A 115343-nucleotide genomic window follows, 5' to 3' on the forward strand; every position below is an offset into this window, starting at 1 on the left:
GCGGCCGTCTCCTGCTGCGCTTCGCCGGCGTACGCGACCGGAACGCCGCCGAGGCGCTGCGCAACACCCTGCTGATCGCCGAGGTCGACCCGGACGAGACTCCGGAGGACCCGGAGGAGTACTACGACCACCAGCTGATGGACCTGGACGTGTTCACCACGGACGGCGCCGCGGTCGGCCGGATCACCGAGATCTCGCACCTGCCCTCGCAGGACCTGTTCGTGGTCGAGCGGGAGGACGGCACCGAGGTGCTGATCCCGTTCGTCGAGGAGATCGTCGTCGAGATCGACCTGGAGGAGCAGCGGGCCGTCATCGACCCGCCGCCCGGTCTGATCGACGACCGCGCGGAGATCGTCTCCTCCCGCGACGCGGAGGACGACGAGGGTGGGACCACCGGCGGCGAGGACTCCGCGGGGGCGGGCGCCTGATGCGGCTCGACGTCGTCACGATCTTCCCCGAGTACCTGGAGCCCCTGAACGTCTCCCTCGTCGGCAAGGCACGCGCGCGTGGCCAGTTGAACGTCCACGTGCACGACCTCCGGGACTGGACGTACGACCGCCACAACACGGTCGACGACACCCCGTACGGCGGCGGCCCCGGCATGGTCATGAAGACCGAGCCGTGGGGCGCCGCGCTGGACTCCGCACTCGCCGACGGCTACGAGACCGGCTCCCACGGACCCGTCCTCGTCGTCCCCACGCCCAGCGGGCGCCCCTTCACGCAGGAGCTCGCCGTCGAGCTCTCCGAGCGCCCCTGGCTGGTCTTCACGCCCGCGCGCTACGAGGGCATCGACCGCCGCGTCATCGACGAGTACGCGACCCGGATGCCCGTCTACGAGGTCTCCATCGGCGACTACGTGCTCGCCGGCGGCGAGGCGGCCGTGCTCGTCGTCACCGAGGCCGTGGCCCGGCTGCTGCCGGGTGTGCTCGGCAACGCCGAGTCGCACCGGGACGACTCCTTCGCCCCCGGCGCCATGGCCAACCTCCTGGAGGGCCCGGTGTACACCAAGCCCCCCGAGTGGCGCGGCCGCGAGATCCCCGACGTGCTGGTCAGCGGTCACCACGGGAAGATCGCCCGCTGGCGCCGCGACGAGGCCCTGCGCCGTACGACGGCGAACCGGCCCGACCTCATCGAGCGCTGCGACCCGTCCACCTTCGACAAGAAGGACCGCGAGATGCTCTCGATCCTGGGCTGGCGGCCGGGTCCCGACGGCCGATTTGGGCGCAGCCCGGAGGCCGTGGAAGAATAGGCCGCTGCTCTTTGTCGTCCGGCGTGCGCCCCTGCCACAGGGGGACACGACGCCCGTCCCGACGAGGCAGCATCATCTCGGAATCCTCTCCCGTCGATGACCTGTGGCATTGACGAAGAAAGCAGACACACATGACTCACCTGCTCGACAACGTCGACAGCGCGTCGCTGCGCACCGACATCCCGGCCTTCCGCCCGGGTGACACCGTCAACGTCCACGTCCGCGTCATCGAGGGCAACCGCTCCCGTGTGCAGCAGTTCAAGGGCGTAGTCATCCGCCGCCAGGGCGCCGGTGTCCGGGAGACCTTCTCGGTCCGCAAGGTCTCGTTCTCCGTCGGCGTCGAGCGCACCTTCCCGGTGCACACCCCGATCGTCGAGAAGATCGAGGTCGTCACCCGTGGTGACGTGCGTCGCGCCAAGCTGTACTACCTCCGTGACCTGCGCGGCAAGGCCGCGAAGATCAAGGAGAAGCGCGACCGCTGAGCCCGTGCCGCCGACGTGAGCCGTCGGCGACCGAGCCGGTAAGAAGGCGTCTCATGGAGGCCGGATAGCATCTGGCCCCGATGGACACCGAAGCACAGCACGTGGAGCGCGACCGCTCCTCCCGCCCTTCCGCCTCCGAGGAGATCTCGGACACGGAGCGGCCGGAGGGACGGTCGCGTTTCGCGTTGGCGGGCCGGGCCGCCGCGTGGCTCCCGGGCGGGTGGATCACCCTGACGGTGCTGGTCTGCCTCGTCTTCCTGCTCCTGCTCAGCCGCTTCGTGATGCAGCCGTTCCAGATTCCCAGCGGCTCGATGGAGTCCGGATTGAGGATCGGGGACCGCGTTCTCGTAAATAAGTTGGCGTACCGTTTCGGTTCCGAACCGCGGCGGGGCGACGTCGTCGTGTTCGACGGCACCGGTTATTTCGGGAGCGCAGACTACGTCAAGCGCGTTGTGGGGGTAGGGGGAGACCACGTGGTCTGCTGCGACAGGGAGGGGAGACTCGAGGTGAACGACCGGTCGGTCGACGAGTCGGCGTTTCTCCACCAGGGCGACAGCCCCTCGGACGTGCCCTTCGACGTCCGGGTGCCCGACGGCTCGCTCTTCGTCCTCGGTGACCACCGCAGCCGCTCCAGCGACTCCCGCGACCATCTGGGCTCGCCCGGCGGCGGCATGATCCCCGTCGGTGACGTGATCGGCCGCGCCGACGTCATCGCCTGGCCCGCGGGCCACTGGACCCGGCTGACCCGCCCCGACGCCTACGTGCGCGTGCCCGCCGCCGGCGGTGCCCATGGGTAACCGCGGACGGCCTCGCGGAGCCCCCACGAGCGCCATGGAGAACCTGCTGCCCACCGGCACCCGGCGGGCCTCCGGGGGAGCCGCCCGTCCCAGCAGGGTGGAGCGGCGCAAGCTCGCGCGGAAGATCAAGCGGCGCAGACGGCGCTCCGCGGCCAAGGAGATACCCCTCCTCGTCGGCGTAGCCGTCCTCATCGCCCTGGTCCTCAAGACCTTTCTCGTCCAGGCCTTCGTGATCCCGTCGGGTTCCATGGAGAACACGATCCAGATCGGCGACCGGGTCCTGGTCGACAAGTTCACCCCGTGGTTCGGCTCCGAGCCCTCGCGCGGTGACGTCGTCGTCTTCAAGGACCCCGGTGGGTGGCTCACCGCCGAGGAGACCAAGAAGAAGGACGACCCCGTGGTCGTCAAGCAGTTCAAGCAGGGGCTGACCTTCATCGGCCTGCTGCCGTCCGACAACGAGAAGGACCTCATCAAGCGGGTCGTCGGCGTCGGTGGCGACACCGTCAAGTGCTGTGACGCGCAGGGCCGGGTGACGGTCAACGGCACCCCGCTGACCGAGCCGTACATCTTCGCGGGCGACAAGCCGTCCGACTTCGCCTTCGAGGTCAAGGTGCCCGAGGGGCGCCTGTTCGTCCTCGGCGACCACCGGGGCAACTCCGCGGACTCCCGTTACCACCGGACCGACAAGTTCAGCGGTACCGTCTCCGAGAAGTCGATCGTGGGCCGGGCCATGATCATCGGATGGCCCATCGGCCACTGGACGCGACTGCGCGAGCCGAGCACGTTTTCGACCGTGGCCGACGCGCCTGGAGCGTCGACCGCCGCCTCGGCGCTGTCGCATAGGGTGGCCCCTGCGGATCCAGACGGATTGATCCCGCTCCCGAGCCCTGCGGAACTCCCGCTCGTTATGGGAGTGGTGGGCCTGCGCCGAATACGGCGCGGGCGGCGGCACGGAGTGAGGAGTGGATGTGGGGGATGTGGCGGTCGGCGCACGATCCGGACACGATGGTCCCGAAGGGCAGCCGGAGCGGCCCGACGATGCGGCTGCCCCCGGAGTGGAGGACGGATCGGGTTCGGGCAGTGGTTCCGAGGGCGGTGACGCCTCGACCGGGCGTTCCGAGCAGGACCCGAACGCCAGGAAGCAGCGCTCCTTCTGGAAGGAGCTGCCGATCCTGATCGGCATCGCCCTGGTGCTCGCGCTGCTCATCAAGACGTTCCTGGTGCAGGCGTTCTCGATCCCCTCGGACTCGATGCAGAACACCCTCCAGCAGGGTGACCGCGTCCTGGTCGACAAGCTGACTCCGTGGTTCGGTTCCGAGCCGGAGCGCGGCGAGGTCGTCGTCTTCCACGACCCCGACAACTGGCTGGCGGGCGAGCCCACCGCCGACCCGAACGCCCTGCAGACCTTCCTGAGCTGGATCGGCCTGATGCCGTCCGCCGAGGAGAAGGACCTGATCAAGCGCGTCATCGGCGTCGGCGGCGACACCGTCGAGTGCAAGGGCACCGGCCCCCTGAAGGTCAACGGCAAGGCACTGAACGACTCGTCGTTCGTCTACGCGGGGAACACTCCGTGCAGCCAGGACGACGAGGGCGGCCAGTTCAAGGTCAAGGTCCCCAAGGGCATGATCTGGGTGATGGGCGACCACCGCCAGAACTCGCGGGACTCCCGCTACAACCAGGCCGACAAGCACCACGGCATGGTCCCGGTGGACGACGTCGTCGGCCGCGCCATCGTCAAGGCCTGGCCGATCAACCGCTGGGGCACTCTTCCGGTCCCGGACACCTTCGACCAGTCCGGCCTGAACGCCAAGGCGGCCGCCGCGGTCACGGCGCCCGGAGCCGTCGCGCTCGTCGGCGCGGTGCCGCTCGTGCTGGTGCGCCGCAGGCGCAAGGCGTCCAAGGACGACTGACGACCTCGTCGTCCCCGGCCTCGGGGCCGGTCGCCCCGGAGTATCCGGAGCGACCGGCCCCCGCCCGTTCCGGCGGGATCGACGACCGGCACGCGTCCCGTGAACACCCCGCGCACCGGCGATCCGCACAGGTCTTCCACATGGCGCCCGGGCCCGTGATCGTTGTCCGAACCATGGGCTGACCGCGGACCGTACCCCCGGGTAGGGTGCGGTCCCATGGGTGGCGAGAGCGCAACACGTACGGCCCCGCGCAGCGGTGGCGTGGCCAGGGACCAGGCGGGCGGCAAGGTCGGACAGCGGTTGTCCGGGCTGGCCGTCGCGCTGGGCCTGGTGCTGTTCCTCGGTGGGTTCGCCTGGGGAGTGGTGGTCTACCTGCCGTACACGGTGCCCACCAGCTCGATGGCGCCGACGATCAACGTGGGCGACCGGGTCCTCGCGCAGCGCATCGACGGAAGCGACGTCCGCCGCGGTGACGTCGTCGTCTTCAAGGACAAGGCGTGGGTCACCAACGCGTCCGTGGTCAAGCGCGTGGTCGCCGTCGGCGGTGACACGGTCTCCTGCTGCACCAAGGGCAAGCTGACCGTCAACGGCAAGCAGATCGACGAGCCGTATCTGCCCGAGGGCAGCCTCGCCGAGATCACCAACTTCCCCACGGTGAAGGTCCCCAAGGGCCGCCTGTTCCTGCTCGGCGACGAGCGTCAGGGCTCCCTCGACTCCACCGCGCATCTGACGGACGCCGCCGGCGGCACCGTGGCGCGCGGCGCCGTGTCCGCGCGGGTCGACGCCGTCGCCTGGCCCATGAACGGCATGCTCGAACGCCCCAGCGGTTTCGAGCCCCTCGGTGCTCTGTCCCAGCCGGGCCCGCTCCGTACGATCGTCGCCGCGGTGATCGCCGGTGCCGTGCTCGTGCTGGGCGGCGCCGCCTACGGGCCCATCGCCAAGCGGGCGGGCCGCTCCCGCACGAAGACGGAGCCCGCCGGTGCCCGCTGAGCCGGCGGACGACCGCCAGGAGACGCCCGAGGGCGGTCTGCGCAGGGTCGCCCGGGTCGTCCTGCTCGATCCGCAGGACCGTGTCCTTCTCCTGCACGGGCACGAGCCGGACGATCCCTCGGACGACTGGTGGTTCACCCCGGGCGGCGGTCTGGAGGGGGACGAGACCCGGGAGCAGGCCGCGCTGCGGGAACTCCTGGAGGAGACCGGTATCACGGAGGTCGAGCTGGGGCCGGTGCTGTGGCAGCGGATCTGCGCCTTCTCGTTCGCCGGGCAGCGCTGGCACCAGGACGAGTGGTACTTCCTGGCCCGTACGACCCAGACGGCCACGGCGGCCACCGCGCTGACCGACCTGGAACGGCGCAGCGTCGCCGGAGCGCGCTGGTGGACGTGCCGGGAACTGACCGAGGCACATGAGACGGTGTATCCGACCAAGCTCGCCGGGCTGCTCCGCAGGGTGCTCGACGAGGGTCCCCCGGCCACACCCGAGATCCTCGACACGGAAATCGTCTAGGGGTTCCCGGGGCTGGCGCACAATAGGGGGACGCACGGCTGAAGGGGAACATGCCATGAGCGCCGAGGACCTCGAGAAGTACGAGACCGAGATGGAGCTGAAGCTCTATCGGGAGTACCGCGACGTCGTCGGTCTGTTCAAATATGTGATCGAGACCGAACGGCGCTTCTACCTCACCAACGACTACGAGATGCAGGTGCACTCGGTCCAGGGTGAGGTGTTTTTCGAGGTGTCCATGGCGGACGCCTGGGTGTGGGACATGTACCGGCCCGCTCGCTTCGTGAAGCAGGTGCGCGTTCTCACATTCAAGGACGTGAACATCGAGGAGCTGAACAAGAGCGACCTGGAGCTGCCGGGCGGCTGACGCGAAGGCGGCTGGGCGGCCGACTGAGGTCGGGCCGGACAGTGGGCCGGCGAGGCCGGGAACCGAGGGGTTCCCGGCCTTCGTGTTTCTCCGTCGTGACTCGTGCGGGTGATGGGTATGTCCACAGTCGCGCGGCTGTCCACCAAGATCCACAAGCCGCGCGGTGCGGCCTCAGTGTGGAGGCCGGAGGTGGTGCCGACATGAAGACGACCGAGGCACGGGACGACGCACACAGCGACGTACGCGACGGCGCACAGAACAACGCACACAGCGACGCAAGCAACGACGCACGCGACGGCGCACGGAACCACGCACGGAACGCACTGGGCAGGTACGGCGAGGATCTGGCCGCGCGACGGCTGACCGAGGCCGGAATGACGGTCCTGGCGCGGAACTGGCGGCCCGGCAGGACGGGCGAGATCGACATCGTGGCGCGGGACGGCGACGCGCTCGTCCTCTGCGAGGTCAAGACGCGCAGGGCCGGCACGTTCCAGCACCCGATGGCGGCCGTGACACCGGCCAAGGCCCGTCGGCTGCGGGGCCTCGCCGAGCGCTGGCTCCAGGAACACGGAGGAGCCCCACCGGGCGGAGTCCGCATCGACCTGATCGGCATCGTCCTCCCCGACCGCGGCGCGCCCGTGGTCGAGCACGCGCGGGGGGTGGCCTGAGATGGGCTTCGCGCGGACGTGTTCGGTGGCCCTGGTGGGCGTGGAGGGCGTGGTCGTCGAGGTCCAGGCGGACCTGGAGCCGGGTGTCGCGGCGTTCACCCTGGTGGGGCTTCCCGACAAGAGCCTGACGGAGAGCCGGGACCGGGTCAGGGCCGCGGTCGTGAACTCCGGCGCCGCCTGGCCGCAGAAGAAGCTGACGGTGGGGCTCAGCCCGGCCTCCGTGCCGAAGGGGGGTTCGGGATTCGACCTCGCCGTCGCGTGCGCGGTGCTGGGAGCCGCCGAGCGGATCGATCCCCGGGTGCTCGCCGACATCGTGATGATCGGGGAGCTCGGGCTCGACGGCAGGGTGCGGCCGGTCCGCGGGATCCTCCCGGCGGTGCTGGCGGCGGCGGACGCGGGCTACGAACAGGTGGTGGTCCCCGAGTGCGCCGCGGCCGAGGCGTCGCTGGTCCCCGGGGTCTCGGTGCTCGGCGTCCGCAGCCTGCGCCAGCTCATCGCGGTGCTCGCCGACGAACCGGTGCCCGAGGAGAACCCCGACGAGCAGGGCCGTCCCGATCCGCTGCTGGCCGGCCTGCGCGTCCCGGGGACCGGGGAGGCCACCGGCCTGTGCGGCATCGCCGTCCCGGAACACGACCAGGGGCACGATCTCGCCGACGTCGTCGGCCAGTTGTCGGCCCGCACGGCGATGGAGGTGGCGGCAGCCGGAGGGCACCACGTCTTCCTGCAGGGTCCACCCGGAGCGGGCAAGACCATGCTCGCCGAGCGGATGCCGTCCCTCATGCCGCCGCTGTCCCGGCAGGAATCCCTGGAGGTGACCGCGATCCACTCCGTGGCCGGCCTGCTCCCGCCCGGCAAACCGATGGTCGACATCGCCCCCTACTGCGCGCCGCACCACTCCGCGACCATGCAGTCCCTCGTCGGCGGCGGCAAGGGCCTCGCGCGACCCGGCGCGGTGTCCCTGGCCCATCGCGGAATCCTGTTCCTGGACGAGGCACCGGAATTCAGCGGCTTCGTCCTCGATGCCCTGCGCCAGCCGCTGGAAGCGGGACACGTGGTGATCGCGCGCAGCGCCGGCGTCGTGCGGTTCCCCGCGAAGTTCCTGATGGTGCTGGCCGCCAATCCCTGCCCCTGCGGCCGTTTCAGTGTGACGAACGACTTCTGCGAATGCCCGCCCTCGGCCATCCGCCGCTACCAGGCACGGCTGTCCGGCCCCCTGCTCGACCGGGTCGACCTGCGCGTCGAGGTGGAGCCCGTCACCCGTTCCGAACTCACCGCGCGGGGCGCCCGGGGCGAGTCCACCAGGATCGTCGCCGAGCGGGTGCGCGCCGCCCGCGAGCGGACCGCCGCCCGCCTCACCGGGACGCCCTGGCACACCAACAGCGAGGTCCCGGGGCGTGAGCTGCGCAGCCGCTGGCAGGCGGTGCCGGGCGCGATGGACGACGCCGAGCGGAGCCTGGAGCGCGGGCTGCTCACGGCCCGGGGCCTGGACCGGGTGCTCCGCGTCGCCTGGACGGTCGCGGACCTGTCGGGAAACGACCGCCCCGACGCCGGTGATGTGGCCCTCGCCCTCCAGCTGCGTACCGGGGTTCCGCGCGGGGTGCCGATGGCGATCGGCGCACCGGTATGACGGACGACGGCGAGCGCAGGGCCCGCGTCACGCTCTCCCGCGTCGTCGAACCCGGCGACGAGGTCTGTGGACGGTGGGTCCGGGAGGTCGGGGCGCGGGAAGCCGTGCGGTGGCTGTCCGGCGGCGAGGGTCAGCCGCGCGGGATGACCGACTCCCGCTGGGCGGGACTGCGGGCCAGGGCCGAGCGGGCCGACCCGGAGGGCGACCTCGGCCGGGCGCGGGATGCCGGAGTGCGGTTCGTCTGCCCGGGCGACCCCGAATGGCCGGCGCAACTGGACGACCTGGGGGACGGGCGGCCCCTCGGGCTGTGGGTCCGGGGACTGTCCAGCCTGCGGATATGGGCGCTGCGGTCGGTCGCCGTCGTCGGCGCCCGGGCCTGCACCGAGTACGGCGCGCACATGGCGGCCACCCTCGGCGCCGGCCTCGCCGAGCGGGGCTGGGTCGTGGTGTCCGGCGGCGCGTACGGGGTGGACGGCGCCGCGCACCGAGGCGCCCTCGGCGCGGGCGGCGCCACCGTCGCCGTGCTCGCCTGCGGGGTCGACCGGCCCTACCCGCGCGGCCACACCCAGTTGATCTCCAGGATCGCGGAACAGGGGCTCGTGATCGGGGAGTTGCCGCCCGGCGCCCATCCCACACCGAGCAGATTCATCCTCCGGAACCGCGTCATCGCGGCACTCACCCGGGGCACCGTGGTCGTCGAGGCGGCGTATCGCAGCGGCGCGCTCGTCACCGCCCGCGCGGCACAGCGGCTGGGGCGGTTCACCATGGGAGTGCCGGGCCCGGCCACCAGCTCGCTCTCCGCGGGGGTGCACGAACTGCTGCGCGGAGAAGCGGTCCTGGTCACGGACGCCGCGGAAGTCGCCGAACTGGTCGGTGACATGGGCGAGCTGGCCCCGGAGCGGCGCGGACCCGTGCTGCCGCGCGACCTCCTGCCCCCGGGCGCCCGGCGCGTCCTGGCCGCGCTGCCGGCGCGGCGACCGTCGGCCGTCGACGAGATCGCGCGCGGAGCGGCCACCACCACGGACGACGCGGTCGGGAGACTGTACGAACTCCGAGCACTTGGATTCGTCGAACGACACGGCGACGGCTGGAAGTTGACACGCCAGGCGTCGACCTCCGTGCGCGATGATCGGGAGGGTCGCTGACCGAGCGTGTTCGGCCGTCCGGGGGAACGCCGACGCCCCTGCGGATTACCGCAGTTGGCGGATCCTGACGGTCACGCAGCGCGACCGTCGGGATGCCGGGAGCCGCCTCCCGGACCCCCTCCGCGTCCGGGTGACAGCCTTCCCTTCGCACACTGCGACTGTCCAGTCACGCTACGCTCACGAGGATCCGACGCAGGCACACCATCTCGGTATGAAGCCGACAGACACCCAGGCACCCCCAGTTCACGGCAGAACGGCACAAGGCGACGAATGCCCCAGCACACCTCCGGGTCCGACCGGACGGCGATCCCGCGAGCCGCCCGCGACGGCGGCAGCGTGCGCCCGCCCGCTCCCTCGACACTCGACGAGCTGTGGCGGTCGTACAAGTCGACCGGTGACGAGCGGCTGCGCGAGCAGTTGATCCTGCACTACTCACCGCTGGTGAAGTACGTCGCGGGACGGGTCAGCGTGGGCCTGCCGGCCAATGTCGAGCAGGCCGACTTCGTGTCGTCCGGGGTGTTCGGGCTGATCGACGCGATCGAGAAGTTCGACATCGAGCGCGAGATCAAGTTCGAGACGTACGCGATCACCAGGATCCGCGGCGCCATGATCGACGAACTGCGCGCCCTCGACTGGATCCCGCGGTCGGTCCGGCAGAAGGCGCGCAACGTCGAACGCGCCTACGCCACGCTGGAGGCCCGGCTGAGACGGACCCCATCGGAGACCGAGGTGGCCTCCGAACTGGGCATCGCGGTGGAGGAACTGCACGCGGTGTTCAGCCAGTTGTCGCTGGCCAACGTGGTCGCCCTGGAGGAACTGCTGCACGCCGGCGGCGAGGGCGGTGACCGGCTGAGCCTGATGGACACCCTGGAGGACACCGCCGCCGACAACCCGGTCGAGGTCGCCGAGGACCGGGAACTGCGCAGGCTCCTGGCGCGGGCGATCAACACCCTGCCCGACCGGGAGAAGACCGTCGTCACGCTCTACTACTACGAGGGGCTGACACTCGCCGAGATCGGCAACGTACTCGGCGTGACGGAGAGCCGGGTCAGTCAGATCCACACCAAATCCGTACTCCAGCTGCGCGCCAAGCTGGCCAGTTTCGGGCGCTGACCAGCCCGTTCGTCCGGATCGCCGCAGCCTGTCTCCCGTGTCCCCGGGCCGCCTGGCACACGGCCGGGTGGGTGGAGTGGCTCCCGTACGCGGCGGAGCGTCCGTACAGTGGTTGACGTGCCAAGGATTCGAGCGGCCTCCGTGGCCGAGCACCGGTCGATGCAGCGAGCCGCCCTGCTGGACGCGGCGCGCTCCCTGTTGTCCGAGGGCGGGACGGAGGCGCTGACCTTCCCGGCTCTCGCCGAGCGCACGGGCCTCGCGCGGTCCTCGGTGTACGAGTACTTCCGCTCCCGGGCCGCCGTCGTGGAAGAACTCTGCGTGGTCGACTTCCCCGTCTGGGCCGCCGAGGTCTCCGACGCGATGGCCGCCGCCGAGGGACCCGAGGGCAAGGTCGAGGCGTATGTGCGCCGGCAGCTCGCCCTGGTCGGGGACCGGCGGCACCGCGCCGTGGTCGCCATCTCCGCCAGCGAACTCGACGCGGGCGCGAGGGAGAAGATCCGGGCCGCGCACGGCGGGCTGGTCACGATGATCGGCGAGGCGCTGGCCGCCATGGGCCACGCCGAGCCGCGGCTCGCCGCGATGCTGCTGCAGGGTGTGGTCGACGCCGCCGTGCGCCGTATCGAGCTCGGCGCCGCCGAGGACCCCACCGCGATCACCGAGGCGGCCGTCGCGATGGCCCTCCGGGGCGTTCGCGGCTGACCGTCGCCATGGCGCTGCCGGGCGTTCGTGGTTGCGGCCGACCCTTTCGGCAACCCTGCCGGTGTCTGAACCGACCCGCGCCAGGTGCCGTCGGCGCCCGGTGTCAGCGCTCCGGTGGCGGTCCGTCGAGCGGCAGCAGGCGGGACGGGCCGAGGCCCAGCAGCCAGGGCGGCATCAGGGACAGCGGGTTCAGGTAGACCTCGCCTCTGAGCAGGCCCCAGTGCAGACAGGACGCCGGCCCGCAGTGGGTGTCGCGCGTCCCCTCCACCGTCCCGAGCACCGTGCCCGCGAGGACCTCGTCGCCCTGGCGCACCGACGCCCGCACCGGGCCGTACGTCGTGCGCAGCGGAGGGGACCCGGTGCCCGACAGTTCCACCGAGACGACCCCTCTGCCCGCTACCCGGCCGGCGAAGGACACCCTGCCCGGGGCGACGGCGCGCACCTGGGCGCCGGGGAGGGCTTCGAGGTCGACGCCGCGATGGCCCCGGGAGTAGGCCGTCGCCGGCGGCTCCCAGCCACGAACGACCGGGGGACGAACCCCTACCGGCCAGGAACGGGCGATTGCCGGGACAGCAGGATCGGCCACGGGAGGCGTGGCGGATCCGTTGGGCGCCGGGGTGCCGGCGCCCCCGGTCGGGAGCCCGGCGTCGGCGTCGGACGGGTCCGCCGGTTCGGCCTCCGGCAGGCGGCCGGGATCGGCACGGGGCCCGTCGCCGGACCCGGCGGACCCATCGCCTCCGGGGGTGGGGGTGCCGACGGCGACCGGGCGAGTGGCCCGAAACGGTGGTGCGGGCCCGCCTCCGCGGGGCAGGTCGGAGGAAGTGAGGGCCACGGACAGGGGCCCGGTCGCGGGGGCGCGGACGGGCGTCGACGCCGGGGCGGCGGGGGTCAGGGCACCCAGGACGGTCAGCGTCACGCAGAGGAGAAGGCCCGCCCGGGTACGCACGCATCGGTTCGGTCGCATGCGGAAACCGTCCCGCATCGAGCGGATCATGGCCGGGATCTGTGGAGTACCGGCCGGTTGTGGACAGCGGCGTCACCCGGCCCCTCTCGGGTCCCGTACACTTCTGGTGGCGATTCGGGTCACCGAGTCGACTTCGCACGCCCCGACATCTGGTCTTCAGTACCGGTGTCAGCGCCTCTCGGTCCTTTGTGGCACGGCGCATCGCGGGCGTCAGGCGCGAGTGCCGTCCGGCACACGCGGTACAACCGAGAAAACCTAGGAGAACGGCCATGGCCGTCGTCACGATGCGGGAGCTGCTGGAAAGCGGCGTCCACTTCGGTCACCAGACCCGTCGTTGGAACCCGAAGATGAAGCGCTTCATCTTCACGGAGCGCAACGGCATCTACATCATCGACCTGCTCCAGTCGCTGTCGTACATCGACCGCGCCTACGAGTTCGTCAAGGAGACCGTCGCCCACGGCGGCACGGTCATGTTCGTCGGCACGAAGAAGCAGGCGCAGGAAGCCATCGCGGAGCAGGCCACCCGCGTCGGCATGCCCTACGTCAACCAGCGCTGGCTGGGCGGCATGCTCACCAACTTCTCGACCGTCTACAAGCGTCTGCAGCGCCTCAAGGAGCTCGAGCAGATCGACTTCGAGGACGTCGCCGCGTCGGGTCTCACCAAGAAGGAGCTTCTCGTGCTCTCGCGCGAGAAGGCCAAGCTGGAGAAGACCCTCGGTGGTATCCGCGAGATGCAGAAGGTGCCCAGCGCCGTCTGGATCGTGGACACCAAGAAGGAGCACATCGCGGTCGGCGAGGCCCGGAAGCTCAACATCCCGGTCGTCGCCATCCTCGACACCAACTGTGACCCCGACGAGGTCGACTACAAGATCCCGGGCAACGACGACGCGATCCGCTCCGTCACCCTGCTCACCCGCGTGATCGCCGACGCCGTCGCCGAGGGCCTCATCTCCCGTTCCGGCGCCGGCAAGGCCGCCGAGGGCGACAAGGCCGCCGGCGAGCCGCTGGCCGCGTGGGAGCGCGACCTGCTCGAGGGCGAGAAGAAGGCCGACGAGCCCGAGGTCCAGACCTCCGCCGAGACGGAGAAGGTCGCCGACGCCGAGCAGGCCGACGCCCCCGCCGCCGAGGCCGAGGCTGTCGAGGCCCCCGCTGCCGAGGCCGAGGCCCCTGCCGCCGAGGCCCCCGCCGCGGACGCCGAGCAGGCCTGACCCCTCAGCCCTTCGGGTGTGTGAACGGCGGGGGCCCACAAAGCCCCCGCCGTTCGTCCCGTAGATCTTCAGACTTCGAGAGAGATTCCAGGAATCATGGCGAACTACACCGCCGCCGACGTCAAGAAGCTCCGTGAGCTCACCGGCGCCGGCATGATGGACTGCAAGAAGGCGCTCGACGAGGCCGACGGCAGCGTCGACAAGGCCGTCGAGGCCCTGCGCATCAAGGGCCAGAAGGGCGTCGCCAAGCGCGAGGGCCGCTCCGCCGAGAACGGCGCCGTGGTCTCCATCATCGCTGACGACAACACCTCCGGTGTCCTGGTCGAGCTGAAGTGCGAGACGGACTTCGTCGCCAAGGGCGAGAAGTTCCAGGCCGTCGCCAACCAGATCGCCCAGCACGTCGCCGCCTCCTCCCCGGCGGACCTCCCCGCGCTCCTCGGCTCCGAGATCGAGCCGGGCAAGACGGTTCAGGCGTTCGTCGACGAGGCCAACGCCAACCTGGGCGAGAAGATCGTCCTGGACCGCTTCGCCCAGTTCTCCGGCGCGTACGTGGCCGCGTACATGCACCGCACCATGCCCGACCTGCCCCCGCAGATCGGTGTCCTGGTCGAGCTGGACAAGGCCGACGCCGACCTCGCCAAGGGCATCGCGCAGCACATCGCCGCCTTCGCGCCGAAGTACCTCTCCCGTGAGGACGTTCCGGCCGAGGTCGTCGAGACCGAGCGTCGCGTCGCCGAGGAGACCACCCGCGCCGAGGGCAAGCCCGAGGCCGCCCTCCCCAAGATCGTCGAGGGTCGGGTCAACGGCTTCTTCAAGGAGGCCACCCTCCTCGGTCAGCCGTACGCGCTCGACAACAAGAAGTCCGTCCAGAAGGTCCTGGACGAGGCCGGTGTCACCCTGAAGCGCTTCTCGCGCATCAAGGTCGGCATCTGAGTCCGTACCGCGATCGACGCGCGACCCCTATAGGGTCGACAGCAGTCGTCCGCGTACGCCGGCACCCACGCGCGTGTGCCGGACGACAGCAGATCTGACGAGGAGGCCATTGCCGAGCACGGGATGCGAACACACCCCACCGGCAATGGCCTTCTTCGTATGTGCACCATGAGGAGATCTCCATGACCACCACCCCGGCCGACAAGGGCGACAAGACCGACGACGGCAAAGGCACGGGACGCTTTCTGCTGAAGCTGTCCGGCGAGGCGTTCGCCGGAGGCGGCGGACTGGGCGTCGACCCCGACGTGGTGCACAAGATCGCCCGCGAGATCGCGGCCGTCGTGCGCGGCGGAGCCCAGATCGCCGTCGTCATCGGCGGCGGCAACTTCTTCCGCGGCGCGGAACTGCAGCAGCGCGGAATGGACCGGGCCCGTTCCGACTACATGGGCATGCTCGGCACCGTCATGAACTGCCTCGCCCTCCAGGACTTCCTGGAGAAGGAGGGCATCGACAGCCGCGTCCAGACCGCCATCACCATGGGTCAGGTCGCGGAGCCGTACATCCCGCTGCGCGGCGTACGGCACCTGGAGAAGGGGCGCGTGGTCATCTTCGGCGCCGGCATGGGCATGCCGTACTTCTCCACCGACACCACGGCCGCCCAGCGCGCCCTGGAGATCGACGCCGAGGCGCTCCTCATGGGCAAGAACGGCGTCGACGGTGTCTACGACTCCGACCCGAAGACCAACCCCGGGGCGGTCAAGTTCGACTCCCTCAGCTACAGCGAGGTCATCACCCGGGACCTCAAGGTCGCCGACATGACGGCCATCACGCTGTGCCGGGACAACAAGCTGCCGATCCTGGTCTTCGAGCTCCTGGCGGAGGGCAATATCGCGCGGGCCGTCAAGGGTGAGAAGATCGGCACACTCGTCGGCGACCAGAACGGCCGGGCCTGACGGGGAACGTTCCCGTCCGGGTACGAACCCCGGACGCGGACGGACCCTGACCGGGGGATGGACAATGTCCTGCCGGTCCGGAACCGTGCAGGAACAAGACGCGACGCAGCCGGCCGCCGACCCCGACGAGGAACAGCTGCCGGGCCTACTCAAGACACGCAGGAGCAAGTGGTGATCGAAGAGACCCTCCTCGAGGCCGAGGAGAAGATGGAGAAGGCCGTCGTGGTCGCCAAGGAGGACTTCGCCGCGATCCGCACCGGCCGTGCGCACCCGGCGATGTTCAACAAGATCGTGGCCGACTACTACGGCGCGCTGACGCCGATCAACCAGCTGGCCTCGTTCTCCGTGCCGGAGCCGCGCATGGCCATCGTGACCCCGTTCGACAAGAGCGCGCTGCGCAACATCGAACAGGCGATCCGCGACTCCGACCTGGGCGTCAACCCCAGCAACGACGGCAACATCATCCGTGTGACCTTCCCCGAGCTGACGGAAGAGCGTCGCAAGGACTACATCAAGGTCGCGCGGACCAAGGGCGAGGACGCCAAGGTCTCGATCCGTTCCGTGCGCCGCAAGGCGAAGGACGCCCTCGACAAGCTCGTCAAGGACAAGGAGTCCGGCGAGGACGAGGTCCGTCGTGCGGAGAAGGAGCTCGACGACACCACGGCGAAGTACGTCGCCCAGGTGGACGAGCTCCTGAAGCACAAGGAAGCGGAGCTGCTCGAGGTCTGATGAACGACTCTTCCTGGGGGGCGCCGCCACAAGCCGGGTACTGGGGGCCGTCCGAGCAGGGGCCTGTCCAGGGGGCAACCCCGGCGGGTCCCACGTACGATGCGCATGACGCGCAGCACACTCGGCCCATGCCCACCGTGCCCGACGTACCCGCACATGGCGGAGACCAGGATGACGACCCGGGGGCCGCTCGGCCGAGCGGCCCCTTGTTCCACGACGACGCACCGTCGACGGCGCCCTACGGCGATCCGTCGCACAACCCGCAGAGCCCGCAGGAGCCCATGCCCAGCGCCGCCCCCCAGCCCGCCCCCGCACCTCCGAAGAAGAGTGCGGGACGCGACCTGGGCGCGGCCATAGGAGTGGGCGTCGGGCTCGGCGCGGTGATCGTCGCGTCGTTGTTCGTCGTCAAGGCCGTCTTCGTCGGCGTGATAGCGGTCGCCGTGGTGGTGGGGCTCTGGGAGCTCACCTCACGGCTGGAGGAGCGCAAGGGCATCAAGGCGCCCCTCGTACCGCTCGCGGTCGGCGGGGCGGCCATGGTCGTCGCCGGATACGTGCGGGGCGCCGAGGGCGCGTGGGTCGCCATGGCCCTGACGGCGCTGGCCGTCCTGGTCTGGCGTATGACCGAACCGCCCGAGGGATACCTCAAGGACGTCACGGCGGGGGTCTTCGCGGCCTTCTACGTGCCGTTCCTGGCGACGTTCGTGGCCATGATGCTCACGGCCGACGACGGCCCGCGCCGCGTCCTGACCTTCCTGCTCCTGACGGTCGTCAGCGACACCGGCGCGTACGCGGTCGGCTGGCGTTTCGGCAAGCACAAGCTGGCGCCGCGCATCAGCCCCGGCAAGACCCGTGAGGGTCTGTTCGGAGCGGTCGGCTTCGCGATGGTCGCGGGTGCGCTGTGCATGCAGTTCCTGATCGACGACGGCACCTGGTGGCAGGGTCTGGTCATCGGCCTCGCGGTCGCTGCCAGCGCCACGCTCGGCGACCTCGGCGAGTCGATGATCAAGCGGGACCTCGGCATCAAGGACATGGGCACGCTCCTGCCGGGCCACGGCGGCATCATGGACCGGCTGGACTCGCTCCTGCCGACGGCTCCGGTGGTCTGGCTCCTGCTCGTCCTCTTCGTCGGCTCGGGCTGACCGGCTCTGCCCACCCCACGCGTTCGTTTCCGCGTACCTACGACACCGCCCCTCCCGGTCGGATGATCACCACACGGTGACTCATGTGACCAGGAGGGGCGGTGTCGTCAGTTCGGGCCGTAGGTGTGGGGCGGACCCTCCTGCCAGTGGACCCATGCCGGGTCGTCGAGGAGGTCCTCGGCGTCCGGGAGGCCCGCGCGGCGGAGGAACTCGACGAGGTCGGCGTCGCTGTGCGCGAGGCCGGCGCTCCGCGCGCGGATGGTGACGCGGCGGCCGCCGTTCCCTGCGGGGCGGCCCACGACGACGGGTGCGGTGGGGGTGTTCGTGGGGTCGGGGCCGTCAGCGCCGGCGACAGGGGTGGGGCCGGTGGAGCCAGTGGGGTCGGATGATGCGTGGTCGTTGTTCACAGGACACCGAGATTCCGGTTCGGCGATCGTGCCGCCGCCGCGGGGCGGCCGCCGGGCCGGCCGGACGAGGCCGGTGGGCGGGCGCTCCGGACGGGACACGTTATCGGACACGAGTTCGATTCTAGGTCCAAGCGGCGCGAGGCGAGAGCACTCTGCCGGAACGGGCCGGACGCGAGTGGTCCCGGCGGGCACTGTGCGCGGGGTGTCCTGGGTGACGCAAGGGCCCCGAAGGCCCGAATCGAGCGGGCGCGGCCCGGTTCCGTCGGTGCCGGGACACGGGGGCCCGGGTCATGCGATCCGATCTGCGACACTGGTACAGCCATGCCTAAGCCCGGAGAACTCACCTTTGTAGCGCCGCGCGGAGCCAAGAAGCCGCCGCGGCACCTCGCCGATCTCACGCCTGCCGAGCGCAAAGAGGCGGTTGCCGCGATCGGTGAGAAGCCGTTTCGTGCCAAGCAGCTCTCGCAGCACTACTTCGCCCGGTACGCGCACGACCCCGAGCAGTGGACGGACATCCCGGCCGCCTCGCGCGGCAAGCTCCAGGAAGCGCTGCTTCCCGAGCTGATGACGGTCGTCCGGCATCTGTCGACGGACCAGGAGACCACCCGCAAGACCCTGTGGCGGCTCTTCGACGGCACGCTCGTCGAGTCCGTGCTGATGCGCTACCCGGACCGGGTGACGATGTGCATCAGCTCGCAGGCCGGCTGCGGGATGAACTGCCCGTTCTGCGCCACCGGACAGGCCGGGCTCGACCGGAACCTGTCGACGGGCGAGATCGTGCACCAGATCGTCGACGGGATGCGGGCCCTGCGGGACGGCGAGATCCCCGGCGGCCCGGCGCGGCTGAGCAACATCGTCTTCATGGGGATGGGCGAGCCGCTCGCCAACTACAAGCGCGTCGTCGGGTCCATCCGGGCCCTCACCGACCCCGAGCCGGACGGCCTCGGCCTCTCGCAGCGCGGCATCACCGTGTCGACGGTCGGCCTCGTGCCCGCCATCAACCGGTTCGCCGACGAGGGCTTCAAGTGCCGTCTCGCGATCTCCCTGCACGCTCCGGACGACGAGCTGCGCGACACCCTCGTCCCCGTGAACACGCGGTGGAAGGTGCGCGAGGTGCTGGACGCCGGATGGGAGTACGCGGCGAAGTCCGGGCGGCGCCTGTCCATCGAGTACGCGCTCATCCGGGACATCAACGACCAGGCGTGGCGGGGTGACCGGCTCGGCCGGATGCTCAAGGGCAAGCCCGTGCACGTCAACCTCATCCCGCTGAACCCGACCCCGGGCTCGAAGTGGACCGCCTCGCGGCCCGAGGACGAGAAGGCGTTCGTCGAGGCGATCGCCGCGCACGGTGTGCCGGTGACCGTCCGGGACACCCGCGGCCAGGAGATCGACGGAGCGTGCGGTCAGCTCGCCGCGACCGAGCGGTAGTCTGAGGCGCGTCCGTACAACTTCATATCCCTTACATCTTCATATTCCGACAGGGGAGCGCCACAGCGCTGAGAGTGCGGGACAGACCGCAGACCCTCTGAACCTTGCCCAGGTCATTCTGGGTAGGAAGTTCGGTCATCACTCAAGCTGTTGCGCCCTGCCCGGGATCTGTCAGAGGTCCCGGGCAGGGCCGCGTCTCTTCCTGGTCAGCCAGGAGGAATCAGTGAGCACCACCACCAGCAAGCGGTTCGCGGCCACGGCCGTCGGGCTGAGCCTCGTCGCGCTGCCCGTCCTGTCGGCGTGCGGCTCGTCCGACGCCGGCGCCTCGGGGGATCCGAAGACCGTCACACTCGTCACCCACGACTCGTGGGTGGTCTCCAAGAGCGTGCTCAAGGACTTCGAGAAGCGGTCCGGGTACACGGTCCGCGTCCTGAAGGACGGCGACGCGGGGCAGGCCGTCAACAAGGCGATCCTGACCAAGGACAACCCGCAGGGCGACGTCTTCTTCGGCGTCGACAACACCCTGCTGAGCCGGGCTCTCGACAACGGGCTCTTCCAGTCCTACGAGGCCAAGGGCTCCGACGGGATCGACCGGCAGTACCGCGTCGACCAGGACAAACACCGGGTCACCCCCATCGACTCCGGCGACATCTGCGTCAACTACGACAAGGCGTACTTCAGCAAGCACAAGCTGGCGCCGCCGACGTCGTTCGACGACCTGGCCGATCCCGCGTACAAGAACCTCCTCGTCACCGAGAACGCGTCGACCTCCTCGCCCGGTCTCGGCTTCCTGCTCGGGACCGCGGCGAAGTACGGCGACGACCAGTGGCAGGACTACTGGAAGAAGCTCAAGGCCAACGGCGTGAAGGTCGTCGACGGCTGGGAGCAGGCCTACAACGACGAGTTCTCCGGGTCCGCCGGCGGCAAGAAGGCCAAGGGCGACCGCCCGCTCGTCGTCTCGTACGCCTCCTCGCCGCCCGCCGAGGTCGTCTACGCGGACCCGAAGCCCGGCACCGCCCCCACCGGGGTCGTCGACGGCACCTGCTTCCGCCAGGTCGAGTACGCGGGTCTGCTGAGCAACGCCTCGAACACCAAGGGCGGCAAGGCGCTCCTCGACTTCCTGCTCACCAGGGAGTTCCAGGAGGACATGCCGCTGAACATGTTCGTGTACCCCGTCACCGGCACCGCCAAGGTGCCCGAGGAGTTCACGAAGTTCGGCCCGCAGGCCAAGGACCCGGAGACCCTGGCGCCCTCGAAGATCGCCGCCGACCGCGACCAGTGGGTCAAGTCGTGGACCTCGCTCGTACTGAAGTAGCCGGACGGAACCCGCGCGCGGCCCGTCGGCAGGGCGCGACGCGGCTCGGTCTCATGGCCCTGCCCGTCGCGTTCTTCGCGGTGTTCTTCGCGTACCCCGTGGTCGCGATCGTCGCGCGCGGGCTCCATGTCGACGGCGGCTGGCGGTTCGGCCGGCTCTGGGACGTCCTCGCCCAGCCCGGCATCCGGCACGTGCTGTGGTTCACCACCTGGCAGGCGCTCGCCTCCACGGCGCTCACGCTGCTGGTCGCGCTCCCCGGCGCGTACGTGTTCGCGCGCTTCGAGTTCCGGGGCAAACAGCTCCTGCGGGCCGTGGTCACCGTGCCGTTCGTGCTGCCGACCGTCGTCGTCGGCACCGCGTTCCTCGCGCTCCTCGGCCGCGGCGGGCTGCTCGACGAGCTGTGGGGCATACGCCTGGACACCACCGTGTGGTCGATCCTGCTCGCGCACGTCTTCTTCAACTACGCCGTCGTCGTACGGACCGTCGGCGGGCTCTGGTCGCAGCTCGACCCCCGGCAGGAGGAGGCCGCGCGGATGCTCGGTGCCTCACGCCTCGCGGCCTGGCGCAGGGTGACGCTTCCCGCGCTCGCCCCCGCCGTGGCCGCCGCCGCCCTCATGGTCTTCCTCTTCACCTTCACCTCGTTCGGTGTGGTGCAGATCCTCGGCGGCCCCACCTTCTCGACCCTGGAGGTCGAGATCTACCGGCAGACGTCCGAGATCTTCGACCTCGGGACGGCGGCGGTGCTGACGATCGTCCAGTTCGTGGCGGTCGGGGCCATCCTCGCCGTGCACGCCGCGACCGTCCGCCGCCGTGAGACGGCGCTGCGGCTGGTGTCCGCGGAGACCACCGCGCGCAGGCCGCGCGGCGCCGGGCAGTGGGCGCTCCTCGCCGGGGTGCTGGCGAGCGTCGCCGTCCTCCTCGTGCTGCCCCTCGCCGTCCTCGTCCAGCGCTCCCTCGACGCCCCGGGGTTCCGCTACTACCGGTCGCTGGCCGACGCCGACGGGGGCACCTTCCTGGTCGCCCCGATCGCCGCCGTCGGCAACTCGCTGGAGTACGCGCTCGCCGCCACCGCGATCGCCCTGCTGATCGGCGGGCTGGCGGCCGCGGCCCTGACCCGCCGCGCGGGCCGTCTCGTACGGGGCTTCGACGCGCTGCTGATGCTGCCGCTCGGCGTCTCCGCGGTGACCGTCGGCTTCGGATTCCTGATCGCCCTGGACGAGCCGCCCCTGGACCTGCGGAGCAGCTGGATCCTCGTGCCGCTGGCCCAGGCGCTCGTCGGTGTCCCCTTCGTCGTCCGCACGATGCTGCCCGTCCTGCGGGCCGTGGACGGGCGGCTGCGGGAGGCCGCGGCCGTGCTCGGGGCGTCACCGTGGCGGGTGTGGCGCGAGGTCGATCTGCCGATGGTGCGGCGCGCCCTGCTGGTCGCCGCCGGGTTCGCGTTCGCCGTCTCCCTCGGGGAGTTCGGGGCGACGGTCTTCATCGCGCGGCCCGACAACCCGACGCTGCCGGTCGCCGTGGCCCGGCTGCTCGGGCGCGCCGGCGATCTCAACTACGGCCAGGCGATGGCCCTTTCGACCATCCTGATGGCGGTCTGCGCGGCCGCGCTACTGCTGCTGGAACGGGTACGCACCGACCGGACCGGGGAGTTCTAGATGCTGCTGAGCCTCAGGGGCGCGACCGTACGCTTCGGCGGACGGGCCGTGCTCGACGCGGTCGACCTCGATGTCACCGAGCACGAGATCGTGTGCGTCCTCGGCCCCAGCGGCAGCGGCAAGTCCACCCTTCTGCGCACGGTAGCCGGCCTCCAGCCGCTGGACGCGGGCAGCGTGACCCTGGACGGGCGCGACCAGGCGGCGGTGCCCGCGCACCGGCGGGGCGTCGGCCTGATGTTCCAGGACCACCAGCTCTTCCCGCAGCGGGACGTGGGCGGCAACGTCGCCTTCGGGCTGCGCATGCACGGCGCCCCGAAGGGCGAACAGGCCGCGCGGGTCGCGGAGTTGCTCGAACTCGTCGGCCTGCCCGGCGCGCGGAACCGGGCCGTCGCCTCCCTCTCCGGCGGCGAGCAGCAACGCGTCGCGCTGGCCCGCGCGCTCGCCCCGCGCCCCCGCCTGCTGATGCTCGACGAGCCCCTCGGCCAGCTGGACCGCTCGCTGCGCGAACGGCTCGTCGTCGAACTGCGCGGACTCTTCGGAGAATTGGGCACGACGGTGCTCGCCGTCACGCACGACCAGGGGGAGGCCTTCGCACTCGCCGACCGGGTCGTGGTGATGCGCGACGGACGGATCGCCCAGTCCGGCACGCCTCTTGAGGTCTGGCAGCGGCCGGCGGACGCCTTCGTCGCCCGGTTCCTCGGCTTCGACAACGTGGTGGACGCGACCGTGAGCGGCGAGGCCGCCGACACCCCCTGGGGGAAGGTCCCGGTGCCCGAGGGCGCCGCACAGGGGCCCGGCACGCTCCTCGTACGGCCCGCGGGCGTCCGGCTGGTGGCCCCGGCGGACGGGCTGCGCTGCACGGTCGCCGCACGCACCTTCCGGGGGACCCACGTGGCCGTACGGCTCCAGCCCCGGGACGCGCCGGAGCTGGAGGCGGCGTGCGCGTTGCGGGAGGCGCCGGAGCCAGGTGAGGCGGTCGGAGTGCAGTTCGACCCCGCCGAGATCGTGCTGCTCGGCGGATAGCCGTTCCCCGGGTCCGGGCCGTCCCTCCGGGTCCGGGGCGGAACAGGCGTGTGGCCCGCCTCCGGGGAGGAGACGGGCCACACGATCGTGCGGGGTGGGTCAGTTGGCCTTCGAGGCGCCGCGGCGACGCATGCCGAAGAAGACCGCTCCGCCACCGACGACGACGAGCGCACCGGCGATGCCGGCGATCATCGGAGTGCTGGAGCTGGCGCCGGTCTCGGCGAGGTTGGACTCACCGGCGGCAGCCGACGGCGAGTTGTCGCCCGCGGCCGCCGGAGCGGTGCTGCTGCTCTCCTCGGCCGAGGGGGTCGCCGAGTCCGAAGGCTTCTCGGACGGCTTCGGGGTGTCCGAGGGAGCCGGGGTCCCGGACGGCGACGGGGACTCCGAGGCACAGCCCTCGGCCGACGTGGTGAGAGTCGGCGAGACGTCCTCGTTGACGAGGCCCGGGACGTCGACGTGGATCCGGTACTGGGCCTTGGGGCCCCAGTTCTCCGAGAAGGTCACGGTGGCGCCGTCGCGGGTGCCCTTGACCTTCTGGCTGCCGATCTGCTTGGCGTCGGCGCCGTTCGACTCCAGGAAGACCGTGACGGTCGCCTCCTTGCCGGAGGCGTCCGTGTCGGTCACGGTGATGCTGCCCTTCCCGTTGTCGCAGGAGGCGACGGCCGAGAAGTCACGGATGTTGCAGGCGAGTGCGTTGCCCGCCACGCCGAGCGCGAGCGCGGCAGAGGCGGAGGCAACGCCGAGGATTCGCACGGTACGTGCGGTGCGTCGAGATATGGACACGATTGCCCTTCACAGGTTGCGCAACTGCGGGGGGTGTCGGGGGATTTGCTGCGCTTCGTTCATTGGCAACAGCACCCCCACGAGTTTCACAGGTTTATAAGCGTTGCCTAAGGGCTGTCAATGCGTAGACGCCGGAGGGCTGTTGGCTTTGCCGAGACATTAACCGGCGAGGTGTTTGAGTGCCTCCGGAGCGTCATCGATCCGGTCGACGAGGGCGATCCGCGACTCCATCGCCCGTTCCCGCGCCAGGGATTGGAGCAGGGGCCAGGCGGGGTGCCGCTCCGTCCAGTGGACGCGGTCCACGAGGACCATGGGAGTGGGCTCGCCCCGTGACGCGTAGTAGTTCGGCGTCGCGTTGTCGAAGATCTCCTGGACGGTCCCGGCGGCACCCGGCAGGAACACGACTCCGGCGTTCGAACGGGCCAACAGGCCGTCCTCGCGCGTTGCGTTGGCGAAGTACTTGGCTATGTGCACGGCGAACGCGTTCGGCGGCTCATGGCCGTAGAACCAGGTGGGGATGCCCACCGATGGCCCGCCGGACGGCCAGCGCTCGCGCACCGCGAAGGCCGCGCGGGCCCAGTCGGTGACCGACGGGGTGAACGACGGCGTGCCGGCCAGGACGGCGAGCGCCTCGTCGAGCATGTCGTCGTCGAAGGGGGCCGCGTACGCGCCGAGGTTGGCGGCCTCCATGGCGCCCGGGCCGCCGCCGGTCGCGACCACGAGGCCGGAGCGCGCCAGGTCGCGGCCGAGCCGTGCGGCGCCCGCGTACGCCTCCGTGCCGCGCGCCATCGCGTGACCGCCCATCACGCCGACGACCCGCGCTCCCGCGAGGAGTTCGTCGAGCGCGTCCGAGACCGAGTCGTCGTGGATGGCGCGGACCGTCGACGCGAAGATGTCGCCGTCCGCCCTGGTCTGCTGGAACCAGGCGTACGCGCGGGCGTCCGGCGTCGCCTCGTAGCCCGCGGCGAGCCCGTCGAAGAGCTCGGCGGGTGAGTAGAGGCGTCCCCGGTACGGGTCGAGGGGGAGGCCCGGGACGGGCGGGAAGACGAGGGCGCCCGACGCGCGGACCTTGGCCGCCGCCTCGGGGCCCATCGAGCAGCCGAGGAAGACGGTGTCGGTGGTGTCCGCGGCCAGCAGGGCCTGCGTACGGTCCGTCAGGTCTATGGCCTGGAGGCGGAACCGGGCGAGCGAGCCGCCCGACGAGACGACCTCGTCGAACTCGGCGAGGGACTCGATCTCACGGTCATGGGCTGCGTGGAGAGGTGTCGGCTGCACCGGGCCATGCTAGGGGCGGGGGCGCAGCGTCCGGGCGGGTACCCGGAAGGTCTCCGGGAACGGCGGCGGGGCCGGTGCGCGAACCCCTGTACCGCGCTCCGGCCCCGGGACTCGAACCGGGAGTGGGGGGCTGCTCAGCCCTGGACCGCCGCCGGGTCCATCCACACGACCTCCCAGGAGTGGCCGTCCGGGTCGTCGAAGGACCGGCCGTACATGAAGCCCTGGTCCTGGGTGTCGCCCGTCGACGAACCGCCGACGGCGATCGCGCGGTCGACCAGCTCGTCGACCTTCTCGCGGCTCTCGGCGCTCAGACAGAGCAGCACCTCGCTGCCCTTCGTCGCGTCCACGATCTGCTTCTTCGTGAAGTCCGCGTACCGCTGCTTGCTGAGCATCATCGCGATGATCGTGTCGCTGATGACCACGCAGGCGCAGTCGTCCGTGGAGAACTGCGGGTTGATCGTGTAGCCGAGCTCCGTGAAGAACTTCTTCGAGGTGTCCACGTCGGACACGGGCAGGTTCACGAAGATCATCTGCTGGTACATCTGAGGTCTCCCGTTTCGCGTTGTTCCGCCGGCGTTGTGTCGTTCGCAGGGTTAGACCGGCGGTCCGCGCGGAACTCATCGCACCGCGCGGAACATTCGTCCGGAGATTCGCGCGGCGTCCCGCGCGGGTCCGTCAGCTGATCAGCGGAAGCGCGGCCAGCTCGGCGACGGCCCAGGTCAGCGGGGCGAACGCGGCCAACAGCGTGCCGACCCGCAGGGCGGCGGCCGCGCGCAGCGTCGCGGCGGGCGCCCCCATCCGCAGCAGCGCCGCGGTGGTGTCCGCGCGCGCCTGCTTCGCCTCGACGGCGGCCGTGACCAGTGTCAGCAGCGTGCACCCGGCGACCAGCAGGGCCCCGAGCGTGGTCAGCGGACCGAACGCGGGCCGGGAGCCGGTGTACAGCGCCGTCGCGGCGAACGCGCCCGACGCCACCGCGCACACCACACCGAGCGGCTGCCCGATGCGCCGCGCCTCCGCCTGGAGCACCCGGCCGGCCAGCAGCCGCAGCGCGCCCGGCCGTACCGCCTGGAGCAGCCGCCCGCACAGATACGTGATCGCGGGCCCGGCGAGGGCGAGTCCGACCGCCGTCAGCACCCAGCCGGCCAGCATCCCGGCCGGACCGCCGACGAAACCGCCGGGCAGCGCCAGTGCGGGCGCCGGTCCGGAACGGCTCGCGTACGTCTCCACGGCCAGCCCCGCCGCGACGGCGGCCGCACCCCAGGGGAGACCGTTCGGCGCGGTCTCCGCGGCGGGCAGTCCCCGGGAGCCGGTCTCCACGACCGGGCGGGCCGCGGCGTCCGCGTCCGCACCCGAGGCCTGGGCGCCGACCCGCGCCGACACCTCGCCGGCGGAGGGTGCCGCGTTGGTCCAGTGGACGCCGGTGCCGTCCGTGTCCGCCGGTGCCCGCTCGGACACCTCGGGGGATTCGGCGGACGTCGCGGCGGGCGTGCCGCGGCCGTCCGGCTGTGCGCCGGCCAGGACCGCGCCCGCGTTCTGGCGGGACGACAGCCATGTCAGGCCGTAGGCGCGTGCGGCGCCCTTCGCGCGGCCGTCCCGCGGGCGCAGGGCCAGTGCGGCCGCGCCGGAGGCCGCGAGGGGCACCAGGGCGAGCAGGGTCAGGGCGGCCGGCAGGGGCAGCTCCTGGTCGACGGCGAGGAACTCGGCCGCCGACCCGTCGAACGGGATGCCCGTGAGGTCGCCGCGCAGCTGGAGGAACAGGAGCAGGGCGAGCGCCGAGCCGAGCAGGGTCGACAGGGCCGTGGTGAGGGCGGAGACGGCCATCAGCCGGCCCGGGCCGAGGCCGACGGCGGACAGGCCGGGCCGGGGGCGGGTGCCGGGGTCGGTGCGGGCCACCGCGACGGCGAAGTAGACCGTGGCGGCGAGGGGGACGACGCACCAGGCCAGGCGCAGTGCGCCGGCGGCCGAGGCGTCCGGGTGGCTCATCGCGTAGCCCAGCGTGCACAGCAGCAGGAACCCGGTGCCCGCGGAGGCGGCGGCGACCAGGAGCCTGCGGAGCTGGACGAGGGGGCGGCCCGCGCGGGCTAGACGGAGAGCGAGCACGCGGCCCGGCCTTCCGTCTCGGCGACCGGCGGGAGGTGGACGGTGTTCACGCGCCGTCCGTCGAGCAGCGACACGGTGCGGTCGGCGAGGGCCGCGGTGTCGGCGTCGTGGGTCGCGAGGACGACCGTGATGCCGTGCGAGCGGGCCGCCGTGGTGAGTGTGCGCAGCACATGGGCGCGGTCGGCGCGGTGCAGCGGCGCGGTCGGCTCGTCGGCGAACAGGATCGTGGGGGCGGGGGCCAGGGCGCGGGCGATGGCGACGCGCTGCCGCTCGGCCTGGAGCAGGGCGTGCGGGCGCTTGCGGGCGCAGCCGCCGATGTCGAGGCGCTCCAGCCACTCCAGGGCGGCGGTCTTGGCGGTCCTGCGGGCGCAGCCGCGCAGCATCAGCGGGAGGGCGGCGTTCTCCCAGGCGTTCAGCTCGGGGACGAGGACCGGCGCCGGGTCGATCCAGCCGAACCGGTCGCGGCGCAGCCGCTCGCGGGCGACGGGGCCCATGGTGTGCACGGGCGAGCTGTTGAACCAGACCTCGCCCTGCTGGGGCAGCAGCTGGCCGGACAGGCACTGCAGGAGGGTCGTCTTGCCGCTGCCGCGCGGGCCGCCGACGGCGAGGATCTCGCCCTCACGCACGCCGAGCGAGACACCGCTGAGCGCCGGGGATCCGTTGTGCTTGACGTGCAGGGCGCGTGCCCAGAGCACGTCGTTGTCAGGCGGGGCCACCATCGCGTACACCTCGTTCAGATCTGATGTGCCTTGCCCGGCGCCCTCTTCGAGGTCGCTCGGTCCCCCGGACGGGGGAACGAAGGCAGGGCCGATCGGTCACTGGGCACGCTAGGGAGTCCCGGTCGGGAGGCCGGACAGCACGCGGCCCCGGGCCGCCCTTTCTCACTCGAACGGGCGGTACCGGGGCCGGTGTTGATCAGCCGTACGGAAGCACCGACGGCCCCGCTCGCCCGTCGGCGTGGAGCCGGGGGAGCGGGGCCGTCGGCGGGTGGATCAGAGCTTGGTCCACGCCTCCGTCAGCACCTGACGGATGATCCCCTCGATCTCGTCGAAGGTCGACTGGTCGGAGATCAGCGGCGGCGACAGCTGGATGACCGGGTCACCGCGGTCGTCGGCGCGGCAGTAGAGGCCGTACTCGAAGAGCTTCTTGGAGACGAAGCCGTAGAGCACGCGCTCCGACTCCTCGTCCGTGAAGGTCTCCTTGGTGGCCTTGTCCTTCACGAGCTCGATGCCGTAGAAGAAGCCGTTGCCGCGGACGTCGCCGACGATCGGCAGGTCGTGCAGCTTCTGCAGGGTCTGCAGGAAGCTCGCCTCGTTGTCCAGGACGTGCTGGTTGAGGTTCTCGCGCTCGAAGATGTCGAGGTTGGTCAGCGCCACGGCCGCGGAGACCGGGTGGCCGCCGAAGGTGTAGCCGTGCAGGAAGGTGTTGTCACCCTTGTAGAACGGCTCGGCGATGCGGTCCGAGACGATGGTGGCGCCGATCGGGGAGTAGCCCGAGGTCATGCCCTTGGCGCAGGTGATGATGTCCGGGACGTAGCCGAACTTGTCACAGGCGAACATCGTGCCGAGGCGGCCGAAGGCGCAGATGACCTCGTCCGACACGAGCAGGACGCCGTACTGGTCGCAGATCTCGCGCACGCGCTGGAAGTAGCCGGGGGGCGGCGGGAAGCAGCCGCCCGCGTTCTGCACCGGCTCCAGGAAGACCGCGGCGACGGTCTCGGGGCCTTCGAAGAGGATCTCCTGCTCGATCTGGTCGGCGGCCCAGCGGCCGAAGGCCTCGGGGTCGTCGCCGTGGATCGGGGCGCGGTAGATGTTGGTGTTCGGCACCTTGTGCGCGCCCGGGACGAGCGGCTCGAAGGGGGCCTTCAGGGCCGGCAGGCCGGTGATCGACAGGGCGCCCTGCGGGGTGCCGTGGTAGGCGACCGCGCGCGAGATGACCTTGTACTTCGTGTGGTTGCCGGTGAGCTTGTGGTACTGCTTCGCCAGCTTCCACGCGGTCTCGACGGCCTCTCCGCCACCCGTGGAGAAGAACACCTTGTTCAGGTCGCCCGGCGCGTAGTGCGCGAGGCGCTCGGCCAGCTCGACGGCCTTCGGGTGGGCGTAGGACCAGATCGGGAAGAAGGCCAGTTCCTGCGCCTGCTTGAACGCCGTCTCCGCGAGTTCGACGCGGCCGTGGCCCGCCTGGACCACGAACAGGCCCGCGAGACCGTCGAGGTAGCGCTTGCCCTTGTCGTCGTAGATGTAGGTGCCCTCACCCTTGACGATGGTGGGAACGGGCGCGTTCTCGTACGAGGACATGCGGGTGAAGTGCATCCACAGGTGGTCGTACGCGGTCTTGCTGAGGTCCTTGGTGCTCACGGTTATCGGGTTCCCCACATGTAGGTCTGCTTCTTGAGCTTCAGGTAGACGAAGCTCTCGGTGGAGCGCACGCCGGGCAGGGCCCGGATGCGTTTGTTGATGACGTCCAGCAGGTGGTCGTCGTCCTCGCAGACGATCTCGGCGAGGATGTCGAACGAGCCCGCGGTCATCACCACGTACTCGACTTCCGACATGGCAGTCAGTGCTTCGGCCACCGGATCGAGGTCGCCCTCCACGTTGACGCCCACCATCGCCTGCCTGCGGAAGCCCACGGTGAGCGGGTCCGTGACGGCGACGATCTGCATCACGCCCTGGTCGAGCAGCTTCTGGACGCGCTGGCGCACGGCCGCCTCGGACAGGCCGACGGCCTTGCCGATCGCGGCGTACGGGCGTCGTCCGTCCTGCTGGAGCTGCTCGATGATGGCGAGGGAGACGGCATCCAGCTGAGGGCTGCCGTTCCTGGACTCGCGGGAGTCCCTGGGTTCCGCACTTCGACTGACCACGACCTCACTGTGCACGACGTCTCGATAGTTGCGCAAGGTTCGGGCGATGAAATTCGTTGTTTACGGGTACGTGACTTGCGGATTTCGCAGTTCTGGAGCGATCGGGGGTGTTGAAAACGTCGAGCCACGGATTAGGGTGGGGACTCAGGCATCTCAGGTACTGGACACCTGGGTCGTTGGACATCCGACAGGAGGGCCGGGCAGTGAGCACCGAGCTGCGTCGTCTGCGCAATTACATCGACGGAGAGTTCCGCGATGCCGCCGATGGAGGGACCACGGAGGTGGTCAACCCCGCGACCGGCGAGGCGTACGCGACCGCGCCGCTCTCCCGCGAGGCGGACGTCGACGCCGCGATGGCCGCCGCCGCCGCGGCCTTCCCGGCCTGGCGCGACCAGACCCCCGCCGAGCGCCAGAAGGCCCTCCTGAAGATCGCGGACGCGTTCGAGGAGCGGGCCGAGGAGCTCATCGCCGCCGAGGTGGAGAACACCGGCAAGCCGATCGGTCTGACCCGGTCCGAGGAAATCCCGCCGATGGTGGACCAGATCCGCTTCTTCGCGGGTGCCGCCCGCATGCTCGAGGGCCGCTCGGCCGGCGAGTACATGGAGGGCCTGACCTCGATCGTGCGCCGCGAGCCGATCGGCGTCTGCGCCCAGGTCGCGCCGTGGAACTACCCGATGATGATGGCCGTGTGGAAGTTCGCCCCGGCTCTCGCCGCGGGCAACACGGTCGTCCTGAAGCCCTCGGACACCACCCCCGCGTCCACCGTGCTGATCGCCGACATCATCGGCGGCATCGTGCCCAAGGGTGTCTTCAACGTCGTCTGCGGCGACCGCGACACCGGCCGCGCGATGGTCGAGCACCCCACCCCGGCGATGGCGTCCATCACCGGCTCGGTCCGGGCGGGCATGTCGGTCGCCGAGTCGGCGTCCAAGGACCTCAAGCGCGTCCACCTGGAGCTGGGCGGCAAGGCCCCGGTCGTCGTCTTCGAGGACACGGACATCGCCAAGGCCGTCGAGGACATCTCCGTGGCCGGCTTCTTCAACGCCGGCCAGGACTGCACCGCCGCCACCCGCGTGCTCGTCCAGGAGTCCATCCACGACGAGTTCGTCGCCGCCCTCGCCAAGGCCGCCGCCGACACGAAGACGGGCCAGCCGGACGACGAGGACGTGCTCTACGGCCCGCTGAACAACCCGAACCAGCTCAAGCAGGTCTCCGGGTTCATCGAGCGCCTGCCCGCGCACGCCAAGGTCGAGGCCGGCGGCAAGCAGGTCGGCGACAAGGGCTACTTCTACGCCCCGACGGTCGTCTCCGGCCTCAAGCAGGACGACGAGATCATCCAGAACGAGGTCTTCGGCCCCGTCATCACCGTCCAGTCCTTCACCGACGAGGCCCAGGCCGTCGAGTGGGCCAACGGCGTCGACTACGCCCTCGCCTCCTCGGTGTGGACCAAGGACCACGGCCGGGCGATGCGCATGTCCAAGGTGCTCGACTTCGGCTGTGTGTGGATCAACACGCACATCCCGCTGGTCGCCGAGATGCCGCACGGCGGCTTCAAGAAGTCCGGATACGGCAAGGACCTCTCCGGCTACGGCTTCGAGGACTACACGCGCATCAAGCACGTCATGACGTCGCTGGACGCGTAAGGCGCTCCGGCCGTCACGCGGCCCCGGAGGGAGCGATCCCTCCGGGGCCGCGCCGTGTCGTCGGCGAGGGCGCCCGCCGGCGGGCGCCCGACCCCGCCGCGAAAGTGATCGACAGGGTGTCGGGTCGGGGGACCGCCGCCCTGACGCAGCGTCCATTGTTCGCGCCGGACGCGGGCGGCATGCTGCGGGCGTGCCAGTGATTCGGAACACCTCGCCCCTGTCCCGCCGGTCCCTGCTGCGCGCCCTGGGCGGAGGAGCCGCACTCGGCGCCCTGGCCGGCTGCGGGGTGCCCGCCGCGTACGTGAGCCCCGGGGAGCGCGCCGGGACCGACACGTCCGCCGCGGACAAGCGGCTGACCTGGGCGAACTGGCCGCTGTACATCGACACCGATGACAAGAACCCCACGAAGCGCCCCACGCTGGAGGCGTTCGAGAAGCGCACCGGGATCTCCGTCGACTACATCGAGGAGATCAACGACAACGACGAGTTCTTCGGCAAGATCAGCCCGTCGCTCATGAACCACCAGCGGACCGGCCGCGACCTCATCGTCATCAGCGACTGGATGTGCGCGCGCTTCGTCCGGCTCGGCTGGGTGCAGGAGATGGACCGGGCCGACCAGCCCAACGTCGCCAAGTACCTCGACCCGCTGCTGCGTTCGCCCGCCTTCGACCCCGGCCGCAAGTCGTCCGTGCCGTGGCAGTCGGGCATCACCGGCATCGCGTACAACCACCGCAGGGTCGGCCGCGAGATCAAGCACGTCTCCGACCTGTGGGCCCCCGACCTCAAGGGTCGTGTCACGCTGCTCTCCGGTCTGGACGAGGCGTTCGCGCTGCTCATGCAGGGCGACGGCGTCGACATCACGCAGTGGAAGGCGGACGACTTCCACCGGATGTGCGACCAGGTGGAGAAGCGGGTGCGCAGTGGCCAGATCCGCCGCTTCACCGGCAACGACTACATCAAGGACCTCTCCAGCGGTGACGTCCTGGCGTGCCAGGCCTACTCGGGCGACGTGATCCAGCTCCAGGCGGACGACCCCGACATCCGCTTCGTCGTCCCCGAGGAGGGCGCCGAGCTGTGGGCCGAATCGCTGATGATCCCCAACCTGGCCCGCCACAAGGCCAACGCGGAGAAGCTCATCGACTTCTACTACCAGCCGGAGGTCGCCGCGGAGCTGGCCGCGTGGGTCAACTACGTCTGTCCCGTCCCGGCCGCGCAGGACGTCCTCGCCTCATCCAAGGACAAGGACACCGCCGCCCTCGCCGAGGACCCGCTGATCTTCCCCGACGCCACCATGCGCAAGCGACTCGCCATCGCCCGCGACATCACCTCCACGGAGCGCACCGAGTTCGCCAAGCGATGGAACGCGATCGCGGGGTTGTGACACGGGGGCCGGCCGGGGCCGGCCCACCTCCATGGCCCGAAGGGCGCCGGGACTCACGTCCGGCGCCCTTTTTGTATGCCTCGGACCGGGGCGCGGAGCGTTCACTGCCAATCGTTGCAACACGCTTCGCGCCAACCTGTTGCGTTATCCCTGAATCCATTGCAACAACTTCTCTATCCCTACCTGCGGCTATGCCATCGATGTGCAATGGAGGAGTTGTCGAATCCATGAAGGCAACGTAGCGTTTCTCTCATCGGAAAGCGCGAGCGCCGTAGGGGCGCGCGGTGCAGGAGAAGGAGAGCACGATGCAGAAGTTCGACACGCCCGCCCCCATCTCGGCCGTCATCGACATTCCTGCGGGCCGGATCCAGGTCATCGCCGCCGACCGGGGGGACGCCACGGTGGAGGTCCTGCCGGCGAACGCGGCCAAGAGCCGGGACGTGAAGGCGGCGGAGCAGGTCACGGTCGTCCACGCCGACGGCGTCCTGCGCATCGAGGCCGCACCGGCCAAGAACCGCATCCTCGGCACCGGTTCCGGGTCCGTCGAGATCACGATCCAGCTCCCTGTCGGCTCCCGCGTCGAGGCGAAGGCCGCCGCGGCGGAGTTCCGGGGAGTGGGCCGCCTCGGCGACGTCACCTTCGAGGGCGGCTACCGCTCGGTCAAGATCGACGAGGCCGCGAGCGCCCACCTCGCCGGCCACGACGCGAACATCACCGTCGGGCGCCTGAACGGCCCCGCGGAGATCAGCACCCAGCGCGGCGACGTGAACATCACCGAGGCCGTCCGGGGCGCCGTCACGCTCAGCACGCAGCAGGGCGACATCACCGTCGGCGCGTCCCGCGGCGTCTCCGCCTCCCTGGACGCCGGCACCAGCTACGGCCGGATCAGCAACGCGCTCCAGAACAGCGGCGGCACCCCGGGCCTCACCATCCGGGCCACCACCGCCCAGGGCGACATCACCGCCCGCAGCATCTGACCTCACGACAGCACGGCCGAAGGAGCAGCTCCATGACCAACCTGGCCATCGCGGCGCACGGGTTGCGCAAGTCCTACGGTGACAAGGTCGTACTCGACGGTGTCGACCTGACCGTTCCGGAAGGCACCGTCTTCTCCCTGCTGGGCCCGAACGGTGCCGGCAAGACGACGGCGGTGAAGATCCTCTCGACGCTCATCAGCCCCGACGCGGGTTCCGGGCAGATCCGGGTGGGCGGCCACGACCTGGCATCCGACGCGCAGGCCGCGCGTGCCGTCATCGGGGTGACGGGGCAGTTCTCGGCGGTGGACGGGCTGATCACGGGCGAGGAGAACATGCTCCTCATGGCCGACCTGCACCACCTGCCGAAGGCGCAGGGCCGGCGGGTCGCGGCCGAACTCCTGGAGCGCTTCGACCTGGTGGAGGCGGCGAGGAAGCCGGCGTCGACCTACTCGGGCGGTATGAAGCGCCGTCTGGACATCGCGATGACGCTGGTCGGCGCGCCGCGGATCATCTTCCTCGACGAGCCGACCACCGGTCTGGACCCTCGCTCGCGGCACAACATGTGGCAGATCATCCGGGAGCTCGTCACCGGCGGGACCACGGTCTTCCTCACCACGCAGTACCTGGAGGAGGCCGACGAACTCGCCGACCGCATCGCCGTCCTGAACGACGGGAAGATCGCCGCCGAGGGCACGGCCGAGGAACTCAAGCGCCTCATCCCCGGCGGACACATCCGCCTGCGCTTCACCGACCCCACCGCCTACCAGAGAGCCGCCGACGCACTCGGCGAGTCCACCCGCGACGACGAAGCGCTGTCCCTGCAGTTCCCCAGCGACGGCAGCCAGCGCGAACTGCGTTCCGTCCTCGACTGGCTCGACGCGGCCGGTGTCGAGGCGGACGAACTCACCGTCCACACACCCGACCTGGACGACGTCTTCTTCGCCCTCACCGGCGACGCCGCCGCACCGCACCGGCAAGCTCCGCCCACCCAGTCCGCCCCGTCCAAGGAGACCGTCCGATGAGCTCCCTCTCCCTCGCCGTGCGCGACTCCTCCACGATGCTGCGCCGGAACCTGCTGCACGCCCGCCGCTACCCGTCGATGACCCTGAACCTGCTGCTCACCCCCGTGATGCTGCTTCTGCTGTTCGTCTACGTCTTCGGCGACACCATGAGCGGAGGGGCGGGCCGCTCCGCCTACATCGCCTACATCGTGCCGGGCATCCTGCTCATGACGATCGGCTCCACCGTCGTCGGCACCGCCGTCTCGGTCTCCATGGACATGAACGAGGGCATCATCGCCCGCTTCCGCACCATGGCCATCCACCGCGGCTCGGTCCTGTTCGGGCACGTCGTCGGAAGCGTGCTGCAGGCGGTCATCAGCGTGGTGATCGTCGGAGCGGTGGGCGTGGCGATGGGCTTCCGCTCCACGGACGCCACGGTCCTGGAGTGGCTCGCGGCCTTCGGCCTGCTCGCCTTCTTCGCCCTGGCGTTCACCTGGATCGCGGTCGGCATGGGCATGGGCGCCCCCAACGCCGAGGCGGCCAGCAACAACGCGACGCCGCTGATCCTGCTGCCGCTGATCTCCAGCGCGTTCGTCCCGCTGCACTCGATGCCCGGCTGGTTCCAGCCGATCGCCGAGTACCAGCCCTTCACCCCGGCGATCGAGACCCTGCGCGGCCTCCTGCTGGGCACGGAGATCGGCAACAACTGGTGGATCGCCCTCGCCTGGTGCGCCGCCCTCAGCGTCCTCGGATACCGCTGGTCCCGGGCGCAGTTCGACCGCGACCCCAAGTAGGCGGCCGGATGCGTCGAGCGGACCGAGCACCGCACGACCCGTACGACCCGCACGACAGAACCCCCGGCCGATGTCCGGGGGTTCTGTCGTGCGCGGGGTGTGGACCGGGGCCGCCGGCCGTCGGGAGGGTCAGGACAGCTTGAACGTGACGACCTGGTGGAGGGCGTTGTCCTGGGTCAGGAACCGGCCGCCGATGCTCTCGGCCATCCGGTCCGACGTCGTCTCGTCCGTGTTGAGCGACAGGACCTCGGTGACACCGTCGCCGTCGAGGTCGGCCGCCAGCATCTCGCCGCCGCCCGCGACCATGCCGCTGCCGAGGGCCGGCGCGTAGGTGCCCTCGGCCGTGTCGAAGACGCTCGGGTCGAAGGCGTAGACGCCGCCCTCGACCGCGCCGATCAGGAGCCGGCGGCCGCCGGGGCCGGTCGCGAGACCGCCGCCGAGGGCTGTCGGGATGGTGAAGACCATGGAGTCGGTCGTGCCCTCGCCGCTGTACCGGCGGTACGACGCCGTGCCGGCCTCGTACAGGCTTCCGTTGCCCGTGAAGAACCCGTGGTGCGTCCACAGACCGCCGGCGGTGGCGCCGTGCAGCACCTCACCGGTGCGGCCGTCGCGGATCTCCACGTAGTTGAACAGGCCGTCGCCGTCGGTGGCGTCCGCCCCGGCGTGCGCCATGATCTCCCACACGTAGGCGACCGCGTGGCCGCCCGCGTACGGGATCTCCTTCGAGGCGAAGACACCGTCGTTCGGGACGGCGGCGTGGACGACGCCGTCGGTCGAGTCCGACGGGGCCGTCGGCACGACGTCCCACTTGGCCTTGCCGGTCGCGGCGTTCAGCGCGACCGCGGCCACCGCCGGCTTGTCCAGGTTGATCGCGTCGACGCTGGTGTACGAGGCGTAGACCCGCCCGTCGCCGGACGACGGGTCGGTGAAGACGACGTCGCCCGCGCTCTTGGGCGCCGTGTACGACCACAGCTTGTGGCCGTCGCCGTAGTAGGCGTCGAGGCTGTTCGTCGGGACGAGGATGTCCAGCTCGCCGTCGCCGTCGAGGTCGGCCAGCCTGACGGAGCGGACGAACCGGCCGCCGCCGTCGATGGTGGCCAGCGTCTTGCCGGTCCTGCCGTTGAGGACGACGACCGCGGTGTCGGCGGCGACGACGACCTCGGGCCGGCCGTCGCCGTTGACGTCACCGGTCTCGATGCCGGTGACGGCGCCGGGCACCGTGGCCTGCCACAGCTTCTCCGGCTTGCCGGTGACCAGCGACGGACCGGAGTAGGCCCACACGCCGTCCGACGAACCGCCCATGACGACGTCGGACGTGCCGTCCTTGTCCAGGTCGACGGCCTTCGCGTGGGAGATGTCGGCCTGAAGCGGCGTCAGGCTCTCCTGCTTGCCGTTGCCGAGCCGGTAGGTGCGGATGTTCTGCGTCTGGTCGACCACCCGCACATGGGTGCCCTGGTCGTCGGCGAAGACGTCCTGGTACATCGGCGAGGCGCCGAGGCCCTTCTCCTGCCAGCCGATCTCGCCCTTGGCGGTGAACACGGTGAGCGTCGCGAGGCGGGCGCCGCCGGGGTTCTCCGCCGCATCGAGCTTCTCGTCGTCCTGCGCGGCGGTGACGAGCCTGCCGTCCACCATCTGCAGGCGCCAGATGCTCGCCCCGTCCTTGAAGTTGTCGGCGGCACGCTTGACCGTGTTCGACCACAGGACCTTGCTCGGGTCGGTGCCGTTCAGCACCCGGACCGTGCTGGCGTTCACCCAGAGGTCGTTGTCCAGGGAGGACTCGGCGACCGCGTACTCGTCGCCCGCCTTGGCGGTGAGGTCACCGATCGTGAGCGCGGTGGGCAGCACGTTGGTACGGCTGTCCAGCGTCGCGCGCCGCCCGGTCCGCGTGTCGTACGCGGCGACCTCGTAGCCCACACCGTCGGTGGATTCGGCCTGTTCGACGGCGACGATCCGCTTGCGGGCGGTGTCCACCCGCAACTGGCGGCTGTACAGCATGCTGTCGGTCTGCCAGGTGACCGAGCCGTCGGCCAGGTCGAGGGCGAGGGTACGGCCGCGAGGGGCGACGCCCGCCGCCTCGGCCCGGTCCCATGAGACGGCGACCTTGCCCTTGCCCAGCTCCTGGATGTCACCCCAGTTGGCTTCGCCGGCCTCCTGGGTGTCGTACGTCCACGTCGCGTCCGCCGTCAACTTCCCGCCGGCGTACGAGAACCGGGTGCCGGTCAGCTTCGCCGTGTCGGCGGCCGGGGAGTTGAGGCTCATCCGCGGCGCGTCGGCGACGAGCAGCGTGCCGTCGACGATCTTCACCATGGAGGCGTAGTCGTAGAGCTTCGACCAGAGCGTCGCGCCGGTCCTGCCGTCGACCACGGTCACGAACGTGCCGGTGGGCAGCGACGATCCGGGCGAGGTGAACGGACGGTACGGCGACGAGCCGACACTGGCGGTGAAGACCAGGTCGTCGCTGCCGTCGCCGGTCAGGTCACCGGTGCTGAATCCGGAGTCGGAGGTCGACGAGAACGGCGAGACCGCGTTGTAGCCCATCAGGATGCGGGCCGGATACGGCTCGGTCTGCCACGGGCGGCTCGGCTTGACCTGCCAGTCGGCGTACAGCGAGGCGTTGGTGCGCTCCCACACCGGACTGCCGTCGGCGGTGTGCCGTTGCACGTTGCCGAGCGAGTTGAGGGTGAAGTAGTCGCCCTTGGCGCCGACGGGCACGGTCGCGCCCATGCCGCGCACACCCTCCAGCGCCGAGGTGCCGGTGAAGGTGACATTGGTGGCCGGGTCGGCGTCGGTGGCCGCGCCGGCCGGCTTCGAGCCGCCGTCCGAAGCCGTCGCGGACCCGGTGCCGCCGGGCGCCGCCTGCGGCTGGTCCGACGGCTTCGGACTGATCCGCGTGGCGTCGTCGCCGTACGCGTCGAGCGTGACGTGGGCGGCGAGCGTCCTGGCCTCGGCGCTGGTCAGCTTCATCGCGCCGTCGCCGTCGTCGGCGGCCAGCGCCTGCGGAGCGGCGCTCAGGCACAGCCCCGCCGCGACCAGGGCGGAGGCCAGCCGAAGGCCCCTGCGCGAGTGGTGGGCTCTCATCACTTGGCTCCCTGCGTGAAGCGGACGGCCGTACCGTCGGTGACGACCGGCTGGTCGAAGGAGTACTGGAGGGCGTCGCTGCCGGCCTGGTTCTGGATGCCGACGGTGGCGCCCGCGCCGTGGTCGGCGACCGACTTGTACTGGAGGGTCACGGCGCCGGTGGCCTCGTCGAAGAGGACCTCGAAGGTGGCGCGGCCCGCGCCACCGGTGGCGTAGGCGGCGTCGTTCCACACGATGGCGAACGTGCGGCTGCCCTTGGTGCCGGTGGTGGCCGTCTGCACCGACGACTTCTTGTCGAGCGTCAGGTCGTCCCAGAGCGGGGCGATGAAGCCGTTGGGGTTCCTGACCGTGGGCAGCGCGGTGTTGGTGTAGTCGCCGACCCGGGGGGCGAGGAAGTTCACCAGGCCGTCGGTGGTGACGGAAGCGGTCGAGTAGCCGACGCCGTAGTGCTTCACCGAGAACGGCAGCGTGATCGTCGTGGCGTCCTCGTCACCGCTCAGGGCGACCTTCTTGGTGCCCGCGATCCAGGAGTACGCGGCCGGCGCGCAGCTGTTGCCGGTGGCGTCGGAGCGGGCCGGGACGCGGACGTCCTTGGTCAGGTCGCCTGCGCCGACGGTGGCGGCACCGGAGTAGACGCCGTTGCACAGCGTCGGCGCGGCGGGCTGCACCGTGAGGGTGTACGCGCCCTCGGCGATCATCGGGAACGCGTACGCGCCCTTGGCGTTCGTGGTGACCGGGGCGGCGGGCGCCCCCTTCAGCTCGACGCGCGCGCCGGCCAGCGGCTTCCCGGTGACGTCCAGGACGGTGCCGGTGACCCGGTGGACGGCGACCGCGGCGAGCGCGAAGTCCTGGGTGACGGAGCCGTTCTCGGCGACCGTGACTCCGGTGGCGGAGCCGTCCGCGTAGCCGTAGCCGCCGACACCGAGGTCGTACGTGCCCGGAGTCAGCGCCAGTGTGTACGAACCGTCGGCGCCGGTGGTGACCGTGCGGGTGCCGGAGGTGGCGTTCGTGGCCTTGACGGTGACGCCGGACAGGGCGGCGCCGGTGGCCCGGTCGGTGACCTTGCCGGTCACGGTGCCCGCCGTGTGCGGGGCCTTGTCCACCGACGCCAGGATGTCGAGCTTGCCCTGGCCCCAGACGTTGTTCATGTCGGCCGTGCCACCGCAGTGGGTGTCGTCGACGTCGCGGGCGCCCTCGTCGAGCAGGTCGCGCGTCTCCTCGATGTTGCCGATGAGGGAGGGGGCCGCCGACCACAGCAGCGCGACCGCGCCCGCCACGTGCGGGGTGGCCATCGACGTACCGGACTCGGTCTTGTACGAGGAGCCGGGCCAGGTCGACTCGACCGCGACGCCGGGGGCCGAGATGTTCGGCTTGGCCGAGCCGTCGACGAGCGAGGGGCCGAAGCCGGAGAACGAGGCGATCCTGCCGGTGGAGTCGTACGCGCCGACGCCGTAGGAGGTCTCCTGGGAGCCGGGCGCGTGCGCCGTGGAGCAGGTGACGCCGTCACCGTCGTTGCCCGCCGCGAACGCCTCGAAGATGCCCGCGGCGTTCCAGGACTCGACGATGTCCTGATAGAACGTCGTGTCGCCGCCGCCCCACGAGTTGTTGACGATGTTCGGTGCCAGGTCGGGGCGCGGGTTCCGGCCGGTGTGGTCGGTCGGGGCGAGGATCCACTGGCCGGCCGCGAGCAGGCTCGCGTCGGAGCAGGAGGACGCCTCGCAGCCCTTGGCGGCGATCCATGTGGCGTTCGGCGCGACGCCGATGCCGTGCTTGCCGACCATCGTGCCCATGGTGTGGGTGCCGTGGCCGTTGTTGTCGCACGGGGTGCCGTCCGCGGGGCAGGTGCCCGACGGGTCGTAGAAGTTGTAGTCGTGGGTGAACGTGCCGTCGCCGTTGTTGCCCCGGTACTGGGCCACCAGGTCGGGGTGGTCGTACTGGACGCCCGAGTCGACACTGGCGATCACGATGCCCTCGCCGCGGGTGCCGTACTTGTCCCACACCTGGTCGGCCTTGATGTCGGAGACGCCCCACTCGGGGGTGTCGTCGCCGTTCGCGGAGGAGTCCGTGCGGGATGTGGTGATCTTCGTGTCGGCGGTCCGGACGTCGTCGAGCCGGTACGTCCGCGCCTTGACGACGGACGCGACGTCCGAACGCCGGGCCAGCTTCGCGACCAGGTCCTGACCACCGGTCACCTGGACGGCGTTGGCGATCCAGTAGTCGGTGTGGCCGACCTTCGCCCCGTCGAGGAACGAGTCGATCGACTTCTGGCTGGTCCGGGCGTGCGCACGCAGTTTGCTGTACGCGGCCTCGGCCTTCGCCGCGTGGGACTTCTTCTTCCTGGCGGCGGACAGGTCCGCCTGGTCCTTGAGGACGACGAAGAAGGTGGCGTCGCCACCCTTGGCGACGGCGGTGGAGAGGGCGGAGTCGACCTTGGCCGACGGGGTGGTGCCGGAGTCGGCGGCGGCTGCGGGCAGCGGCGCGGTGAGCAGGGCGGCCGCGGTGAGAGCGGCCGCCGCCCAGACAGCGTGTCTGCGCCGAGGCGGTCGGGGCAGGTGCATCGAAGTGCTCCTCCAGGAACGGAACGGGGGGGAGCCCGGACGCTAGGCAGGGGCCGTTACTCGGGCATTACAGGGCCGCGGGAACGGACGTCAGGCGAACGCTCCACGGCCGGAGCGCGAACTTCCCCTGCGCGCCGGTGCCTTCCCGCCGCGCCTCGCTCCTTTGCCCGTTCTTTACAACCCGGCACCGCGCTGCCTCGTCTCTCCGCTCGATCCACACCACAGCCCGCCGTTCCCACCGGCGGGCGGACCGACGAAAGAGAGCCACTCATGCGAACCGTCCTCAGTGCCATGGCACTTGCGTGCACCGCCGTGCTGGCGGGCGCGCTGCCCGCGTTCGCCGACGGGCCGTCCCCGGTCCCCTCGACCCGGCCCACGGTCACCTCCGCACCCGCTCCGGCGAGCACCTCGCCGAGCCGGACGCCCTCCGCCGTCCCGAGCGCCGAGCCCACGCGGGCGCCCGCCGGGCGCCAGGTGTCCGTCCGGCCGAGCGGAGCGCCCGACACCGGCGTGACGGTCTCGGGATCGGGCTCGTCCGGCGGACAGGGCGGGCTCGTCGGCGGCGGCGCGGCCGCGCTGCTCGCCGCCGGGGGCGCGACGTTCCTCGTCGTGCGCCGCCGCCGGGCCACCGGAGCATGACCGCCCTCTCCAGGCGCGCGTTCACCGCCGTGGCCCTGGCCACGCTGCTCGCGGGCTGCGGCGGCTCCCCGGACGGCCGGGACCCGGCCGAGGCGAACGCCACCGGCCGCAGCACGGCCGAACGGCCGGGCGGCACAACGCCGTCCGCGTCGGGCGGCACCCGGCACGTCCGGGCGCTGGGCCGTTCGGTCCCGGTCGGGCTGCGGATCCCCGCCATCGACGTCGACACCCCGGTCATGCGGCTGGGGCTGGCGGCCGACGGCAGCGTTCAGGTGCCGCCGGTCGTGGCGCACGACCGGGCCGGCTGGTACCGCCACTCGCCGACGCCGGGACAGACCGGCCCCTCGGTGATCCTCGGCCATGTCACGGTCGGCGCGTACGGGGACGGTGTCTTCCGCCGGCTCGCACGGCTGCGCCGGGACGACCGGATCGAGGTGCGCCTGGAGAACGGCACGTCGGCGGTGTTCGCCGTCTCCTCCGTACGGACCGTCGCCAAGGCGGAGTTCCCGTCCGACGCGGTCTACGGAGACGTGGACCGCCCGGAGCTGCGGCTCATCACCTGTGGCGGCCCCCGCACCGGCGACGGCTACGCCGACAACGTGATCGTGTTCGCGGCGCTCCGCCCCGCGAGCCCCTGACACCCGGGCGGACGCTGCTCGGTTGCCGCCGGGTGCCGCGTGGCCGTCGCACAACCGCCGCACAACCGCAGGGTCCCCCCGGGGGCCCGAGGCGCGATCCTGGGCCGATGGACCGTACGTCCGCGGCCCGGGATCCCGTCCCTCGCATTCCGTCACGACCATGGAGAGTGTTGAAAGGGTCCCGCGAGAAGGCAGCGTCCGAGCTGTTCGCCGCCCTCTACCCGCGCCTCGCCGGCTGGTGCCGCCGTCTCGTCGACGACGACGGCACCGCGCACGAGATCGCCTCGGAGGCGTTCACCCGGCTCTGGGCGCGCTGGACGACCGTGGCCGAACCCCGCGGTTTCCTCTACGTCACCGCGGCCAACCTCGTGCGGGACCACTGGCGCAAGCTGGAGCGCGAGCGCCGGGCCGTGCACCGGGCGACCACCGAGGCGGCGCTCGGCCCGCCCAACGAACAGACCGACCCCTCGGTCCGGCTGATCGTGCAGTCCCTGCCCGAACGGCTGCGCGTCCCGATCCTGCTGCACTACTACGCTGACATGCCGATCCGGGAGGTGTCCGTGCTGACCGGGCGCAAAGAAGGGACCGTCAAGGCCGATCTCCACGCGGCCCGCGAACTGCTCCGCGCGCACCTGAGGAGAAACCTTGATCACACACGCTGACGACGGCCCGGAGTTCGAGCCCGACGACCCGCTCGCCGTCATCCTGCGACCCCCCTCCGACCTGCTCGGACCCCCTGCCGGCCGGTACGAGGCCATTCGCAGGGGCGCGGCCCGCCGACGGCTGCTCCGGGCGTCGCTCGGCGCCGGGCTCGCCTGTGCGGTCGCCCTGCTCGTCGCGCTGCCGCTCCGGGCGGCCCAGCCCGAGGGCCCCGCCGCGCCGACGGTCCCGCTGGCACCACCGCCCGCGAGCAGTCCGTCGACCGTGCCCGAGCCGGCGCCCTCGCGCCGCGACGAGAGCCCCCGGCCCAGCGCGAGCGACCCCGCCGCGCGGACCTCGGCGACCTCGGCCCCGAGGACCGTGCCCACCCCGCGCGGTCCGGCCCGTTCGTCCGTCCCCACCCGGAGGCCGTCCGCGACTCCGACCTCCGTCTCCGTCGAGCCCTCGGCCGTCCGGACCGGCGTCGGCCCGACGCCTTCGAGCGCGGTGCGGAGGTAGCCGGAAGGGGTTCCGGAGGCGCCGTGAGCCGGGGGGTGGGGGCCCGGCGGCTCCGGTCGGGAGAGGGAGCCGCGGTCGGCTCATAACGCAGTCCTTGAACACCCATAAGGCGCGCTTATGAGGTCATAGCCCGGACCCGCCTACTGACTTAGGCTTGCCTTAGCTTAGGCTTCCCGTCGAGCCCCCTGCCTCTGCCCGAAGGGAACCTGATCATGCCTCGCCCTCTGCGGGTAGCCATTGTCGGAGCCGGCCCCGCCGGAATCTACGCCGCCGACGCGCTCCTGAAGTCCGCAGTGGCCGCCGAGCCCGGTGTGTCCATCGACCTGTTCGAGCGCATGCCGGCCCCGTTCGGCCTCATCCGCTACGGCGTCGCGCCGGACCACCCCCGGATCAAGGGCATCATCACGGCCCTGCACCAGGTGCTCGACAAGCCGCAGATCCGCCTCTTCGGCAACGTCGACTACCCGCGGGACATCAACCTCGACGACCTGCGCGCCTTCTACGACGCGGTGATCTTCTCGACGGGCGCCACGGCCGACCGGTCCCTCGACATCCCGGGCGTCGACCTCGACGGCTCGTACGGCGCGGCCGACTTCGTCTCCTGGTACGACGGCCACCCCGACGTCCCGCGCACCTGGCCGCTGGAGGCGGAGAAGGTCGCCGTCCTCGGCGTCGGCAACGTCGCGCTGGACGTGGCGCGCATCCTCGCCAAGACCGCCGAGGAGCTGCTGCCCACCGAGATCCCGCCGAACGTGCACGAGGGACTCAAGGCCAACAAGGCCCTGGAGGTCCACGTGTTCGGCCGCCGCGGCCCGGCGCAGGCGAAGTTCAGCCCGATGGAACTGCGCGAGCTGGACCACTCGCCGAACATCGAGGTCATCGTCGACCCCGAGGACATCGACTACGACGAGGGCTCGATCGCCACCCGGCGTGGCAACAAGCAGGCCGACATGGTCGCCAAGACCCTGGAGAACTGGGCCATCCGCGACGCCGGCGACCGCCCGCACAAGCTGTTCCTGCACTTCTTCGAGTCGCCGTCCGAGATCCTCGGCGAGAACGGCGAGGTCGTCGGCCTGCGCACCGAGCGCACCGCCCTCGACGGCACCGGAAACGTCAAGGGCACCGGCGCCTTCAAGGACTGGGACGTCAGCGCGGTCTACCGGGCCGTCGGATACCTCTCCGACAGCCTGCCCAAGCTGCCCTGGGACGTCGACTCGGGCACGGTCCCGGACGCGGCCGGCCGTGTGATCGAGGAGAGCGGCGAGCACCTGCGCTCCACCTATGTCACGGGCTGGATCCGGCGCGGTCCGATCGGTCTGATCGGTCACACCAAGGGCGACGCCAACGAGACAGTCGCGAGCCTGCTCGACGACCACGCGAACGGCCGTCTGCCCGAGCCCACTTCGCCCGACCCGGCGGCCGTCGACGCCTTCCTCGGCGAGCGCGACGTCCGTTTCACCACGTGGGACGGCTGGTACCGGCTGGACGCCGCGGAGAAGGCGCTGGGCGAGCCCGAGGGCCGCGAGCGCGTGAAGCTCGTCGAGCGCGAGGACATGCTGAAGGCGAGCGGCGCCTGAGCCGTACGGACCCCGGGCAGGGGCGGTTTTGAACGCGTTCAACTCGGAGCGTAGGCTTCGGATATGAGCGACAGAGCCGCCCTGCTCAAGGGCATCCGTGCGTGGCTTGTCTTCTTCGTCGTCAGCCTGGTGCTCAGCGGTGCCACGGCCTTCCCCCTGGTGCACGAACTGCGCTGGACCGAGGACCTGTTGCGGTCCCTGTCCGTGCCGGAGCACCTTCCCGCCCTGACGGACTGGATCGAGCGGGTCCGCCGCGGCCTCGACACCGCCGACGCCGACTACCCGTTCCTGCTCTACGGAACGGACTGGCTGGCCTTCGCCCACCTGGTGATCGCGGTCGCGTTCTACGGCCCGTACCGCGATCCGGTCCGCAACATCTGGGTCGTCGAGTTCGGGATGATCGCCTGCGCGGGCATCGTCCCCCTCGCCCTGATCTGCGGACCGGTCCGCGGAATCCCCTTCTGGTGGACGCTCATCGACCTCTCCTTCGGAGTCCTCGGCGTCATCCCGCTGTACGTCGTCCGGAAGAAGATCAAGCGCCTGGAGGCCCTCGCCCCGGACCGGGGGAGCGCGCCGGTCCCGGCCACCTGAGCGCCGCCGGCAGCCTCGGCTCCCGCCGCGCGGTCAGCCGTCGCGGAGGGCGACCAGGGTGTCGATGCGGTTGGTCGTGACGGAGTCGACGCCCGCGGCGACGAGGCGGCGCATGGTGCGCCGGGTGTCCGGGGTCCACACCGACACCAGCAGACCGTCCCGGTGGACCCGGGCCACGAGTTCCCGGTCCACCAGCCCGAAGCGGTAGTTGAGCGAGCGCGGACGCACGGCGTCGAGCAGTGCCGGGCGCGGCGGTGCCAGCGTCGTCCAGGTCAGCGCGATCTCGGCGGACGGGTCGACGGCGCGGACCGCGAGCATCGCCGGGGCACCGGCGCAGTAGTACACCCGTTCCTGCGCCCCGCACGCGCGCACCACGTCCACGACCTCGCGCACGGCCTTCTCGTCCACCGGACCCGGCAGATCGACCATGATCCGGTGGTCGCCGGTCGCCCCGAGTGCCTCCGCCAGCGTCGGCACACCGCCTCCGGTCAGGCCCTTCACCTCGTCGGAGGACAGCGACCGCAGCGGACGGTCGTGCCCCCACAGCCGGTTGAGCGTGTCGTCGTGCAGCAGCACGGGCAGGCGGTCCCGCGTCAGCCGTACGTCGATCTCGACGGCGTCCGCGCCCCGGTGGAGCGCGGAACGCAGCGAGTCGATCGTGTTCTCACGGACGCGATAGGGGTCGCCGCGGTGGGCGACTGCGGTCACGGTGCGCATGCGCCCATTGTGCTGGGTCAGAGCGCCAGCCATGTCGCGGCATACGTGTCGATCTCGGCCGCGAGCTTCGCCTTGCCGGCCTCGTCGAGGAACGACGCCTCCACCGCGTTGCGGGCGAGCGAGGCGACGCCGGCCTCGTCCAGGTCGAGCAGCCGGGCGGCGACCGCGTACTCGTTGTTGAGGTCGGTGCCGAACATCGGCGGGTCGTCGGAGTTGACGGTGACCGTCACCCCGGCCGCCACGAACTCCCTGATGGGGTGCTCGTCGAGGGTGCGGACCGCCCGCGTGGCGATGTTCGAGGTCGGGCAGACCTCCAGGGCGATCCCGTGCTCGGCGAGATGGGCGAGCAGCTTGGGGTCTCCCGCGGAACTCGTGCCGTGCCCGATGCGCTCGGCGCCCAGGAAGTTCAGCGCGTCCCACACCGTCTCCGGGCCCGTCGTCTCACCGGCGTGCGGCGCCGACCGCAGACCCGCCGCGATCGCCCGGTCGAAGTACGGCTTGAACTGCGGCCGCGGAACGCCGATCTCGGGGCCGCCGAGCCCGAACGAGACGAGACCCTCCGGCCGCAGCCGGTCGTCGGTCGCGAGCCGCACGGTCTCCTCGGCGGCCTCCAGACCGGCCTCGCCCGGAATGTCGAAGCACCAGCGCAGGACGACACCCAGCTCCGCCTCGGCGGCCCGGCGCGCGTCCTCGATCGCCTCCATGAAGCCCAGTTCGTCGATCCCGCGCCGGGTGGACGACCACGGCGTGATGGTCAGCTCGGCGTAGCGCACCTGCTGACGCGCCATGTCCCGGGCCACCTCGTACGTCAGCAGCCGGACGTCCTCCGGTGTGCGGATCAGGTCGACGACGGACAGGTACACCTGGATGAAGTGGGCGAAGTCCGTGAACGTGAAGTAGTCGGCCAGTGCCTCGGGGTCGGTCGGCACCATCGAGTCGGGGTGCCGGGCGGCGAGCGTGGACACGATGCGCGGGGAGGCGGATCCGACGTGGTGGACGTGGAGTTCGGCCTTGGGCAGTCCGGCGATGAAGGAGTGCAGGTCGCGGACGTCGTCGCGTGCGGTGATGTGCTCGGTCAAGGGGTTCCTCCCCGGAACGGCGTCTCCGGACGGTGCTCGGCGGGACGCGGGTGATCGGCTGATCGATGACTCGGGATCATCGTAGGCCGCGGCCCCGGGAGGGCGGCCCCGGCCCGTCCGGGACGGCCGGGCCACCGTCGCGGGCAGGCCGTCGCACCGTGGAGATCCACGGGACACGCCCGGGCCGTAGCATGTCGGCACGCAGAAGAGAGGGGACTTCGCGCATGTCCGAGGACGCGAGGACGCCGGAGACACCACGTGACGACGACGCGTGGACACCGACGGCTCAGGGGAACGGGTGGACCGCGCCGGCGGAGCGTGAGAACGCCACGCGGGCCGACGACGGCGCGCGGTGGGTGGACGGCGCGGTCGGTGACGGCCCCCAGTACGCCGTGACCGGCGAGCCCGGCGACGGCAGGGAACAGACCCCGCCCCCGGCGGACCGCGCCCCGGCCGACGGGCCGGGATCGTCCGTGCCCGCCCAGGGAACCGGGCCGTTCGCCGCTCCGGGCCGCGATGCGGGCTCCGCGTCCGGTGGGCCGGGCCACGCTTCCGGCTCCGCTGCGGGTCAGGCTCCTGTCCCGCAGGTCTCCCTCGGCAAGGGCGACGCCGACCACCGGCAGGAGACCAACCCCTGGGCGGCGCCCGAGGACGACCCGTCCGGCCGGAGCGCGCGGGGCGGCGGAAGCACCACACCCCCTCCCGCGTACGGGCTGCCGACGATCACCTCGCTCCCCGGCACCGGCTTCCCGCCCGGACCCGCGGCTCCCGGCGGCCCCGTCCGGGACAATCCGTTCGCCGCTCCCGCGGCGCACACGCCCTATCCGCAGCCCGGCCCGGGCGAGCCCGTGCCTCCGCCGCCCATAGCCCCCGGCGGGCCCGGGCACTCCCCGTACGGCTACGGCTATCCGCAGTACCCCGGCGGCCCGTCCCCGTACGGAGGCGTGCCCGGCTACGGCTGGCCCGCGGGACCGCCCGCCCCGAGCAACGGCCTGGGCACCGCCTCGCTCGTCCTCGGCATCATCGCCGCGGTCCTGTTCTGCGCGTGGCCCCTGGCGATCGTGCTCGGCATCCTCGCCGTGGTCTTCGGCGTGATCGGCCGGGGCAGGGTCCGCAAGGGCGAGGCGACGAACCCGGGGCAGGCGCTGGCCGGGATCATCTGCGGGTCGGTCGGCATCGTGCTCGGCGCCGCGCTGATCGTGGTCATCGTCGCCCTCCCGGACGATGTCGGCAGCGACGACTCGGGCGGGTACGACGGGTTCTCCACGTCCCTGGTCACGCGGCAGAGGTAGGCGGGGTACCGCCGGGGCGGGTCGCCGGGCCGGACGCCCGTGCGCTGCTCGTCCGGTGCCCGTCCTCGGACGGGGACGCCGGGGCCGACCGCGGTTCGCCCTCCGTGACCGCCGGTGTTCCCTTGCCCCCGGGGTGGCGCAGCGCGATCAGATAGCCGATGCCGAGCGCGATGGCCATCCCGTAGAAGACCCACTGGTTGGCCTCGGCGAAGTCCATGCGCACGCTCGACATCGCGTCGCGCGCGGCGCTGGCGGCCGGCCCGGTGCCGGTGGGTGTCCGGGCGTCGCCGTTGCCCGTGACCGCCTCGGCGATGTCCTTGGCCACGCCGTTCGCGGTGTCCGACGACACCCCGCGTGACGTGAGCGTCGACACGACGTTCTCGGTCGTCCGGTGCGTGAGGATCGTCCCGAGGACCGCCAGGCCGACACTCGCCGCGTAGTTGCGGACGGTCTGCGTGATGCCGGTGACCTCGCCGTACGAGGCCCCGATGGCCCGGTTCACGGCGTCCGTGGAGGCGGGCGCCAGGATGAAGCCGATACCGGCGCCCGCGAGGGCCACGTAGGGCCACTGGTCGTGCATCGACAGATCGGTCAGCTTGTTGGCCCACAGGGCGAATCCGACGGCGCCGACGACGGTGCCGATCTTCATCGGCCCCCGGGCTCCCTGCTTGTCCAGCATGCGGCCGCCCCACTGCGAGGCGATCGCGAAACCCGCGAAGAAGTACAGCAGGTACAGCGCGGCCTGGTTGGGGGAGGCGCTCAGCGAGACCTGGGCGTAGACGGAGGCGAAGAAGAAGACCGGGACGAAGGCCAGCATCGCGAAGAACAGCACCAGGCTGTCCACGGTGAACGCCTTGTCGCGGAACACCGCGAGATTGACGAGCGGGTGCCGCCTGCCCCGTTCGTAGCGCCAGAACACGACGAGTACGGCCAGACCGCCCGCGATGCAGGCCCAGGTCGCCGCGCTGTCCCAGCCCCAGGAAGCGGCCTGCTGGAAGCCCAGCACGCTCACCCCCATCCCGACGGCGATGAGGACGGCACCCACGCCGTCCAGCGGCTCGTCGCGCCGCCGGTTCGGGACACGCGCCATCATCGTCAGGACGAGCGCCACGACGGCCACGGGCACGTTCACCCAGAAGATCGCCCGCCAGGTCCAGGACGTGAGCCAGCCGCCCAGCAGCGGGCCGATCGCCGTCAGAGCGCCGGACAGCCCGAAGAACAGCGCGAGGGCCCGGCCGCGCCGCTCCACCGGGAAGACGGCCACCACCACGGCCAGTGCGGCGGGGAACAGGAGCGCCGCTCCCAGACCCTGTGTCGCCCGGAAGATGATCAGCCAGGTCTGGGCGAAGTCCCCCTTGGGGACGCAGCCGCAGAGCACGGAGGAGATGACGAAGACCAGGGTCCCGATGATGACGACCCGGCGGGGCCCGAAGAGGTCCGCGAGACGGCCGCCGAGGGCGAAGAACGCCGCCAGCGACAGCAGGTAGGCGTTGACCACCCACTGCATGCCCGAGGCGGACAGGCCCAGCTCGTTGACGATGTCCGGGGCCGCGATGGAGACGATCGTCTGGTCGATGAACGTCATCGACACCGCGAAGAGCATGGCTGCGAGGGCCAGCGTCTGGTTCGAGGTCCTGGGCGCCTGTTCAGCGGCCGCGCCCCGCGCCGAATGGGTGTCACTCACCTCTGCAGTCTGAGCCGGTTCACGGGGTGCCGCATCCGCAGGACGATCACCGCATCGTCGACCGGCCCGCCCCTTACCGGAGCCGCTCCCGCGCCTCCATCAGCGCGAAGCCCAGCAGGTTCCCGCCTCTCCAGCGCCGGGGGTCCGAGGCGCCCTCGTCGGTCGCGGCGAGGCCGATGCCCCAGACGCGGTCCAGCGGGCTCGCCTCGACCAGGACCCGGTCGCCCGTGCCCTGCAGGAACGCCCGCAGCTCCGGGTGCGCCGCGAACTTGTGGACGCTGCCCTCGACCACGATCCCGAACCGCTCGCGCTCCCACACGGCGTCGTCGAAGCCGCGCACCAGCCGGCCCGCCTTCTTGGCGAGCGCCGGGTTCGCCGCGTCCACCGCCTGCCGCTCGGCCTCCGCGTCCCCGAAGAGGCGCGCCTTGGAGGCCATCATCCAGTGCTCCGCCGTAGCGTAGACGACCCCTTCGACCACGAAGGGTGACGGCCACCACTGGCTGAGGCAGCTCGGTCCGACCTGTCCGTCCGCCCGCGCGCGGTGCCCCCAGAAGTGCAGGTACTTCACTCGCGTCCCCGACTCGACGGTGCTGACCAGTGCGTCCCGCGTGGCGATCTTCCCCATGCACGCCACTCTGGCACGCACCACTGACATTCCGTCCCGCCTTTTCCAGCAGGACTCGACACCTGGTCGAAGGATTCCGTCGCGTAACCAAAAGGCAACAACGGAATCACTTGTTGGAGTCCCTCAGCTCTGTCAGGATCGGCACTCAAATCGAGCTGGAGCTACGCCGACCCCCGTTTCGACGGGGAGGGCGGCGGAGGAGAGCGACATGCACAATCCGGGCCATCGCTTCCAGGCGCAGGACCGCCTCGCCGGCGGAGCGCAGTACATCGCGGGCCGTCTGACCAAGGGCACGTCCGGCCGCACCCACGCGGTCGTCGACCCCGCCACCGGCGAAGAGGTGTACACCTACGAGCTGGCGGGCACCGCCGACGTGGACGCGGCCGTGGCCGCCGCCCGCGCGGCCTTCCCCGGCTGGTCGGGCGCCACCCCCGGGGAACGCTCCGACGCGCTGCACCGCTTCGCCGCCGTGCTCGCCGAGCGTGCCGAGGAGTTCGCCCAGGCCGAGTCCCTGCAGTGCGGGAAGCCCCTCAAGCTGACCCGCGAGTTCGACGTGCCGGGCACCATCGACAACACCGCGTTCTTCGCCGGCGCCGCCCGGCACCTCCAGGGCCAGTCGGCCGGCGAGTACTCCGGTGACCACACCTCGTACGTACGCCGCGAGGCCATCGGGGTCGTCGGTTCCATCGCGCCCTGGAACTACCCGCTCCAGATGGCCGCGTGGAAGATCCTCCCGGCGATCGCCGCGGGCAACACGATCGTCCTGAAGCCCGCCGAGCTGACCCCGCTCACCTCCCTGCTGTTCGCCGAGGCGGCCACCGAGGCGGGCATCCCGGACGGCGTGATCAACATCGTCACCGGCCTCGGCCGGGAGGCGGGCGAGCACCTCGTCGGACACCCCGACGTCGCGATGACCTCCTTCACCGGGTCGACGGCCGTCGGCAAGCGCGTCGCCGAGATCGCCACCTCCACCGTCAAGCGCCTCCACCTGGAGCTCGGCGGCAAGGCACCCTTCCTCGTCTTCGACGACGCCGATCTGGAGGCCGCCGTGCACGGCGCGGTCGCCGGCTCGCTCATCAACACCGGGCAGGACTGCACCGCCGCCACGCGCGCCTACGTGCAACGCCCCCTCTACGAAGCCTTCGTGGAGCGGACGGGCGCCCTGATGGCGAGCGTCCGCGTGGGCGACCCCTTCGCGGCCGACACCGACCTCGGCCCCCTCATCTCGCACGCCCAGCGCGACCGCGTCGCCGGATTCGTCGACCGCGCCCGTGGCTACGCACGCGTGGTCACCGGCGGAGAGGTTCCCCAGGGAGCGCTCAAGTCCGGCGCGTACTATGCGCCCACGCTCGTCGCCGACGCCGGGCAGGACAGCGAGATCGTGCAGGCCGAGATCTTCGGCCCGGTGCTCGTCGTGCTTCCCTTCGACACCGACGACGAGGGCATCGCGCTGGCCAACGACACTCCGTACGGACTCGCGGCCTCCGCCTGGAGCCGCGACGTCTACCGCGCCAACCGCGCGACCCGCGAGATCAAGGCGGGCTGCGTCTGGGTCAACGACCACATTCCGATCATCAGCGAGATGCCGCACGGCGGTTACAAGGCGTCCGGCTTCGGCAAGGACATGTCCGCCTACTCCTTCGAGGAGTACACGCAGGTCAAGCACGTCATGTTCGACAACACCGCGGTCGCCAGGAAGGACTGGCACCGCACGGTCTTCGGGGACCGGCCGTAGCCGAACGACCGGCTACGGCCCTGTGGCAGACCAGGCCGCGACCACGGCCGCGACGCTTCCGAAAGGGCACCAGAGCATGGAGCAGTACGAGCCCGAACGCATGTCCCCGGTCCAACGGGCCGCCTTGCGGCGCAGCTTCCGGAACGGCAGGGCCTCCCTCAGCCGCCGTTCCCTGCTGCGCGCGTCCGCCGGCGGCGCGCTCGCCGTCGGCGGCCTGGGGGCGCTGAGCGCCTGCGGCATCCCGGCCGCGGGCAAGACCCAGGGCGGGGTCTCGGCCGAGGACCACTCGGCCAAGGAGAAGACGATCAACTTCTCCAACTGGACCGAGTACATGGACGTCGACAAGAGCGAGAAGCACCACCCCACGCTCGACGCGTTCGCCGAACGGACCGGTATCAAGGTCAAGTACACCGAGGACATCAACGACAACGTCGAGTTCTTCGGAAAGATCAAGCCGCAGCTCGCGGCGGGCCAGGACACCGGGCGCGACATCATCGTCGTCACCGACTGGCTGGCGGCCCGCCTCATCCGCTTCGGCTGGGTGCAGAAGCTCGACGCGGCCAACCTGCCGCACGCCTACACCAACCTGTCCGCCCAGTTCCGCAACCCCGACTGGGACCCCGGGCGCGCCTACTCCTATCCCTGGCAGGGCATCTCGACCGTCATCGCCTACAACAAGAAGGCGCTCGACGGCGTCGAGGTCCGCTCCGTCTCCGACCTGCTCGACAACCCCAAACTCAAGGGGCGCGTCGGCTTCCTCTCGGAGATGCGCGACAGCATGGGCATGACCCTCCTCGACATGGGCAAGGACCCGGCGAACTTCACGGACGACGACTTCGACGCGGCGATCGCCCGCCTCCAGAAGGCCGTCGACAAGGGCCAGATACGCCGCTTCACCGGCAACGACTACACGTCCGACCTCACCAAGGGCGATCTCGCCGCCTGTGTCGCCTGGGCCGGTGACGTCGTCCAGCTCAAGGCGGACAGCCCGGACGTCGACTTCCTCATCCCGGACAGCGGATACATGACGTCGACCGACAACATGCTGATCCCCAACAAGGCACGTCACAAGACGAACGCCGAGCGGCTCATGGACTTCTACTACGAGCCCGAGCCCGCCGCGGAACTCGCCGCCTACATCAACTACGTCTGTCCGGTCGACGGGGTCAAGCCCTATCTCGCGAAGATCGACAAGGACGCGGCGAACAACCCGCTGATCATTCCTGACAAGGCCATGGCCGCGAAGTCACACCCCTTCCGCTCGCTGAGCCAGAAGGAAGAGACGGCCTACGAAGAGAAGTTCGCGAAGCTCACAGGGGCGTGACCACGATGACGAATGACAACAGCGGCGACGTCCGCCTCTCCGGGATCAGCAAGACGTACGGCTCCTTCACGGCCGTGCACCCCCTCGACCTGACCGTGCCGCAGGGCTCGTTCTTCGCGCTGCTCGGCGCGTCCGGCTGCGGCAAGACCACCACCCTGCGGATGATCGCCGGCCTGGAGGAGCCCTCCTCGGGCACCGTCATGCTCGGCGACCAGGACGTGACGAACCTGCCGCCCTACAAGCGCCCGGTGAACACGGTCTTCCAGTCCTACGCCCTCTTCCCGCACCTCGACATCTTCGAGAACGTCGCCTTCGGCCTGCGCCGGCGCGGCATCAAGTCGGTGAAGAAGCAGGTCGAGGACATGCTCGACCTCGTCCAGCTCGGCGAGCAGGCGCGCAAGAAGCCGCACCAGCTCTCCGGCGGCCAGCAGCAGCGTGTCGCCGTGGCCCGCGCGCTGATCAACCACCCCAAGGTGCTCCTGCTCGACGAGCCCCTCGGCGCCCTCGACCTCAAGCTGCGCCGTCAGATGCAGCTGGAGCTCAAGCGCATCCAGACCGAGGTCGGCATCACCTTCGTCCACGTCACGCACGACCAGGAGGAGGCCATGACCATGGCCGACACGGTCGCCGTGATGAACGCGGGCCGCGTCGAGCAGCTCGGCGCGCCCGCCGACCTCTACGAGAACCCGAACACCACCTTCGTCGCCAACTTCCTCGGCACCTCCAACCTCATCGAGGCCGAGGTCGACTCCAGGAGCGGCGACGAGATCGTCCTCCGGGCGGGTGGCGGCAAGCTGGTGCTCCCCGGATCGCGATGTTCGGCGGACACCACGACCGGCGGCAAGCTGCTGGTCGGCGTCCGGCCGGAGAAGATCTCCCTCACGCACGCCGACGACGCGGGCGAGATACCCGCCGGCCGCAACCGCATCACCGGCAGGATCGCCGACTCCAGCTTCATCGGCGTCTCCACCCAGTACGTGATCGACAGCGCCGTCTGCCCCGAGTTCGAGGTCTACGCCCAGAACATCGACCGTGACTCCCGGCTCGCCCCGGGTGCCGAGGTCGTCCTGCACTGGAGCCCGGCGCACACCTTCGGCCTCGACGCGGCCCAGTCCCCGCTTGCCGGGACGACGGGCTCCGCCGGTGTCGAGACGGCCGAGGAGGAGGCCGCCTGATGGCCACCGTCACCGAGGTGGAGGCGCCGCCGCTCGCGCCGCAACCCGCCCAGAAACCGCCGAAGAAGCGCGGCCGGCTCGTCCCGTACTGGCTGCTGCTGCCCGGCCTGCTGTGGCTGGTCGTCTTCTTCGCGCTCCCGCTGGTCTACCAGGCCTCCACCTCGATCCAGACCGGATCGCTGGAGGACGGCTTCAAGGTCACCTGGCACTTCCAGACCTACTGGGACGCGCTCGCCGACTACTGGCCGCAGTTCCTGCGCTCCGTGCTCTACGCCGGTGCCGCGACGATCCTGTGCCTGGTGCTGGGCTATCCGCTCGCGTACCTGATCGCCTTCCGCGCGGGCCGCTGGCGCAACCTGATCATGATCCTGGTGATCGCGCCGTTCTTCACCAGCTTCCTGATCCGCACGCTCGCCTGGAAGACGATCCTCGCGGACGGCGGCCCGGTCGTCGGCGCCCTGAACACCCTGCACGTCCTGGACGTCACCAACTGGCTCGGCTTCACGGCGGGCGACCGGGTCCTCGCCACACCGCTCGCGGTGGTCTGCGGACTCACGTACAACTTCCTGCCGTTCATGGTGCTGCCGCTCTACACCTCGCTGGAGCGGATCGACGGACGGCTGCACGAGGCGGCCGGCGACCTGTACGCCCGGCCCATCACCACCTTCCGCAAGGTGACGTTCCCGCTGTCGATGCCGGGCGTCGTCTCCGGCACCCTCCTGACGTTCATCCCCGCCAGCGGTGACTACGTGAACGCCGACCTGCTCGGCTCCACCGACACCCGCATGGTCGGCAACGTCATCCAGACCCAGTTCCTGCGGATTCTCGACTATCCGACGGCCGCGGCACTCTCGTTCATCCTCATGGCCGCGATCCTCATCATGGTCACGCTCTACATCCGCAAGTCCGGGACGGAGGATCTGGTCTAAATGACCTTCGTGAACTGGCTCAAGCGCCATCTCGTCGTCATCGGGGGACTGCTGACGCTCGGATACCTGCTGCTGCCCAACATCGTCGTGACGGTGTTCTCCTTCAACAAGCCGAAGGGGCGCTTCAATTACGAGTGGCAGCAATTCTCGACGGACGCCTGGCGCGATCCGTGCGGGGTCGCCGACATGTGCGGCTCGCTCTCGCTCAGCCTCCAGATCGCCGTCTGGGCGACGATCGGCGCCACGATCCTCGGCACGATGATCGCCTTCGCGCTCGTCCGCTACCGCTTCCGCGCACGTGGCGCCGTGAACTCGCTGATCTTCCTGCCGATGGCGATGCCCGAGGTCGTGATGGCCGCCTCGCTGCTCACCCTGTTCCTCAACATGGGCGCTCAGCTGGGCTTCTGGACCATCCTGATCGCCCACATCATGTTCTGCCTCAGCTTCGTCGTGACGGCCGTCAAGGCCCGTGTCATGTCGATGGACCCCCGCCTCGAACAGGCGGCGCAGGACCTGTACGCCGGTCCCGCGCAGACCTTCCTGCGCGTGACCCTGCCCATCGCGGCACCGGGCATCGCCGCGGGTGCGCTGCTCGCCTTCGCGCTCTCCTTCGACGATTTCATCATCACCAATTTCAACGCCGGCTCGACCGTCACGTTCCCCATGTTCGTCTGGGGTTCGGCACAGCGCGGAACACCCGTTCAGATCAACGTCATCGGAACGGCCATGTTCCTCATCGCCGTACTCTTCGTCCTGGCCGGAATGGTCGTCGGCAATCGCCGCAACAGGCAAAAGGCATAACGCTCGAAAACCCTCGTAGGGAGTTGGAAATCATGGCCCCAAGCGCCATGACCCGTGGTAATCAGTGGACGACGTCTCTCGCGGACGCCCAGCCGGTCTCGTACTGGCTGGACGACCCCGGCAAACCCCGGCCGGAGCCCGCGCTCACCGGCTCCGACACCTGCGACCTGCTCGTCGTCGGCGGCGGCTACAGCGGACTGTGGACCGCGCTGATCGCCAAGGAGCGGGACCCCGGCCGGGACGTCGTCCTCGTGGAGGGCCGTGAGGTGGGCTGGGCCGCCTCCGGCCGCAACGGCGGCTTCTGCGCTGCCTCCCTCACCCACGGTCTGTCCAACGGGCTGACCCGCTGGCCGGACGAGATCCGCAAGCTGGAGGAGCTGGGCGCCCGCAACCTCGACGAGATCGAGGCGGCCGTCGCCCGCTACTCCATCGACTGCGACTTCGAGCGCACCGGCGAGATCGACGTCGCGACCGAACCGCACCAGGCGGCCGAACTGCGCGACTGGCACCAGGAGCTGGAGCGCGAGGGTCTCGTCGAGGGCGTCGAACTCCTCGACACCGAGGCCGTCCGCGAACAGGTCGCCTCCCCGACCTTCCTCGCCGGCCTGTACGACCGCCGGGGCGTCGCCATGCTCCACCCGGCCAAGCTGGCCTGGGGCCTGAAGCGCGCCTGCCTGCGGCTCGGGGTCCGGGTGTACGAGAACACGCCCGCCCTCGACCTGAAGCCGTCCGGCGCCGGCATGGCCGTCCGCACCCCGTACGGCGCGATCGGCGCCCGCCGGGTCGCCCTCGGCACGAACATCTTCCCGAACCTGGTCCGGCGCGTCCGCTCGTACACCGTCCCGGTCTACGACTACGCGCTGATGACCGAGCCCCTCAGCGACGACCAGCTGGCCTCCATCGGCTGGAAGAACCGCCAGGGCCTCGGCGACTCGGCGAACCAGTTCCACTACTTCCGGCTCTCCGCCGACAACCGCATCCTGTGGGGCGGTTACGACGCGATCTACCCGTACGGCGGCCGCGTCCGCGCCGAGCACGACGACCGCCCCGAGACGTACGCCAAGCTCGCCGGGCACTTCTTCACCTGCTTCCCGCAGCTGGAGGGCGTCCGCTTCTCGCACGCCTGGGGCGGCGCGATCGACACCTGCTCGCGTTTCTCGGCGTTCTTCGGCACGGCCCACCAGGGCAAGGTCGCCTACGCGGCCGGGTACACCGGCCTCGGCGTGGGCGCCACCCGCTTCGGCGCGGACGTGATGCTCGACCTGCTGGCGGGGGAGCGGACCGAACGCACCGAGCTGGAGATGGTCCGCAAGAAGCCGTTGCCGTTCCCGCCGGAGCCCTTCGCGTGGACCGGCATCGCCCTCACCAAGTGGTCGCTGGCACGCGCCGACGCGCACGGCGGCCGGCGCAACCTGTGGCTGAAGACCATGGACAGACTGGGCCTCGGCTTCGACAGCTGAGGGCGCGCGGCACACCCGGTGATCCACGGGCGTACGCCCAGCTCGTCGGTGTGATCCGGTTCACTACCAACTGGTAGCCGGAACACGCGTAATGATCGCCCCGGACCTCCCTCTCCCCTGTGACGCGACCAGCGTCGTCACGAGAGAGGGAGGTTCCGTCATGACAGGGCCCAAGACGGCGGTCGAGTGGCTGACATCCGTGGCTCCGGACCCGGAGGCCTGCCGGTGGGAGTGGGAGCGCAATCCCCTCGGCATCGCGCTGCTCCCGGCGGGCCGGGCCTGGGACGTGCTCATCCTGCCCGGCGAACTCGGCTATCCGACGCTCGACGTGCTGAGCCGGGTGATCGACCAACCCGGGCCCGTGCTCGTCGACTTCGGCGACGCGCGGATGGGCTTCTTCGTGCCCGCGGGCACCGCCGCCCGCTGGCTCGGCACGGGGGTGCGCACCGCGGGGCCCGGCACCTGGATCGTGGTGCCCTACCCGGGCCGGGCCACCGGCGGGGTCCGCTGGCTGGTGCAACCGGACGGCTCGGGCACCCTCACGGATCCGGCACTGCTCGAACTGGCCATGCACGAGGCGGCGGCGGGCCTCGCCGGGAACGGGGACCGGTAGCCGTGCCGATGCCGCGCGGCGGCGAGCTCCCGAAGTCCCGCACACGCAGGGGGTCTTGACAACAGAATTGGTCTGGACCAAGTTGGGCGCGCTCCACCCTCCCCATTCCCCCGTGCCCGGAGGCAGCAGTGGAACGCACCAGACGCAGCAGACCGTCCGAACACCGCCGAAGGATTCTCGCCGTGTGCACGGCCACCGTTCTGGCCGTACCCGGTCTCACCGCGCTCTCGTCGGCCGCCCGTGCGGCCGACGCGGACCTCGCGAAGAACGGCGGGTTCGAGTCGGGCCTGGCCAACTGGACCTGTACGGCCGCGAGCACCGTCACCACCCCGGTGCACAGCGGCAGTTCGGCGCTGAAGGCGACCCCGGCCGGCAGCGACTACGCCCAGTGCTCGCAGACCGTGACGGTGAAACCGGACGCGCAGTACACGCTCTCCGGGTTCGTCCGCGGCAGCTACGTCTACCTCGGCGCGAGCGGCACCGGCACGACCGACGTCAGCACCTGGACCCAGTCCGCGGCCGACTGGCAGCAGTTGAGCACCACCTTCCGCACCGGCGCCTCGACCACCAAGGTCACGATCTACACGCACGGCTGGTACGGCACCGGCACCTACTACGCCGACGACCTCTCGCTGACCGGCCCCGGAGTCGACGCCGGCCAGCCGCCGGCCGTGCCCACCGGCCTCAAGACCGGCACGGTCACGTCCTCCTCGGTCGGCCTGTCCTGGACGGCGGTGCCCGGTGCGACCGGATACGCCGTCTACCGCGACGGGACGAAGATCCAGACGGCCACCGGCACCTCGGCGACGGTGAGCGGACTGACCGCGTCCACCGCGTACTCCTTCCAGGTCACCGCCACGAATGACGCCGGTGAGTCGGCGAAGTCGGCGACGGTCACCGCGACCACCTCGGCGGGCTCCGGCGGGGGCGGCGGAGGTTCCTCGGACCTGCCCACGCACGCCCTCGTCGGCTACCTCCACGCGAGCTTCGCCAACGGCGCGGGCTACACCCGCATGGCCGACGTGCCCGACAGTTGGGACGTCATCGACCTGGCCTTCGGTGAGCCGACCTCCGCCACCTCGGGCGACATCCGCTTCAACCGCTGCCCGGTCACCGAGTGCCCGACGGTCGAGAGCGACGCCGACTTCAAGGCCGCGATCAAGGCCAAGCAGGCGGCCGGCAAGAAGGTGCTGATCTCGATCGGCGGCCAGAACGGCCAGGTCCAGCTCACCACCACGGCCGCCCGCGACATGTTCGTCTCCTCGGTCTCGAAGATCATCGACACCTACGGGCTCGACGGACTGGACATCGACTTCGAGGGCCACTCGCTCTCCCTCGACGCGAGCGACACCAACTTCAAGAGCCCGACGACCCCGGTGGTCGTGAACCTGATCTCGGCCCTGAAGACCCTGAAGGCCAAGTACGGCACGAAATTCGTCCTGAGCATGGCGCCGGAGACCTTCTTCGTGCAGCTCGGCTACCAGTACTACGGCACCGGGAAGTGGGGCGGCCAGGACCCGCGCGCCGGCGCCTACCTCCCCGTGATCTACGCCCTGCGCGACGACCTGACCCTGCTGCACGTCCAGGACTACAACTCCGGCTCGATCATGGGCCTCGACAACCAGTACCACTCCATGGGCGGCGCCGACTTCCACATCGCGATGACCGACATGCTCCTCACGGGCTTCCCGGTCGCGGGCGACGCGAACAACGTCTTCCCGCCGCTGCGCGCCGACCAGATAGCCATCGGCATGCCGTCCACCACGAACGCCGGCAACGGCTACGTGTCCCCGGCCGAGGTCACCAAGACCCTCGACTGCCTCACCAAGAGGACCAACTGCGGCACGTACACCACCCACGGCACCTGGCCGTCGCTGCGCGGCCTGATGACCTGGTCGATCAACTGGGACCGCTTCGGCGGCTGGGAGTTCTCCCGGAACTTCGACAGCTACTTCGGCTGAGGGCGATCGCTCGTCCGGGCGAGGAAGAGCCACAGCGAGTACAGCAGCACCCCGCAGAGGCACCAGCTGGCCACCACGTCCAGTGGCCAGTGGTAGCCGCGCAGGACCAGACCGGTGACGACCGCCGCGTTCAGGGTCGCGCAGGCGATCAGCAGGGCGCGGCGGGCGCCGGTCGTGCGGAGCCAGGGGAGGAGGAGCAGGGTCGCGGCGCCGTAGGCGACGGCGGCCGTGGCGGTGTGGCCCGAGGGGTAGTAGCCGTTGCCGGGTCCCATGACCGGGGGACCCGAGCGGGCGATCAGTTCCTTGAGCGGCACGATCACCGCCGGGACGACGGCCATCAGGACCGCGGCCGCCGTGGACGGGAGCCACCAGCGGTGGAGGCCCGCCCGGCGGGCGCGGACCGCCGCGTACACGAGGGCGGCGGCCAGGACGGGGACGGCGACCGTGATGTTGCCGAGGTCGGCGAGGAGTTCCCAGACGCGTGCCGGGTGGACGAGCCGGTCGCTGAGGCGTTCGTCCGCGCTGGCGAGGGGGCCGTGGGCCGTGACCTGCCAGGTGATCAGCGCGAAGAGGAGGGCCGGAAGGCCGAGAAGGAGGGTCGGCCGCCCCGGAACAGGGGGGGTGGTTCCGGGGCGGCCGTCCGGACCGGATTGTCGCGCGCCCCGGGGGGTTTGGGGCGGGCGACTGTCCGATCGGTGAGGAGAACCGGAGCCGGAAGCCCCGGGTGTGTGCGCGAGGGCACGACCAGGGCGAAGCTGGGGAAGCGACGACCCGGAATCGCCCACAGTCCCCTGTGGGCGGGGTGTATCTCTCATCTGGGTAGAACCTACGGCAGGGTGTCCGGCTCCGACAGGCGGAATCGCGTCCCGTCATGCACCTCGCACACGTTCTTCACACGCCCCGACCGGGTACGCCGCGGCGCCGGAACCAAGCGGAATCCACCCCGTGGTGGAGCTCCGGTGGTCCGGCGCCGCGGGGCATGGGGCCTCAGAGGGTGGAGAAGGCCTGCTCGATGATGTCGAGGCCCTCGTTGAGGAGGTCCTCGCCGATCACCAGCGGGGGCAGGAAGCGGAGGACGTTGCCGTAGGTGCCACAGGTCAGGACCAGCAGGCCCTCCTGGTGGCACGCCTTGGCCAGCGCGGCCGTCGCCTCCGCGTTGGGCTCCTTGGTGGCCGCGTCCTTGACCAGCTCGATGGCGATCATGGCGCCGCGGCCGCGGATGTCGCCGATGATGTCGAACTTCTCCGCCATGGCCCCGAGGCGGGCCTTCATGATCGCCTCGATGTTCTTCGCCTTGGCGTTGAGGTCGAGCTCCTTCATCGTCTCGATGGCGCCGAGCGCACCGGCGCAGGCCACCGGGTTGCCGCCGTAGGTGCCGCCCAGACCGCCGGAGTGCGCGGCGTCCATGATCTCGGCGCGGCCGGTGACGGCGGCGAGCGGCAGACCGCCCGCGATGCCCTTGGCGGTCGTGATCAGGTCCGGGACGATGCCCTCGTCCTCACAGGCGAACCACTGGCCGGTACGGCAGAAGCCGGACTGGATCTCGTCCGCGACGAAGACGATGCCGTTGTCCTTGGCGAACTGGCTGATGGCCGGCAGGAAGCCCTTCGCGGGCTCGATGAAGCCGCCCTCGCCGAGCACCGGCTCGATGATGATCGCGGCGACGTTGTCCGCGCCGATCTGCTTGTTGATCATGTCGATGGCCTGCGCGGACGCCTCGGCGCCGGCGTTCTCCGGGCCGGTCAGCCAGCGGTAGCCGTAGGCGACCGGCACACGGTAGACCTCGGGCGCGAACGGACCGAAGCCGTTCTTGTACGGCATGTTCTTGGCGGTCAGCGCCATCGTCAGGTTCGTCCGGCCGTGGTAGCCGTGGTCGAAGACGACGACGGCCTGGCGCTTGGTGTGGGCGCGGGCGATCTTGACGGCGTTCTCGACGGCCTCGGCACCCGAGTTGAACAGCGCGGACTTCTTGGCGTGGTCACCCGGCGTCAGCTCGGCCAGCGCCTCGGCGACGGCCACGTAACCCTCGTACGGCGTGACCATGAAACAGGTGTGGGTGAAGTCCTGGAGCTGGGCGGAGGCCCGGCGCACGACGGCCTCGGCGCTCGCGCCGACCGACGTGACGGCGATGCCGGAGCCGAAGTCGATGAGACGGTTGCCGTCGACGTCCTCGATGATCCCGCCGCCGGCGCGCGTGGTGAAGACGGGGAGCACCGATCCCACACCGGCCGCGACCACGGCGGTGCGTCGGGCCTGCAGTTCCTGCGACTTCGGGCCGGGGATGGCGGTGACGACGCGGCGCTCCTGCGGAAGTGCGGTCATGAGGGGCTCCCTGAGATCGTGCAGACGGGGGTGGGCTGTGGGCGGCGGTGACGGTGGGGTCCCATCGACTGCCCCGGCGGACGCTGGTCCCGCTTCGCGGTCCTGCTGTTCCTTCTTTCTTCGCAGGCTAGGGCCGAGGAGGGGGCGTCGGCATGCTCCATGTGGGCGTTGTCGGACGATTCGCTTGTCCGTGGTGGACATAGGGCCGCGTGCGGAGCAGGACGGGGAGGCGCAAAACCGCCGGTGACCCGTCCGCGCGGCGGGCCCGGCCGTGTAAACGGTGAACTCGCCCCGCAGGGGCACTAGATTGACCCGCGGACGAAGCACGGAGCGGCTGGTCAGGGGGCAAGGGCGATGAACAGCGACGGGACCCAGGACGCGCGGGGCACGCATGCCAACCCCGTACCGCGTCCGGCAGGGCCGCCGGACGGGCGGCCGGCACCGGACCTGCCCGCCGCCCCTCCCCGGCCCGCACGGGCCCCCGGCATGCCGCCACTGCCGGACGGGTCGGAGTTCGTGGCCTGGGTGCGCGCGCCCCGGCCGGACGCCGCTCCGGGCGTGTGGCGCTTCGGCCACCACCCGCGGCCGGAGGAGGAACCCGAACAGATCCCGGCCCGTCAGCTGCTGAGCGGCGCCGTCATCGCCTTCCTGGTCGGATGGCTGGTCTGGTCGCTGCTCTGGAACGGCTACCTCGGCGGCTGGTGGGTCCTGCCCCTCGAACTGTTCACCCCGGACTCCTGGCGGCACAGCGGCGACCGCGTCGGCAACGCGTTCCTCTGGTACGGCTACTACACGCTGATCGCCCTGATCATCATGGTCGTCGTCGGACGGCTCGGCCGCTGGAACGAGATCTGGCGGCGCTACGGACCGCCCGCCTGGCGAGGCACCGCACCGGTGAACGAGCGCACGCCGGCCCCCGAGGACGACCCCGTCCAGTGGAATCAGCTCCGCGCGGCCGGCGCCACCGAGGCCGCCGACCGGCTCGCCGCCGAGGCCCGCTGCGGGCTGATGCGCGACGTCGACCACGCCCGGATCACCCGCGCCTGGCAAGGCGTACGCAACGGACGGCACAGCCTCGCCACCTTCACCGGCGCGGTGATGAAGGACGGCTCGGCCGCATGCCTGCACCCCTCCGGCGCCCGCGACCTGCCCGGCCGCCTCGCCCGCCACGACCTGGTGACCGGACAGGTCCGCCTCGGTACGACCGCCGACGACGCCCGCAACCCCTACGCCTACCGCGGCACCGGCCTCGGCCTCGGACCCGACCTGCTGGGCACCTCGCTGCTCGCCGTCGGGCCCCCCGGATCCGGCAAGACCGGCGGAATCGTCTGGCCGCTCGCCGAGTCGCTGTGCCTGCACGCGCTCGCCGGACGGGCCGCCGTGGTCGTCGTGGGCGCCGCCGGTGCCGGACTCGGCCCCGTCGACGCGTACGACGTCGTCGTCCGCATCGGGCATCCCGACTCCGTCTACGACCTCGACCTGTACGGCGGGACCTCCGACCCCGACGAGGCGGCCGCGGTGCTCGCCGAGGCGCTCGTCGGCGACCTGGCCGACCCGCACCCCGGCGGCGACAGCAGGCGCTCCACCACCGTGCTCGCCCAGCTGCTCGGCCCCTTCCGGGCCGTCCACGGCAGGTTCCCCTCCGTGCCCGAGCTGCGCCAGCTGCTCGACGGCGCCCGCGGCCCCCTCGACGCGCTCCGCAAGGGCCTGGAGGACGCCGGACAGGCGTCGCTCCTGCGCGAACTCGACGCCCGCGAACGCCAGACCGGGCACCCCGGAGACGTCGGCGGCGTCCTCGCCGACCGGGTGGCCCTGCTCGACCGGCCCGCCTTCGCCGGCTTCTTCGACACCTCGGGACAGTCCCGGCCGTTCTCGCTGCGCGCCCTCGACCACCCGGTGCGGGTCCGGATCGACCTGCCCGCGCGCGGGCACGCCGACGCCTCCCGGATCCTCGCCCGCCTGGTGCTCGCCCAGTTCTCGGCGAGCGTCGCGGTGCGCGAGGACCGGTCGCTGTTCGCCTGCCTGGTCCTCGACGACGCGACCGGCGTCATCACCCCCGAGGCCGTCCGCGGCATCCAGCGGCTGCGCTCCGGCAACGCCGGGGCCGTCCTCACCCTGCGCACCCTCGACGACGCGCCGCGCGCCCTGCGCAGCCCCCTGCTGGGTGCCATCGGCTGCCGCATGGCGCTGTCCGGGCTCACCCCCTGGGACGGCCAGGACTTCGCCGAGGTCTGGGGCAAGGAGTGGATCGAGGCCCGCGACGTCACCGACCGGCAGATCATCGCCGAGACACCCGCGGGCAAGGCCGTCCACATGCTGCGCCGGGTGATCACCGGGAACGCGCCGACCGCCCGCGCCGTCACCGTCCGGCAGGTCGAACGGGAGCGCTGGTCCGCGTCCGAGCTGGCCCACGGGGTGCCGCCCGGGCACGCGGTGCTGTCGCTGACCAGCGTCAAGGGCGAGCACGCGCCACCGCTGCTGGTCGACCTGCGCGGCTGACCCGCCTCAACGTGCGCCGGCGGCACGGGGACCCGGGGGCGCAGGTCGACGCCGCTGAGCTGGACGTATGGGCGCGGGGTCACGCGGCTACCGTACGGTGAGGCAGAATCGACACAGGTCGTTCATACGCGGCGGCCAAAAGATCACAGAGATCACACCGGATCCGCCCTGGGATCACAGAGATCACACAGACCTGACCTGAAGGCCTCATGCCCCCCACGCTCGCCTCGCTCGTCCACCACTCCGCGCTCAAGCTCACGGTGCGCGCGGGTGAGGACCGGCTGGACGTGCCCGTCCGCTGGGCGCACGTCAGCGAGCTCGCCGACCCCGTGCCCTACATGGAGGGCGGGGAACTCCTCCTGATCACCGCGCTCAAACTGGACGCGGACGACCCCGACGTCATGCAGCGCTACGTGAAGCGGCTGGCCGGCGCCGGAGTCGTCGGACTGGGCTTCGCCGTCGGGGTCAACTACGAGGAGATCCCCAAGGCCCTCGTCCAGGCCGCCGAGAAGGAGGGACTGCCCCTCCTCGAAGTGCCCCGGCGCACCCCCTTCCTCGCCATCAGCAAGGCCGTCTCCGCCGCCATCGCCGCCGACCAGTACCGGGCCGTCACCGCCGGGTTCGCCGCCCAGCGCGAACTCACCAAGCAGGCCCTCACCGACGGCCCCGAGGGACTCCTCGCCGCGCTCGCCGGACAGGTCGACGGCTGGGCGGCGCTGTACGACGCGTCCGGCGCCGTCGTCGCCACGGCGCCCGAATGGGCCGGACGCCGCGCCGCACGGCTCACCCCGGACGTGGAACGACTGCGGGAGCGGCCCGCGCCGGCCAGCGCGGTGGTGGGCGGCGAGGACCGCGTCGAACTGCACTCCCTCGGCACCGGACGCAGGCCGCGCGCCGCGCTCGCCGTCGGGACCGCCGCCGCCCTCGGCACCGCCGAGCGCTACGCCGTCCACTCGGCCATCGCCCTGCTCACGCTCACCACCGAACGCTCCCGGTCGCTGCACGCCGCCGAGCAGCGCATCGGCGCGGCCGTCCTGCGGATGCTGCTCGCCGGGGAACCCGACCACGCCCGGGCCGTCGCGGGCGACCTGTACGGCGGGCTCCTCGACGCCCCCTTCCGGCTGATCATCGCCGAGTCGGCGTCCGGGTCCGCCGCACGGGCCCACGCCGACGGCCACGCGCGCGTGGGCACGGCCACCCCCGCCAAGGCCGCCGTCACCGTGCCCGACGTCAACGGCGACCCGCTGGGCGGCCTCGCCGAGGTCGTCGAGTCCGCCGCCGCCCGCGCCGGGGAGTCCGTGCTCGTCGTGCCCGAGGGCGAGCGCCTGGTCGTGCTCGCCGTGGACGGCGGCTCCGCCGTCACCGCCTGCGGGGACTACGCCGTGGTGCTGGAGGCCGCCCGCGCCGCACAGCGCGAGCAGCCCGCAGGGGACGAGGACGAACTCGTCGTCGGGCTCTCCGCCCCCGCCGGTCCGATCGCCGCGCGCGCCGCCTACAAGCAGGCCGAACAGGCCCTGTCCGTCGCCCGGCGGCGCGGTCGCTTCCTCGTCGAGCACGAGGAACTGGCCGCCGGATCCGTGCTGCCCCTGCTCGCGGACGACGCCGTACGCGCCTTCGCGGACGGACTCCTGCGAGCCCTGCACGAACACGACGCCACCGGCCGCGGAGACCTCGTCGCCTCACTGCGGGCCTGGCTGTCCCGCCACGGCCAGTGGGACGCAGCCGCCGCCGACCTGGGCGTCCACCGCCACACCCTGCGCTACCGGATGCGCCGCGTCGAGGAGATCCTCGGCCGCTCCCTCGACGACCCGGACGTCCGAATGGAACTCTGGCTGGCCCTGAAGACGACGGCCGCGACGGGGGAGTGAGGCGGTCCCGCGCCGGCGGGCCGAGACGCTGTCCGGACGAGGAAGGCGTCGTCCGGGACCCGGCGGGCGAGGAGCCCTCTCACGACCAGGCCAATCCGGCGCACCCAGGGGCCCGACTGCTACGCGTCGGACAAACGACCCCCGCTGCCCGCGGCCCTACCGTGGACCCGGACAGGGCAAGACCGCCCGCTCCACCCCCCAACCACGGAAGGGCCGGGACCCGACATGACTTCCCTTCACGCCTTCTGGCTCGCCGGCCGCCAGGCCACCGGTGAGACCACGTTCGACGTCACCTCGCCGTGGGACGGCCGGGTCGTCGGCCAGGTCAGCGTGCCCACCGAGGCCCAGGTCGAAGAGGCCGTCGCCGCCGCCCACGCCGTGCGCGACGAGTTCGCCGCCACGCCGGCCCACGTGCGCGCCGCCGCCCTCGACCACGTCTCGCGCCGCCTCGTGGAGCGCACCGAGGAGATCGCGCAGCTCATCTCCGCCGAGAACGGCAAGCCGATCAAGTGGGCCCGGGGTGAGGTCGGCCGCGCCGTCTCCGTCTTCCGGTTCGCCGCCGAGGAGGCCCGCCGCTTCAACGGCGGCGAGGCCCAGCGGCTCGACACCGACCAGGGCGGCCAGGGCCGCCTCGCCCTCACGCGCCGCTTCCCCAAGGGCGTCGTCCTCGGGATCGCGCCCTTCAACTTCCCGCTCAACCTGTGCGCCCACAAGATCGCCCCGGCCATCGCCGCCGGCGCCCCGATCATCCTGAAGCCGGCGCCCGCCACCCCGCTGTCCGGCCTGATCATCGGTGACCTGCTCGCCGAGACCGAGCTGCCCGCCGGTTCGTGGAGCATCCTGCCGGTCGCCAACGACAAGATGCCCGCCCTCGTCCAGGACGAGCGCCTCCCGGTCATCTCCTTCACCGGGTCCGAGAAGGTCGGCTACGCGATCATGGACTCGGTGCCGCGCAAGCACTGCACCCTGGAGCTCGGCGGCAACGGCGCGGCCGTCGTCCTCGCCGACTTCGCGAGCGACGCCGACCTGGACTGGGCCGCGACGCGCATCGCGACCTTCTCGAACTACCAGGGCGGCCAGTCCTGCATCTCCGTGCAGCGCGTGATCGCCGACGCCACCGTCTACGACCGCCTGCTGCCCCGCATCGTCGCCGCCGTCGAGGCCCAGGTCACCGGTGACCCGTCCGACGCCACGACGGACGTCGGCCCCCTCGTCAGCGAGGCCGCCGCCGAGCGCGTCGAGTCCTGGGTCGACGAGGCCGTCGCCGCCGGCGCCACCCTCCTGACCGGCGGCAAGCGCGACGGCGCCTCCTACGCGCCGACCGTCCTCGCCGACGTACCGGCCGACGTCACGATCTCCTGCGAGGAGGTCTTCGGCCCGGTCCTCACCGTGCACAAGGTCGACGGGGAGGCCGCCGCCTTCGCCGCCGCCAACAACTCCAAATACGGCCTCCAGGCGGGCGTGTTCACCCACGACCTCCAGACCGCCTTCCGTGCCCACCGCGCCCTGGAGGTGGGCGGCGTGGTCATCGGCGACGTCCCGTCCTACCGCGCCGACCAGATGCCCTACGGCGGCGCCAAGCAGTCCGGCGTCGGCCGCGAGGGCGTCCGCTTCGCCATGGACGACTACACCTACGAGCGCGTACTGGTCCTGACCGGCCTCGCCCTCTGACCGAGGACACCGGCGAGACCACACCGAAGCCGACGGCCTGAGCCCACTGTGCGGGGGCTCAGGCCGTCGGCGTGTCCGCCCCCGGCCCTCCCGGGGCGCGATCGGCATTGGGCCGAACGCCGCGTGAGGGCTGGTGGGGTGACAGGGAATCGGGTACACGGGTACATACGATCGAGTAGCACCGGTCGGTAACGAAATGTCCCGTGTCCCCTATGCGCGGCGAGGTGAGCCTCATGTCCGCACCACCCCAACAGCCCACAGTCACCGAACGTGAGGCACGCCAGGTCGCCGAGGCCGCACGCGAACAGGACTGGCACAAACCCAGCTTCGCCAAGGAACTCTTCCTCGGCCGCTTCCGCCTCGACCTCATCCACCCGCACCCGATGCCCGCGGACGAGGACGCCCAGCGCGGCGAGGAGTTCCTCGCCAAACTCCGCGACTTCTGCGAGACGAAGATCGACTCGGCCCGCATCGAACGCGAGGCACAGATCCCGGACGAGACGATCGACGGGCTCAAGGAACTCGGCGCCCTCGGCATGAAGATCGACACCAAATACGGCGGCCTCGGCCTCACCCAGGTGTACTACAACAAGGCGCTCGCCCTCGTCGGCTCCGCCAGCCCCGCCATCGGCGCCCTGCTCTCCGCCCACCAGTCCATCGGCGTACCGCAGCCGCTCAAGCAGTTCGGCACCCAGGAGCAGAAGGACGCCTTCCTGCCCCGCTGCGCCCGCACCGACATCTCCGCCTTCCTGCTCACCGAGCCGGACGTCGGCTCCGATCCGGCGCGCCTCGCCACCACCGCCGTGCGCGACGGGGACGACTACGTCCTCGACGGAGTGAAGCTCTGGACGACCAACGGCGTCGTCGCCGACCTCCTCGTCGTCATGGCCCGCGTCCCGAAGTCCGAAGGACACAAGGGCGGCATCACCGCGTTCGTCGTCGAGGCCGGCTCCGAAGGCATCACCGTCGAGCACCGCAACGCCTTCATGGGCCTGCGGGGCCTGGAGAACGGCGTCACCCGCTTCCACCAGGTCCGGGTCCCCGCCGCCAACCGGATCGGCCCCGAGGGCGCGGGCCTGAAGATCGCCCTCACCACCCTCAACACCGGCCGGCTCTCCCTGCCCGCGATGTGCGTGGGCGCCGGCAAGTGGTGCCTGAAGATCGCCCGCGAATGGTCCGCGGCCCGCGAGCAGTGGGGCAAGCCCGTCGCACTCCACGAAGCCGTCGGCTCCAAGATCTCCTTCATCGCCGCCACCACCTTCGCCCTCGAAGCGGTCCTCGACCTGTCCTCGCAGATGGCCGACGAGAACCGCAACGACATCCGCATCGAGGCCGCCCTCGCCAAGCTGTACGGCTCCGAGATGGCCTGGCTGATGGCCGACGAACTCGTCCAGATCCGCGGCGGCCGCGGCTTCGAGACCGCCGAGTCGCTCGCGGCCCGCGGCGAGCGCGCCGTCCCGACCGAGCAGATCCTGCGCGACCTGCGCATCAACAGGATCTTCGAGGGCTCCACCGAGATCATGCACCTGCTGATCGCCCGCGAGGCCGTCGACGCCCACCTCTCCGTCGCCGGCGACCTCATCGACCCCGAGAAGTCCCTCTCGGACAAGGCGAAGGCGGGCGCCAACGCCGGCGTCTTCTACGCCAAGTGGCTGCCGAAACTGGTCGCCGGATCCGGACAGCTCCCGAACTCCTTCGCCGAGTTCAAGCACGAGGTCGACCTCTCCCCGCACCTGCGCTACGTCGAGCGCAGCGCCCGCAAACTCGCCCGGTCGACCTTCTACGCCATGTCGCGCTGGCAGGGCCGGATGGAGACCAAGCAGGGCTTCCTCGGCCGGATCGTCGACATCGGCGCCGAACTGTTCGCGATGAGCGCCGCCTGCGTCCGCGCCGAACTCCTGCGCAGCACCGACGACCACGGCCGCGAGGCCTACCAGCTCGCCGACGTCTTCTGCCGGCAGTCCCGCATCCGCGTGGAGGAACTCTTCGGACGCCTCTGGTCCAACACCGACGACCTCGACCGCACCGTGGTCAAGGGCGTCCTGTCCGGCACGTACACCTGGCTGGAGGAAGGCGTCGTCGACCCGTCCGGGGAAGGCCCCTGGATCGCCGACGCGACCCCCGGACCCAGCGAGCGCGAGAACGTCCACCGCCCCATCCGCTGACCACCCCCGACCCCCGGGTCCCTCGAACCACCGGGTCCTTCGAACCACCGGGTCCCTCGAAGAGGGCGCCGAACCGGGCTCCCCGGCCGGCGCTGCCCGTCCGATGACCCACGCCGGCCGCGACCACGCCGCACCGCCGCCCGACACGGCGGACGGCGTGGTCGAAGGCGCGTTCGCTCACCCGGAGAACCCGCCCACGCACCGGCCGCGCCGACCCCCTCGAACGACCCACACACCAGGGCACGCGCCCGGCTCCGGAACAGCACCCCAGGCACCGCCGTACACGCTGACCTGCGGAGCAGAAGGACCGGAAGACCGGGCGGACACCCGCGCGCGAACGGATCCCGACAGCCGACGGCACCGCCGGACGCTCGCGCTCCGCACCACCCCCCGCCCGGTCGCACCGGCGGAATCGGGTGGGAACGAGCGGGAATGGGGGACGCCCTGTCCTGCCGGGGGCACGATGCGGCCACAATGGGGGGATGAGCGACAGTCCAGCCCCCCTCGCTGATCCGCATCTCGTCTTCGACCCCGTGGACGGAGCCCGCGATGTCGTGATCCTCGGCTCCACCGGTTCGATCGGCACCCAGGCCATCGACCTGGTGCTGCGCAACCCCGACCGGTTCCGGGTCACCGCGCTCTCGGCCGCCGGCGGCCGGGTCGCCCTGCTCGCCGAGCAGGTCCACCGGCTCCGGGTGCGGACGGTCGCCGTCGCGCGCGAGGACGTCGTACCGGCGCTGCGCGAGGCACTCGCCGACCAGTACGGCCCGGGCGAGCCCCTCCCCGAGATCCTGGCAGGACCCGAGGCCGCCACCCAGGTCGCCGCCTCCGACTGCCACACCGTCCTGAACGGCATCACCGGCTCCATCGGCCTCGCGCCCACGCTCGCCGCCCTGGAGGCCGGCCGCACCCTCGCGCTCGCCAACAAGGAGTCGCTCATCGTCGGCGGCCCGCTGGTGAAGGGCCTCGCCAAGCCGGGCCAGATCATCCCGGTCGACTCCGAGCACGCCGCCCTCTTCCAGGCGCTGGCCGCCGGCACCCGCGCGGACGTCCGCAAACTCGTCGTCACCGCCTCCGGAGGCCCTTTCCGCGGCCGTACGAAGGCCGAGCTGGCGGACGTGGCACCGGCCGACGCGCTCGCGCACCCCACCTGGGCCATGGGACCGGTCATCACGATCAACTCCGCGACCCTGGTGAACAAGGGACTGGAAGTCATCGAGGCGCACCTCCTCTACGACATTCCCTTCGATCGCATTGAGGTGGTCGTGCACCCGCAGTCGTATGTCCACTCGATGGTGGAATTCACGGACGGCTCGACGATCGCCCAGGCGACGCCCCCCGACATGCGGGGGCCGATCGCCATCGGCCTCGGCTGGCCCGAGCGCGTCCCGGACGCGGCGCCCGCCTTCGACTGGACCAAGGCGTCGAGCTGGGAGTTCTACCCGCTCGACACCGAGGCCTTCCCCTCCGTGGGGCTCGCCCGGCACGTGGGGCAGCTCGCGGGGACGGCCCCGGCGGTGTTCAATGCCGCCAACGAGGAGTGCGTGGACGCGTTCCTGAACGGCACCCTGCCGTTCAACGGGATCATGGAGACCGTCACGCGGGTGGTCGAGGAACACGGCACACCGCGGACGGGAACTTCCCTGACCGTCGCGGACGTCCTCGAAGCGGAGACCTGGGCGCGTGCCCGGGCTCGTGAACTGACGGTACGGACGACAACCGCGGAGGCTCGTGCATGACGACCCTGATGATGATCCTCGGCATAGTCGTCTTCGTGGTCGGCCTGCTCATCTCGATCGCGTGGCACGAGCTGGGGCATCTGTCGACGGCCAAACTGTTCGGCATCCGTGTGCCGCAGTACATGGTCGGCTTCGGCCCGACCATCTGGTCGCGCAAGAAGGGTGACACGGAGTACGGCGTCAAGGCGGTCCCCCTCGGCGGCTACATCCGCATGATCGGGATGTTCCCGCCCGGCCCGGACGGACGCATCGAGGCCCGCTCGACGTCACCCTTCCGGGGCATGATCGAGGACGCCAGGTCGGCGGCCTTCGAGGAACTGCAGCCCGGCGACGAGACACGCCTCTTCTACACGCGCAAGCCGTGGAAGCGCGTGATCGTGATGTTCGCCGGCCCCTTCATGAACCTGATCCTCGCCGTCGTGATCTTCCTCGGCGTGATGATGACGTTCGGCGTGAACACCCAGACGACCACGGTCGGCAAGGTCTCGGACTGCGTCATCCAGCAGAGCGAGAACCGCACGAAGTGCGCGAAGAACGACGAGGCCGCGCCCGCCAAGGCCGCGGGACTCAAGGGCGGCGACAAGATCGTCGCGTTCGGAGGCAAGCCGGTCACCGACTGGGCGGCCCTCCAGTCCGACATCCGGGCCAACCCCGGCAAGGACGTCACGATCACCGTCGAGCGCAAGGGCGAGCGCGTCGACCTGAACGCCCACCTGATCAAGAACCAGGTGAGCAAGACCGACGGCGACGGCGGCTACGTCGAGGGCAAGTACGTGTACGCCGGCTTCCTCGGCTTCACGCCCGCCTCCGGCATCGTCGAGCAGTCCTTCGGACAGTCCGTGACCCGCATGGGCGACATGATGGAGAACGGCGTCGAATCGCTGGTCGCCCTGCCCGGCAAGGTCCCGGACCTGTGGAACGCGGCCTTCGGCGACGGCCCGCGCAAGGCCGACTCCCCGATGGGCGTGGTCGGCGCGGCACGCATCGGCGGTGACGTCTTCACCCTCGACATCCCCGCGTCGCAGCAGGTCGCGATGATGCTGCTGCTGGTCGCCGGGTTCAACCTCTCCCTCTTCCTGTTCAACATGCTCCCCCTGCTGCCGCTCGACGGCGGACACATCGCGGGGGCCCTGTGGGAGTCCCTGCGGCGCAACACGGCGAAGCTCCTGAAGCGGCCGGACCCCGGCCCGTTCGACGTGGCGAAGCTGATGCCGGTGGCCTACGTGGTGGCCGGAGTCTTCGTCTGCTTCACGATCCTCGTCTTCATCGCGGACGTCGTTAACCCGGTCCGCATCAGCTGACCGAGTACTCGTCCGGGCCGACCGGCCGCCGAAGCCCTGCTCTTCACCCATGTAACTCACACGGGTGAAGAGCGGGGCTTCTCGGCTTCTTCACCTGCGCGGTCTTCGTACGTTCCTCCTGTTCATGGGTGACCCCAGCGGTGCGCCAACACCCTGGGGTCCGGCCAGTCTGGAGAGGACTGACATGCAGCAAGGTACTGCGGCGCACACCGACCACAACCCTGCCGAGTCCGAGACGATCGGAGTAGCCGCCTACATGAGGGTGTCGACCACCGAACAGCGACACCGCTACGGGATTCCCGTCCAACGGCAGGCCATCCAGGCGTACGTGGAACGACATTCGACGTGGCACCTCGTCGAGTACCGACAGGACGACGGGGCATCGGGCTCGACGGGCTCGACGGACTCCCGGCCCGGTTTCAATGCGCTGATCGAGGACATCGCGACGGGGCAGGTGCAACGCGTGGCAGTCCATCGACTGGATCGTCTGGGCCGGACCGAGGCCGCCATCTGGCGCTGCATCTGGCAGATCGAGGATGCCGGGGCCCAGGTGGAGTGCTGCGTCGAACCCCTCGGGGACCCCGGCATCGACCGGTGGCTCACGATCGATCGCCTGGCGCGGGAGGTCGAGGCGGACTACCGCCGCATCGTCACCCGGACCCAGTCGGGTCGACAGCTCAAGGCTGTCGCGGGTGGATGGCCGGGCGGACCCGCTCCGTACGGATACCGGCTCGCGGGAAAAGGGACCTTCGGTTCCGTTCTCGAAGTGGACCCGGCGGAAGCCGGTGTGGTGACACTGATCGCCGACCTCCTGACCGAGGGCAGGCGGAGCCTCAAAGAGGTGGCGACGGAGCTGAACGATCGTGGTGTCCGCACCCGAAGCGGAAGGCAATGGACACCGTCGAACCTCAGCCGTCGGCTGGGCAGCGGAAGCTTTCTCGGCCAGGCCGTCTTTCGCCGCACCGATCGGCAGTGGGGTGGCCACTGCACCAGCGTCGACAGCGACGGACGGCCCGTCCACGGTGAGAGCGTCTCCCTCGCACTGCCCCCGATTCTCACGGTCGACCAGGTCCAGGCGGTGGGCGAGGCACTGGCCGCGATGAGCCGGCCACGCAGGAATCCCATCGCGGAATATCCGCTTACGGGTCGCATCCGAGGACGATGCGGACTTCCTTACGTCGGAGGCCTGCGAGGCAAGGACGGCCTCCGGACCTACCGGTGTTCCGGAATGCAGGGGACGAGGTCGTGCGGCTGCGTCTTCCTCCCGGCCGCGCATGCGGAGGAGCAGATGGCGGAGCGGGTCAACGGCGTGCTGGCCTCGATGCCGGCGGGGTCCAGGCCGGGAGCGCCCGCGTCGGTGGCTGCGATGCGGTTGGCCAGGCACGGCGCGCGCGTGGCGCTGCTCGACCGGCTCACGGCGGAGCGCCGTCAGGACCTCCAGGAGGTCCGCGGGACGACAGCGCCGGTTCACCTCGTCGCTGCTGCCGTCCGGCAGATCGAATCGGATCTCGGGACACTCGGTCGGATCGCGGCCCATGCCCGGATCTGGCTGCACGAGCTCGAGTCCGGCATCCTTCGGGACGCCCCGCTGCTCGCTGTGCTCGCCTCGCTCACCCCGGACATGCGGGTCCTTCCGCCTCGCGAGCAGCGCCGTCTCGTCGAACTGCCCGACGTGCGCGTCGAGGTGGCCGACCCGACGTTCCGATACCGGGAGGGAACGACTTGCCTGACGACGCGATGGCATCAGCGCACCGGAGAACTCATTCCTCCCGATCCCAGCGATGCCCAGTGGAACCGTGTCGAAGTGCTCCTCCGCTCCTGGTTTCCCGCTCATCACTTCAGGTCGCCGCTCGACCTGCGAGCGGCCCTAAAGGGCATGCTCCACCGGCTGCGAAGCGGAATCCTCTGGAGCGAGTTGCCGACGCGGTTCGGTGACCGTGTGAACGTCCGGGCCAGGCAGCGAGTGTGGCTGGAGAGCGGTGCCTGGGAGGCCATCATGAGGCTGCTCAATGAGGAGGGCCACGGAACGCCGGTCTTTCGGCGACCTCTGCCACCGCTCCTGATCCGCACGGCACTGGATACCGAACAGATCGCCTGAGAGGACGGCGATCGGCCCGACCGGGTCCGCATCCGGACAGGCTGCCCGCGGGGAACCGTCTCCATGTCGGGCCGGTCGCCATACAACGTCATCGAGTGGACCGCAGGACGTCATGTGCCTCCGTACACTTCCGTGCCGTAATCTCAAATCCTGGAGCCCGCTGCTCACGGGACCAGCACTTGATCCACGACTTGGGGTTGCACAGCAGATGACTGCGATTTCTCTCGGCATGCCGTCCGTTCCGACCAAGCTGGCCGAGCGCCGCAAGAGCCGACAGATCCAGGTCGGAAGCGTCGCCGTGGGCGGAGACGCTCCCGTCTCGGTGCAGTCGATGACCACCACGCGTACGTCGGACATCGGCGCCACGCTGCAGCAGATCGCCGAGCTGACCGCGTCCGGCTGCCAGATCGTGCGCGTCGCCTGCCCGACGCAGGACGACGCCGACGCGCTCGCCACCATCGCGAAGAAGTCGCAGCTCCCGGTCATCGCGGACATCCACTTCCAGCCGAAGTACGTGTTCGCCGCGATCAACGCGGGCTGCGCGGCCGTCCGTGTGAACCCCGGCAACATCAAGCAGTTCGATGACCAGGTCAAGGAGATCGCGCGGGCCGCGAAGGACACCGGGACCCCGATCCGGATCGGCGTCAACGCGGGCTCCCTCGACAAGCGTCTGCTCCAGAAGTACGGCAAGGCGACCCCCGAGGCGCTCGTCGAGTCCGCGCTGTGGGAGGCCTCCCTCTTCGAGGAGCACGACTTCCGCGACATCAAGATCTCGGTCAAGCACAACGACCCGGTCGTCATGGTCAACGCCTACCGCCAGCTCGCCGCCGCCTGCGACTACCCGCTGCACCTCGGCGTGACCGAGGCCGGTCCGGCCTTCCAGGGCACCATCAAGTCGGCCGTCGCCTTCGGCGCGCTGCTCTCCGAGGGCATCGGCGACACCATCCGCGTCTCCCTGTCGGCCCCGCCGGTCGAGGAGGTCAAGGTCGGCCTCCAGATCCTGGAGTCGCTGAACCTCAAGCAGCGCGGCCTGGAGATCGTCTCCTGCCCGTCCTGCGGCCGTGCCCAGGTCGACGTCTACAAGCTGGCCGAGGAAGTCACCGCCGGCCTCACCGGCATGGAGGTCCCGCTCCGGGTCGCCGTCATGGGCTGCGTCGTGAACGGCCCGGGCGAGGCCCGCGAGGCCGACCTCGGCGTCGCCTCCGGCAACGGCAAGGGGCAGATCTTCGTCAAGGGCGAGGTCATCAAGACCGTCCCCGAGTCGAAGATCGTGGAGACCCTCATCGAAGAGGCGATGAAGCTCGCCGAGCAGATGGAGGCCGACGGCATCACCTCCGGCGAGCCGTCGGTCTCGGTCGCCGGCTGACCCGGCCCCACGTTCGACCCCGGGCGGTCAGGCCGCCCGGGGCCCCGGCCGCTCCGCCGAATCCGTTCGGCCCCGGCCCGGCCGAGACATCCAGGGGCGCGGGGAACGGCGCGACCAGCCCCCACGCATCCGCGGCCACAACGGCCCGGGGGGTCGGGCTCCCCGCCGGTCCTCGTGAAGCCGGCGCTCGGCGTACGAACCAGGGGCGCGGGGAACGGCGCGAGCAACCCCCACGCACCCGCGGCCGAACACCCCGGGGCGCAGCCGCTCCGCCTGGGGTGTCCGTCAGGCCCTCCGACGGGCCGGGACATCCAGGGGCGCGGGGAACGGCGCGACCAGCCCCCACGCGCGTGCGACCGAAACGGCACCGGCCGGACCGGGCACCCGGAGGGTCCAGGCCTCCCCGGGGAACCCGGGAACAAGGGGCGGCGGGTCACAACCACGGCAGGTACAGTGCGGAGATCAGCAGACCCCAGGGTGAGGCCCCCGCACGTGTTGACCCAGACCACCACCAGGGTCCTCGAACCGAGTGACCTGGACGCCGCGCTCGCCGTCCTCGACCGCGAGCCGGTGGCGAACGCCTTCGTCGCCTCCCGCGTACGGGTCGCGGGCCTCGATCCGTGGCGGCTCGGCGGCGAGATGTGGGGCTGGTACGAGGACGGCATGCTGAAGTCCCTCTGCTACGCGGGCGCCAACCTCGTGCCGATCTGCGCCACCCCGCGCGCCGTGCGCGGCTTCGCCGACCGGGCCCGCCGGGGCGGCCGCCGCTGCTCCTCGATCGTCGGCCCCGCCGAACCCACCGCCCAGTTGTGGCGGCTGCTCGAACCGAGCTGGGGCCCGGCCCGCGACGTCCGCGCCCACCAGCCCCTGATGGTCACCGACCGGCTGCCCGCAGCGGTCACCCCGGATCCGTTCGTCCGCCGCATCCGCAAGGACGAGATGGAGACGATCATGCCGGCGTGCGTGGCGATGTTCACCGAGGAGGTCGGTGTCTCGCCGATGGCCGGCGACGGCGGACTCCTCTACCAGGCCCGGGTGGCCGAACTCGTCGGCTCCGGCCGGTCCTTCGCCCGCCTCGACCAGGACGGCAAGGTCGTCTTCAAGGCCGAGATCGGCGCCGCGACCGCCCACGCCTGCCAGATCCAGGGCGTCTGGGTGGCCCCCGAGTACCGCGGCCGGGGCGTGGCCGCCCCCGGCATGGCCGCCGTCCTGCGCTACGCCCTCGCCGACGTCGCCCCCGTCGTCAGCCTCTACGTGAACGACTTCAACACCGCGGCCCGCGCCACCTACCGCAGAGTCGGCTTCCAAGAGGTCGGCGCGTTCATGAGCGTCCTGTTCTGACACCCGGCCGCCGGCCCCCGCCGACGCCGGACACCGCTTCCGCGGACGGCTCCCGCAGACCTCACGCGTCCCACGGTTCGCCAGGTAGTCTCCCCGCATGCTGCGCTTTCCCGGTCACGGCCACCGCAACTCCGACGACGTGGCCGTCGGCCCGCTGGATCTCGCGGCGCGCGTCGACGAGGCGCTCGCCGTGCAGGCTCTCGCGTTCGGGCTCGGTTCCGAGGAGATCGCCGTACGCCGTCAGATCGTGCTGCGCCACCTCACGTACCCGGGAGCGCACGCGCTCGGCGCGACCACCGTCGACGGCCGGCTCGTCGGCTTCGTCTACGGCATGCCGAACGACCGCGGCCACTGGTGGTCCACCGTCGTCGAGCCGTACCTGCGCGCGCGGGGCCAGGAGGGCTGGCTCGACGACTCCTTCGTGATCACCGAACTGCACGTCCACCCGCGGTTCCAGAACCGTGGCGTGGGCCGCGCCCTGATCACCGGCATCACCGCGACCGCCACCGAGCCCCGCTCGATCCTCTCCGCGATCGACGTCGACAGCCCGGCCCGCGGCCTCTACCGCTCCCTCGGCTACGAGGACCTCGCCCAGCAGGTCCTGTTCCCCAGCGCCCCCAAGCCGTACGCCGTGATGGGCGCCCCGCTGCCGCTGCGTCACCGTTAACGGATTTCCGGGACCGGCCGCCCCCCGGCTAACCTCCTGGCATCACCCTTACGCAGCAGGAGTCGAGAATCATGGCCCAGGTCCAGCGCATGTCCCGTTTGATGGTCAAGACATTGCGTGACGACCCGGCGGACGCCGAGACGCTCAGCCACAAGCTGCTCGTCCGCGCCGGCTACGTGCGACGCAACTCCGCGGGCATCTGGACGTGGCTGCCGCTCGGCAAGAAGGTGCTCGACAACATCTCCCGCGTGGTCCGCGAGGAGATGGACGCGATCGGCGCCCAGGAGGTCCTGCTGCCGGCCCTGCTGCCCAAGGAGCCCTACGAGGCCTCGGGCCGCTGGGACGAGTACGGCGACCTGCTCTTCCGCCTCAAGGACCGCAAGGGCGGCGAGTACCTGCTCGGCCCGACGCACGAGGAGATCTTCACCCTCCTGGTCAAGGACCAGGCGTCCTCGTACAAGGACCTGCCGGTCATGCTCTACCAGATCCAGACGAAGTACCGCGACGAGGCCCGTCCGCGCTCCGGAGTGCTGCGCGGGCGCGAGTTCCACATGAAGGACTCGTACTCCTTCGACACCACGGACGAGGGGCTCGCCGAGTCGTACCGGCTGCACCGCGAGGCCTACCAGAACATCTTCGCGCGCCTCGGTCTCGACTACCGCATCGTGTCCGCCGTCTCCGGCGCCATGGGCGGCTCGGCCTCCGAGGAGTTCCTCGCGCCGGCCGCCGCCGGTGAGGACACCTTCGCGGATTGCCCCTCCTGCGACTACGCCGCCAACACGGAGGCCGTGACGTTCGCGCTCACGCCGGTCTCCGGGGAGCACGGCCCGGTCGAGGAGCTGGACACCCCCGACACCCCCACCATCGAGTCGCTCGCCGAGCACCTCGGCGTGCCCGCCTCCGCGACGCTGAAGAACCTGCTGGTCAAGGTCGACGGCGAGATCGTCGCCGTGGGCGTCCCCGGCAACCGCGAGGTCGACCTCGGCAAGCTGGGCGAGCACCTCGCCCCGGCCGTCGTGGAACTCGTCACGGCCGAGGACTTCGAGGGCCGCGACGACCTCGTACGGGGTTACGTCGGCCCGCAGGGCCTGGAGAAGGTCCGCTACATCGCCGACCCGCGCATCGCGCCCGGCACCGCCTGGATCACCGGCGCCAACAAGGCGGACACGCACGCGAAGAACGTCGTCGCCGGCCGTGACTTCGAGGTCGACGACTACCTCGACGTCGTCGTCGTGGAAGAGGGCGACCCCTGTCCCCGGTGCGGCACCGGCCTCAAGCTGGACCGGGCCATCGAGATCGGCCACATCTTCCAGCTCGGCCGCAAGTACGCCGACACCTTCCAGCTCGACGTCCTCGGCCAGCAGGGCAAGCCGGTCCGCGTGACGATGGGCTCGTACGGCATCGGTGTCTCCCGTGCGGTCGCCGCCCTGGCCGAGCAGTCGGCGGACGAGCAGGGTCTGTGCTGGCCCAAGGAGATCGCTCCGGCCGACGTCCACGTGGTCGCCGCCGGCAAGGCGCTGCAGACCGAGCTGGCGCTCGACGTGTCGGAGAAGCTGGGTGCCGCGGGCGTCCGGGTCCTGGTCGACGACCGTGCCGGTGTCTCGCCGGGCGTGAAGTTCACCGACGCGGAGCTCATCGGCGTACCGAAGATCCTGGTCGCCGGCCGCCGCTCGGCCGAGGGTGTCCTGGAGCTGAAGGACCGCCGTACCGGCGAGCGCGAGGAACTGACCGTCGACGAGGCCATCGCCCGTCTGACGGCCTAGTCCGAACCCGGGCGGCGCCCGTCGAGCCCCGGTCCGGGGCTCGACGGGCGCCGCCGCGCTGTTCTCCGCGCACCGGCCACGCCGGGCCCCGCGTCGGGGAGGGCGCCCGCTCACACCCAGCCGGCGAACTCCAGCAGCAGTTCGGCGTCGCGGGGGCGGCCCACCCGGCCCGCTCGTACGCCCGACTCGACCGCACGGAACAGGGTCCAGCCGCGCAGGCGTTCCTGGTCCACTTCCAGGGACTCGGCGAGGCGCTTGATGCGGCGCCGGGTGATCGAGGCTCCCGAGGGCGAGGCGATCAGGTCCTCCACCCGGTCGCGGACCAGCCGGGCCAGGTCGAAGGCGCACTCGCCGACCACCGGGTCGGGTCCGACGGCCAGCCACGGGGTGCGCTCCCCGGCGAGCACCTTGCTCTGCCGGAAGGTGCCGTGCAGCAGCCGCGTCTCGGGCGGCTGCGCCAGCAGGTCGTCGCGGGCCGCGAGCGCGGCGTCGACCAGCGCGCCGATCTCCGCGTCGCCCTCCGGCTCCTCCTCCACCGCGGCGCGCATCGCCTCGGCCTGCCGCCCGGTCCGGTCCGCGACGGTCTCGAAGACGTGGCCCGCGGGCGGCTCGACCCACAGCCGCCGCAGCGTCCCGGCCGCTTCCAGCAGGGCCTTCGCCTCGGGCAGCGTCCGCACGGACACGTCCGGGTGCAGCCGCTCCAGCAGCAGGACGCCGTGGGTGTCACCGGGATTGAGGAGACGCACCGCGCCGCGGCCGTCCCAGTGCGCCAGTGCCGCCCGCTCGCTCTCGGGGCGTGCACGGTCCGGGGCCAGTTTCAGTACGGCGGGCGTCTGGTCGGCCTGTTTCACCAGCACGACCAGGCTGCTGCGGCCGCCCGGCGCCTGGACCCGCTCGGCGGCCAACTCGCGCTGCTCCAGCGCCTGTTGTGCCAGCTCGGGCAGCTTCTCCAGCCACGCCTCGGCCCCGTCGGCCCCCTGTGACCCGCTCCGCCTGTTCTCGCCGAGTGCCCGCAGAAGGCGCTGTGGCGGTTCGAAGACCATGCGCGAGTCCATGCGCGAGATGTTTCCTTCCAGGTCGCGTTACGCCGGCGAGGACGCCGTGGGCGTCGGGGTGCCCGCCCGCTCGGCGAGCCCAGGGAAGGCTACGCTCTCGCCGTTCCAGCGCACCGCCCGGACCGCCGCCTCGCGCAGCGCCCCGGCCGCGGTGCGCCGCTGATCACCCGTCGTGGCGCGGACGAGGTCCGAGTAAACGGCGGCCACCCGCTCCTCCAGCTCGGCCGCGAACCGGACGGCGGTGGGGGAGTCCGTCACCGGGAACGGCAGGACGTACGCCGCCGACGCGGCCTCGGGCGTGCCGCCGAGGTCCTTCACCGCCCGCACGAGCGCGTCACGGCGTGCCCGATGGGCGTCGTACGCCGCCCGGGCGTCGCTCCTCCGCTTCTCGCCGATCTTGCCGCCGACGACGCCGTAGCCGTACACGGCGGCGTGCTCGGCGGCCAGGGCGGCCTGCAGGGCCTTGAGTTCGGCTTCCTCTGTCCTGTCCCGCTTGCTCACTTGGCCGCCTCCGTCAGCAGATACGCGTGGGCGGCGCCCGCCGCCGCCACCGAGGCCAGCAGCCTGGCCAGTTCCCCCGGGAGTTCGACCAGGGCCTGTGTCCGCTCGTCCGCGAGCGCGAGTTCGGCGGTGGCCAGCTCGGACAGGGCGTCCTCGGGCCGCGCGGCGACGTCGGACGACGCACTCGCCGACGCCGACGCCGAAGCCGAAGCCGAACCGGAAGGGGAAGCGGTGGGCGAATCCGAGGCCGACCCGGATGCCGCGCCGGAGGCCGAGGCGGACGGGGACGCCGACGAGCCCGCGCTGCTGCCCGCGCCGAACGCCCGTGCGTGCCCGACGACGTCCGCCCGCAGCGGGGCGAGCTTCTTCTCCAGGTCCGGATGCGCGGCGATCACCGCGGTGTACCGGCCCGCGAGGGTCGTACTGTCGCGGGCCGCACGCGCGCGTGCCCGGTCGGCGAGCGAGGGGCGGCTGCCGCCGGTCGTGTCGCCGGACGGCTCGTCGGCGGAACAGCCCGCGAGGGCGAAGGTGCCCGCGGCGGCCGCGAGCAGGGTCCTGCGGCGCGGACCCGACGGGGTGCGTGACGAGAGAGGGAACGGCACGACAGACGTCCTCGGAGGGCTCGTACGAATGTATGGGCGAGCTGCCCGTGATCACGGTACCCGCGCCGAAGCCGATCATCGTCCAGCGGCTCTCTCCCATCTGTCGGTGAGGTGTCCCGTGGCCCCCGCTTCCGCGGCTCCCGGCGCGGGAGCGCAGGCACCGGTGGACGGCAACACCCTCCGCGACCGGATACCCTTTGACCTGACACGCGACCAACCCACAACAGCAGACGCGGCCGAGGAGTCACCCGGATGAGCACGACCCAGAGCGAGAGGCTGCGAGAACTGCTGGATCCGCTCGTGACCTCCCAGGGACTCGATCTGGAAGAGATCGAAGTGGAGTCCGTCGGCCGGAAGCGTGTTCTGCGCGTCGTCGTGGACTCGGACGAAGGTGCCGACCTGGACGCGATCGCCGATGTGAGCCGCGCGCTCTCGGCGAAGCTCGACGAGACGGACGCGATGGGCGAGGGCGAGTACACCCTCGAGGTCGGAACCCCCGGTGCCGAGCGCGAGCTCAAGGAGCACCGCCACTACGTACGTGCCACCGACCGGCTGGTGAAGTTCCAGCTGGCGGACGGCGACGACCTGATCGCACGGATCCTGAACGTCGAGGACGACGGACTCGACGTCGAGGTGCCGGGTGTGAAGGGGCGCAAGCCCACCGCCCGCCGGCTCGCCTTCGAGGACGTCGCCAAGGCCCGGGTGCAGGTCGAGTTCAGCCGCAAGGACAAGAAGGAAGAGGAGGCGTAGCCGTGGACATCGACATGAGTGCCCTGCGGGGTCTGGTGCGGGAGAAGGAGATCTCCTTCGACCTGCTGGTCGAGGCGATCGAGTCGGCCCTCCTCATCGCCTACCACCGCACCGAGGGAAGCCGCCGCCACGCGCGCGTCAAGCTCGACCGGGAGACCGGCCACGTGACGGTGTGGGCGAAGGAGGACCCTCAGGACCTGGAGGAGGGGCAGGAGGCGCGCGAGTTCGACGACACCCCGTCCGACTTCGGGCGGATCGCCGCGACCACCGCCAAGCAGGTCATTTTGCAGCGTCTGCGGGACGCCGAGGACGACGCGACCCTCGGTGAGTACGCGGGCCGCGAGGGCGACATCGTCACCGGCGTGGTCCAGCAGGGCCGCGACCCGAAGAACGTGCTCGTCGACATCGGCAAGCTGGAGGCCATCCTGCCGGTGCAGGAGCAGGTTCCCGGCGAGACCTACGAGCACGGGCTGCGCCTGCGCTCGTACGTCGTGCGGGTGGCCAAGGGCGTCCGCGGTCCGTCGGTGACGCTCTCGCGCACGCACCCCAGCCTCGTGAAGAAGCTTTTCGCGCTGGAGGTTCCGGAGATCGCCGACGGTTCCGTCGAGATCGCCGCGATCGCCCGCGAGGCCGGCCACCGCACGAAGATCGCCGTCCGGTCCACCCGGAGCGGCCTGAACGCCAAGGGCGCCTGCATCGGCCCGATGGGCGGCCGGGTGCGCAACGTGATGGCCGAGCTGAACGGCGAGAAGATCGACATCGTCGACTGGTCGGACGACCCGGCGGACATGGTGGCGAACGCGCTCTCCCCGGCGCGCGTCTCCAAGGTGGAGGTCGTCGACCTCGCCGCCCGTTCCGCGCGCGTGACGGTGCCCGACTACCAGCTGTCACTGGCGATCGGCAAGGAGGGCCAGAACGCCCGCCTCGCCGCCCGTCTGACGGGCTGGCGGATCGACATCCGTCCGGACACCGAACAGCCTGCCGACCAGCACGGCGAGTGATCGGGGAATAGATCCGCGCCACGAGTGGCTTGGATCACGACAACAACCGTTCGATTCTTGCCCCAAAGGGGTGAGGTCGTTACGGGGAGGTAGACTTAAGAGTGTCTGGCCGGACGCGAGCCCGCGCATGCCCTGAACGCACCTGTGTGGGGTGCCGGGAGCGAGCGGCCAAGAGAGACTTGCTGCGCATCGTGGCGGTCGAGGGCGAATGCGTCCCCGATCATCGCGGTACGCTGCCCGGCCGGGGTGCGTACGTGCATTCCGCCCTGGTCTGTCTCGACCTGGCGATCCGCCGCCGGGCGATCCCACGGGCGCTGCGCGCTCCGGGACCGCTCGACACCGCGGCTCTTCGCCTCCACGTCGAGCAGGCAACACCGTAAGAAGCGTCGCGCGGAACCCCCGTGCGGCCCTGGTACCCCGCGAGTTGGAAGTAGGTCGAGATTGCGATGAGCACTCGATGAGCACGCGATGAGTACGCCCATGAAGTAGCGACGGTCCGGACGCAAACCCGGACCTAAAAGGAGCGAAGTGGCTAAGGTCCGGGTATACGAACTCGCCAAGGAGTTCGGCGTAGAGAGCAAGGTCGTCATGGCCAAGCTCCAAGAACTCGGTGAATTCGTCCGTTCGGCGTCCTCGACGATCGAGGCGCCCGTCGTACGTAAACTGACAGATGCCCTCCAGCAGGGCGGCGGTGGCGGCAAGCCGGCACCGCGCAAGGCGACCCCGGCCAAGCCGGGCGCCCCCTCTCCGGCGCAGGCTGCCCGTCCGGCCGCCCCGCGCCCGCCGGCCCCGAAGCCGGCCGCGGCGGAGACGCCCGCGGCTGCTCCGGTGACGCCGGCCGCGCCGGGTCCCCGTCCGGGTCCCAAGCCCGCGCCGAAGCCCGCTCCGGCGGCTCCGGCTCCGGCCGCGCCCGAGTTCACCGCGCCTCCGTCGGCGCCGACGACTCCCGCGGCTCCTGCGGCATCCTCTGCCCCCTCGGCTCCCGCCGCGGGTGCCCGTCCGGGCGCTCCGCGTCCCGGCGGCCAGGCTCCGCGCCCCGGCGCCCGTCCCGCCGGTGGCCCCGGCCAGGGCGGTCAGGGCCGTGGTGACCGTCCCGAGCGCGGCGACCGTCAGGGCGCTCCGCGTCCCGGCGGCCAGGCCCCGCGTCCCGGTGGCGCCCGTCCGGCGGGTCCCCGTCCGGGCAACAACCCGTTCACCTCTGGTGGCTCCACCGGCATGGCGCGCCCGCAGGCGCCCCGTCCGGGCGGTGCCCCGCGTCCCGGCGGCGGTGCCGGTGGCCCCGGTGCCCCGCGCCCGCAGGGTGCCGGTCAGGACCGTGGTCCCCGTCCGCAGGGCGGTCCCGGTGGCGCTCCGCGTCCCCAGGGTGGTCCCGGTGGCGCGCGTCCGACCCCGGGCGGCATGCCCCGTCCGCAGGGTGGCGCTCCGCGTCCCGGCGGTGGCCCCGGTGGCAACCGTCCGAACCCCGGCATGATGCCGCAGCGTCCCGCTGCGGGTAGCCCGCGTCCCGGCGGTGGCCCCGGTGGCCGCGGTCCGGGTGGCGGCGGCGGTCGTCCCGGTGGTCCCGGTGGCGGCGGTCGTCCCGGTGGCGGCGGCTTCGCCGGTCGTCCCGGTGGCGGCGGTGGCGGCTTCGCCGGTCGTCCGGCCGGTCCCGGTGGCGGTGGCGGCGGCTTCGCCGGTCGTCCCGGTGGTCCCGGCGGCGGCGGTGGCCGTCCCGGCTTCGGCGGTCGTCCGGGTGGTCCCGGTGGCCGTGGTGGCACGCAGGGCGCCTTCGGCCGTCCCGGCGGTCCCGCGCGTCGTGGTCGCAAGTCGAAGCGGCAGAGGCGCCAGGAATACGAGGCCATGCAGGCCCCGTCCGTCGGCGGCGTGATGCTGCCTCGCGGCAACGGACAGTCCGTCCGCCTGTCGCGCGGTGCCTCCCTCACCGACTTCGCCGAGAAGATCGGCGCCAACCCGGCGTCGCTCGTCGGCGTGATGATGAACCTCGGCGAGATGGTCACTGCCACGCAGTCCGTCTCCGACGAGACGCTGAAGCTCCTCGCGGACGAGATGAACTTCGTCCTCGAGATCGTCAGCCCCGAGGAGGAGGACCGCGAGCTGCTCGAGTCCTTCGACATCGAGTTCGGCGAGGACGAGGGCGACGAGGACGACCTCGTGGTCCGTCCGCCGGTCGTGACCGTCATGGGTCACGTCGACCACGGTAAGACCCGCCTTCTCGACACCATCCGCAAGACGAACGTCGTCGCGGGCGAGGCCGGCGGAATCACGCAGCACATCGGTGCGTACCAGGTCGCGACCGAGGTCAACGGTGAAGAGCGCAGGATCACCTTCATCGACACCCCCGGTCACGAGGCGTTCACCGCCATGCGTGCCCGTGGTGCCAAGTCGACCGACATCGCGATCCTCGTGGTGGCGGCCAACGACGGCGTGATGCCCCAGACGATCGAGGCGCTGAACCACGCCAAGGCGGCCGAGGTGCCGATCGTGGTCGCGGTCAACAAGATCGACGTCGAGGGCGCGGACCCGACCAAGGTGCGCGGTCAGCTCACCGAGTTCGGTCTGGTGGCCGAGGAGTACGGCGGCGACACGATGTTCGTCGACATCTCCGCCAAGCAGGGCCTCAACATCGAGAGCCTGCTGGAGGCCGTGGTCCTCACCGCGGACGCCTCGCTCGACCTGCGGGCCAACCCGGAGCAGGACGCGCAGGGTATTGCGATCGAGTCCCACCTCGACCGCGGCCGCGGTGCCGTTTCGACGGTCCTGGTCCAGCGCGGCACGCTGCGCATCGGCGACACCATGGTGGTCGGCGACGCGTACGGCCGTGTCCGGGCGATGCTCGACGACAACGGCAACAACGTCGAGGAAGCGGGTCCGTCGACCCCCGTCCTGGTCCTGGGTCTCACCAACGTCCCGGGTGCCGGCGACAACTTCCTGGTCGTCGACGAGGACCGCACGGCGCGTCAGATCGCCGAGAAGCGGGCGGCGCGCGAGCGCAACGCCAACTTCGCCCGCCGGGGTGTCCGGTTCTCCCTGGAGAACCTGGACGAGGCCCTCAAGGCCGGTCTGGTGCAGGAACTCAACCTCATCATCAAGGGCGACGCGTCCGGTTCGGTGGAGGCTCTCGAGTCCTCGCTGCTCCAGCTCGACGTCGGCGACGAGGTCGACATCCGTGTCCTGCACCGCGGTGTGGGTGCGGTCACCGAGTCCGACATCAACCTGGCGACCGGCTCCGACGCCATCGTCATCGGCTTCAACGTCCGCGCTGCGGGCCGCGCGGCGCAGATGGCGGAGCGCGAGGGCGTCGACGTCCGGTACTACTCGGTGATCTACCAGGCCATCGAGGAGATCGAGGCGGCCCTGAAGGGCATGCTGAAGCCGGAGTACGAGGAGGTCGAGCTCGGCACGGCGGAGATCCGCGAGGTCTTCAAGTCGTCCAAGCTGGGCAACATCGCCGGTGTCCTGGTCCGGTCGGGCGAGGTCAAGCGCAACACGAAGGCGCGCCTCATCCGCGACGGCAAGGTCATCGCGGAGAGCCTCAACATCTCCGGGCTGCGTCGCTTCAAGGACGACGTCACCGAGATCCGCGAAGGGTTCGAGGGCGGTATCAACCTCGGCAACTTCAACGACATCAAGGTCGACGACGTCATCGCGACGTACGAGATGCGCGAGAAGCCGCGGTCGTAACGCGGTGGTGTGAGCTGGCCGGCGGTGACCTGTCACCGCCGGCCAGTTTTCCGTCTGCCCGGGCGATGTACCGCCCCGGACGGACGGCGGGGCCGGTCGCACGGTTGTCCGCGCCCCTCGGGGCGCCGAATATCCGTCGAGCGGCCCCACCCGTTCGTTGTACGGTTCAGAGGTCCCTGCCAAGCGCATTGGCAGGTCGTCTATCCCGTACCGGCGGGACATCCGGTTACACATGTATGTGGGGACGCTGTCCTTCGATCTCCTCCTCGGCGATGTTCACTCGCTGAAGGAGAAACGCTCTCTCGTCCGGCCGATCGTCGCGGAACTCCAGCGGAAGTACGCGGTGAGTGCCGCCGAGACGGGGAACCAGGATCTTCACCGCAGGGCAGAGATCGGCCTGGCGGTGGTCTCCGGAGACACCCAGCATCTGTCCGACCTCCTGGACCGGTGCGAACGCCTGGTCGCGGGACGGCCGGAAGTGGAACTGCTGTCGGTACGGCGCAGACTCCACACAGACGAAGACTGACGAAACAAGCAAGGCGAAGAAGGAGACGGACCAGTGGCCGACAACGCGCGGGCGAAGAGGCTGGCGGACCTCATCCGAGAGGTGGTGGCCCAGAAGCTGCAGCGCGGGATCAAGGACCCGCGGCTCGGCACTCACGTCACCATCACGGACACCCGGGTCACCGGGGACCTCCGGGAGGCTACCGTCTTCTACACGGTGTACGGGGACGACGAGGAGCGCGCGGCGGCCGCCGCGGGCCTGGAGAGCGCCAAGGGCGTGCTCCGCTCGGCGGTCGGCGCCGCGGCGGGCGTGAAGTTCACGCCGTCGCTGACGTTCGTCGCGGACGCCCTGCCGGACACCGCCAAGACCATCGAGGACCTCCTCGACAAGGCCCGGGCCTCGGACGAGAAGGTGCGTGAGGTCTCGGCCGGCGCGGCGTTCGCCGGTGAGGCGGACCCGTACAAGAAGCCGGGCGAGGACGACGAGGACGACGCCGCGGAATGACGGAGAAGCCCCGGACGCCCGACGGACTTGTCATTGTCGACAAGCCGTCGGGCTTCACTTCGCACGACGTGGTCGCCAAGATGCGCGGGATCGCGCGCACCCGGCGGGTCGGCCACGCAGGCACCCTCGACCCCATGGCGACGGGCGTGCTCGTCCTCGGTGTCGAGAAGGCCACCAAGCTCCTCGGACACCTCGCGCTCACCGAGAAGGAGTACCTCGGCACGATCCGGCTCGGCCAGAACACGCTGACCGACGACGCCGAGGGCGACCTCGTCTCGTCGACGGACGCCTCCGGCGTGCGGCGCGACGCGATCGACGCGGGGGTCGCCAAGCTCACCGGCGCCATCATGCAGGTGCCGTCCAAGGTCAGCGCCATCAAGATCGACGGCGTGCGCTCCTACAAGCGGGCGCGCGAGGGCGAGGACTTCGAGATCCCGGCCCGCCCGGTGACCATCTCGTCCTTCGCGGTGTACGACGTCCGTGACGCCGTCGCCGAGGACGGCACCCCCGTGGTCGACCTGGTCGTCTCGGTGGTCTGCTCGTCGGGGACGTACATCCGGGCGCTCGCCCGCGATCTCGGCGCGGACCTGGGCGTCGGCGGCCACCTCACCGCCCTGCGGCGCACCCGGGTCGGCCCCTACAAGCTGGACTCCGCGCGCACGCTCGACCAGCTCCAGGAGGAGCTGACGGTCATGCCGGTCGCGGACGCGGCCTCGGCGGCGTTCCCGCGCTGGGACGTCGACACCCGGCGCGCCCGGCTGCTGCTGAACGGTGTGCGCCTGGAGATGCCCGAGGAGTACACGGGCAGGGGCGCCGTGGCGGTCTTCGGCCCCGACGGCGAGTTCCTCGCGCTGGTCGAGGAACAGAAGGGCAAGGCCAAGAGCCTCGCCGTCTTCGGCTGAGGTCCGGCAGCGCCCGAACAGCTCCGCCCGTGGAGCGGCGGTCACGGGGTCTCGTGCCCGCCGCTCCACGGTCCCCCCTCGGTTCCCCCTCCCAAGGTCTGTCCATCCCGCCGCGTCCGTTCACCCCTTCGGGCGGGCGCTCGGAGTGAACCGAGGTGTGGAAGGGGGCGCGTTCACCACGCGATCTGTCCCGTCGATCACCCCGCGCCTACCGTCGGAACGAGGAACGCGGCGGGGAGGATCGAGCATGGCGGGACGAGGCCCGCGGACCGGGTACCCGGAGGTGCCGGACACCGTCCGCGCGATGTGGGACGGCGCCTTGGTGCGCGTCTGCGACCTGGCGGGCCGCCCCCGCGGCACGGGGTTCGCCGCCGACCATCACGGAACGGTCGTCACCAGCCACGAAGCCGTCGACGGCCTGGTCCGGCTCGTGCTGCACTCCGGTGACCGCAGCTGTGTGGTGACGGCCGACGCCGTGGTCCCGCTGCCCGACGCCGGTCTGGCGCTCGTCCGCACCGAGGGCCTCGGCGTCGACCCGCTTCCCGTCTCCGTGCGGGACCACGTCGCGACCGGCACCTACGTCAGGATCGCGGCGGGCACCTGGCGCGAGGCGCGGGTGCTGGAGACGTCCGCCGTGACGTACACCGCCACCGACCGCCGCCATCTCCTGCGCGGTGTACTGGAGTTGGCGATCGGCACCGCGGGCGCGGACGCCCTCCGGCTGGGCGGCGGAGCGGCCGGGGGACCGGTCGTCGACGCTGCCACCGGCACCGTGGTCGCGGTCCTCGGCACCGCCCTGCTCCCGCGGACCGAGCACGGCACCGGCCCGGGTGACTCCGCCGTCCACCGGGCTCCCGGCTTCGCCGTCCCCCTGCGCGGCATCCCCGGCCCCCTCGCCGAGCTGCTCGCCCGCAACGCGGCGACGGTGCCCGCGTACGGGGCCGATCTGAACCTGGCCGGCGTCCTGGAGCTCACCGCGACCTCGGTCGGCTCGGACGGACCGCGTCCACCCGGCCCGCCCGGTTCGGTGGGACCGGCACCCGAACCCGTCGAACGCGCCGACGTCGTCCGGGAGTTCACTGCCTTCGAGGCGGGCCGCGCCGCCGTCCTCGGGCTCGTCGGCCCGCCCGGCAGCGGCCGCACGACGGAACTGGCGGCCCTCGCCGCACGCCGCTCCCAGGGGCCGGAACCCGCCCCCACCCTGTGGCTGCGCGGCGCCGACCTCCTCGCCGGGGACAGCTCGGTGGCCGACGCGGCGACGCGCGCGCTGGAGCGCGCCGGGCGGATCGTGGCGGCGTCGCGACAGAACCCGGGAGGGGAACCGGGCGAGGACCCGCGCCGACCGGCCGGCGCGGAACTGCTGCCTCCCGCCGGGTACGCCGGGGAGCTGGGTGACATCGGGCCGGACCGGCTGGCCCGGCTGGCGCGTGCCGCAGGCCGGCCACTGCTGCTCCTGCTGGACGGCCCGGAGGAGATGCCGCCCGAGCCGGCCCACCGGCTGCCGGTCTGGACGGAGGCGACGGCGGCCTGGCTGGCGGAGACCGGAGCGCGGCTCGTCATCGGCTGCCGGGCGGAGTACTGGGAACACGCCGGAGCGGAGTTCCCCGCGGAGCTGTTGCACGGGCCAGGGACCGGGAGCCCGGTCTTCCCGGGCGGTCCTCCCGCGCGGGCGGCGGGCCCGCCCCTGCCTCCCTGCGTGCGGCTCGGGGACCTGACGGAGGAGGAGGCCGCACGGGCCCGGTCGCGCGCCGGGATCCCCGAAGGCGTGCTCGCCGGCGCCGACGCCCGCCATCCCCTCGTGCTGCGGCTGCTCTCCGAGGTCCGCGCCGCGCTGCCGGACCCGCCGGGCGACGCGCTCGACCGTGACGCCGTGTTCGCCGCCCACCTCGACCTGATGTGCCTGCGGGTCGCCGTCCGGCTCGCCGCGGCGAACGGCGTGCGGGGCACCGCCGTACGCAGACTCGCCGCCCGGGTCTCCGGCCAGGTGCACGAGGCGGCGCGGCGCAGTCTGGGGCCCGGCCAGGGCGAGCTGGACCGCGCGTCCTTCGAAGCCGTCTTCCCCTGGGGACCGGCACCGGGACCGCGCTTCGCCGGCACCACGGGCTGGGCGTCCGCCGTCCTCACCGAAGGGCTCCTCGTCCCGGCCGGCGACGGCTACCGGTTCGCCCATGAGGAGCTGGCCGACTGGATCCAGGGCACGCACCTCGATCTGGACGGCGCGCTGCACACCCTGGTCCACCGGGCGCGCACCGCCGCCGGCACCGACCAGGTTTCCGGGCACGCCGACGCCACCGCCCCGAGCCGCCGCCGCACCCGCCGCGCCCCCGCGCCGCCGGAGGCATCGAAGGGCGCCATGCGGGCCTCGGCGGCCTCCCGCAGGTCGTCGGGGGCCGCGGTCCCCGTGCCCCGTCATCGCATCGGCCCCGTCGTCGAGACCCTGCTGCTGCTCGGCCGTCAACAAGGGCCCGCCGAACTGACCCTCCGTCTGGAGGACCTCCTGCAGGCGGTGGACGACCTTCTTCCGCCGGGGCGGGACCCGGCGGGCGACGCGCTCTGGTGGGCCGGCCACCTCTGTGCCGACGTCCTGCTCCGGGTGCCCGACGCGACGCCGTACACCGGCGTCCTCGTGCTGCTCACCGAGCGGATCGTGGCCTGGCGGCAGCAGGGCCGGGACGTACCGGCGCCCTTCGGCCCGGCGTTCTGGGCCGCCGTGCCGCTGCCGCCCGCCGAACGCTTCGACCTGCTCAGGCGCCTGGTCGTCACCGACGCCCGCCGGACCGGGGCGGCCGACGCGATCCTCCCCGGAGAACCGCAGGCCGCACCGCGCCATCTCGACACCGTCGCCCGCCTCCTCGCCGAGGACCCCCCGGCCGTGCAGCCGCATCTCACCCGCTGGTTCGACGACGAGCGGGAGCTGCCGGCGATGCCGCACGCGACCGTGGCGGCGGCCGCGCAGGCCCTGCTGTACGCCCACCGGCGGAGGGCTCTGGACGACCTGGCGGAGGCGCTGGTCGACTGCGCGCACCGGCGCGGTGACGAACTGCTGGCCGCACTGGCGGAGGAGGAGCCGTCTGCGGTGTGCCGGGCGGTGGACCGATGGGCCCACGACGAACGCCCGGCCCGCCGGGTCGCCGCCGTCGCGTTCGGGCTGCGCGCCGCGCCGTTCGCGGCCACCGGAGCCGACCGCGAGCTGCTGCGCTACGCCGCGCTCGCCGTGCTCGCCCGCCCCACCGACGCCACACTGCACGGCGGCGCCCTCGGCATCCTCGTCCGGGACCCGCGCACCCGGGAGCCGTATCTGCCCCAGGCGCTGGAGCGCTTCGCGGCCGGAGACGCGCGGCTGTCGCCGGACACCCTGGTCGCCGCGCTCGCCACCCACCCGGAGCCGGTGTTCGCCGCCTTCCGCGAGCGGCTGCGGCGCCCGGGCCCGGACACGGCCGAGCTGCTGCGCACCCTCGCCGACGTCACCACACCCGCACTCGCCCGCCGGGTCGCCACGCTGGTCCGCGAGGCCGTGGAGACCCGCCCGGAGACCGCCCCGCACATCGCCGCGTTCGTCGAGCGGCGTCTGGACCACGGCGAAAGCGCCCACCTCGTGCTCTTCCCCCTGGTCAGCGGCCTGCTCGCGGGGTGTTCCCGCGCGGTGCGGACAGCCCTCGCGCAGGTCCTCGCCGCACCCGACGCCACGGCGTCCGCCCCGCTGCGGCGCGAACTGCTCGACCTGCTGCTGGCCCACGAGCGGGACCCCGTCGTCCTCGACACGGTCCTGAGCGCCGCCGCCCACGGCTTCGGCCCGCGCGGCGAGGAATCCACCCGCGACCTGGTGCACCGCGTCGGCCGCCTCCTCGTCCGCACCCCCGCCGGAGCCACCGGATTCGACCGCGGACTCGTCGATCTGGCCCGGCGCGTCCCGGGCTTCGCGTCCCTGATGGCCCGCTGGCTGAACGGCACGCCCGACGACTGGTCCTCCGTCGTGGGCCCCAGCACCCGCCGCATGATCGAGAACCTCGCGGGGCCGCGGGTCCCGGCCTGAGCCCGCCGTGAACGGCTCCCGGCGCTGAGCGATGTGTCACAGCCCGATGCCGATGCGAGCGGCGCCCGTCCGGCATGGCACCCTTAGAGCTGCGAATGAGGCAATCACGGACACGGGTTCGACAAGGAGCGGTCACAGTGCAGCGCTGGCGTGGCTTGGAGGACATCCCCGAGGACTGGGGGCGCAGCGTCGTCACCATCGGTTCCTACGACGGGGTGCACCGCGGACACCAGCTGATCATCCGGCATGCCGTGGACCGCGCCCGCGAGCTGGGCGTCCCCTCCGTCGTGGTCACCTTCGACCCGCACCCCAGCGAGGTGGTCCGCCCCGGCAGCCACCCGCCGCTGCTCGCCCCGCACCACCGCCGCGCCGAACTGATGGCCGACCTGGGCGTGGACGCGCTGCTGATCCTGCCGTTCACCACCGAGTTCTCGAAGCTGTCGCCCGCCGACTTCGTGGTCAAGGTGCTCGTCGACAAGCTGCACGCCAAGGCCGTCGTCGAGGGCCCCAACTTCCGCTTCGGCCACAAGGCCGCGGGCAACGTCGACTTCCTGCGCGAGCAGGGCAAGACGTACGACTTCGAGGTCGAGGTCGTGGACCTGTACGTGAGCGGCGCGGCCGGCGGCGGTGAGCCGTTCTCCTCGACGCTCACCCGCCGGCTGGTCGCCGAGGGCGATGTCGAGGGGGCGCGCGAGATCCTCGGACGCCCGCACCGTGTCGAGGGCGTCGTCGTGCGGGGTGCCCAGCGCGGCCGTGAACTCGGCTTCCCCACGGCGAACGTCGAGACCCTCCCGCACACCGCGATCCCCGCCGACGGCGTCTACGCGGGCTGGCTGCACGCCCAGGGCGAGATCATGCCCGCCGCGATCTCGGTCGGCACGAACCCCCAGTTCGACGGCACCGAGCGCACCGTCGAGGCGTACGCCATCGACCGCGTCGGCCTCGACCTCTACGGCCTGCACGTCGCCGTCGACTTCCTCGCCTTCGTCCGTGGCCAGGCCCGCTTCGACTCCATCGAGGACCTGCTGGTGGCCATCGCGGACGACGTGAAGCGGTCGCGGGAGATGATCGAGGCGTACCCGGGCGAGTAGCCCCCGCCCCACGACATGACGGAGCGGCCGGTGCCCTGATGGGCGCCGGCCGCTCCGTCATGTCGTCACGTCTCGTGGGCGGCCGCCGTGCCGCGCCCGGTCACGCCTCGGCCCGTACCGCCCGCGCCCAGTGGCAGGCCACCTGGGTCCCGCCCGCGCCGTCCAGCACCGCCAGGTCCTGTCCCCGGCAGGCGCCCGCGACACCCGCCCGCTCCGCCTCCCCGCTCGCCAGCACCTGGCAGCGGGCGTGGAAGCGGCAGCCGCCCGGGATGCGGGAGGGGTCCGGGGGCTCGCCCCCGAGCACCACCGGATCGCCCGGAGCCTCGGGGAGGACGGACAACAGGGCCTGTGTGTACGGGTGCTGAGGTGAGGTCAGGACCTGTTCGACGGGACCGGTCTCCACGATCCGGCCGAGGTACATGACCGCGACCCGGTCGGCGATGTTCCACGCGAGGCCCAGGTCATGGGTCACCACCAGCGCGGACAGGCCGAGTTCGTCGCGCAGCCGCAGGAGCAGCGCGAGGATCTCGCCGCGGACGGAGGCGTCGAGGGAGGCCACCGGCTCGTCGGCGACGATGAGTTCGGGCTCCAGCACCAGTGCTCCGGCGATGACGACGCGCTGACGCTGGCCGCCGGACAGTTCGTGCGGGTAACGCAGGAAGAACCGCTCGGGAGGCCGCAGACCCGCCCGGGACAGCGCCCCCGCGACCGCCGCGCGCTCGTCGCCCCCGTACCCGTGGATGCGCAGCCCCTCGGCCACCGCGTCGTACACCGTGTGGCGCGGGTTGAGCGAGCCGCTCGGATCCTGGAGGACCAGCTGGACGCGCCTGCGGTAGGCCTTCAGGGCGCGTGAGGAGTAGTCCAGCGGCCGGCCGTCGAAGGTGACACCGCCGCCGGTCGGCGGGACCAGACCGAGCAGTGAGCGGGCCAGGGTCGTCTTGCCGCATCCCGACTCGCCGACCAGGGCGACGATCTCGCCGGGCCGGATGTCGAGGTCGACGCCGTCGACGGCACGGGCACGGTCGGCGCCCTGCCGGCCGGGGAAGGCGACGTGCAGGCCCCGCGCGCTCAGCAGGGGTCCGGTGGTCACGGGGGGTGTCGTCGTCATGGCGTGCTCCTGACCGGTTCGGCGTCCACGGCCGTGCCCGCGTGGACGCAGGCGGCCCGGCGGCCGGTCCCCGCGTCCCGCAGCACCTGGTCGTCCGTCACACACGCGTCCACGGCCACCGGACAGCGGGGGTGGAAGGTGCAGCCGGACGGCAGGTCGGACGGGTCGGGCGGATCGCCGGGCAGACCGCGCGGCGCGAACCGCGACCCCGCGTCGCCGATCCGAGGGAAGGCGGCCGACAGGGCCTTTCCGTAGGGGTGTCGGGCGTTCTCGTAGACCTGTCGTGCCGGGCCCTCCTCGACGACGCGGCCCGCGTACATCACGGCCAGCCGGTCACAGGTGTCGGCCAGAACGGCGAGGTCGTGGCTGATCATGACGAGCCCCACCTCCTGCTCGCTGACGAGCTGCTCGATCAGGCGGAGGATCTGCGCCTGGATCATCACGTCGAGCGCCGTGGTCGGCTCGTCGGCGATGACGAGCCGGGGGTCGCAGGCCAACGCCATGGCGATCATGACGCGTTGGCGCTGACCGCCGGACAACTCGTGCGGGTAGGCGTCCGCGCGGGCGGCCGGCAGCCCCACCTGTTCGAGGAGTTCCCCCGTTCTCCGCCGCGCGCCCCCCGGGGTCGCCTTCTTGTGCAGCAGGATCGGCTCGGCGATCTGGTCGCCGACGCGGTGCACCGGGTTGAGCGAGTGCATCGCGCCCTGGAAGACGATCGACGCGCCCGCCCAGCGCACCGCCCGCACCCGGCCCCACTTCATCGTCAGCACGTCCTCGCCGTCGAGGACGATCTCCCCGCTCGTGTGCGTGCCCGCGGGAAGCAGCCGCAGCAGGGCCAGCGCCAGCGTGGACTTGCCGCACCCCGACTCGCCCGCGATGCCGAGCTTCTGACCCGCGTCGAGCGAGAGGTCCACCCCGCGTACGGCGGCCGCGCCGCCCGGATACGTGACGGCGAGGTTCCTGACCTCCAGCAGCCGTCGCCCGCCCGGCGTCCTGGACGCCTCCGGTGTCCTGTCGGTCGTCGTGCTCACCGTGCCACCCCCAGCTTCGGGTTGAGGACCGACTCCACCGCGCGGCCGCACAGCGTGAACGCCAGCGCGACCACCGCGATCGCGACGCCCGGCGGTACCAGGTACCACCACTTGCCCGCGCTGACCGCGCCCGCCTCCCGGGCGTCCTGGAGCAGCCCGCCCCACGACACGACCGTCGGGTCGCCGAGGCCGAGGAAGGCGAGCGTGGCCTCCGCGAGGATCGCCGACGAGATGATCAGCGTCGTCTGGGCCAGCACGAGCGGCATCACGTTGGGCAGGACGTGCCGGGTCATGATGTGCCAGTGGCCGCCGCCGAGCGCCTTGGCCCGCTCGATGTACGGCCGCGACTCCACGGCGAGGGTCTGCGCGCGCACCAGCCGGGCCGTCGTGGGCCAGGTGGTGACGCCGATCGCCAGGATGATCGTGCCCAGCGAGCGGGTCATCACGGTCGCCAGCGCGATCGCGAGGACCAGCGTCGGCATCACCAGGAACCAGTCCGTGATCCGCATCAGCACGGTCGCGTACCAGCCGCGGAAGTGCCCGGCGGTGATCCCGATCAGCGCCCCGATCGCCACCGACAGGACGGCGGCGAGCAGCCCGACCAGGAGCGAGACGCGGGCGCCCCACACCACCAGCCCCAGCAGGTTCCGCCCGAACTGGTCGGTGCCCAGCGGGAACGCGGCGCTCGGACTCTCCAGCGGGTCGCCGGGCGCGTTCGTCACGCTCTGCACGTCGGAGCCCACGGTCAGCGGGGCGGTCAGCGCGATCAGGCCGAACAGGGCGAGGGCGGCGAGTCCGAAGACGCCCGCCCGGTGTGTGCGGTACTGCTTCCAGAAGCGGACCGCGGAGCGCCGGCGGCGCTGCCGGGCGAGGGTACGGGGGCTCGACGGGACGGTCTGCGGGGTCGCTTCGGTCGTCATCGGCCCGTCCGGCTCGGTCGTGGTCATCGGCCCACCCGGGGGTCGAGCAGCGGATAGATCAGGTCGGCCAGCGTGTTCATCACGATCACCGCGGCCGCGAAGACGAAGAACAGCCCCTGCACCAGCGGCAGATCGGGCACGCTCAGCGCCTGGTAGAACAGCCCGCCGAGCCCCGGCCAGGAGAAGACCGTCTCGACGAGGATCACACCCGCGACCGTCCGGCCGAGGTTGATGAAGATCAGCGTGACCGTCGGCAGCAGCGCGTTCGGCACCGCGTGACGGCGGCGTACGAGATCGTCCCGCAGCCCCTTCGCGCGGGCCGTGGTCAGATAGTCGCTGCCCATCTCGTCGAGCAGCGCCGAACGTGTCACCAGCAGCGTCTGCCCGTACTCGACGGCGACCAGCGTCACCACCGGCAGGACCAGATGGTGGGCCACGTCGACGACGTACGCGAAGCCCTCCTTGTCGCCCGACTCCATACCGCCCGTCGGGAACAGACCGGGGACCGGTCCCATGCCCACGGAGAAGACGATGATGAGCAGCAGTCCCAGCCAGAACGACGGGATCGAGTAGAGGGTCAGCGCCAGACCCGTGTTGACGCGGTCGCTCGGCCTGCCGTGCCGCCACGCGGACCGCGTGCCGATGAAGATGCCGAGCGCCGTGTAGAGGACGAAGGCCGTCACCGTGAGCAGCAGGGTGTTCGGCAGCGCCTCGGTGATCTTGTCGATGACGGGGGCGCGGAACTGGTACGACGTGCCGAGATCGCCCGTGAGCGCCTTGCCGCAGTAGTCGGTGAACTGCTCCCACAGCGGCAGGTCGAGGCCGAACTCCTTGCGGTAGTTGGCGAGTTGCTCGGCGGACACCTGGCGGCCGCCCGTCATGTACTTGACCGGGTCGCCGGGGATGAGTCGGAACAGGAAGAAACTGGTGACGAGGACGGCGAGCAGGGAGACGGCGGCGCCGCCCAGCTTGCCCGCCACGTACCGCGGATAGGCGGTACCGGCGCGCGCCTTCCGCCCGCGGGCCGACGGCCCGGCCGGAGCCGGACCGCCGGTCGCCTCGACCAGCGAGGGTGTTGCCTCAGCGGTCATGAACCACTCATTCGCTCGTACGATCACGGGGCCCCGGGCCACGGTGCTCCCGGGGGAGGGCGGCGCGGGCACTACTCACGGTCGTCGGCCGTCGAACGGCGGCGCATCGCGAGGAACGCACCGGCGCCCACGAGGACGACGACGCCCGCGACGATGCCGATGATGACGCCCGTCGAGCCGGAACCGCCGGACGACGCACCGGAGGAGCCCGCGGGAACGGCCGACCACCAGCTCCAGTAGCCGTCCTGGCCGTAGATGTTGCCCGCGGCCTTCGGCATCGTCTCGATCGACTTGATCTGGTCCGTGCGGTAGGCCTCGACCGCGTTCGGGTACGCCATGACGTTCATGTAGCCGGTGTCGTAGAGCCGGGACTGCATCTGCTTGACGAGGTCCGTCCGCTTGGCGGCGTCGTACTCGGCGAGCTGCCGGCCGTACAGGTCGTCGTACTTCTTGTCGCAGATGAAGTTGTCCGTCGCGCCCGTGTCCTTCGGGGTGGCCGGCAGCGCGCCGCAGGTGTGGATCGACAGGACGAAGTCGGGGTCCGGATTCACCGACCAGCCGTCGAAGGCGAGGTCGTAGTCACCGGCCAGCCACGGGTCGGTCACGTTGTCCAGGCAGTTGAGCGTGACCCCGATGCCCAGTTTCCCGAACCACTCCTTCACGTACTGTCCGACCGCCTTGTCGTTCGGGTCGGTGGCGTGGCAGAGGATCCGGTAGTCGATCGGCTTGCCGTTCTTCTCGACACGCTTGCCGTCGGCGTTCTTCTTGTAGCCCGCCTCGTCGAGCAGCTTGGCGGCCTTCGCCGGGTCGTAGGCCAGCTCCTGGTCCGCGGACGGCTTCCACGCGTACGTCGAGAAGCGCGGCGGGATGTACCCCGCGCCCGCGACGGCGTGCCCCTGGAACACCTTGTCGATCAGGGTCTGCCGGTCGATCGACATGAAGAGGGCCTGGCGGACCTTCTGGTCGAGCAGCGACCGGGCGCCGTCACCGAAGTGCTTGCCGTCCTTGGCCTGCGCGCCCGGATTGGTGGCCAGCGCGTAGAAGCGGCGCCCCGGTGCGTCGTTGACCTTGACGTCCGGCTCGGACTTGAGCGCGGTCGACTGCGCGGGCGTCAGGTTGGAGACGAACGACACCTCGCCCTTCTGCAGCGCCGCGACGGCGGCGTCCCCGTCCTTGTAGTACTTGAAGACCAGCTCGTCGAACTTCGGTGCCCCCCGCCAGAAGGTCTTGTTGGGCTTCAGCCGTACGTAGCTGTCGGCCTTGTAACCCGTCAGGACGAACGGGCCGTTGCCGACGACCGGGAAGCTCTTGTCGTTGTTGAACTTGGAGAGGTCACCGACCTTCTCCCAGACGTGCTTCGGCACGATCGGCACGTCGAGCGCGGCCATCGTGGCCTGCGGCTTCTTCAGCTCGATCACCAGCTTGGTGGGGCTGGGCGCGGTGACCTTCCTGAAGTTGGCGACGAAACTGCCGTTGGCCGTGCCCGCGGCCTCGTCGGTCATCATCTTGTCGAACGTCCACGCCGCGTCCTCCGCGGTGGCCTGCTGCCCGTCCGACCACCGGGAGTTGGAGCGGATCGTGTACGTCCAGGTCAGCTTGTCGGCCGACGGCGTCCACTTCGTGGCGAGGCCCGGGATCGCGTGGTTGTCCGTCGGGTCGTAGTTGGTCAGGTACTCGTACATCAGCCGGTGGATGCTCGTACTGACCAGGCGCGACGCGAGGAACGGGCTCAGCGAGTCGACGCTCTGCGCGACCGCGACGGTGAGGACCTTCTTGCCCTCCTTCGCCTGAGCCTGCTGCGGGGCCGGGTTGAGCGGGGTCGCGAGACCGGCGGACAGGGTGAGGGCGGCGACCCCCGCGGCGGCGACGAGCCGGGGCCGTACCAGGCGTCTGCGGGGCTGCTCTGGTGTCTTCATGGGTCCATGACCTCGCGTCATCGGTTGCGCACAGAAGGCTGATCGAACGACTTGATCAAGAGGCGTCGGCGGATTTGATCTGTGTGTCTATCAGCGGTGGTCTGCACGAGTCAACGATGCGCGGACCCCATGTGGCCTGCGGAAACAACGAGTTGGCGGCAATTTTTCGCTCATTGGTTCAGACCGGTGAAGGGCTCCTGGTGACGGCCTGACGGCAGGTGACGGCCCTGGACGCGCGCCCGGAGGTCTGCGGAAAAGCGAAGGGCCCGCACCGTCGACGGACGGTGCGGGCCCTTCGCGTGAACCGGCCCTTCGGATGGGGCCGATCGGGTTACGGCTGAGGCGCTGCCGGAGGCGGCGGCGGGGTCTGACCCGGCTGCTGCGGGTAGGGCTGCCCCGGCTGGAACTGCCCGCCGGGCTGCGGCGGCGGATAGGCCTGCCCCGGCTGCGGGTGGCCCTGCCCCGGGGCCTGCGGGTACGGCTGGCCGGGAGCCTGCGGCTGACCGGGCTGCTGCGGGTAGGGCTGCCCGGGAGGCGCCGGCTGGGCGTACGGCTGTCCGGGACGGGGCTGCTGGGGCACCTGCCCCGGCGCGGGCTGTCCGGGGGCGGGCTGTCCGTACGCCGGCTGACCGTGGACCTGCTGCTCCGGCGCGTACCGGCCCGGCATCGGGGGCGCGGCCACCGGCGGCGGGTTGCCGTCGTTCGTCCACAGCCCGTGCGACTGCTGGTGACGCGCGATGTCCTCGGCCACCATCGCGGAGAGGTTGAAGTACGCCTCCCGCACCTTGGGCCGCATCATGTCGAGGTCGACCTCGGCACCCGCGGACAGGTGCTCGTCGAACGGCACGACCACGACACCGCGGCAGCGCGTCTCGAAGTGGCTGACGATGTCGTCCACCTTGATCATCTTGCCGGTCTCGCGGACCCCGGAGATGACGGTGATCGACCGTGAGACGAGGTCCGCGTACCCGTGCGCCGACAGCCAGTCCAGCGTCGTGCTGGCACTGCTCGCCCCGTCCACCGACGGCGTCGAGATGATGATGAGCTGGTCGGCGAGGTCCAGCACCCCGCGCATGGCGCTGTACAGCAGCCCGGTGCCGGAGTCGGTCAGGATGATCGGGTACTGCTTGCCCAGGACGTCGATCGCGCGCCGGTAGTCCTCGTCGTTGAACGCGGTGGACACGGCCGGGTCCACGTCGTTGGCGATGATCTCCAGACCGGAGGGCGCCTGCGAGGTGAACCGGCGGATGTCCATGTACGAGTTGATGTACGGGATCGCCTGCACGAGGTCACGGATGGTGGCCCCGGTCTCGCGGCGCACCCGGCGTCCGAGCGTGCCGGCGTCCGGGTTGGCGTCGATGGCGAGGATCTTGTCCTGCCGCTCGGTGGCCAGCGTGGAGCCGAGCGCGGTCGTCGTGGTCGTCTTGCCGACCCCGCCCTTGAGGCTGATGACGGCGATCCGGTAGCAGGACAGCACCGGAGTGCGGATCAGCTCCAACTTCCGCTGCCGCTCGGCCTCTTCCTTCTTGCCGCCCAGCTTGAACCGCGACTGCGCGGCGGCCGGACGACCGCTCTTGACCTTCTGCCGCTTGTTGTTGAGCAGCCGGTCGGACGACAGCTCCACGGCCGCGGTGTAACCGAGCGGCGCCGCACCGGGGTTGGTGGGCTGGCGCTGGTCGTGACGCACCGGCTGCGGCCACGCAGTACCCGCCCGCGGGTCCACCGGCGCGGCCGGCTGCTGCTGCACGGGCTCCGGGCCCGGCTGCTGCGGAGGCTGGACCTGCGCCGGCGCCGGGTCGAAACCGGGCTGCGGAGCGGGGGAGTCGGGCGCCTGCTGCGGGAACCCGTAGCCCGGCTGCGGGGCGGGCGCCTGCGGCGGTACGGCACCGGGCGCGGGCGCGGCGGCCTGGGGGAAGCCGTAGCCGGGGGCCTGCGGGGCGGGTGCCTGCTGATCGTGGGGAGCGGGCTGCTGCTGGGGGAAGCCGTAGGCCGGCGCGGGGGCCTGCTGCTCCGGCGCGGGCGCGGCCTGCTGCGGGAACCCGTAGCCCGGCTGCGGGGCAGGTGCATGCGGCGGTACGCCCCCGGGTGCGGGCGCGGCGGGCTGGGGGAAGCCGTAGCCAGGCGCCTGCGCGGGGGCCGGCGCCTGCGGGGCCTGCGGCGCGGGCTGCTGGGGGAAGCCATAGGCGGGGCCGGGCGGGGCCGATGGAGCCGGGGCGGCCGGCGGGACCTGTGCGCCGGGCTGCGGGAACCCGTAACCGCCCTGCTGCGGAGGGATCGGCGCGGGCGTGGCCGCGACCGGGGGCTGGGCCTGAGCCGGTGCGGGGACGGAGCCGTCGTGGACGGGTGGCTGCGCCGGTACGGGCCCCTGCGGCGATCCCGGGACGACGGGCTCACCGGGGGAGGTCCAGGCCGGAGACCCCGACTGCGGCGCGGGCTGAGGGGCCGGGGCCGGGGGCTGGAACGGCTGACCGGGCGCGGGCTGCGCGGCGGGGGGCTGGAACGGCTGACCCGGCGCGGGCTGGGGCGCGGGCGGCTGGAAGGGAGCACCCGGTGCGGGAGCCTGCGCGGCCGGGGCCTGCTGCGGGTCCGGAACGTACGGCGGAACCGGCGCCTGCGACGGCACCTGAGCCGGGCCGGGGGCCTGAGCGGGCTCGGTGGAGGCGGGCCACTGCGCTGCGGGGGCGGGAGCCGCGGGCTGATAGGCGGGCGGCAACGGCGGCAGCCCGGCCTGCGGAAGCGGCGGCGGCGCCCAGGCGGGGGGCGCGTCCTGCGGCTCAGCGGCCGTCGGCGTACCGGCCTGCGGCTCGCCGCCCGTGAGCGCGTCCGCCGGTACCGCGTCGCGGACGTCGTCGTCCGCCGGGACCTCGCCCGGCGCGGCGTGCTCGGCGGCGACGGGGTGCGGTGCCACGACGTCGGCGGCCTCGGGCGTCTCCGCGGGCGTACCGCCCGGTGCGTCGGTGAACTCGACTTCGGGGGAGGGGACTTGAGTGTCGTCACGGGGTGTGTCGCCCGCCGCCGGCGCGTCGGACGCACCGATCCGGTGGACCCCGGCCTCCAGCGACTGGTACGCGAGAACCGGGTCGACGGCGGGCGCGGGCGGACCCACGGGCCGGGCGGGGATGACGGGCTCGGGCTCGGCGGCCTCGGGCTCGGTGGCCACGGGCTCGACCGGGACGGGGAGGTCGGCGTCGGTCTCGCCCGCGTCCCCCTCCTCTTCGCCGTGCGGGGCCTCGGCGTCCGGCCCGTCCGCGTTCTCGGCCCGAGGGGGCCGGCCCTCCACGTCGGCGTCCTCGACCTCGACGTCGCTCTCGCCCTCGGAGGCGACCTCGGCAGAAGCAGAAGCACAAGCAGAAGCAGAACCAGGAGCAGAAGCGGTCGCAGGAGCAGGAACGAGATCAGCAGCGGGAGCGGCCGGAGCGGTGTCATCGGTCCCGGCGGCCTCCGAGCCCGTCCGTTCCGCGATCTCGCGCTTCACCGCGGCGGCGGAGAACCGCATGGTCGCGCCGCTCTCCAGATCCCCGCTCGCGGAGTCGGCCTCGTCCGAGGCGGCGTCCGACGGGGTGAAGGAGGCGCTGTCCGGCCGGGCAACGGGAACGGCAGGAGCCGGGGGAGAAGCGGGAGCCGGAGCGAGCGGGGGAGCGGGCGGCGCCCACTGCGGCTCGAAACCGCCCACGGGAAGGTTCGGCACGGCGGCGGGGCCGACCGCGTCCGGCACGGGCGGCACGGCGACCGCCGCGTCGTCGCTCCCCGCGGAGTCGTCGGCGTCCGCCGGAGCGTCCGCGTCGACCGGCTCCTCCACGTCCGCATCGCTGTCCGATGCGTCCGTGGCGTCCGTGTCGTGCGTGGCGTCCGAATCCCCGGAGCCGCCCGAGGCGTTCTGCGTGTACCAGGCCGGCGGCGCGTAGTCGATGGTGAACTCGCCCGTCGTCTCGACGGCGGACTCCGCGTCGGACTGGTCATCGCCGGGCGTGGCCCAGCCCCCGCGGATCCCGTCCCGATCGCTGTTCACAATTCCTCCTGGTGTGGTCGAGCACCCTCAAGCCGTGCCGGGGCGACCGTCTGCTTGTCGTCCGTGGGCGTCCGTGAACGACCGAGGCCGTCCGAAGTCCGTACGAGGTCGACCGAATTGACCCGGCTCCCCCTGGAACACGAGCCTCCCGTCCACGGGTTCTGGCGTCGCGCCCTGTCCCAGCCTAATCACCATGACTGTCAGGAGGGCAGGCCCGTCCACCCCACCGCGGACGCCCGCTACGTCACACCCTGCCCAGAAGTGGCGTACACACGCTCACGATTGAGCCCCAAAGCAGACAAACAGCGGCAAGGGCCGGAGCGGAGAACCTCTCCACTCCGGCCCTTCCCTGCTCGGCGTTCACACGGCGTCGGTCAGCCGCCCACCGGACGGCCGCCGACCGTTCCCCTGCTCCGCCACCGCTGCGCCACTACTCCGCCGGCAGGCTCCCGGCGTGCGGGGCCGGCTCCAGGTCGAACTCGCCGTCCCGCGCGCCCAGTACGAAGGCCCGCCACTCCGCCTCCGTGTACCGCAGCACCGTCCTGGGGTCGAGCGAGGAGCGCATGGCCACCGCGCCCCCGGGCAGATACGCGATCTCGACCCGCTCCTCGTGCTCCTCGGTGCCGGGCGCGCTCTGCCATTCGACGCCCGAGATGTCCAGGGCGTAGAGCTCGTCCTTCTCCCGCTCCTTGCGCGCCTTGACGTCCTTGTCCGCTTCCTCGGCCATGTTCCGCCGGCCCCTTCCCCACGTACGAATGACCTCTGCGGCGTCACCCTAGTGGCCTGGACCACACCGCCCGGGAACCTTCCGTGACCCGGACAGACGCGTCCGGCCAGGCTGGTACCCTGTGTAACGGCCGTTTGTGTACGCACCCCCGGAGCGCTGCTCCGGAGGCCGCGCCCATCGGATCCCCGCCTTCCGAGTCACGGAAGCTCCCCTGAGAATTCGACCAGGGGCACTCGGTGGCAGACACGAGACTACAAGGAGTAAGCGTGCCGCTCGACGCCGCTACGAAGAAGCAGCTCATCAGCGAGTTCGGTCAGAAGGAGGGCGACACCGGCTCCCCCGAGGTCCAGGTCGCCATGCTGTCGCGCCGGATCTCGGACCTGACCGAGCACCTCAAGACCCACAAGCACGACCACCACTCCCGCCGTGGTCTTCTGATCCTGGTCGGCCAGCGTCGCCGCCTGCTTCAGTACCTGGCCAAGAAGGACATCCAGCGCTTCCGTGCGCTGGTCGACCGCCTGGGCATCCGCCGCGGTGCGGCCGGCGGCGCCAAGTAAGACGCCGTGAAGGGAGCGGTTCCCGCGTCGGGAGCCGCTCCTTTTGCTGTATGTGCCGCCGCACGGCCTTGTACGTGCGGAGTGTCACCGACGCTTTGTAGTGTGGTAGCACAACGCAATACGCAGGAAACAGCACGTACGAACAGAGCGTGACGAAGCCGTACCCGCCGGGTAGGGCCTCTCACGACACCGAACGAGGAGAAGCGCGCCTCGCCGCCGCCGGTCCTCGGTAGTGGCCCCCGGGCGTAACAGCCCCGGGTGCTTCGATCGAAGACCGGCCCGCACCAGGAGGAGCGCCTCTCCGCCACCGTCCCCCTGCCACACGGGCAGGACGGGACGAAGACGAGGAGAAAACACTAGTGGAGAACGAGACCCACTACGCCGAGGCCGTCATCGACAACGGTTCCTTCGGTACCCGCACCATCCGCTTCGAGACGGGCAGGCTGGCCCGTCAGGCCGCCGGCTCCGCCGTCGCGTACCTGGACGACGACACCATGGTGCTGTCGGCCACCACCGCTTCCAAGAAGCCCAAGGACCAGCTCGACTTCTTCCCCCTGACGGTGGACGTCGAGGAGCGGATGTACGCCGCCGGCAAGATCCCCGGCAGCTTCTTCCGCCGTGAGGGTCGTCCCTCCGAGGACGCCATCCTCACCTGTCGCCTGATCGACCGCCCGCTGCGTCCGTCCTTCAAGAAGGGCCTTCGCAACGAGATCCAGGTCGTCGCGACGATCATGGCCCTCAACCCCGACCACCTGTACGACGTCGTGGCGATCAACGCCGCCTCCGCGTCCACGCAGCTGGCCGGTCTGCCCTTCTCCGGCCCGGTCGGCGGCGTCCGCGTCGCGCTGATCAACGGCCAGTGGGTCGCGTTCCCGACGCACACCGAGCTCGAGGACGCCGTCTTCGACATGGTCGTCGCCGGTCGCGTCCTCGAGGACGGCGACGTCGCGATCATGATGGTCGAGGCCGAGGCCACCGACAAGACGATCACGCTCGTCCAGGGTGGCGCCGAGGCGCCGACCGAGGAGGTCGTGGCCGCCGGCCTCGACGCCGCGAAGCCCTTCATCAAGGTCCTCTGCAAGGCGCAGTCGGACCTCGCCGCCAAGGCCGCCAAGCCGACCGGCGAGTTCCCGATCTTCCTGGACTACCAGGACGACGTCTTCGAGGCCCTCACCGCCGCGGTCACGAGCGAGCTCGCCCAGGCGCTCACCATCGCCGGCAAGCAGGACCGCGAGGCCGAGCTGGACCGCGTCAAGGAGATCGCCGCCGAGAAGCTGCTCCCGCAGTTCGAGGGTCGCGAGAAGGAGATCTCCGCCGCGTACCGCGCGCTGACCAAGAAGCTGGTCCGCGAGCGCGTCATCAAGGACAAGGTCCGCATCGACGGCCGCGGCGTCACGGACATCCGTACGCTGGCCGCCGAGGTCGAGGCCATCCCGCGCGTGCACGGCTCGGCGCTGTTCGAGCGTGGCGAGACCCAGATCCTGGGCGTCACCACCCTGAACATGCTCCGCATGGAGCAGCAGCTGGACACCCTTTCCCCGGTGACCCGCAAGCGCTACATGCACAACTACAACTTCCCGCCGTACTCCGTCGGTGAGACGGGCCGCGTCGGCTCCCCGAAGCGCCGCGAGATCGGCCACGGCGCGCTCGCCGAGCGCGCGATCGTGCCGGTCCTGCCGACCCGCGAGGAGTTCCCCTACGCGATCCGTCAGGTGTCCGAGGCCCTCGGCTCCAACGGCTCGACGTCCATGGGCTCCGTCTGCGCCTCGACCATGTCGCTGCTGAACGCCGGTGTGCCCCTCAAGGCCCCCGTCGCCGGTATCGCCATGGGTCTGATCTCCCAGGAGATCGACGGCAAGACGCACTACGTCGCCCTCACCGACATCCTCGGTGCGGAGGACGCCTTCGGCGACATGGACTTCAAGGTCGCCGGCACCAAGGAGTTCGTGACCGCTCTCCAGCTGGACACCAAGCTGGACGGCATCCCCGCCTCCGTCCTGGCCGCGGCCCTCAAGCAGGCCCGCGACGCCCGCCTCCACATCCTCGACGTGATGATGGAAGCGATCGACACGCCGGACGAGATGTCCCCGAACGCCCCGCGGATCATCACCGTCAAGATCCCCGTGGACAAGATCGGTGAGGTCATCGGCCCCAAGGGCAAGATGATCAACCAGATCCAGGAGGACACCGGCGCCGACATCACGATCGAGGACGACGGCACCATCTACATCGGTGCCCAGCAGGGCTCGCAGGCCGAGGCCGCGCGCGCCACGATCAACTCGATCGCCAACCCGACCATGCCGGAGGTCGGCGAGCGCTACCTGGGCACCGTCGTGAAGACGACGACCTTCGGTGCGTTCGTGTCGCTGCTCCCGGGCAAGGACGGTCTGCTGCACATCTCGCAGATCCGCAAGCTCGCCGGCGGCAAGCGCGTGGAGAACGTCGAGGACGTCGTCGGCGTGGGCTCCAAGGTCCAGGTCGAGATCGCCGAGATCGACTCCCGCGGCAAGCTCTCCCTGATCCCCGTGATCGAGGGCGAAGGCGACGATGAGAAGAAGGACGACACCGACAAGTGACGTCGAGTAGCTCCACGACGACGGCCCGCACCTCCTCGGAGGCGCGGGCCGTCGCCCGTACCCAAACCCTGATCAAGGGCACGAACGGCATCGGCACGGTCCGCAAGACCACCCTCCCCGGTGGCCTGCGCATCGTCACCGAGACGCTCCCCTCCGTGCGCTCCGCCACCTTCGGCATCTGGGCACACGTGGGCTCCCGCGACGAGACGCCGGCACTGAACGGCGCCACGCACTACCTGGAGCACCTGCTCTTCAAGGGCACCAGCCGCAGGTCCGCCCTGGACATCTCCTCGGCGATCGACGCGGTCGGCGGCGAGATGAACGCGTTCACGGCCAAGGAGTACACGTGCTACTACGCACGCGTGCTCGACACCGACCTGCCGCTCGCGATCGACGTCGTCTGCGACATGCTGACCGGCTCCCTCATCGTCGAGGACGACGTCAACGTGGAGCGCGGGGCGATCCTCGAAGAGATCGCGATGACCGAGGACGACCCGGGCGACTGCGTGCACGACCTGTTCGCGCACACGATGTTCGGCGACAACGCCCTCGGCCGCCCCGTCCTCGGCACGGTCGACACCGTCAACGCCCTGACCGCGGACCGCATCCGCCGCTTCTACAAGAAGCACTACGACCCGACCCACCTCGTGGTGGCCGCCGCCGGCAACGTCGACCACAACAAGGTCGTCCGCCAGGTCCGTGCCGCCTTCGAGAAGGCGGGTGCCTTCAAGAACGCCTCGGCGACCCCCATCGCCCCGCGCGACGGCCGGCGCACCATCCGCACCTCCGGCCGTGTCGAACTGCTCGGCCGCAAGACCGAGCAGGCCCACATCGTCCTCGGCATGCCGGGCCTCGCCCGCACCGACGAGCGGCGCTGGGCCCTCGGCGTCCTGAACACGGCCCTCGGCGGCGGTATGTCCTCGCGTCTCTTCCAGGAGGTCCGCGAGAAGCGTGGCCTGGCCTACAGCGTGTACTCGTACACCTCGGGCTTCGCCGACTGCGGTCTCTTCGGTGTCTACGCGGGCTGCCGCCCGAGCCAGGTCCACGACGTCCTGAAGCTCTGCCGCGACGAGCTGGACCAGGTCGCCGAGCACGGCCTCTCGGACGACGAGATCGGCCGCGCCGTCGGCCAGCTCCAGGGCTCCACCGTCCTCGGCCTCGAGGACACCGGCGCGTTGATGAACCGCATCGGCAAGAGTGAGCTGTGCTGGGGCGAACAGATGTCCGTGGACGACATGCTGGCCCGGATCGCCTCGGTCACCCCGGACGAGGTCCGTGAGGTCGCACGGGACATCCTGGGACAGCGGCCCTCGCTGGCGGTCATCGGCCCGGTCAAGGACAAGCAGGCGTCGCGACTGCACGACGCGGTCGCCTGATCCCCGTCTCGGTAAGGAACGAAGCAATGAGCAAGCTGCGCGTGGCGGTCCTCGGTGCCAAGGGCCGGATCGGCGCCGAGGCTGTACGAGCCGTCCAGGCCGCCGAGGACATGGAGCTGGTGGCCGCCCTCGGGCGCGACGACAAGCTGGAGACGCTGGTCGACGCCGGCGCCCAGGTCGCCGTCGAACTGACCACCCCCGCCTCGGTGATGGGCAATCTCGACTTCTGTGTCCGGCACGGCATCCACGCCGTGGTCGGCACGACCGGCTGGACCGACGAGCGTCTCGCGCAGCTCGGCACCTCACTGGCCGCGTCCCCGGAGACCGGCGTGCTCATCGCGCCGAACTTCTCCATCGGGGCCGTCCTGACCATGAAGTTCGCCGAGGTCGCCGCTCCGTACTTCGAGTCCGTCGAGGTCATCGAGCTGCACCATCCGAACAAGGTGGACGCCCCCAGCGGCACCGCCACGCGCACCGCCCAGCTCATCGCCGCGGCCCGGGAGCGCGCGGGCAGCGCCCCGCAGCCCGACGCCACGGCGACCGCCCTGGACGGCGCCCGCGGCGCGGACGTCGACGGCGTGCCGGTGCACTCGGTCCGGCTGCGCGGCCTCCTCGCCCACCAGGAGGTCCTGCTCGGTGGTGAGGGCGAGACCCTCACCGTCCGCCACGACTCCCTGCACCACAGCAGCTTCATGCCGGGCATCCTGCTCGGTGTCCGCCGCGTGGTGACCACCCCGGGCCTCACCTTCGGCCTGGAACACTTCCTGGACCTCGGCTGAGCCGGGGCACGTACACGAGGTAACCGGCAGACATGCGCGCGAAAATCACCTACGCGGTCACGGCCGCCGTCCTGGTCGTCTATTTCGTCCTGGTCGGCAGCCGGGGAGTGATGCTGATCCAGGACGGCACCCTGATCACCGTCACCTTCGGTGTCGCCGTGCTCATCCTGCCGGTCATCGGCATCTGGTTCCTCTGGGCGAACACGCAGTTCGTCCGCAAGGCCAACCGGCTCGCCGCCGTGCTCGACGCCGAGGGCGGACTGCCCGTCGACGAGCTGCGGCGTACCGAGGGCGGCCGCATCGACCGCGACTCGGCCGACGAGGTCTTCGCCCGCCGCAAGGCCGAGACGGAGGACGCGCCGGACGACTGGCGCACCTGGTTCCGCCTCGCGGTGGCCTACCACGACGCCCGGGACACCCCGCGCGCCCGCAAGGCGATGCAGCGGGCGATCGCCCTCCAGGAGGGCCGCACCCTGGAAGCCTGACCGGGCAGGCGCGACGCCCATGTCCTGGGGCGGGACGCCGGGCACGGCGGCTGTACGAGAAAGGAGGGGCCGACCCGCACACCTGCGGGTCGGCCCCTCCTGCGTCGTCGCCCTCGGCGTGATCGCCCGTCAGTGCCGGCGGTACTCGTCCGCCCACACCTCGACGGCGTCCGCCGCCCGGTCGAAGGCCTCCGTACGGGCCAGGAAGTCGGCGTTGTGCGTCGTCATGAGCGGCGGAACCTCACCGGGCGCGCGCTCCGTCCGTACGAGCGTCAGAGCCTGTCCCTGCACCGTGCGCGGCAGCCCCAGCCAGCGCACCGGCTGCTGCACCGTGCGGACGGCGGTGACCTGCTCCCACGGGGTCGTGCTCGTGACGAAGAAGCCCACCCTGCGCAGTCCCCGGGCGCTCACCCACACACCGACGCGCAGCAGACGCAGCGCGCACAGTATGACGACCGCCGCGCCGACCATGCAGGCCAGAGCGGCGGGCACGGCACCGGCCACGGCGATGATCACCGCCGCGACGAGCACGAACGAGGCCAGCAGCAGGACGAGAGCGGCGGCGCCGACCCGCCACGGGCCGGGCCGGTAGGGGCGCCGCCAGCGGTCGCGGTCGTCGAAGGGCAGCGCGACATCGTCCGCGGCCTCGTCAAAGGCGCGGTCCGCCGTCAGGAAAGGCAGGGGCACGACTGATCCTCACTCAATCCACGCATGGGCTGTGCCCGGTGAGGTTATCGAGCCGGATGCCGGGCCACCACCCTTGGGGGTCCGGATGAGTCAGCGGCCGTCCGACGCCTCGGAATGCTGCGTCTTCGCAGGTGACTGATCCTGCGACAAGGCGGGCATCCCGACGAGCAGGGACCCCGCTATCCCGGCGACGACGGTGAGGCCGATGAGCCATCGCCCGACCATCTGCCCGGCGGAGGCCCGCTCGCGGGGTGGGGGAGTGACATTGCTGCGGAACTGGTCGGCCTCGGCGATGAAGGCGAACGGGACGGGCTCGCGCCGGCGGAACATGAGCGTGCTTCTCCTTCCGGAGAATCGTGCTGGTGTGACGGTCGGTGAGAGCGGCTCGAACACGTCGCCCTCACTCATACAGACGCACGAGTGCCCCAAGAGGTGCCCTGAATCACCGAATTCGCAGAAGTTCGGTGCCGAATGTCGCGGCACGACACCGAACGCCCCGTTGTCGGTGCCGGGCCGTAGAGTGGGCGCCGCCCGAGCCAGTGATGGGAAGGACCCTCCGCACCGTGACCGACACCCCCGCCGACGACCTCAAGCCCAGCTTCCGCAGCGATGTCACCGTCGAGCTGATCAAGCACACGGCCTCCGACGCCGACGTGCTGTTCGCCGCCCGTGTCTCCACGGCCGGGGAGCAGTCGCTGGAAGAGCTGCAGAAGGACCCGGAGCGTTCCAAGGGCCTGATCAACTACCTGATGCGGGACCGGCACGGCAGCCCCTTCGAGCACAACTCGATGACCTTCTTCATCAGCGCCCCGATCTTCGTCTTCCGCGAGTTCATGCGCCACCGCGTCGGCTGGTCGTACAACGAGGAATCGGGCCGCTACAGGAACCTGGAGCCGGTC

The 115343-nt window shown here is 71.4% G+C and carries 97 protein-coding genes, 1 pseudogene and 1 riboswitch (2 of these 99 running past the window's edge); of the genes and pseudogenes, 69 read left to right on the forward strand and 29 right to left on the reverse strand.

The window, feature by feature from the left end:
* The 14 genes from rimM to B0675_RS17035 form a co-directional block, all read left to right on the forward strand.
* Positions 1-428, forward strand: the 3' portion of a protein-coding gene (rimM, locus tag B0675_RS16970; protein ID WP_081219660.1) for a ribosome maturation factor RimM. The gene continues 166 nt to the left of window position 1, outside the view; 428 of the gene's 594 nt are visible here — the last part of the coding sequence; its start codon lies off the left edge, out of view; it ends in the stop codon at positions 426-428.
* Positions 428-1249, forward strand: coding sequence for a tRNA (guanosine(37)-N1)-methyltransferase TrmD (gene trmD, locus B0675_RS16975; RefSeq protein WP_081219661.1), 822 nt, complete (start codon positions 428-430; stop codon positions 1247-1249). The genes rimM and trmD overlap by 1 nt, the downstream gene beginning before the upstream one ends.
* 131 nt (positions 1250-1380) lie before the next feature.
* Positions 1381-1731, forward strand: a complete 351-nt coding sequence (gene rplS / locus B0675_RS16980; RefSeq protein ID WP_081219662.1) for a 50S ribosomal protein L19 — start codon at positions 1381-1383, stop codon at positions 1729-1731.
* 80 nt (positions 1732-1811) lie between these two features.
* The gene (gene lepB, locus B0675_RS16985) at positions 1812-2528 is read left to right on the forward strand and encodes a signal peptidase I (RefSeq protein ID WP_081219663.1); all 717 of its coding nucleotides are present in this window, start codon (positions 1812-1814) and stop codon (positions 2526-2528) included.
* The gene (gene lepB / locus B0675_RS16990; protein WP_241539801.1) at positions 2521-3627 is read left to right on the forward strand and encodes a signal peptidase I; all 1107 of its coding nucleotides are present in this window, start codon (positions 2521-2523) and stop codon (positions 3625-3627) included. The genes lepB (B0675_RS16985) and lepB (B0675_RS16990) overlap by 8 nt, the downstream gene beginning before the upstream one ends.
* Positions 3584-4438 carry a signal peptidase I gene (gene lepB / locus B0675_RS16995; RefSeq protein ID WP_164374908.1) on the forward strand — a complete coding sequence of 285 codons (855 nt, stop codon included), beginning with the start codon at positions 3584-3586 and terminating at the stop codon, positions 4436-4438. The genes lepB (B0675_RS16990) and lepB (B0675_RS16995) overlap by 44 nt, the downstream gene beginning before the upstream one ends.
* Before the next feature lie 216 nt (positions 4439-4654).
* Positions 4655-5428, forward strand: a complete 774-nt coding sequence (gene lepB, locus B0675_RS17000; RefSeq protein WP_081219665.1) for a signal peptidase I — start codon at positions 4655-4657, stop codon at positions 5426-5428.
* Positions 5418-5942 carry an NUDIX hydrolase gene (locus tag B0675_RS17005; protein WP_081219666.1) on the forward strand — a complete coding sequence of 175 codons (525 nt, stop codon included), beginning with the start codon at positions 5418-5420 and terminating at the stop codon, positions 5940-5942. Before lepB (B0675_RS17000) ends, B0675_RS17005 begins: the two co-directional genes overlap by 11 nt.
* Before the next feature lie 55 nt (positions 5943-5997).
* Positions 5998-6306, forward strand: a complete 309-nt coding sequence (locus tag B0675_RS17010; RefSeq protein WP_003965949.1) for a DUF2469 domain-containing protein — start codon at positions 5998-6000, stop codon at positions 6304-6306.
* A gap of 323 nt (positions 6307-6629) precedes the next feature.
* The gene (locus B0675_RS41980; RefSeq protein WP_241539950.1) at positions 6630-6974 is read left to right on the forward strand and encodes a YraN family protein; all 345 of its coding nucleotides are present in this window, start codon (positions 6630-6632) and stop codon (positions 6972-6974) included.
* 1 nt (position 6975) lies between these two features.
* The gene (locus B0675_RS17020; protein ID WP_081219668.1) at positions 6976-8601 is read left to right on the forward strand and encodes a YifB family Mg chelatase-like AAA ATPase; all 1626 of its coding nucleotides are present in this window, start codon (positions 6976-6978) and stop codon (positions 8599-8601) included.
* A complete protein-coding gene (dprA, locus tag B0675_RS17025; protein ID WP_081219669.1) occupies positions 8598-9746 on the forward strand; it encodes a DNA-processing protein DprA in 1149 nt (382 codons plus the stop codon). Before B0675_RS17020 ends, dprA begins: the two co-directional genes overlap by 4 nt.
* Positions 9747-10016: 270 nt before the next feature.
* Positions 10017-10859 (forward strand): RNA polymerase sigma factor WhiG, encoded by an 843-nt coding sequence (gene whiG / locus B0675_RS17030; RefSeq protein ID WP_081219670.1) that lies wholly within the window; start codon positions 10017-10019, stop codon positions 10857-10859.
* Between the two features lie 141 nt (positions 10860-11000).
* The gene (locus tag B0675_RS17035) at positions 11001-11558 is read left to right on the forward strand and encodes a TetR/AcrR family transcriptional regulator (protein WP_081219671.1); all 558 of its coding nucleotides are present in this window, start codon (positions 11001-11003) and stop codon (positions 11556-11558) included.
* A 103-nt stretch (positions 11559-11661) separates the two neighbouring features.
* Here B0675_RS17035 and B0675_RS17040 read toward each other — a convergent pair whose 3' ends face one another.
* Complete coding sequence (locus tag B0675_RS17040) at positions 11662-12522, reverse strand: M23 family metallopeptidase (protein ID WP_081221833.1); 861 nt, start codon at positions 12520-12522, stop codon at positions 11662-11664.
* Between the two features lie 269 nt (positions 12523-12791).
* Here B0675_RS17040 and rpsB point away from each other — a divergent pair, with 269 nt between their 5' ends.
* The 5 genes from rpsB (at position 12792) to B0675_RS17065 (ending at position 17484) form a co-directional block, all read left to right on the forward strand.
* Positions 12792-13730, forward strand: a complete 939-nt coding sequence (rpsB, locus tag B0675_RS17045; protein ID WP_081219672.1) for a 30S ribosomal protein S2 — start codon at positions 12792-12794, stop codon at positions 13728-13730.
* Positions 13731-13826: 96 nt separating this feature from the next.
* Entirely contained in the window at positions 13827-14663 is an 837-nt protein-coding gene (gene tsf, locus B0675_RS17050) for a translation elongation factor Ts (protein WP_081219673.1), read from the forward strand.
* A 182-nt stretch (positions 14664-14845) separates the two neighbouring features.
* Positions 14846-15616: a UMP kinase gene (gene pyrH, locus B0675_RS17055; protein WP_081219674.1), complete on the forward strand. Its 771-nt coding sequence runs from the start codon at positions 14846-14848 to the stop codon at positions 15614-15616.
* Positions 15617-15787: 171 nt separating this feature from the next.
* Complete coding sequence (gene frr, locus B0675_RS17060) at positions 15788-16345, forward strand: ribosome recycling factor (RefSeq protein WP_081219675.1); 558 nt, start codon at positions 15788-15790, stop codon at positions 16343-16345.
* A complete protein-coding gene (locus B0675_RS17065) occupies positions 16345-17484 on the forward strand; it encodes a phosphatidate cytidylyltransferase (protein ID WP_081219676.1) in 1140 nt (379 codons plus the stop codon). The genes frr and B0675_RS17065 overlap by 1 nt, the downstream gene beginning before the upstream one ends.
* Positions 17485-17591: 107 nt before the next feature.
* Here B0675_RS17065 and B0675_RS17070 read toward each other — a convergent pair whose 3' ends face one another.
* Positions 17592-17783 carry a hypothetical protein gene (locus B0675_RS17070; protein ID WP_081221834.1) on the reverse strand — a complete coding sequence of 64 codons (192 nt, stop codon included), beginning with the start codon at positions 17781-17783 and terminating at the stop codon, positions 17592-17594.
* Positions 17784-18212: 429 nt separating this feature from the next.
* Here B0675_RS17070 and rlmN point away from each other — a divergent pair, with 429 nt between their 5' ends.
* The 4 genes from rlmN (at position 18213) to B0675_RS17090 (ending at position 23309) form a co-directional block, all read left to right on the forward strand.
* Positions 18213-19319, forward strand: coding sequence for a 23S rRNA (adenine(2503)-C(2))-methyltransferase RlmN (gene rlmN, locus B0675_RS17075; RefSeq protein ID WP_081219677.1), 1107 nt, complete (start codon positions 18213-18215; stop codon positions 19317-19319).
* Between the two features lie 41 nt (positions 19320-19360).
* Positions 19361-19466: riboswitch (TPP riboswitch) on the forward strand.
* Between the two features lie 76 nt (positions 19467-19542).
* Complete coding sequence (locus B0675_RS17080) at positions 19543-20634, forward strand: thiamine ABC transporter substrate-binding protein (protein ID WP_081219678.1); 1092 nt, start codon at positions 19543-19545, stop codon at positions 20632-20634.
* Positions 20610-22286: an iron ABC transporter permease gene (locus tag B0675_RS17085; protein ID WP_081219679.1), complete on the forward strand. Its 1677-nt coding sequence runs from the start codon at positions 20610-20612 to the stop codon at positions 22284-22286. The genes B0675_RS17080 and B0675_RS17085 overlap by 25 nt, the downstream gene beginning before the upstream one ends.
* Positions 22287-23309, forward strand: coding sequence for an ABC transporter ATP-binding protein (locus tag B0675_RS17090; protein ID WP_081219680.1), 1023 nt, complete (start codon positions 22287-22289; stop codon positions 23307-23309).
* Positions 23310-23408: 99 nt separating this feature from the next.
* Here B0675_RS17090 and B0675_RS17095 read toward each other — a convergent pair whose 3' ends face one another.
* The 7 genes from B0675_RS17095 to B0675_RS17125 all read right to left on the reverse strand — a co-directional run bounded on the left by B0675_RS17095 (position 23409) and on the right by B0675_RS17125 (position 30342).
* A complete protein-coding gene (locus tag B0675_RS17095) occupies positions 23409-24062 on the reverse strand; it encodes an LAETG motif-containing sortase-dependent surface protein (RefSeq protein ID WP_241539802.1) in 654 nt (217 codons plus the stop codon).
* 189 nt (positions 24063-24251) lie between these two features.
* Positions 24252-25367, reverse strand: coding sequence for an LOG family protein (locus tag B0675_RS17100; protein WP_081219682.1), 1116 nt, complete (start codon positions 25365-25367; stop codon positions 24252-24254).
* A gap of 134 nt (positions 25368-25501) precedes the next feature.
* Positions 25502-25909 (reverse strand): VOC family protein, encoded by a 408-nt coding sequence (locus B0675_RS17105; RefSeq protein ID WP_081219683.1) that lies wholly within the window; start codon positions 25907-25909, stop codon positions 25502-25504.
* Positions 25910-26042: 133 nt separating this feature from the next.
* Entirely contained in the window at positions 26043-27467 is a 1425-nt protein-coding gene (locus tag B0675_RS17110; RefSeq protein WP_081219684.1) for a hypothetical protein, read from the reverse strand.
* Positions 27449-28186, reverse strand: a complete 738-nt coding sequence (locus B0675_RS17115) for an ATP-binding cassette domain-containing protein (RefSeq protein ID WP_081219685.1) — start codon at positions 28184-28186, stop codon at positions 27449-27451. Before B0675_RS17115 ends, B0675_RS17110 begins: the two co-directional genes overlap by 19 nt.
* Positions 28187-28459: 273 nt before the next feature.
* On the reverse strand, positions 28460-29842 hold the full coding sequence (locus B0675_RS17120) for an aspartate aminotransferase family protein (RefSeq protein ID WP_081219686.1): 1383 nt from the start codon (positions 29840-29842) through the stop codon (positions 28460-28462).
* Complete coding sequence (locus B0675_RS17125) at positions 29827-30342, reverse strand: Lrp/AsnC family transcriptional regulator (RefSeq protein WP_081219687.1); 516 nt, start codon at positions 30340-30342, stop codon at positions 29827-29829. The genes B0675_RS17120 and B0675_RS17125 overlap by 16 nt, the downstream gene beginning before the upstream one ends.
* Positions 30343-30530: 188 nt before the next feature.
* On the opposite strand from B0675_RS17125, the gene B0675_RS17130 reads away from it, so the two are divergent.
* The 5 genes from B0675_RS17130 (at position 30531) to B0675_RS17150 (ending at position 36123) form a co-directional block, all read left to right on the forward strand.
* Positions 30531-31970 carry a gamma-aminobutyraldehyde dehydrogenase gene (locus tag B0675_RS17130; RefSeq protein WP_081219688.1) on the forward strand — a complete coding sequence of 480 codons (1440 nt, stop codon included), beginning with the start codon at positions 30531-30533 and terminating at the stop codon, positions 31968-31970.
* 190 nt (positions 31971-32160) lie between these two features.
* Positions 32161-33351 (forward strand): spermidine/putrescine ABC transporter substrate-binding protein, encoded by a 1191-nt coding sequence (locus B0675_RS17135; protein WP_081219689.1) that lies wholly within the window; start codon positions 32161-32163, stop codon positions 33349-33351.
* Between the two features lie 305 nt (positions 33352-33656).
* Entirely contained in the window at positions 33657-34328 is a 672-nt protein-coding gene (locus B0675_RS17140; RefSeq protein ID WP_081221835.1) for a DUF4097 family beta strand repeat-containing protein, read from the forward strand.
* A gap of 32 nt (positions 34329-34360) precedes the next feature.
* The gene (locus tag B0675_RS17145; RefSeq protein WP_081219690.1) at positions 34361-35350 is read left to right on the forward strand and encodes an ATP-binding cassette domain-containing protein; all 990 of its coding nucleotides are present in this window, start codon (positions 34361-34363) and stop codon (positions 35348-35350) included.
* The gene (locus tag B0675_RS17150) at positions 35347-36123 is read left to right on the forward strand and encodes an ABC transporter permease (protein WP_081219691.1); all 777 of its coding nucleotides are present in this window, start codon (positions 35347-35349) and stop codon (positions 36121-36123) included. Before B0675_RS17145 ends, B0675_RS17150 begins: the two co-directional genes overlap by 4 nt.
* Before the next feature lie 129 nt (positions 36124-36252).
* On the opposite strand, the gene B0675_RS17155 is transcribed toward B0675_RS17150, so the two are convergent.
* Positions 36253-39201, reverse strand: coding sequence for an FG-GAP-like repeat-containing protein (locus B0675_RS17155; RefSeq protein WP_081219692.1), 2949 nt, complete (start codon positions 39199-39201; stop codon positions 36253-36255).
* Entirely contained in the window at positions 39201-41759 is a 2559-nt protein-coding gene (locus B0675_RS17160) for a S8 family serine peptidase (RefSeq protein ID WP_081219693.1), read from the reverse strand. The genes B0675_RS17155 and B0675_RS17160 overlap by 1 nt, the downstream gene beginning before the upstream one ends.
* Positions 41760-42029: 270 nt before the next feature.
* Between B0675_RS17160 and B0675_RS17165 the strand changes: the two genes are divergently transcribed.
* The 6 genes from B0675_RS17165 to B0675_RS17190 all read left to right on the forward strand — a co-directional run bounded on the left by B0675_RS17165 (position 42030) and on the right by B0675_RS17190 (position 46362).
* A complete protein-coding gene (locus tag B0675_RS17165; protein ID WP_081219694.1) occupies positions 42030-42398 on the forward strand; it encodes a Tat pathway signal sequence domain protein in 369 nt (122 codons plus the stop codon).
* Entirely contained in the window at positions 42395-43036 is a 642-nt protein-coding gene (locus B0675_RS17170; protein WP_081219695.1) for a class F sortase, read from the forward strand. The genes B0675_RS17165 and B0675_RS17170 overlap by 4 nt, the downstream gene beginning before the upstream one ends.
* 170 nt (positions 43037-43206) lie before the next feature.
* Positions 43207-43698 carry an RNA polymerase sigma factor gene (locus B0675_RS17175; RefSeq protein ID WP_081219696.1) on the forward strand — a complete coding sequence of 164 codons (492 nt, stop codon included), beginning with the start codon at positions 43207-43209 and terminating at the stop codon, positions 43696-43698.
* The gene (locus B0675_RS17180) at positions 43682-44194 is read left to right on the forward strand and encodes a hypothetical protein (RefSeq protein WP_081219697.1); all 513 of its coding nucleotides are present in this window, start codon (positions 43682-43684) and stop codon (positions 44192-44194) included. Before B0675_RS17175 ends, B0675_RS17180 begins: the two co-directional genes overlap by 17 nt.
* Before the next feature lie 212 nt (positions 44195-44406).
* A complete protein-coding gene (locus B0675_RS17185) occupies positions 44407-45771 on the forward strand; it encodes an FAD-dependent oxidoreductase (RefSeq protein WP_081219698.1) in 1365 nt (454 codons plus the stop codon).
* A gap of 63 nt (positions 45772-45834) precedes the next feature.
* Entirely contained in the window at positions 45835-46362 is a 528-nt protein-coding gene (locus tag B0675_RS17190) for a hypothetical protein (protein ID WP_081219699.1), read from the forward strand.
* Between the two features lie 33 nt (positions 46363-46395).
* Here B0675_RS17190 and B0675_RS17195 read toward each other — a convergent pair whose 3' ends face one another.
* The gene (locus tag B0675_RS17195; protein WP_081219700.1) at positions 46396-47079 is read right to left on the reverse strand and encodes a glycerophosphodiester phosphodiesterase; all 684 of its coding nucleotides are present in this window, start codon (positions 47077-47079) and stop codon (positions 46396-46398) included.
* Between the two features lie 17 nt (positions 47080-47096).
* A pseudogene (locus B0675_RS17200) lies at positions 47097-48293 on the reverse strand (adenosine deaminase).
* A gap of 89 nt (positions 48294-48382) precedes the next feature.
* On the opposite strand from B0675_RS17200, the gene B0675_RS42570 reads away from it, so the two are divergent.
* Positions 48383-49450 carry a DUF4190 domain-containing protein gene (locus tag B0675_RS42570; RefSeq protein WP_107482647.1) on the forward strand — a complete coding sequence of 356 codons (1068 nt, stop codon included), beginning with the start codon at positions 48383-48385 and terminating at the stop codon, positions 49448-49450.
* On the opposite strand, the gene B0675_RS17210 is transcribed toward B0675_RS42570, so the two are convergent.
* Together B0675_RS17210 and B0675_RS17215 are read right to left on the reverse strand one after the other, a co-directional pair.
* Positions 49434-51053, reverse strand: coding sequence for an MFS transporter (locus B0675_RS17210; protein WP_081219702.1), 1620 nt, complete (start codon positions 51051-51053; stop codon positions 49434-49436). The genes B0675_RS42570 and B0675_RS17210 overlap by 17 nt on opposite strands.
* A gap of 154 nt (positions 51054-51207) precedes the next feature.
* On the reverse strand, positions 51208-51789 hold the full coding sequence (locus B0675_RS17215; protein WP_081219703.1) for an NADAR family protein: 582 nt from the start codon (positions 51787-51789) through the stop codon (positions 51208-51210).
* Between the two features lie 178 nt (positions 51790-51967).
* Between B0675_RS17215 and B0675_RS17220 the strand changes: the two genes are divergently transcribed.
* The 8 genes from B0675_RS17220 (at position 51968) to B0675_RS17255 (ending at position 61757) form a co-directional block, all read left to right on the forward strand.
* Positions 51968-53494, forward strand: coding sequence for a gamma-aminobutyraldehyde dehydrogenase (locus tag B0675_RS17220; protein WP_081219704.1), 1527 nt, complete (start codon positions 51968-51970; stop codon positions 53492-53494).
* A gap of 76 nt (positions 53495-53570) precedes the next feature.
* Positions 53571-54818 (forward strand): spermidine/putrescine ABC transporter substrate-binding protein, encoded by a 1248-nt coding sequence (locus tag B0675_RS17225; protein ID WP_081221837.1) that lies wholly within the window; start codon positions 53571-53573, stop codon positions 54816-54818.
* A 5-nt stretch (positions 54819-54823) separates the two neighbouring features.
* Complete coding sequence (locus B0675_RS17230) at positions 54824-55993, forward strand: ABC transporter ATP-binding protein (protein ID WP_179165314.1); 1170 nt, start codon at positions 54824-54826, stop codon at positions 55991-55993.
* Positions 55993-56922 carry an ABC transporter permease gene (locus tag B0675_RS17235; protein ID WP_081219706.1) on the forward strand — a complete coding sequence of 310 codons (930 nt, stop codon included), beginning with the start codon at positions 55993-55995 and terminating at the stop codon, positions 56920-56922. Before B0675_RS17230 ends, B0675_RS17235 begins: the two co-directional genes overlap by 1 nt.
* Positions 56923-57723: an ABC transporter permease gene (locus B0675_RS17240; RefSeq protein WP_081219707.1), complete on the forward strand. Its 801-nt coding sequence runs from the start codon at positions 56923-56925 to the stop codon at positions 57721-57723.
* 32 nt (positions 57724-57755) lie between these two features.
* Positions 57756-59183, forward strand: coding sequence for an FAD-dependent oxidoreductase (locus B0675_RS17245; RefSeq protein ID WP_081219708.1), 1428 nt, complete (start codon positions 57756-57758; stop codon positions 59181-59183).
* Between the two features lie 160 nt (positions 59184-59343).
* On the forward strand, positions 59344-59796 hold the full coding sequence (locus tag B0675_RS17250) for a hypothetical protein (protein ID WP_081221838.1): 453 nt from the start codon (positions 59344-59346) through the stop codon (positions 59794-59796).
* Between the two features lie 128 nt (positions 59797-59924).
* Positions 59925-61757 carry a glycoside hydrolase family 18 protein gene (locus B0675_RS17255; RefSeq protein WP_081219709.1) on the forward strand — a complete coding sequence of 611 codons (1833 nt, stop codon included), beginning with the start codon at positions 59925-59927 and terminating at the stop codon, positions 61755-61757.
* On the opposite strand, the gene B0675_RS17260 is transcribed toward B0675_RS17255, so the two are convergent.
* Complete coding sequence (locus tag B0675_RS17260; protein WP_241539804.1) at positions 61745-62542, reverse strand: phosphatase PAP2 family protein; 798 nt, start codon at positions 62540-62542, stop codon at positions 61745-61747. The two genes, B0675_RS17255 and B0675_RS17260, sit on opposite strands and share 13 nt — an antisense overlap.
* Before the next feature lie 202 nt (positions 62543-62744).
* Positions 62745-64079, reverse strand: a complete 1335-nt coding sequence (gabT, locus tag B0675_RS17265; RefSeq protein WP_081219711.1) for a 4-aminobutyrate--2-oxoglutarate transaminase — start codon at positions 64077-64079, stop codon at positions 62745-62747.
* A gap of 354 nt (positions 64080-64433) precedes the next feature.
* On the opposite strand from gabT, the gene B0675_RS17270 reads away from it, so the two are divergent.
* The 11 genes from B0675_RS17270 (at position 64434) to B0675_RS17320 (ending at position 82557) form a co-directional block, all read left to right on the forward strand.
* Positions 64434-66578, forward strand: a complete 2145-nt coding sequence (locus B0675_RS17270; protein ID WP_081219712.1) for an ATP-binding protein — start codon at positions 64434-64436, stop codon at positions 66576-66578.
* Positions 66579-66787: 209 nt separating this feature from the next.
* Positions 66788-68446 carry a PucR family transcriptional regulator gene (locus B0675_RS17275; protein ID WP_081219713.1) on the forward strand — a complete coding sequence of 553 codons (1659 nt, stop codon included), beginning with the start codon at positions 66788-66790 and terminating at the stop codon, positions 68444-68446.
* A gap of 225 nt (positions 68447-68671) precedes the next feature.
* Entirely contained in the window at positions 68672-70117 is a 1446-nt protein-coding gene (locus B0675_RS17280; protein ID WP_081219714.1) for an aldehyde dehydrogenase family protein, read from the forward strand.
* 233 nt (positions 70118-70350) lie between these two features.
* The gene (locus B0675_RS17285; protein ID WP_081221839.1) at positions 70351-72282 is read left to right on the forward strand and encodes an acyl-CoA dehydrogenase family protein; all 1932 of its coding nucleotides are present in this window, start codon (positions 70351-70353) and stop codon (positions 72280-72282) included.
* A gap of 482 nt (positions 72283-72764) precedes the next feature.
* Positions 72765-74021, forward strand: coding sequence for a 1-deoxy-D-xylulose-5-phosphate reductoisomerase (gene dxr / locus B0675_RS17290; RefSeq protein ID WP_081219715.1), 1257 nt, complete (start codon positions 72765-72767; stop codon positions 74019-74021).
* Entirely contained in the window at positions 74018-75322 is a 1305-nt protein-coding gene (locus tag B0675_RS17295; RefSeq protein WP_081219716.1) for a site-2 protease family protein, read from the forward strand. Before dxr ends, B0675_RS17295 begins: the two co-directional genes overlap by 4 nt.
* A gap of 184 nt (positions 75323-75506) precedes the next feature.
* On the forward strand, positions 75507-77420 hold the full coding sequence (locus B0675_RS17300; RefSeq protein ID WP_179165315.1) for a recombinase family protein: 1914 nt from the start codon (positions 75507-75509) through the stop codon (positions 77418-77420).
* A gap of 208 nt (positions 77421-77628) precedes the next feature.
* Entirely contained in the window at positions 77629-78786 is a 1158-nt protein-coding gene (gene ispG / locus B0675_RS17305) for a flavodoxin-dependent (E)-4-hydroxy-3-methylbut-2-enyl-diphosphate synthase (protein WP_081219718.1), read from the forward strand.
* A gap of 492 nt (positions 78787-79278) precedes the next feature.
* Complete coding sequence (locus B0675_RS17310; RefSeq protein ID WP_081219719.1) at positions 79279-80127, forward strand: GNAT family N-acetyltransferase; 849 nt, start codon at positions 79279-79281, stop codon at positions 80125-80127.
* A 97-nt stretch (positions 80128-80224) separates the two neighbouring features.
* On the forward strand, positions 80225-80794 hold the full coding sequence (locus B0675_RS17315) for a GNAT family N-acetyltransferase (RefSeq protein ID WP_081219720.1): 570 nt from the start codon (positions 80225-80227) through the stop codon (positions 80792-80794).
* A gap of 71 nt (positions 80795-80865) precedes the next feature.
* Positions 80866-82557 carry a proline--tRNA ligase gene (locus tag B0675_RS17320; RefSeq protein WP_081219721.1) on the forward strand — a complete coding sequence of 564 codons (1692 nt, stop codon included), beginning with the start codon at positions 80866-80868 and terminating at the stop codon, positions 82555-82557.
* Positions 82558-82667: 110 nt separating this feature from the next.
* Here the strand turns inward: B0675_RS17320 and B0675_RS17325 are convergent, their stop codons facing one another.
* From B0675_RS17325 to B0675_RS40575, 3 genes are read right to left on the reverse strand one after another with little or no spacing between them, the layout of a single operon-like run.
* Positions 82668-83600: an aminoglycoside phosphotransferase family protein gene (locus B0675_RS17325; RefSeq protein WP_081221840.1), complete on the reverse strand. Its 933-nt coding sequence runs from the start codon at positions 83598-83600 to the stop codon at positions 82668-82670.
* A gap of 39 nt (positions 83601-83639) precedes the next feature.
* The gene (locus B0675_RS40570; RefSeq protein WP_107482648.1) at positions 83640-84113 is read right to left on the reverse strand and encodes a ferritin-like domain-containing protein; all 474 of its coding nucleotides are present in this window, start codon (positions 84111-84113) and stop codon (positions 83640-83642) included.
* Positions 84110-84715: a hypothetical protein gene (locus B0675_RS40575; protein WP_107482649.1), complete on the reverse strand. Its 606-nt coding sequence runs from the start codon at positions 84713-84715 to the stop codon at positions 84110-84112. The genes B0675_RS40570 and B0675_RS40575 overlap by 4 nt, the downstream gene beginning before the upstream one ends.
* A gap of 252 nt (positions 84716-84967) precedes the next feature.
* Between B0675_RS40575 and rimP the strand changes: the two genes are divergently transcribed.
* The 9 genes from rimP (at position 84968) to B0675_RS17375 (ending at position 97182) form a co-directional block, all read left to right on the forward strand.
* Positions 84968-85465 (forward strand): ribosome maturation factor RimP, encoded by a 498-nt coding sequence (gene rimP / locus B0675_RS17335; RefSeq protein WP_081219722.1) that lies wholly within the window; start codon positions 84968-84970, stop codon positions 85463-85465.
* 2 nt (positions 85466-85467) lie between these two features.
* A complete protein-coding gene (gene nusA / locus B0675_RS17340) occupies positions 85468-86466 on the forward strand; it encodes a transcription termination factor NusA (protein ID WP_081219723.1) in 999 nt (332 codons plus the stop codon).
* Positions 86467-86567: 101 nt separating this feature from the next.
* The gene (locus B0675_RS17345; protein WP_081219724.1) at positions 86568-86846 is read left to right on the forward strand and encodes a YlxR family protein; all 279 of its coding nucleotides are present in this window, start codon (positions 86568-86570) and stop codon (positions 86844-86846) included.
* A gap of 148 nt (positions 86847-86994) precedes the next feature.
* A complete protein-coding gene (gene infB / locus B0675_RS17350) occupies positions 86995-90147 on the forward strand; it encodes a translation initiation factor IF-2 (protein ID WP_081219725.1) in 3153 nt (1050 codons plus the stop codon).
* Between the two features lie 232 nt (positions 90148-90379).
* Positions 90380-90673 (forward strand): DUF503 domain-containing protein, encoded by a 294-nt coding sequence (locus B0675_RS17355; RefSeq protein ID WP_081219726.1) that lies wholly within the window; start codon positions 90380-90382, stop codon positions 90671-90673.
* 33 nt (positions 90674-90706) lie between these two features.
* Positions 90707-91156 (forward strand): 30S ribosome-binding factor RbfA, encoded by a 450-nt coding sequence (rbfA, locus tag B0675_RS17360; protein ID WP_081219727.1) that lies wholly within the window; start codon positions 90707-90709, stop codon positions 91154-91156.
* Positions 91153-92058, forward strand: coding sequence for a tRNA pseudouridine(55) synthase TruB (gene truB, locus B0675_RS17365; protein WP_081219728.1), 906 nt, complete (start codon positions 91153-91155; stop codon positions 92056-92058). The genes rbfA and truB overlap by 4 nt, the downstream gene beginning before the upstream one ends.
* A 304-nt stretch (positions 92059-92362) precedes the next feature.
* Positions 92363-96091 (forward strand): trypsin-like peptidase domain-containing protein, encoded by a 3729-nt coding sequence (locus B0675_RS17370; RefSeq protein WP_107482805.1) that lies wholly within the window; start codon positions 92363-92365, stop codon positions 96089-96091.
* A 137-nt stretch (positions 96092-96228) separates the two neighbouring features.
* Positions 96229-97182, forward strand: coding sequence for a bifunctional riboflavin kinase/FAD synthetase (locus B0675_RS17375; RefSeq protein ID WP_081219730.1), 954 nt, complete (start codon positions 96229-96231; stop codon positions 97180-97182).
* Between the two features lie 100 nt (positions 97183-97282).
* Here B0675_RS17375 and B0675_RS17380 read toward each other — a convergent pair whose 3' ends face one another.
* The 7 genes from B0675_RS17380 to B0675_RS17410 all read right to left on the reverse strand — a co-directional run bounded on the left by B0675_RS17380 (position 97283) and on the right by B0675_RS17410 (position 107984).
* On the reverse strand, positions 97283-98290 hold the full coding sequence (locus tag B0675_RS17380; protein WP_081219731.1) for an ABC transporter ATP-binding protein: 1008 nt from the start codon (positions 98288-98290) through the stop codon (positions 97283-97285).
* Entirely contained in the window at positions 98287-99321 is a 1035-nt protein-coding gene (locus B0675_RS17385; protein WP_241539805.1) for an ABC transporter ATP-binding protein, read from the reverse strand. The genes B0675_RS17380 and B0675_RS17385 overlap by 4 nt, the downstream gene beginning before the upstream one ends.
* Complete coding sequence (locus B0675_RS17390) at positions 99318-100241, reverse strand: ABC transporter permease (protein ID WP_081221842.1); 924 nt, start codon at positions 100239-100241, stop codon at positions 99318-99320. Before B0675_RS17390 ends, B0675_RS17385 begins: the two co-directional genes overlap by 4 nt.
* Positions 100242-100264: 23 nt before the next feature.
* Complete coding sequence (locus B0675_RS17395; protein ID WP_081219733.1) at positions 100265-101332, reverse strand: ABC transporter permease; 1068 nt, start codon at positions 101330-101332, stop codon at positions 100265-100267.
* Between the two features lie 71 nt (positions 101333-101403).
* Positions 101404-103248 (reverse strand): ABC transporter substrate-binding protein, encoded by a 1845-nt coding sequence (locus B0675_RS17400; RefSeq protein ID WP_107482651.1) that lies wholly within the window; start codon positions 103246-103248, stop codon positions 101404-101406.
* A 331-nt stretch (positions 103249-103579) separates the two neighbouring features.
* Positions 103580-107257 (reverse strand): SCO5717 family growth-regulating ATPase, encoded by a 3678-nt coding sequence (locus tag B0675_RS17405; RefSeq protein WP_206602719.1) that lies wholly within the window; start codon positions 107255-107257, stop codon positions 103580-103582.
* Between the two features lie 430 nt (positions 107258-107687).
* On the reverse strand, positions 107688-107984 hold the full coding sequence (locus B0675_RS17410; RefSeq protein WP_081219735.1) for a DUF397 domain-containing protein: 297 nt from the start codon (positions 107982-107984) through the stop codon (positions 107688-107690).
* A 266-nt stretch (positions 107985-108250) separates the two neighbouring features.
* On the opposite strand from B0675_RS17410, the gene rpsO reads away from it, so the two are divergent.
* The 5 genes from rpsO to B0675_RS17435 all read left to right on the forward strand — a co-directional run bounded on the left by rpsO (position 108251) and on the right by B0675_RS17435 (position 113757).
* Complete coding sequence (rpsO, locus tag B0675_RS17415; protein ID WP_081219736.1) at positions 108251-108541, forward strand: 30S ribosomal protein S15; 291 nt, start codon at positions 108251-108253, stop codon at positions 108539-108541.
* 359 nt (positions 108542-108900) lie between these two features.
* Positions 108901-111117, forward strand: coding sequence for a polyribonucleotide nucleotidyltransferase (locus tag B0675_RS17420; protein WP_081219737.1), 2217 nt, complete (start codon positions 108901-108903; stop codon positions 111115-111117).
* The gene (locus B0675_RS17425) at positions 111114-112493 is read left to right on the forward strand and encodes a pitrilysin family protein (protein WP_081219738.1); all 1380 of its coding nucleotides are present in this window, start codon (positions 111114-111116) and stop codon (positions 112491-112493) included. The genes B0675_RS17420 and B0675_RS17425 overlap by 4 nt, the downstream gene beginning before the upstream one ends.
* Before the next feature lie 26 nt (positions 112494-112519).
* Complete coding sequence (gene dapB, locus B0675_RS17430) at positions 112520-113272, forward strand: 4-hydroxy-tetrahydrodipicolinate reductase (RefSeq protein ID WP_081219739.1); 753 nt, start codon at positions 112520-112522, stop codon at positions 113270-113272.
* A 32-nt stretch (positions 113273-113304) separates the two neighbouring features.
* Positions 113305-113757 carry a hypothetical protein gene (locus B0675_RS17435; RefSeq protein WP_081219740.1) on the forward strand — a complete coding sequence of 151 codons (453 nt, stop codon included), beginning with the start codon at positions 113305-113307 and terminating at the stop codon, positions 113755-113757.
* 129 nt (positions 113758-113886) lie between these two features.
* Here the strand turns inward: B0675_RS17435 and B0675_RS17440 are convergent, their stop codons facing one another.
* Together B0675_RS17440 and B0675_RS17445 are read right to left on the reverse strand one after the other, a co-directional pair.
* On the reverse strand, positions 113887-114444 hold the full coding sequence (locus B0675_RS17440; protein WP_081219741.1) for a hypothetical protein: 558 nt from the start codon (positions 114442-114444) through the stop codon (positions 113887-113889).
* Positions 114445-114534: 90 nt separating this feature from the next.
* Entirely contained in the window at positions 114535-114774 is a 240-nt protein-coding gene (locus B0675_RS17445; RefSeq protein WP_081219742.1) for a hypothetical protein, read from the reverse strand.
* A 233-nt stretch (positions 114775-115007) separates the two neighbouring features.
* Here B0675_RS17445 and thyX point away from each other — a divergent pair, with 233 nt between their 5' ends.
* Positions 115008-115343, forward strand: the 5' portion of a protein-coding gene (thyX, locus tag B0675_RS17450) for an FAD-dependent thymidylate synthase (RefSeq protein WP_081221844.1). The gene runs 405 nt beyond the window's last position; only the first 336 of its 741 coding nucleotides appear in the window; the start codon lies at positions 115008-115010; its stop codon lies off the right edge, out of view.

Origin of the sequence: Streptomyces sp. M41(2017) (assembly GCF_002078175.1) — a bacterium.
Classification (GTDB): Bacteria; Actinomycetota; Actinomycetes; order Streptomycetales; family Streptomycetaceae; genus Streptomyces.

Excerpts from the sequence above, each read along its gene's own strand:
- B0675_RS17165 (WP_081219694.1), top strand. The coding sequence starts at position 42,030 with ATGCGAACCGTCCTCAGTGCCATGGCACTTGCGTGCACCGCCGTGCTG.
- rpsB (WP_081219672.1), top strand. The coding sequence starts at position 12,792 with ATGGCCGTCGTCACGATGCGGGAGCTGCTGGAAAGCGGCGTCCACTTC.
- B0675_RS17185 (WP_081219698.1), top strand. The coding sequence starts at position 44,407 with ATGCCTCGCCCTCTGCGGGTAGCCATTGTCGGAGCCGGCCCCGCCGGA.
- B0675_RS17145 (WP_081219690.1), top strand. The coding sequence starts at position 34,361 with ATGACCAACCTGGCCATCGCGGCGCACGGGTTGCGCAAGTCCTACGGT.
- B0675_RS17215 (WP_081219703.1), bottom strand. The coding sequence starts at position 51,789 with ATGTCAGTGGTGCGTGCCAGAGTGGCGTGCATGGGGAAGATCGCCACG.
- B0675_RS17170 (WP_081219695.1), top strand. The coding sequence starts at position 42,395 with ATGACCGCCCTCTCCAGGCGCGCGTTCACCGCCGTGGCCCTGGCCACG.
- B0675_RS17150 (WP_081219691.1), top strand. The coding sequence starts at position 35,347 with ATGAGCTCCCTCTCCCTCGCCGTGCGCGACTCCTCCACGATGCTGCGC.
- B0675_RS17230 (WP_179165314.1), top strand. The coding sequence starts at position 54,824 with ATGACGAATGACAACAGCGGCGACGTCCGCCTCTCCGGGATCAGCAAG.
- B0675_RS17020 (WP_081219668.1), top strand. The coding sequence starts at position 6,976 with ATGGGCTTCGCGCGGACGTGTTCGGTGGCCCTGGTGGGCGTGGAGGGC.
- B0675_RS17295 (WP_081219716.1), top strand. The coding sequence starts at position 74,018 with ATGACGACCCTGATGATGATCCTCGGCATAGTCGTCTTCGTGGTCGGC.
- B0675_RS17235 (WP_081219706.1), top strand. The coding sequence starts at position 55,993 with ATGGCCACCGTCACCGAGGTGGAGGCGCCGCCGCTCGCGCCGCAACCC.
- B0675_RS17320 (WP_081219721.1), top strand. The coding sequence starts at position 80,866 with ATGGCCCAGGTCCAGCGCATGTCCCGTTTGATGGTCAAGACATTGCGT.
- B0675_RS17355 (WP_081219726.1), top strand. The coding sequence starts at position 90,380 with ATGTATGTGGGGACGCTGTCCTTCGATCTCCTCCTCGGCGATGTTCAC.
- B0675_RS17285 (WP_081221839.1), top strand. The coding sequence starts at position 70,351 with ATGTCCGCACCACCCCAACAGCCCACAGTCACCGAACGTGAGGCACGC.
- B0675_RS42570 (WP_107482647.1), top strand. The coding sequence starts at position 48,383 with ATGTCCGAGGACGCGAGGACGCCGGAGACACCACGTGACGACGACGCG.
- rplS (WP_081219662.1), top strand. The coding sequence starts at position 1,381 with ATGACTCACCTGCTCGACAACGTCGACAGCGCGTCGCTGCGCACCGAC.
- B0675_RS17300 (WP_179165315.1), top strand. The coding sequence starts at position 75,507 with ATGCAGCAAGGTACTGCGGCGCACACCGACCACAACCCTGCCGAGTCC.
- B0675_RS17090 (WP_081219680.1), top strand. The coding sequence starts at position 22,287 with ATGCTGCTGAGCCTCAGGGGCGCGACCGTACGCTTCGGCGGACGGGCC.
- B0675_RS17380 (WP_081219731.1), bottom strand. The coding sequence starts at position 98,290 with ATGACGACGACACCCCCCGTGACCACCGGACCCCTGCTGAGCGCGCGG.
- tsf (WP_081219673.1), top strand. The coding sequence starts at position 13,827 with ATGGCGAACTACACCGCCGCCGACGTCAAGAAGCTCCGTGAGCTCACC.
- B0675_RS17155 (WP_081219692.1), bottom strand. The coding sequence starts at position 39,201 with ATGAGAGCCCACCACTCGCGCAGGGGCCTTCGGCTGGCCTCCGCCCTG.
- lepB (WP_081219665.1), top strand. The coding sequence starts at position 4,655 with ATGGGTGGCGAGAGCGCAACACGTACGGCCCCGCGCAGCGGTGGCGTG.
- B0675_RS17280 (WP_081219714.1), top strand. The coding sequence starts at position 68,672 with ATGACTTCCCTTCACGCCTTCTGGCTCGCCGGCCGCCAGGCCACCGGT.
- B0675_RS17370 (WP_107482805.1), top strand. The coding sequence starts at position 92,363 with ATGTGGGACGGCGCCTTGGTGCGCGTCTGCGACCTGGCGGGCCGCCCC.
- B0675_RS17315 (WP_081219720.1), top strand. The coding sequence starts at position 80,225 with ATGCTGCGCTTTCCCGGTCACGGCCACCGCAACTCCGACGACGTGGCC.
- B0675_RS17410 (WP_081219735.1), bottom strand. The coding sequence starts at position 107,984 with ATGGCCGAGGAAGCGGACAAGGACGTCAAGGCGCGCAAGGAGCGGGAG.
- whiG (WP_081219670.1), top strand. The coding sequence starts at position 10,017 with ATGCCCCAGCACACCTCCGGGTCCGACCGGACGGCGATCCCGCGAGCC.
- B0675_RS17160 (WP_081219693.1), bottom strand. The coding sequence starts at position 41,759 with ATGCACCTGCCCCGACCGCCTCGGCGCAGACACGCTGTCTGGGCGGCG.
- B0675_RS17390 (WP_081221842.1), bottom strand. The coding sequence starts at position 100,241 with ATGACGACCGAAGCGACCCCGCAGACCGTCCCGTCGAGCCCCCGTACC.
- gabT (WP_081219711.1), bottom strand. The coding sequence starts at position 64,079 with ATGACCGCACTTCCGCAGGAGCGCCGCGTCGTCACCGCCATCCCCGGC.
- B0675_RS17195 (WP_081219700.1), bottom strand. The coding sequence starts at position 47,079 with ATGCGCACCGTGACCGCAGTCGCCCACCGCGGCGACCCCTATCGCGTC.
- ispG (WP_081219718.1), top strand. The coding sequence starts at position 77,629 with ATGACTGCGATTTCTCTCGGCATGCCGTCCGTTCCGACCAAGCTGGCC.
- B0675_RS17270 (WP_081219712.1), top strand. The coding sequence starts at position 64,434 with ATGAACAGCGACGGGACCCAGGACGCGCGGGGCACGCATGCCAACCCC.
- B0675_RS17105 (WP_081219683.1), bottom strand. The coding sequence starts at position 25,909 with ATGTACCAGCAGATGATCTTCGTGAACCTGCCCGTGTCCGACGTGGAC.
- B0675_RS17395 (WP_081219733.1), bottom strand. The coding sequence starts at position 101,332 with ATGACCGCTGAGGCAACACCCTCGCTGGTCGAGGCGACCGGCGGTCCG.
- B0675_RS17250 (WP_081221838.1), top strand. The coding sequence starts at position 59,344 with ATGACAGGGCCCAAGACGGCGGTCGAGTGGCTGACATCCGTGGCTCCG.
- B0675_RS17240 (WP_081219707.1), top strand. The coding sequence starts at position 56,923 with ATGACCTTCGTGAACTGGCTCAAGCGCCATCTCGTCGTCATCGGGGGA.
- B0675_RS17040 (WP_081221833.1), bottom strand. The coding sequence starts at position 12,522 with ATGCGACCGAACCGATGCGTGCGTACCCGGGCGGGCCTTCTCCTCTGC.
- trmD (WP_081219661.1), top strand. The coding sequence starts at position 428 with ATGCGGCTCGACGTCGTCACGATCTTCCCCGAGTACCTGGAGCCCCTG.
- B0675_RS17275 (WP_081219713.1), top strand. The coding sequence starts at position 66,788 with ATGCCCCCCACGCTCGCCTCGCTCGTCCACCACTCCGCGCTCAAGCTC.
- rlmN (WP_081219677.1), top strand. The coding sequence starts at position 18,213 with ATGCCTAAGCCCGGAGAACTCACCTTTGTAGCGCCGCGCGGAGCCAAG.
- B0675_RS17140 (WP_081221835.1), top strand. The coding sequence starts at position 33,657 with ATGCAGAAGTTCGACACGCCCGCCCCCATCTCGGCCGTCATCGACATT.
- dxr (WP_081219715.1), top strand. The coding sequence starts at position 72,765 with ATGAGCGACAGTCCAGCCCCCCTCGCTGATCCGCATCTCGTCTTCGAC.
- B0675_RS17210 (WP_081219702.1), bottom strand. The coding sequence starts at position 51,053 with ATGCTCTTCGCGGTGTCGATGACGTTCATCGACCAGACGATCGTCTCC.
- B0675_RS17065 (WP_081219676.1), top strand. The coding sequence starts at position 16,345 with ATGAACGACTCTTCCTGGGGGGCGCCGCCACAAGCCGGGTACTGGGGG.
- B0675_RS17325 (WP_081221840.1), bottom strand. The coding sequence starts at position 83,600 with ATGGTCTTCGAACCGCCACAGCGCCTTCTGCGGGCACTCGGCGAGAAC.
- B0675_RS17010 (WP_003965949.1), top strand. The coding sequence starts at position 5,998 with ATGAGCGCCGAGGACCTCGAGAAGTACGAGACCGAGATGGAGCTGAAG.
- B0675_RS17220 (WP_081219704.1), top strand. The coding sequence starts at position 51,968 with ATGCACAATCCGGGCCATCGCTTCCAGGCGCAGGACCGCCTCGCCGGC.
- lepB (WP_241539801.1), top strand. The coding sequence starts at position 2,521 with ATGGGTAACCGCGGACGGCCTCGCGGAGCCCCCACGAGCGCCATGGAG.
- B0675_RS17400 (WP_107482651.1), bottom strand. The coding sequence starts at position 103,248 with ATGAAGACACCAGAGCAGCCCCGCAGACGCCTGGTACGGCCCCGGCTC.
- rimP (WP_081219722.1), top strand. The coding sequence starts at position 84,968 with ATGAGCACGACCCAGAGCGAGAGGCTGCGAGAACTGCTGGATCCGCTC.
- dapB (WP_081219739.1), top strand. The coding sequence starts at position 112,520 with ATGAGCAAGCTGCGCGTGGCGGTCCTCGGTGCCAAGGGCCGGATCGGC.
- pyrH (WP_081219674.1), top strand. The coding sequence starts at position 14,846 with ATGACCACCACCCCGGCCGACAAGGGCGACAAGACCGACGACGGCAAA.
- B0675_RS17245 (WP_081219708.1), top strand. The coding sequence starts at position 57,756 with ATGGCCCCAAGCGCCATGACCCGTGGTAATCAGTGGACGACGTCTCTC.
- truB (WP_081219728.1), top strand. The coding sequence starts at position 91,153 with ATGACGGAGAAGCCCCGGACGCCCGACGGACTTGTCATTGTCGACAAG.
- B0675_RS17115 (WP_081219685.1), bottom strand. The coding sequence starts at position 28,186 with ATGGTGGCCCCGCCTGACAACGACGTGCTCTGGGCACGCGCCCTGCAC.
- dprA (WP_081219669.1), top strand. The coding sequence starts at position 8,598 with ATGACGGACGACGGCGAGCGCAGGGCCCGCGTCACGCTCTCCCGCGTC.
- B0675_RS17435 (WP_081219740.1), top strand. The coding sequence starts at position 113,305 with ATGCGCGCGAAAATCACCTACGCGGTCACGGCCGCCGTCCTGGTCGTC.
- B0675_RS17225 (WP_081221837.1), top strand. The coding sequence starts at position 53,571 with ATGGAGCAGTACGAGCCCGAACGCATGTCCCCGGTCCAACGGGCCGCC.
- B0675_RS17445 (WP_081219742.1), bottom strand. The coding sequence starts at position 114,774 with ATGTTCCGCCGGCGCGAGCCCGTCCCGTTCGCCTTCATCGCCGAGGCC.
- lepB (WP_081219663.1), top strand. The coding sequence starts at position 1,812 with ATGGACACCGAAGCACAGCACGTGGAGCGCGACCGCTCCTCCCGCCCT.
- B0675_RS17190 (WP_081219699.1), top strand. The coding sequence starts at position 45,835 with ATGAGCGACAGAGCCGCCCTGCTCAAGGGCATCCGTGCGTGGCTTGTC.